We start from the raw sequence: 115,343 nt of genomic DNA, 5'->3' as shown, positions 1-115,343 counted from the left end.
TTAGCCCGCCTCCATCACTTAACATCCCCCGAAGTTGTCAAAGTGAGCGTTAAGCTGGATCAGCTTCTTAATGAATATGACGAAGTACAATATAAAAAACAGCAACCCGCCTTAAGTAAAGCAGGTTACTGTTAATGATCGAACTTATTTCAGAGTTTCTCCAAATAAAGAACCCATCAAACCGACCGCTACGCCGGCGGTTTTATTTTTTTCATCGAGGATAGGATTGACTTCCACAAATTCTGCGGAGGTAATCATTTCCGATTGATGAAGCATCTCCATAGCCAGATGACTTTCCCGATAGCTCAGGCCGCCCATAACAGGTGTCCCGACACCCGGCGCATCATTCGGGTCCAGACCGTCCAGATCAAGGCTGAGGTGCACGCCGTCTGTCCTGTCCTTCAAATAGTCCACAGCTTCTTCAATGACTTTAGTCATCCCCATACGATCCACTTCATGCATCGTATAGACTTTAATTCCCTGCTCCTTAATCAGTACTTTCTCTCCTTCATCCAGAGAGCGGGCACCGATGATGACAATGTTCTCAGGCTTAATCTTAGGAGAATAGCCATGGATACCCGTAAGCTTTTCATGCCCGATCCCCAGACTTGCTGCCAGCGGCATGCCATGAATATTTCCGGACGGTGAACTGTCCGCTGTATTTAAATCCCCGTGAGCGTCATACCAGATCACTCCGAGATTATTGTAGTGTTTTGCGACTCCTGCAAGAGTCCCCATAGCAATACTGTGATCTCCTCCTAATACAAGAGGGAAACGGTTGTTTTCGATGACCTGATCGACCGCTTCAGCCAGTCTGCTCGTTCCTTCAGCTATTTCGTGAAGGTTCCTGAGGTTATCATGCTTTACATCCGTCTGATGCTTCGGACGAGGAATCTCAATGTCTCCTAGATCTTCAATGGTATAACTCAACTGCTCTAGACGTTCAACCATCCCTGCATACCGGATAGCACTTGGACCCATATCGACTCCTCTGCGCATTTGACCAAGATCCATGGGTACTCCGATTACTGAAAGCTGTTTATTCATTAAAGTTCCTCCTTTTTACACTATTTTCATTGTATCCGTTTTATTAAAGATGACTCAACTGGACATCATTGTGTATATATATACGTTATTTACTGCCTTATAGTGGTAATCATGCATGTTTACAAGCTGCCTGCCAAAACAACGATCACCAGATATAAAAAAAGCCTGACAAGTTCTATGTCAGACTTTCTATCGTATAAAAGATCGCCAGGATCTATTTGGTTCTATGTAATGGTGGAGCCTAGCGGGATCGAACCGCTGACCTCCTGCGTGCAAAGCAGGCGCTCTCCCAGCTGAGCTAAGGCCCCATATGGAGCGGGAGACGGGATTCGAACCCGCGACCCCCACCTTGGCAAGGTGGTGTTCTACCACTGAACTACTCCCGCGAAAAAGAGATGAGCCATGAAGGATTCGAACCTTCGACCCTCTGATTAAAAGTCAGATGCTCTACCAGCTGAGCTAATGGCTCCTATGAAGAATGATACTCGTTTTTTATGAGCAATGCGCTCAATATATGGAATATGCTCAACACATGGTAGTCTTATTCTTAAAGGAAATATGGCTGGGCCAGCTGGATTCGAACCAGCGCATGACGGTACCAAAAACCGTTGCCTTACCGCTTGGCTATGGCCCAACAAGTACAAAATTAGTATAACCAACTTAAGAATATTATACAATCATGTGGAATTTTTTCATAAAAAATAGCTGATGATTAAGTCAGCTTCTTATGAAACAATAAAATAAAAATGGTGGAGGGAGTAGGACTCGAACCTACGAACCCGATGGGAGCGGATTTACAGTCCGCCGCGTTTGGCCAACTTCGCTATCCCTCCACTTGAAAAGTGGTGCCGGCCAGAGGACTTGAACCCCCAACCTACTGATTACAAATCAGTTGCTCTGCCAGTTGAGCTAGGCCGGCTAAAATATGGTGGAGGATGCAGGGATCGAACCTGCGACCCCTTGCTTGTAAGGCAAGTGCTCTCCCAGCTGAGCTAATCCTCCATATTGGTGACCCGTACGGGATTCGAACCCGTGTTACCGCCGTGAAAGGGCGGTGTCTTAACCACTTGACCAACGGGCCAGTCGTACAAAACCTTCAGAGCTTCCAGCCGGATTTGAACCGGCGACCCCTTCCTTACCATGGAAGTGCTCTACCACTGAGCTATGGAAGCAAGTGGCTCCAACGGTAGGATTCGAACCTACGACCGATCGGTTAACAGCCGATTGCTCTACCACTGAGCTACGTTGGAATCATAAAAGTCTTCAAAACAATAAGGAAAGAGAATCAATGTGGCAGCGTCCTACTCTCACGGGGGTAAACCCGACTACCATCGGCGCTGAAGAGCTTAACTGCTGTGTTCGGCATGGGAACAGGTGTGACCTCTTCGCCTTCACCACCACATCGATATAAAGTTTGAGGTGAACCCTCAAAACTGGATAAGGAAACAACTATTGATGAAACATCATTCACGAAGTTCAGTCCGGCTGCAGCTCCTAAATCCTCGCTGTTCTAAGCACACCTTCTTCAAGACTGAAAAACACAGCCTTTACGAATGTTTGCTTAGCCAGTCGGATTTGACCAGTCGCTTTCGCCTTCTTCATATAGATAAGTCATCGATCCATTAGTATCCGTCAGCTCCACGTGTCACCACGCTTCCACCTCGGACCTATCAACCTCATCGTCTCTGAGGGATCTTATCTGCTCGAAGCAGAGGGAAATCTCATCTCAAGGGGGGCTTCATGCTTAGATGCTTTCAGCACTTATCCCGACCACACGTAGCTACCCAGCGATGCTCCTGGCGGAACAACTGGTACACCAGCGGTGTGTCCATCCCGGTCCTCTCGTACTAAGGACAGCTCCTTTCAAATTTCCAACGCCCACGACGGATAGGGACCGAACTGTCTCACGACGTTCTGAACCCAGCTCGCGTACCGCTTTAATGGGCGAACAGCCCAACCCTTGGGACCGACTACAGCCCCAGGATGCGATGAGCCGACATCGAGGTGCCAAACCTCCCCGTCGATGTGGACTCTTGGGGGAGATAAGCCTGTTATCCCCGGGGTAGCTTTTATCCGTTGAGCGACGGCCCTTCCATACGGTACCGCCGGATCACTAAGCCCGACTTTCGTCCCTGCTCGACTTGTAGGTCTCGCAGTCAAGCTCCCTTGTGCCTTTACACTCTGCGAATGATTTCCAACCATTCTGAGGGAACCTTTGGGCGCCTCCGTTACTCTTTAGGAGGCGACCGCCCCAGTCAAACTGCCCACCTGACACTGTCTCCGGACCGGATTACGGTCCTGGGTTAGAATGTCCGTACAGCAAGGGTAGTATCCCACCAGCGCCTCCACCGAAGCTGGCGCTCCGGTTTCCAAGGCTCCTACCTATCCTGTACAAGCTGTACCAACATTCAATATCAGGCTGCAGTAAAGCTCCACGGGGTCTTTCCGTCCTGTCGCGGGTAATGTGCATCTTCACACATAGTATAATTTCACCGGGTCTCTCGTTGAGACAGTGCCCAAGTCGTTGCACCTTTCGTGCGGGTCGGAACTTACCCGACAAGGAATTTCGCTACCTTAGGACCGTTATAGTTACGGCCGCCGTTTACTGGGGCTTCGGTTCAACGCTTCGCATAAGCTAACGCATCCCCTTAACCTTCCAGCACCGGGCAGGTGTCAGCCCCTATACTTCGCCTTACGGCTTCGCAGAGACCTGTGTTTTTGGTAAACAGTCGCTTGGGCCTTTTCACTGCGGCTCCTCGGCAGAGGAGCACCCCTTCTCCCGAAGTTACGGGGTCATTTTGCCGAGTTCCTTAACGAGAGTTCTCCCGCTCACCTTAGGATACTCTCCTCGCCTACCTGTGTCGGTTTGCGGTACGGGCACCTCTTTCCTCATTAGAGGCTTTTCTTGGCAGTGTGAAATCAGGAGCTTCGGTACTATAGTTCCCTCCCCATCACAGCTTGACGTTGTCGGACGGATTTGCCTATTCCGACCGTCTCACTGCTTGGACGTGCACATCCAATGGCACGCTCTCCCTATCCTCCTGCGTCCCCCCGTCATTCAAACGGAAAGGAGGTGGTACAGGAATATCAACCTGTTGTCCATCGCCTACGCCTTTCGGCCTCGGCTTAGGTCCCGACTAACCCTGAGAGGACGAGCCTTCCTCAGGAAACCTTAGGCATTCGGTGAAAGAGATTCTCACTCTTTTTTCGCTACTCATACCGGCATTCTCACTTCTAAGCGCTCCACCAGTCCTTACGGTCTGACTTCGCAGCACTTAGAACGCTCTCCTACCACTGATCATAAGATCAATCCGCAGCTTCGGTGGTGTGTTTAGCCCCGGTACATTTTCGGCGCAGAGTCACTCGACCAGTGAGCTATTACGCACTCTTTGAATGATGGCTGCTTCTAAGCCAACATCCTGGTTGTCTAAGCAACTCCACATCCTTTTCCACTTAACACACACTTTGGGACCTTAGCTGGCGGTCTGGGCTGTTTCCCTCTCGACCATGAACCTTATCACCCACGGTCTGACTCCCAGAACAAAGTCTATGGCATTCGGAGTTTGACTGAATTCGGTAACCCGATAGGGGCCCCTCGTCCAATCAGTGCTCTACCTCCATGACTTTCTATTCTGAGGCTAGCCCTAAAGCTATTTCGGAGAGAACCAGCTATCTCCGTGTTCGATTGGCATTTCACCCCTACCCACACCTCATCCCCGTAATTTTCAACTTACGTGGGTTCGGGCCTCCAGTCAGTGTTACCTGACCTTCACCCTGGACATGGGTAGATCACACGGTTTCGGGTCTACGACCGCATACTCACTCGCCCTGTTCAGACTCGCTTTCGCTGCGGCTCCGCTTCTGCTGCTTAACCTCGCATACGGTCGTAACTCGCCGGTTCATTCTACAAAAGGCACGCCGTCACCCATTAACGGGCTCCGACTACTTGTAGGCACACGGTTTCAGGTTCTATTTCACTCCCCTTCCGGGGTGCTTTTCACCTTTCCCTCACGGTACTGGTTCACTATCGGTTACTAGGGAGTATTTAGCCTTGGGAGATGGTCCTCCCGGATTCCGACGGAATTCCTCGTGTTCCGCCGTACTCAGGATCCACTCCGGAGAGAGGAAGATTTCGACTACAGGGCTGTTACCCTCTTCGGCTGATCTTTCCAGATCGATTCGTCTATCTTCCTCCTTGATAACTCCAAAGGAGTGTCCTACAACCCCAGAAAGCAAGCTTTCTGGTTTGGGCTGATTCCGTTTCGCTCGCCGCTACTTGGGAAATCGCGTTTGCTTTCTCTTCCTCCGGGTACTTAGATGTTTCAGTTCCCCGGGTCTGCCTTCCTATACCTATGTATTCAGTATAGGATACTGTCCCATTACGAACAGTGGGTTTCCCCATTCGGAAATCTCCGGGTCAAAGCCTGCTTACGGCTCGCCGGAGCATATCGGTGTTAGTCCCGTCCTTCATCGGCTCCTAGTACCAAGGCATCCACCGTGCGCCCTTATTCACTTAACTATCTTCGTGAAAAGACGTTTATATAAATCAATTAGATGTCTTGTCATCATGATCTCATCGATAGATGAGTCATAATTCCTTATCCAGTTTTCAAGGTTCAATTCATTTTAAGGTTACATATAAAACACAACATGAACGCTTGTGTTTTATGGAACATTTAAATGGTGGAGCCTAGCGGGATCGAACCGCTGACCTCCTGCGTGCAAAGCAGGCGCTCTCCCAGCTGAGCTAAGGCCCCATTTTTGAATGGTGGGCCTGAGTGGACTTGAACCACCGACCTCACGCTTATCAGGCGTGCGCTCTAACCAGCTGAGCTACAGGCCCATTCAATAATGGAGAACATGCTATTTTCATAGTTTGATCTCTCAAAACTGAACAACCAACACAGTACGTTTCCGTAATATCCTTAGAAAGGAGGTGATCCAGCCGCACCTTCCGATACGGCTACCTTGTTACGACTTCACCCCAATCATTGGCCCCACCTTCGGCGGCTGGCTCCAAAAAGGTTACCTCACCGACTTCGGGTGTTGCCAACTCTCGTGGTGTGACGGGCGGTGTGTACAAGGCCCGGGAACGTATTCACCGCGGCATGCTGATCCGCGATTACTAGCGATTCCGGCTTCATGCAGGCGAGTTGCAGCCTGCAATCCGAACTGAGAATGGTTTTATGGGATTTGCTACACCTCGCGGCTTCGCTGCCCTTTGTACCATCCATTGTAGCACGTGTGTAGCCCAGGTCATAAGGGGCATGATGATTTGACGTCATCCCCGCCTTCCTCCGGTTTGTCACCGGCAGTCACCTTAGAGTGCCCAACTGAATGCTGGCAACTAAGATTAGGGGTTGCGCTCGTTGCGGGACTTAACCCAACATCTCACGACACGAGCTGACGACAACCATGCACCACCTGTCACTTGGTCCCCGAAGGGAAATCCCTATCTCTAGGGAGGTCCAAGGATGTCAAGACCTGGTAAGGTTCTTCGCGTTGCTTCGAATTAAACCACATGCTCCACCGCTTGTGCGGGCCCCCGTCAATTCCTTTGAGTTTCAGCCTTGCGGCCGTACTCCCCAGGCGGAGTGCTTAATGCGTTAACTTCAGCACTAAGGGGTGGAAGCCCCCTAACACCTAGCACTCATCGTTTACGGCGTGGACTACCAGGGTATCTAATCCTGTTTGCTACCCACGCTTTCGCACCTCAGCGTCAGAAACAGACCAGAGAGTCGCCTTCGCCACTGGTGTTCCTCCACATATCTACGCATTTCACCGCTACACGTGGAATTCCACTCTCCTCTTCTGTCCTCAAGTTCCCCAGTTTCCAATGACCCTCCACGGTTGAGCCGTGGGCTTTCACATCAGACTTAAGGAACCGCCTGCGCGCGCTTTACGCCCAATAATTCCGGACAACGCTTGCCCCCTACGTATTACCGCGGCTGCTGGCACGTAGTTAGCCGGGGCTTCCTCGTCAGGTACCGTCAAGGTACCGCTCTATTCGCACGGTACTTGTTCTTCCCTGACAACAGAACTTTACGATCCGAAGACCTTCATCGTTCACGCGGCGTTGCTCCGTCAGACTTTCGTCCATTGCGGAAGATTCCCTACTGCTGCCTCCCGTAGGAGTCTGGGCCGTGTCTCAGTCCCAGTGTGGCCGATCACCCTCTCAGGTCGGCTACGCATCGTTGCCTTGGTGAGCCGTTACCTCACCAACTAGCTAATGCGCCGCGGGCCCATCTGTAAGTGATAGCGAGAAGCCATCTTTCAACTTATCTTCATGCGAAGAAAAGTATTACCCGGCATTAGCCCCGGTTTCCCGGGGTTATTCCGATCTTACAGGCAGGTTGCCCACGTGTTACTCACCCGTCCGCCGCTCGTTCCACGAGCTTCACCCCGAAGGGATCCGCTCGCTTCCCGCGCTCGACTTGCATGTATTAGGCACGCCGCCAGCGTTCGTCCTGAGCCAGGATCAAACTCTCCATAAAAGTAGTTTGACTTGCTCATCTGCACACCGAATGTGCTTGTTTCAAATTCCTTCATTAAAGAAGAAATATTTTGACGTACTGGTTGGTTCGTTCAGTTTTCAAAGATCAAATGTTGTCGGCCGTTCGAAAACAGCGACTTAATCATCTTAACATGTGTTGTTTTTCATGTCAACAACTTTTTTCATGAAGTTGAGAAAGCGTTTGGCTGTCGTTTTCGGCGACAAGTAATAATTTATCATTTGTGGGAAGCAGTGTCAACAACTTTTTCAAATCAATTTCAATTCAATTTCATACTGCTTGGCAAGTCGTTTTGTTTCCCGACAACGTTTAATAATATAGCACAGGTTAAAAAACAAATGCAATACTTTTTAATGTTTTTTTAATAAAAAAATCCTGTGCGGATGACAGGATTTATCGAGCTGTTAGTTCTGCTTCTTTTTCCTTGGCATATACTGCAGGCATTCTTCCCTTGCGGCAAAGCGTCGGAAGATCTGAAAAAGCACTTCATACCTTTCTTCCATCGCCTGCTTCATTCCCTGATCAATCCGGTGATCACCCATATCAAAAGTGATCTCTTCCATTTCCCGCTTTAATAAGTACTCTATTTCACGACGCTCCTGTTCATTGATAATTAACCCATGCATCTGAAAGTACCTCCCTGATAAACGACTCTATTTATTTCTACCCTAATTTCATTGTTTTTAGCATAGGTTGTCCGCTTTTTCATATGTATAGAACATATTGGTAGGAAAGGAAGTCGATCCATGAGCTTTTACACGTGGAAAACAGAAAGACTTAAGCGTTACGGCATTATCGCTCTTCTTGCTTTATTTTGTGCTTTCGCCCTGTGGATCGGCCGCTGGGAGCAGCTGCCCGCTTTCTCTAATAATGGGGAGCCGCGCGCTCTTACACAAGGGAGCAGCGATCAGGACCATATCGCGCTGACCTTTAACATCAGCTGGGGAACGGAAAAGGTCAATGAAGTGTTAAAGCAGCTGGAAGCCCACCAAGTCCAGGCTACATTCTTCCTGAGCGGAGAATGGGCGGAGAGACACCCGGATATCGTCAAAACCATTCAAGAAGGAAAACATGAAATCGGGATGATGGGCTACACATATGAGAGCTACCTTGAGAAAGAACCAGACCAGGTAGCCGGCGATTTGAAAAAGGCAGATGAGGTGTTTGCCAAGCTTGGCTTTGAAGACATGCAATGGATCCGGCCCCCGCATGGTCATATGAATAAAGAAGTGTTAAAAACCATCGAACAAAATGATTTGCAGGCCGTCCAGTGGAGTTTGAATCCAAGGGACTGGGAAAATCCAGGCACCAATGCCATCATCGATGCCGTGTTAAACGAAAGCTCTAAAGGAGATATCATTGTTATGCATGCTTCCGATTCGGTCAAACAGACGCCTAAAGCCCTTGAGGTCATTATCCCCGGATTGAAACAAAAAGGCTTTTCCTTCGTCAGTATCACCGAATTAGCAAGTGGCGGCGAAGCCAGGACGAGTCAGATCCAATAATAAAAGGAAGCCGCCGTAGGATACGGCGGCTTTTGTCAGGCATTTTCACTACGGGCAGGCCCCGTAAGGCGATGCAGCAGAAGAAGCTGATAGGCATTGCAGATAAATAAAGGAATGACCATCAACCATACATAATCACTCCCTGCCGCTCTAAGTGCCGGCACCCATTCCACCGTTGTAACGACAACCATAAAGAATAGGGCGGGGATAAATGCATGGGTATTTGTCTCTTTTGTTTTAATGTAAGCAACAATCAGCGATAGAACCAAAAGCACAGCCGCTGTCACGACATATCCCCAGACAGATGCCCCATTTTCAGCTGCCTGATATCGAAAATACACCAAATCAAAAAGAGTAAAGGCAATTAAAAACAGCTGTACCGGTGTCCATACAGAACGGAACAGGCCCTTTCCAAATTGATTGACGGTCAAATAGGCGAAGAAACCCATTTGACTGATGATACTGAATATAAAGCCCATACCCGCAAAAAATAAAAGCAGACCGAACAGCTCAAATAATTGAAAGGGCTGCCAAAACTCGGCGTACGAATCAAATTTAAAAAAGAAACTGGCCGCCAGGGTCACCCCGCCGCCGATCCATAACGTTGATAAAAATAACTGTACCCATTTACGACTGTTCACAAGCGCTCCCCCTATATGTACAAAAACTTTCTCCCCGTATTTTATCATGAAGCCTGTCTCTTTGCCTCCGAACGTATAAAATTTGTCGAAACGCGAATAGTAAGGCTATGGAGAACATAAGAAAGGGGACATGCAATGATGTCCAGACTCCGTATATTGCTGCCCGTTCTCGTTCTTGTTTTCCTGGCCGCTTGTAATGGTTCATCAGGAGCAAGTGAACAGGCGGACTACGATACCACCAAGAAAATGATGGTCGATATCCTCAAGTCCGATGATGGAAAAAAGGCGATGACTGAAGTCCTTTCCGATGAGGAGATGCAGCAGTCCATGGCTTTAGAGTCCGAAGTCGTCTCTCAAGCTGTCCAGCAGACGTTGATATCTGAAGAAGGTAAAGCTTTTTGGAGCAAGCTTTTTTCAGACCCTGCGTTCGTCCAGGAATTCAGCAAAGTTCTGGAGGATCAGCAGAAAGAATTGATGAAAGGGCTCATGAAAGATGCAGAATATCAGAAGTTGATGATCGATATTTATAAAAACCCTGAAATGATGGAGCAGATGGTAACTGTCATGCAGGGACAGAAGTTCAAGGCACACTTGGAGACCACCATCGAGGAAACGTTGAATAGTCCTGTCTTCCAGGCAAAAATGACTGAAACACTGTTAAAAGCCGCAGAGGAAATGAAAAGCGGGGAAGAACAAGGCGGCGATTCCGAGGAAAGCGGCCAGCAGAGTGGCGGAAGTCAATCTGAAAGTGGCGGCGAAGAAGGACAAAGCGGTTAAGTCTATAAAAAATCACGCGCCCCGTGAAGGGACGCGTGGTTTTTATTAATATTTATCAATGACTTTAGCGGCCATATTCCGATAAATGACACCGATCGGGTGATCGGACTGATAAACAGAAGGAGCAAAGACTTCTTCTTCCTCATATGGCTGTTGAAGTGGCACGTGGCCAAGTACAGCTGTCTGCAGCGTATCCGCAAGCTTCACTCCGCCTCCACGGCCGAAGATGAACTCTTTGTTTCCTGTTTCTTTACTTTCAAAGTAAGCCATGTTCTCCACAACACCAAGAATCTCGTGTTCCGTCTTAATCGCCATCTGACCAGCACGCGCGGCTACGAAAGCAGCTGTCGGGTGCGGGGTCGTTACGATGATTTCCTTGGAAGAAGGAAGCATCGAATGGACATCCAGCGCTACATCTCCCGTACCAGGCGGCAGATCTAGAAGCAGGTAGTCAAGGTCTCCCCACTCCACTTCCTTAAAGAAGCTTGTCAGCATTTTTCCAAGCATCGGTCCACGCCAGATGATCGGAGAGTTATCTTCCACAAAGAAACCCATGGAAACGACTTTCACTCCAAATCGTTCAACAGGAATGATTTTTTCCCCGCGGACGACCGGACGCTCTTCCACGCCCATCATATCCGGAACACTGAAACCATAGATATCCGCATCAATGATGCCGACTTTCTTCCCAAGACGTGTTAAGGCTACGGCAAGGTTCACCGTTACGGTTGATTTACCCACCCCGCCTTTACCGCTGGCGATGGAAATGAACTTTGTATTCGTATTGCCGCTCAGTAAAGAGGCATCCTCCGACTGCTGATCGGCCGGCTGTAATTTCTGAATAACCTCATCCGGAAGCTGATCAAAACGAAGACCGACTGTCGCCGCTCCCCCGCTTTTCAGGGCATTGACGATGGTCTGTTGCAGTTCCATCTGCTCCGCTGTATTCGTCTTTCCAATCAGAATCTTCACGCTGACATGATTTTTTTCTTCCTTGATTTTTACTTCTTCCACTCCACCGGTTTCTTCCAGTGTTTTATGTAAAAATGGATCTTGAATAGGGTTCAGGATTTCTAGTACTTTCTCTTGTGTCAACAAGCCGGTTCACCATCCTTAGAAAATGATCGTTTCCTGTAGTATAACATACATGAAACGCTTTCTAAGTGATTTGCTCACGATCCATTTTCCTCAGGGAAATCCCGTTCCGTGACAAAACGCAGCACCCCTTGATAGATCGAAGCAGCCATCTGCCTTTGATAATCGTCTGATTTCAACAGTTCCCGTTCACGGTCGTTGGACAAAAACCCCGCCTCTACAAGGGCGCCGGGAGCCTGTGCATGCTTCAGGATATAGATATTGCTGAGCCCGAGAGCCTCGCGCTTTGTATTGCCCATGTTGGATTGTATTTCAGCTTGAATGAACTTGGCGAGATATTCACTTTCCTCGCTTTCCGGATAATAAAACGTCTGTGCCCCGCTCCACTTATCAGATGGAATGGCATTCAAATGCAGACTTAAGTATAAGTCCGCTTCTTTTTCTTCGATAAACTCCACTCTATTACGTATATCTTCCGATTTCCTCCTGGAAAGACCGGATGTTCCCTCCGAAGCAAGATCAGCATCTTCGTACCTCGTCATATATACAAGGGCCCCTGCCTGCTGGAGGTAATCCTGCAGGTATTCCGCCATCTTCAGGGTGATGATTTTTTCCTCTGTACCATCCCCGCCTATCGCCCCACCATCCGGACCGCCATGTCCCGGGTCAAGAACGATCACTTTTCCGGAAAGCGGCGATGACCAAACCGTCCATGCATCCTTCACTTCCTGAATCGGATAGGAAACCATGCACACAAGGACAATCACACCAGCCAGCCACAAAAAGGTCTTCAATCGTCGACTCACAATCGCTCACACTCCCTTGTACTTCCCCTGAATCATTGTATGGGACAAGAGACAAAAATATGAGCAGGTCAACCTCAGCTACCAGCTTGGAAACTGAACGCAGGAACTGGAGGATACACCCTGAACGTATAGGAAAGCAAAAAAAAGACTCCCGACCATAATGGTCGGGAGTCTTTCGGATCGTCCAAAACTTAACGCTTGGAGAATTGTGGCGCGCGACGGGCACCTTTAAGACCGTATTTCTTACGCTCTTTCATACGTGCGTCACGAGTCAATAGACCTGCGCGTTTAAGTGGTGTACGGTATTCTGGGTCAGCTTTAAGCAATGCACGGGCGATACCGTGACGGATTGCTCCTGCTTGTCCTGTGAATCCACCGCCGTCTACGTTTACGTAGACATCATAGTTACCTTCAGTTTCTGTTACAGCAAGAGGCTGTTTAAGAATCATACGAAGGGTTTCATATGGGAAAAAGTCTTCAGCATCACGTTTGTTAACTACTACACGACCAGTTCCTGGAACAAGACGTACACGAGCTGTTGAGCTCTTACGACGACCAGTACCGGAGTATTGTACTTGTGCCACTAGATTACCTCCTTTAATTATCCGCGAAGTTCGTAAACTTCTGGTTGTTGTGCTTCATGTTTGTGCTCAGATCCTGCAAATACATGAAGTTTCTTGCCCATTTTACGTCCAAGACTTCCTTTTGGAAGCATGCCTTTAACAGCAAGTTCAAGCATCTGCTCTGGATATTTCGTACGCATTTCGTTAGCCGTACGGGACTTCAGACCACCAGGGTGGTTGGAGTGACGATAGTAAACCTTATCGTTGATTTTGTTACCTGTTAGTTCGATCTCACCAGCATTGATGATGATGACGTGGTCACCAGTGTCAACGTGTGGTGTGTATGTTGGTTTGTTCTTACCGCGAAGGATCGCAGCAACTTCGCTCGCTAAACGGCCGAGTGTCTGCCCTGCAGCATCCACAACATACCATTTACGTTCAACGTTGTTTTCATTTGCCATGAAAGTTGTGCGCATATCGGTTTCCCTCCTGAAATGTTTTATTATCACATAGACTGATTAACTGCTTTATCATTTATCTCAAAGTACGATTAGTTTTCCGGGGCTAACCGTGGTACAGAAATAAAATGCCATAGAATATAATATAACACTCTATATTCATGTGTCAAGGGAATGCACACCTGGATTCGTTGTTTTTTTCTGAGACAGAGGACCCAATGAATGGAAATTGTTCAGAACCTCTTAATAATCGACCTTCCATAGGAACAACCCTTGAGGAGGAGCCGTCCGGCCTGCCGCTTCCCGTGTGCGGGCTTTTAAGATAACAGGAATATCCTCCGGGGCACGCTCTCCTTTTCCTATTTCGAGAAGTGTGCCGACAAGAATCCTTACCATATTATATAAAAATCCGGATCCCTTAAAGGTGAACACCACTTCTTCTCCACGACTTTCTACATCCGCTTTGAAAATCGTGCGTACCTTGCTCCCCTTCAGATCTGTCTTCGGTGAACAGAAGGATGTAAAATCATGCTCTCCTTCGATATAGCCGCACGCCTTTTTCATAGCTGTGATGTCAAGGGGAGCTTTGACGTGAGAAGTGTAGTGACGGCGGAAAAGATCTGGATCAGGGTGATTCCTCACAAAATACCGGTATTCTTTTCCGGTTGTATCATACCTGGCATGAAAACCACCGGACGGCTGCTCAGCTTCTTTCACCTGAATGTCATCCGGCAGCATGGAGTTCAGCGCCCGCCGCCAGTTACTGACGGGAATCTCAAGCGGTGTATCAAAATGAATCACCTGCCCGACAGCATGCACACGGGCATCGGTTCTGCCCGAAGCCGTCACCTTTACGGTATTTCCTTTATGAATCTTTTTTAAAGCCTTCTCAAGCTCTGCCTGAATCGTGCCGCCATTCGGCTGAACCTGATAGCCTGCGTAACCGGTGCCATCATAGGCGATGGTCATACGTATACGATTCATACCCAGCACCTCCGATCATGAACGGGTCAGGAAGAGAGCTGCGGCCAGCAGAATGAAAACAGCAAAGAGCAGCCAGTCCCTCCGCTCCAGTTTTAATTCTCTCAGCTTCGTTCTTCCTTCGCCCCCTTGATACCCACGCGCTTCCATCGCCATAGCGAGCTCCTCTGCGCGTTTAAAGGCACTGACGAACAAAGGGACCAGCAGAGGTACAACGGCCTTCACACGGTCTTTAAAAGCGCCTGTGCGGAAGTCTACACCTCTTGAGGCCTGTGCCTTGGATATCTTTTCTGTCTCCTGCATCAATGTTGGGATGAAACGCAGGGAGATCGACATCATCAGCGCCAGTTCATGGACAGGGAATTTCACTTTTTTCAAAGGACCCAGCAGCTCCTCAATGGCATCGGTAATCTCAATCGGCGTCGTCGTCAACGTCAACAGGGAGGTAACGAGAATCAACAGGAAGAACCTCAGGGAAATCGCTGCCCCCTGGATCAACCCTTCCTCATAAACCGCCCAGCCGAACAGGCTGAACGCAACCTCCCCTTCCCTTGTCACGAACAAGTGAAGGAGAAACGTGAAGATGACCAGGAACCAGACCGGCTTCAATCCCTTCATGATGTAGGAAAATGGAACTTTCGATAAAACAGCACTCGACAGAGCGAACAAGGCGAGCACCCCATAACTCATAACAGAGTTAGCAAAAAAGACGATCACGACATAAAAAAAGATGACAGCGATTTTGGAGCGGGGATCCAGGCGGTGAATAACAGAATCCGATGGAATGTATTGACCGATAATCAGGGAACTACTCATGATCGCCGCCCCCCTTCACTTTCAGGGCTATTTCCTTTGCTAACTCCGCTATCGTCTGGCCTTCGTATTCAAGATCAAGGCCGTAATCCCGGGCCATTTTCAAAAAGGAAACGACTTCCGGTACATCCAGCTGCACATCTTCCAGTGCCTGCTGCTGCTTAAAAATCTCCAGCGGGGACCCTTCCCTGTAAACCTTCCCTTGATTCATGATGATAATATGATCGGCATAGGCAAGAGCATCCTCCATACTGTGGGTTACAAGCACGGTTGTAAGACCCTTATCCTGATGCAGGTGATAAAACATATCCATGATTTCCTTACGCCCGTTCGGATCAAGTCCGGCGGTCGGTTCATCCAACACAAGCACTTCAGGAGCCATGGCGAGAACACCGGATATGGCAACGCGGCGCATCTGTCCTCCGCTTAAATCAAAGGGAGAGCGTTCCAGAAGCTCTTCCGGCAGTTTTACCGCCTGGACCGCTTCTTTCGTCCGGCGTTTGATTTCGTCCTGTCCAACTCCGAAATTCTGCGGACCGAAGCCGATGTCTTTTTCCACAGTTTCTTCAAACAACTGGTGCTCAGGATACTGGAACACGACGCCGACGTTTTCCCGAAGCTTCATCAGCTGTTTGTTTTTCTGCCCGGCTGCCATCGTATACGGGCCCACCTGCACCTGCCCTTCTGTCGGCTGAAGCAGCCCGTTCAGGTGTTGAATCAATGTGGATTTACCTGACCCGGTGTGACCGATGACCGCTACAAAAGAACCGGATTGGATGGTAAAGGACAAATCATCCAAAGCTCTGTGTTCGAATGGTGTATTCGGCTGGTACGTATAACTTACATGATCGAACGTGATGTCCATAATTCCTCCAACAACTCCTGGTGATTCAATGGCTCACGGGTAAGCGGCACACCCTCTGCTTTCAGGTGGTCGGCCAATTTACTAACAAATGGAGTATCCAAGCCAATTTCTTGTAAGTGTTCTTTTTTGGAAAATACGTCTCTAGGAGATCCCTGCATCCAAACCTCTCCCTTATTCATGACAATCACCCTGGAAGACTGAGTAACCTCATGCAGATCATGAGTGATGGTAATCAGGGACAGGTCCCGTTCTTCCTGAACGCGGTGGACCGTGTTCATAATTTCCTTGCGCCCTTTCGGGTCGAGCATAGCAGTGGCCTCATCAAGAATGATGAACTTCGGTGACACGGCAAGGACACTCGCGATAGCTACCCGCTGCTTCTGTCCGCCTGACAGACGGTGCGGTTCCTGCTGCTCATAATCAGCCATCCCTACGGCTGAGAGGCTCTCTTTGATCCTTTCAAGCATCAACTCCCTGGGCATGCCGTGATTCTCCATACCAAAAGCGACATCATCTTTCACAGTAGTCCCGACAAACTGGTTGTCCGGATTTTGAAAGACCATGCCTACCTGTTTTCTAACATCCCAGATGGTTTCTTCGTTGACGGGCATCCCATCTACCAGGATTTCCCCTTCCTGTGGAAACAGCAGTCCATTCATTAATTTCGCTATGGTCGACTTTCCTGAGCCGTTATGACCGATTACAGCCACCCATTCATCCGGTCCGATTGTAAAGCTTACGTTCCTCAACACCCAGGGCATGTCCTCCTGGTAGCGAAAAGATACGTTCCGGAACTCGACTTGTCTCTCTCCCATCTCTGTTCCTCCTCTGCTCAGCTGACGATTTCCCGGGAAATATGACACCATTCCCCGTTATAAAGAGAATTTCCCTTTCATAACGGGAGGTATTCCCGCATCGGTATAAAAAAGTATAAAAAAAGGGCTGGATGTAACCTCATAATGAGATTCACTCCTGCCCTTTTACCCCGATGGTAATCATTATACTAGTTCGATGATTGCCATTTTAGCTCCATCACCTTTACGCTCGCCAAGCTTCAATACGCGAGTGTAACCACCTTGACGGTCCTCGTAGCGTGGGCCGATGTCAGAGAATAGCTTCTGCAGTGCAGTCTGCTCTCCTTCCTCATCAGCTTGTGCATTATATAGGAATGCTTCCGCTTGACGACGGGCATGAAGATCGCCGCGTTTACCTAGTGTAATCATTTTTTCTACAACAGACTTAAGCTCTTTCGCTTTAGCTTCTGTTGTTTCCAAACGTTCGTGTACGATCAGGTCAGTTGCCAAGCCGCGAAGCAAAGCCATGCGCTGATCTGTAGTACGTCCTAGTTTTCTAGCCATTGATAATCCCTCCCTTAACTGGATCTCTTAGATGTGTTCTATCAATCGTCTTTTCTTAGTCCAAGACCTAGTTCGTTCAGTTTATGCTTCACTTCTTCAAGTGACTTGCGGCCAAGGTTGCGCACCTTCATCATGTCTTCTTCAGACTTGTTGGCAAGCTCCTGCACAGTGTTGATACCTGCGCGCTTCAAGCAGTTGTAGGAACGAACGGAAAGGTCAAGTTCCTCGATCGTCATTTCAAGAACTTTTTCTTTTTGGTCCTCTTCTTTCTCGACCATGATTTCAGCTTTTTGAGCTTCATCAGTAAGGCCGACGAAAATATTGAGGTGCTCCATATAAATTTTAGCTCCAAGAGAGATCGCCTCTTCTGGACGAATGCTGCCATCCGTCCAAACATCCAATGTCAATTTATCAAAATTAGATGTTTGACCGATTCGAGTATTCTCTACTTGATACGTCACACGGGAAACCGGTGTGAAAATAGAGTCAACGGGAATCACGCCGATGGGTAGATCCTCATGGTTATTTCCTTCAGCCGGACGATATCCTCGACCGCGTTCTGCTGTAATGCGAGCACGGAAGCTGGAATTGCTGTCGAGTGTAGCGATATGAAGATCTGGATTTAGAACTTCAACGTCACTATCATGCGTAATATCAGCCGCGGTAACCTTGCCTTCACCCTGCACATCAATTTCTAAAGTCTTCTCTTCGTCAGAATAAACTTTCAAAGCTAGTTTCTTCAGGTTCAAAATAACAGTTGTTACGTCTTCAACGACGCCTTCAATCGTGGAAAACTCATGAAGTACACCGTCAATTTGAACAGAAGTGACAGCAGATCCGGGAAGTGAGGATAATAGGATACGACGCAAGGAGTTCCCTAGAGTTGTACCATATCCACGTTCTAGCGGTTCTACGACGAACTTACCAAAAGTAGACTCATCGCTGATCTCGACCGTTTCAATCTTTGGCTTTTCAATTTCGATCATTTACTCAAAACCCTCCTTCAAAACGTCGAAACCCCGGTTAGACGACAGGTCTAACCGAAATTCCTCAGGTAGGCAGTCCCGATATAAGATAACTGCTTAATGGCTCTGTCTACTGCGGTGCTGATTTAAAAGCTATCATAACCCATTATAGACAGGGTGACAAATTCTATTCAGAACTTATTATACGCGACGACGTTTTGGTGGGCGGCAACCATTGTGTGGTACTGGAGTTACGTCACGGATTGCCGTAATATCAAGACCTGCTGCCTGTAGTGAACGGATCGCAGCTTCACGACCTGCACCAGGACCTTTTACTGTAACTTCAAGAGTTTTCATGCCGTTGTCCATAGCATCTTTCGCTGCTGCTTCGGAAGCCATTTGTGCAGCGAATGGAGTAGATTTACGGGAACCTTTGAAACCAAGAGAACCTGCACTGCTCCAGCTGATAACATTACCTTGGACATCAGTGATCGTTACGATTGTGTTGTTGAATGTAGAACGGATATGAGCCATACCCGTCTCTATATTCTTTTTCACGCGGCGTTTACGACTGCGAGTGTTTCCTTTACGTGCCATAGGATGAGTTTACCTCCTTTGTATTAATTATTATTTACGTTTGTTAGCTACTGTACGACGTGGACCTTTACGTGTACGGGAGTTGTTCTTCGTCTTTTGTCCGCGAAGTGGAAGACCACGACGGTGACGGATTCCACGGTAAGAACCGATTTCAATCAGACGCTTAATGTTTAGAGAGTTCTCACGACGAAGATCACCCTCTACGTTGTGCTGTTCAACAGCTTGACGGATCTTACCTAGTTCGTCTTCTGTAAGATCGCGAACGCGGGTACTCTCAGATACACCAGCATCAGCCAGGATGTCTGCAGCAAGGGATTTACCGATACCATAGACATAAGTTAATGAAACAACCACGCGCTTGTCGCGGGGAATATCTACACCTGCAATACGTGCCATAAGTTACGTGCACCTCCTTTAAGATTAACCTTGTTTTTGTTTATGCTTAGGGTTTTCACAGATAACCATGACTTTACCTTTACGTTTGATGACTTTGCATTTTTCGCAAATTGGTTTTACAGAAGGCCTTACCTTCATCATCCATACCTCCTTTAAGATCGGAGTTTTATTTATAACGGTACGTAATACGTCCTTTTGTCAAATCATAAGGAGAAAGTTCTACCGTTACTTTGTCCCCAGGTAAGATTCGGATAAAGTGCATGCGAATTTTACCGGAAACATGAGCAAGAACGGTATGACCGTTTTCAAGTTCAACCTTGAACTGAGCGTTCGGTAAGGTTTCAACGACGGTCCCTTCTACTTCAATTACATCGTCTTTCGCCATCGAGTTGATCTCCCTTCTTCAAATCAGTCACTGCTTCATTGACATATTTTGCTACGGCAAATCGAAGCTTGCCATTTGTGACCCGACCAGTTTCCAGAAGGCTGTCCCGGACTTCCGGAGAGATGAAATCCATAAGCTCAACGTGCTGCAGATTCTTTTTCTTTGGTCGATCATACTTACGTTTCTCTCCGTCGGCAAGCAGCACAAAGCGGCCATCCAGCACACCGATCACCACTGCGTACTGTCCTGCCTCACGCCCCTGCACAATACGAACAATTTGACCTATTCGCGGACTCGACTCAGATTCGTTCAAAAACGATCACCTTCATTTAGGATTTTGTTAATATTTCGTAACCCTCATCCGTAATCGCGATGGTGTGCTCAAAATGTGCGCACATCTTTCCATCCTGCGTTACAACCGTCCATTGATCATTCAGGGTTTTCACATAACGTGAACCTGCATTGATCATCGGTTCAACAGCTAATACCATTCCAGGTTTCAATCGGGGGCCTTTGTTGGGAGGTCCATAATGAGGAATCTGTGGATCCTCATGAAGTTCCTGACCAACGCCGTGACCGACATATTCCCTGACTATGGAGAAACCTTCAGGCTCCACATAGCTTTGGATGGCATGCGATATATTTGAAAGGCGTTCACCTGGTTTTGCTTCATCAAGTCCTTTGAACAATGACTGCTCGGTAACTCTCAGCAGCTCCAATGTGCCCTCATCAACAGTGCCGACCGGATACGTCCAGGCCGAATCACCGTGATAGCCTTTATATTTTGCCCCAATATCGATACTGATAATATCACCATCGTTCAGGACCCTGTCTCCAGGAATACCATGAACAAGTTCTTCGTTGACAGATGCACAGATACTGCCACGGAATCCATTATAACCTTTAAAAGAAGGGATTGCATCCATACTGCGTATGAATTTATCAGCAATCTTATCCAATTCTCCAGTAGTTATACCTGGTCGGATGTTTTCTTTCATCTTTTGGTGCGTCAGGGCGACAATGCGACCTGCTTCACGCATAATATCTAATTCCCGCGGAGTCTTACATATAATCATTCAGCCAGTGCTCCAAGCTTTTGATCAATGTCAACAAATACTTCTTTGATGTCTTTATCACCTTCGAAGGAGACCAGGTAGCCTTGATCCTGATAGAAATCAAGCAGAGGCTGCTGCTGTTCTACGTTGACCTCGAGGCGTTTCTTAACGGTTTCAGGCTGATCGTCTTCCCGCTGAGTCAATGCTGAACCATCGTTATCACAGATCCCGTCCTCTTTAGGAGGGTTGAACACAACGTGGTACGTAGCACCGCAGGTCGGGCAGATGCGTCGTCCAGTCAGACGCTCGATAAGCTTCTCTTTTGGAACATCGATATGAAGAACATAATCCAGTGACCGTTCCATATCGGCCAGAAGGTTGTGAAGGGCTTCTGCCTGAGCGATGGTTCTAGGGAAACCATCGAGCAGAAAGCCTTTCTGACAATCCGGCTTACTTAGACGTTCGCGAACGATTCCGATGGTAACTTCATCGGGAACGAGTTCGCCTTTGTCCATATATGATTTGGCCTCTTGACCAAGGGATGTTCCTTCTTTGATAGCTAAACGGAACATATCTCCAGTTGAGATATGAGGGATGTCATATTTTTCGACTATTTTCTCTGCCTGAGTACCTTTTCCGGCACCAGGGAGACCCATTAGGATTAAATTCAACGTCTTCCCCTCGCTCTCATTTATTCAATAGCAGGATGTTTATTATTTAATGAATCCTTTATAGTGGCGTTTTACAAGCTGACTTTCAAGCTGTTTCATCATTTCAAGGGCAACCCCGACAACGATGAGCAGGCTTGTTCCTCCAATTTGGACCGTCGGCGGCAGTTGCGCCAGGGAACCAAGGATGATTGGAAGGATGGAGACAGCTGCAAGGAAAATGGATCCTACAAAGGTTAATCGGTACATTACACGGGTCAGATACGTTTCAGTATTAGCCCCGGGACGAATCCCCGGAATGTAACCGCCCTGCTTCTTCAGGTTTTCTGCCATCTGTTCCGGATTAACCTGAACAAACGTGTAGAAATACGTGAAGGCAATAATTAACGCAACATAGATAATCATTCCCGGCCAGTTCTGGTAATCAAAGATATACTGGATAACAGAAGCTACTTCACTGTCTTCAAAGAAGCCGGCGACGGTTCTCGGAGCGATGATAAAGGATATCGCAAAGATGACCGGAATAACTCCTGCAGCATTCACTTTGAGTGGAAGGTGAGTGGAATGTCCACCTACAGGGGAACGATTCACTAAACGCTTCGCATACTGGATTGGGATTTTACGAAGGGCCTGCTGGATGAAGATAACTCCAACCACGACCGCAACGATGACCAAGGCAATCAACGCGATGATAACCAGATTGATGAACAGTTCGTCTCCTGCACCGGAGATGTACTGATCATACAACTGATTCACACCATTCGGAATCGCCGCAACGATACCTGCGAAAATCAGTATAGAAATACCATTTCCTACGCCATGTGCAGTGATTTGCTCGCCAAGCCACATTAGAAAAGCTGTTCCGCCTGTCAGCACAAGCGCAATGACTAAGAACTTGGTAACACCAGGATCCGAGATCAACTGACCTCCTGCCAAAGCGTTAAAACCAATGGACATACCAATGGCTTGAACGAAAGCGAGAACAATAGTTCCGTAGCGGGTAAACTGAGCTAATTTTCGACGGCCAACTTCACCCTGCTGTTTCCACTCAGCAAATTTCGGGACAACATCCATCTGCAGCAGCTGCATGATGATGGAGGCTGTAATGTAGGGCATGATCCCCATAGCAAAGATGGAGAAGTTCTGTAATGCCCCGCCTCCGAACGTATTCAGAAACCCAAATGCGTTCTGTTCATCCATGAAAGTGATGGCGTCTCTGTTTGTGAAAGGCACCGGGATGAAGGTTCCCAGGCGGAACACAACGAGCATCAGCAAAGTGAAAATGATTTTCCGTCGAATATCACCCACGCGCATAAAATTGGAGATTGTCCGGAACATTAAATCACCTCAGTTTGACCGCCCGCCGCTTCAATCGCTTCTTTTGCGGAAGCAGAGAATTTGTGAGCTTTCACTGTAAGTTTCTTCTCGATAGAACCTTTAGCCAATACTTTGATTCCTGCTTTTTGGTTGCTTACCACGCCGGATTCAAGTAGAAGCTCAGGAGTAACCTCTGTACCTTCTTCGAAACGGTTCAGGGCATCAAGGTTAACGATTGCGAACTCTTTACGGTGAATGTTTGTAAAACCACGCTTAGGCAGGCGCTGGAATAGTGGCATCTGTCCACCCTCGAAACCTGGGCGTGTTTTGCTGCCGGAACGCTGACCTTGACCTTTGTGTCCACGTCCGGATGTTTTACCATTACCAGAAGCCATACCACGGCCTACACGGTTACGCTCTTTACGAGTACCTTTAGCCGGTTTAAGTTCATGCAGTTTCATGCGTTGCACCTCCTTATTACTTTTCTTCTATTAAACTTCCTTAATCGTAACTAGGTGAGACACCTTATTAGCCATACCTCGGATCGCCGGGTTATCTTCAACTACGACAGTTTGTCGGATCTTGTTAAGACCAAGAGCCTTGACCGTAGCACGCTGATCTTGTGGTCTACCAATAACGCTGCGCGTGAGGGTAATTTCTAACTGATTAGCCATTTTATTTCCCTCCTTATCCTAGTTCTTGTACAGACTTACCGCGAAGTCTTGCAACGTCTTCTGCGCGCTTAAGCTCGCTAAGTCCAGTAAGTGTAGCACGTACCATGTTGATTGGCGTGTTAGAACCAAGAGACTTAGATAGAATGTCTTGAACACCTGCAAGCTCAAGTACCGCACGGACAGGTCCACCAGCAATAACTCCAGTACCTTCTGCTGCCGGCTTCATAAGAATGTTACCTGCACCAAAACGTCCGTTGATTTCGTGTGGAATCGTCGTGTTCTTCACTGGTACTGTGATTAGATTTTTCTTAGCATCATCAATGGCTTTTTTGATTGCTTCCGGTACCTCTTGGGCTTTCCCTGTACCGAAACCAACATGACCATTTTTATCTCCAACTACAACAAGCGCAGCAAAACGGAAACGGCGTCCACCTTTAACTACTTTCGCTACACGGTTGATAGTGACTACGCGTTCTTCAAGATCAAGTTTGTTAGGGTCGATGTTTAAATTCATTTGTGTCCCTCCTTTAACTATTAAAATTCAAGTCCGGTTTCGCGGGCTGCTTCAGCTAGTGCTTTGACACGGCCGTGATACAAGTAACCTCCGCGGTCGAATACAACAACTTTAAAGCCGTTATCGATTGCGCGTTGTGCTACCATTTCACCGACTTTCTTAGCAGCTTCCACGTTACCAGTCTGGTCAAGGTCAAAACCTTTATCTACAGTAGATGCACTTGCTACTGTTACCTGGCTCTCATCATTGATGAGTTGAGCATAGATGTGATTGTTAGAGCGGTATACGTTCAAGCGTGGGCGTTCAGCTGTGCCGACAACATTTTTACGAACGCGGGCGTGGCGCTTCTTACGTACGACATTTTTATCTGCCTTCGTGATCATCTTGGTCACTCCTTTCTATACGTTACCTTAGAACCTTATTTAGCTGTTTTACCTTCTTTACTGCGTACACGTTCGCCTTCGTAACGAATTCCTTTGCCTTTGTAAGGCTCTGGAGGACGGATAGCACGGATGTTAGCAGCAACAGCACCAACTAGTTCTTTGTCGATACCTTTAACAGTAACTTTTGTGTTGGAAGGAACTTCGATTTCGATTCCTTCGCGTTTTTCGATTTCTACAGGGTGGGAATAACCAGCGTTCACAACAACTGTTTCGCCCTGCTTCTGAGCACGGTAACCGACACCGATGATTTCAAGGTTCTTCTCGAAACCTTTAGATACACCTTCAACCATGTTGCCGATCAGGCTGCGTGTTGTACCGTGAAGAGCGCGGTGCTCTTTGTGATCGCTTGGACGCGATACAGATAGAACGTTATCTTCAACTGTAACAGTGATGTCCTCGTGGAACGTACGAGTCAGTTCCCCTTTTGGACCTTTCACTGTAATCGTTTGGTTGTCCTGAATGATTTCTACACCTTCAGGAATCTCAAGAGTTTTTAATCCTACGCGAGACATATTTTTGCACCTCCTGTCTTGTTCGTTTTATTACCAGACGTAAGCTAGAACTTCGCCGCCGATGGCTTGTTCACGAGCTTCTTTATCTGTTAGGACACCTTTTGATGTGGATACAACGGCAATACCAAGTCCGTTAAGAACTTTAGGAAGCTCTTCGGAGTTCGCATACACACGTAGACCTGGCTTACTGATACGTTTAACACCAGTGATTACGCGCTCGTTGTTCTGGCCGTACTTAAGGAAGATGCGAAGAACACCCTGCTTGTTGTCTTCTACAAATTCGTAGTCACGTACGAAACCTTCACGCTTAAGGATATCAGCGATTTCTTTTTTCACGTTGGAAGCTGGAAGTTCAAGCTTCTCGTGGCGAACCATATTCGCATTACGGATACGAGTCAGCATATCTGCAATTGGATCTGTCATTGTCATAACTCTTTTACCTCCTTCCCTGTTACGGGTTTACCAGCTGGCTTTTTTGACACCAGGGATTTGTCCTTTGTATGCAAGTTCACGGAAACAAATACGGCAAAGCTTAAACTTACGTAGTACGGAGTGCGGACGTCCGCAGCGTTCACAACGAGTGTATTCGCGTACTTCGTACTTCTGTTTACGCTGTTGCTTCGCGACCATTGATTTTTTAGCCACTATTTTCCCTCCTTAATGTCAGCTCATTATTTTTGGAACGGCATGCCGAATTGAGCTAATAGTTCACGCGCTTCTTCGTCAGAGTCAGCAGAAGTGACAATAACGATATCCATTCCACGCACTTTGTTTACTTTATCGTAATCGATCTCTGGGAAAATCAATTGCTCTTTAACACCAAGAGTGTAGTTTCCACGACCATCAAAAGCTTTCTTAGAAATACCACGGAAGTCACGCACACGTGGTAGTGATACGGCGATCAGCTTTTGTAGGAATTGGTACATACGCTCTCCGCGAAGGGTTACTTTCGCACCGATCGGCATACCCTCACGTAGACGGAAGCCTGCGATTGATTTCTTAGCTTTCGTAATCACTGGTTTCTGACCAGTAATCATTGTTAGTTCTTCAACAGCTGTATCAAGTGCTTTCGCGTTTTGAACAGCATCGCCTACACCCATGTTGACAACGATTTTCTCAACTTTTGGTGTCTGCATGATGGACTCATATTCAAATTTGCTCATCAGGGATGGAACAACTTCTTCTTTATATTGTTTCTTTAGTTCGTTCATCGTGTGGCCCTCCTTTCATCTATGGGTTATTTGTCCAGCGCTTCACCGGATTTTTTCGCGATACGAACTTTCTTATCGTCTTCGACTTTGTAACCAACACGGGTCGGTTCGCCAGTCTTAGGATCAATCGGCATTACGTTTGATACGTGGATCGCTGCTTCCTGAGTCAAGATTCCACCCTGTGGGTTTTCTTGAGACGGCTTCGCGTGTTTTTTCACTTCGTTCACGCCTTCAACAAGAACACGATCTTTCTTTGGATAAGCTTCAAGGATTGTACCTTGCTTGCCTTTATCCTTACCGCTAATGACCATTACTTTGTCACCTTTTTTTACGTGCATTCTACGCGCACCTCCTTAACAAGGCATTTCATTCAGGCTTTTATAATACTTCTGGAGCTAGAGATACAATCTTCATGAATTTAGCATCACGAAGTTCACGAGCTACCGGTCCGAAGATACGAGTACCGCGTGGTCCTTTGTCATCACGAACGATTACTGCTGCGTTTTCGTCGAAACGGATATAAGAACCATCTTTACGGCGCATACCGCTCTTAGAACGTACGATAACAGCTTTAACTACTTCACCTTTTTTAACAACGCCTCCTGGTGTTGCCTGTTTCACAGTAGCAGTGATGATATCACCAATGTTAGCTGTTTTACGGCCGGATCCACCCAAGACTTTGATCGTTTGGATTTCACGTGCACCAGAGTTGTCTGCAACTTTCAGACGAGATTCCTGTTGAATCATACCATGTAACCTCCCTTCGGATCATCTCCGAGCGAACTTTATTTAGATAATAACAGACTCTTCAACAACTTCTAGAAGACGGAAACGCTTGGATGCGGACAATGGACGAGTTTCCATAATGCGCACGATGTCGCCGTTTTTCGCCTGGTTGTTTTCGTCATGTGCTTTGAACTTTTTAGAATACTTTACGCGTTTGCCATAAAGCTTGTGGAACTTATAAGTTTCTACCATAACAGTGATTGTTTTGTCCATTTTGTCAGAAACAACACGGCCGGTATAAACCTTACGATTATTACGTTCAGTCATGTGAGGGTGACCTCCTCTCATCTATTAGTTATTTACGCCTAGCTCACGTTCACGAGCAACAGTCTTCATACGGGCGATGGACTTGCGAACTTGACGGATACGTGCAGTGTTCTCAAGTTGACCTGTTGCCAATTGGAAGCGTAGGTTGAAAAGTTCCTCTTTAAGAGATTTAACTTTTTGTTCAATTTCGGCAGTGGTTAATTCACGGATCTCATTAGCCTTCATTGATTTCACCACCAATTTCTTCACGTTTTACGAATTTCGTGCGGATCGGAAGTTTGTGGGAAGCAAGACGAAGTGCTTCGCGGGCTACCTCTTCAGAAACTCCTGCGATCTCAAACATAATTTTCCCTGGTTTCACAACTGCTACGAAACCTTCTGGAGCACCTTTACCGGAACCCATACGTACTTCTAGGGGCTTAGCAGTATAAGGCTTATCAGGGAAGATTTTGATCCAAACTTTACCGCCACGCTTCATGTAACGAGTCATCGCGATACGCGCTGCCTCGATCTGACGGGCTGTGATCCAAGCTGGATCGATAGCTTGCAAACCATATTCACCGAATGCAACTTCAGTACCGCCTTTTGCACGGCCTTTCAAGCTTGTACGGTGTTGACGACGATATTTAACACGTTTAGGCATTAACATAATGCTGTTCCCCCTTCCTTATTTATCAGTTTTAGTTGGAAGGATTTCACCACGATAGATCCACACTTTAACACCAAGCTTACCGTAAGTGGTGTCTGCTTCAGCAGTACCGTAATCGATGTCTGCACGAAGTGTATGAAGTGGTACAGTTCCTTCACTGTAGTATTCAGCACGAGCGATATCTGCGCCACCTAGACGACCAGATACCTGGGTACGGATACCTTTAGCTCCTGCACGCATTGCGCGTTGTAGAGTTTGTTTCTGAGCACGACGGAAAGATACACGGTTTTCCAATTGACGTGCAATATTGTCAGCTACAAGTGTAGCGTCAAGATCTGGCTTTTTCACTTCAACGATGTTGATGTGAACTCGTTTACCAGTGAGTTGGTTAAGAGCTTTACGAAGTGCTTCGACTTCAGAACCGCCTTTACCGATAACCATTCCTGGCTTAGCTGTGTGCACAGTAATGTTTACACGGTTTGCTGCACGTTCGATTTCGACCGTGGAAAGAGCAGCATCTTTAAGACGAGTTTCAACATATTCACGAATCTTAATGTCTTCATGTAACAAGTCTGCGTAGTCTTTACCAGCGTACCACTTGGACTCCCAGTCACGGATAACGCCGATACGAAGACCTACCGGATTAATTTTTTGACCCACTGATTATCCCTCCTTTTTTTCTGATACGACCACAGTGATGTGGCTTGTGCGTTTGTTGATCTGGCTTGCGCGGCCCATTGCACGAGGACGGAAACGTTTAAGTGTTACGCCTTCGTTTACAAACGCTTCGGAAACATATAGGTTTTCCGGATCCATTTCATAATTGTGTTCAGCGTTGGCGATCGCAGAGTTAAGAAGTTTCTCAACTACTGGAGATGCGCCGCGGTTTTTCAGGCGAAGTGTAGCTAGAGCTTCACCCACATTTTTTCCTCGAATTAAATCAATTACAAGACGAGCTTTACGAGGAGCGATACGAACGGTTTTAGCAACTGCTTTAGCTTGCATTAGAGTGCCTCCTCTCTATATTAGCGTTTTGTTTTCTTGTCATCGCCAGAGTGTCCCTTGAACGTACGGGTTGGCGCGAATTCACCTAGTTTATGACCTACCATGTCTTCTGTAACATAGACAGGTACGTGTTTGCGACCATCATAAACAGCAATGGTGTGTCCTACGAAGTTAGGGAAGATAGTTGAACGACGAGACCAAGTCTTCACGACCTGCTGTTTGCTATCTTCATTAAGCTTCTCGATTTTCTTCATCAAATGATCATCTACAAAAGGTCCTTTTTTCAGGCTGCGGCCCATGAATAAACCTCCCTTCGCGATTGAGAGACGGGTCCTACTGCCCGCCCGACAATCCCGTTATTTTTTACCGCGTCTACGTACGATATATTTATCAGACGGCTTGTTGCGTTTTCTTGTCTTGTATCCAAGAGTTGGTTTACCCCATGGAGATACAGGAGATGGCATACCGATTGGTGCGCGTCCTTCACCACCACCGTGTGGGTGATCACTAGGGTTCATTACGGAACCACGTACAGTAGGGCGCTTGCCTTTCCAACGAGAACGTCCAGCTTTACCAACACTGATAAGTTCGTGCTCAAGGTTACCAACTTGACCGATTGTTGCACGGCAGGTAGATAGTACCAGGCGGACCTCACCAGAAGTCAGGCGTACTAGAGTGTATTTGTTTTCACGGCCAAGGATTTGTGCAGAAGCACCAGCAGAACGAACAAGCTGTCCGCCGCGTCCCGGCTTAAGTTCTACGTTGTGTACGATTGTACCAACTGGAATATCTTTAAGTGCAAGAGCGTTACCAGGTTTGATATCCGCACCTTCACCTGAAATGATTTCTGTGCCAACCTTAACACCTTTAGGAGCAAGGATGTAGCGTTTTTCACCATCAACATAGTTGATTAGTGCAATGTTAGCGGAGCGGTTCGGATCATATTCAACTGTAGCAACGCGTCCAGGTATTCCATCTTTGTCGCGTTTGAAGTCGATCATACGATACTGACGCTTGTGGCCTCCGCCCTGATGACGAACTGTCAGCCTACCCTGGTTGTTACGTCCACCTTTTTTGTGAAGTGGAGCGATAAGGGAGCGTTCAGGTTTGTCAGTCGTAATTTCAGCGAAATCAGAAACTGACATGTGTCGACGACCGTTAGTAATCGGTCTGAACTTTTTAATCGCCATCTTTATTTCCCTCCTTCATTATCAATTAGTCAATTATACTTCAAAGAATTCTAGTTCTTCACTGTCCTGAGTCAACTTAATAACTGCTTTCTTACGATCAGAACGATAGCCGCCGTAACGACCCATACGCTTGAATTTACCTTTAAGGTTCATTGTGTTGACAGATTCAACCTGAACGCCAAAGATTTCTTCAACTGCATTTTTAATTTCAGTTTTGTTAGCTTTCGGGCTAACTTCAAACGTATATTTCTTTTCTCCCATAAGATCAGCAGAATGTTCTGTAATGACAGGGCGCTTAATAATATCGCGTGGTTCTTTCATTATGAGAGCACCTCCCCTGCTTTTTCAGCTGCTTCCTTAGTAAGGATCAGCTTGTCATGCGTCAGCAAGTCTAACACACTTACCTGCTCTACAGGGAGAGCATTTACTGTAGGGATGTTATTAGAAGATAGAGCTACGTTCTTATCTTCTCCTGCTGTAACGATCAAAGCCTTCTCGTTTACGTCTAGTGCGCTAAGCATATTTACAACTTCTTTAGTTTTTGGAGCGTCTAGAGACAAGCTCTCAAGAACGATTGCGTTACCTTCCTGTACTTTAGAAGAGTAAGCGGACTGAAGTGCAAGACGACGAACTTTTTTCGGCATCGTGTAGCTGTAGCTGCGTGGTGTAGGACCGAATACAGTTCCACCGCCAACCCATTGTGGTGAACGGATAGACCCTTGACGTGCACGGCCTGTACCTTTTTGACGCCATGGTTTACGGCCACCGCCGGATACTTCAGAACGTCCTTTTACTTTGTGTGTGCCTTGGCGAAGATTCGCGCGCTGCATCAACACTGTTTCGTGTAATACGTGAGTATTAGGTTCAATCCCAAATACGGCTTCATTCAGTTCGATTTCACCAACATTAGAACCGCTTTGGTTTAATAGTGCTACTTTAGGCATGACATATCCTCCCTTCGTTGATTATTTGCTAGCCTTATTTGCACTTGTAATCTTAACGTAAGATTTTTTCGCGCCTGGTACATTACCTTTGACTAGAAGCAGGTTACGCTCAGCGTCTACTTTAACTACTTCAAGGTTTTGAAGAGTTACCTGCTCGCCACCCATTTGTCCTGCAAGACCTTTGCCTTTGAAGACTTTAGATGGGTCTGCACCTTGTCCCATAGAACCGGAACGGCGGTGGAAACGGGAACCGTGTGTTTTAGGTCCAGTGGATTGGTTGTGGCGCTTGATTGCACCTTGGAAACCTTTCCCTTTAGAAGTACCTGTCACATCGATTGCGTCACCAGTTTCAAACATATCTACCTTAACCTCTTGACCTAGTTCAAAGTCATCAAGGTTCGCATTACGGAATTCACGAACGTAGCGCTTAGGTGTTGTGTTTGCTTTGTCAGCGTGCCCTTGAGCAGCTTTCTTCAAACGGTTGGACTTTTCATCAGCAAATCCAAGCTGGATCGCTTCATAACCATCATTTTCTGTAGTTTTCTTTTGAAGAACTACGTTCGGCTCAGCCTGAATAACAGTTACAGGGATCAATTCACCGTTGTCTGAGAAAATCTGTGTCATGCCGACCTTGCGTCCTAAGATTCCTTTCGTCATCCGTTACACCTCCTATTATCTTAACGATATATTATAGTTTAATTTCGATATCCACACCAGATGGTAGATCCAAACGCATTAGTGAATCAACGGTCTGTGGTGTTGGATTAACAATGTCAATCAGACGTTTGTGCGTGCGCATTTCGAACTGCTCACGAGAGTCTTTATACTTGTGAGTCGCACGAAGTACTGTATATACAGAACGCTCAGTTGGAAGCGGGATCGGACCAGATACTTCCGCGCCGGAACGCTTAGCTGTATCAACGATCTTCTCTGCTGACTGATCAAGCACTCTGTGATCATACGCTTTTAAACGAATACGAATTTTTTCTTTTGCCATGATATTCCCTCCTTCTTCGCCCATTTTTAAAATAGACATTCTCCGCGAAAAAACTTGAACACCAGCCATGGCAAAGGGGCCGGGTGTGTCAACAACCTTTCGCTTCATCGCCTTTTATGACCAACATTACTCATTATATAGAATAATTCGGGTCAATGCAAGGAAAATCCATAAATAATTTATCTACGGACACTTTTACTATTATACTGATGTTTGCGGCACATTTCAACCATCTCTTCTATATATAATCCGATCGATGCACCACGAAAATTCCATAATACATTAAAACAAATTCAGCCGGTTCTTTCAAGTGATAACATAAAAAAAGCAGCAGCCGGATGGCTGCTGCTTCCTATAAAATAAGAGAAATCTTATTTAGTGATTGTAGATACAACGCCTGAACCTACAGTACGTCCACCTTCACGGATGGAGAAACGAGTTCCGTCCTCGATCGCGATTGGAGCGATAAGTTCAACTGTCATTTCAACGTTGTCCCCAGGCATAACCATTTCTACGCCTTCAGGAAGTTGAATAACACCAGTTACGTCCGTTGTACGGAAGTAGAACTGTGGGCGGTAGTTAGAGAAGAATGGAGTGTGACGTCCACCTTCGTCTTTAGCTAGTACATAAACTTCAGCTTTGAAGTTTGTGTGTGGTGTGATGGAACCAGGCTTAGCTAGTACCTGACCACGGTTGATGTCTTCACGCTTAACACCACGTAGAAGAGCACCAATGTTATCGCCAGCTTCTGCATAGTCAAGAAGCTTACGGAACATTTCAACACCAGTTACGGCAGTCTTGAAGGACTCTTCAGCCATACCGATGATTTCAACTTCGTCACCGACTTTAACTTGACCACGCTCAACACGGCCAGTTGCAACTGTACCACGGCCAGTGATGGAGAATACGTCCTCAACAGGCATCATGAATGGCTTGTCAGTGTCACGGTCTGGAGTTGGGATGTGCTCGTCAACAGCGTCCATAAGGTCATAGATCGCCTGCTCGTATTTCTCTTCACCTTCAAGAGCTTTAAGAGCAGAACCGCTGATTACTGGTACATCGTCACCAGGGAAGTCATATTCAGATAGAAGATCACGAACTTCCATTTCAACTAGCTCAAGAAGCTCTTCGTCGTCTACCATGTCAACTTTGTTCAAGAATACAACGATAGCTGGTACACCTACGTTTTTAGAAAGTAGGATGTGCTCACGAGTTTGTGGCATTGGACCGTCAGCTGCAGATACAACCAAGATCGCGCCGTCCATTTGAGCAGCACCAGTGATCATGTTCTTAACGTAGTCAGCGTGACCTGGGCAGTCAACGTGTGCATAGTGACGAGTTTCAGTTTCGTACTCAACGTGTGCAGTGGAGATAGTGATTCCACGCTCACGCTCTTCAGGAGCACCGTCGATCATGTCGTAGGCCATAGCTTCACCAGAACCAGATTTCTTATGAAGTACAGTAGTGATCGCTGCAGTTAGAGTAGTTTTACCGTGGTCAACGTGTCCAATAGTACCAATGTTAACGTGGGACTTGGACCGGTCAAATTTTTCTTTACCCATTGTATATTTCCTCCTTTAGATAAGTAACAATTATTAGTTTAAGATTTATATGCAGCCAAGGAGTGACAAGCACTCCTAAGCTTACATTACAAGTTATACTGTAACTTGTTTAAAAAATCAATTATTGTCCGGAATTTTTCTTGATGATTTCCTCAGAGATGCTCTTCGGAACTTCTTCGTAGTGGTCGAAGTGCATGGTGTAAGTTCCGCGGCCCTGAGTGTTGGAGCGCAACGCTGTTGCGTAACCGAACATTTCAGATAGTGGAACGAATGCTTTAACCACTTGTGCATTACCACGAGTTTCCATACCTTCAACACGTCCACGACGGGAAGTTACGTCACCCATGATATCGCCCATGTATTCCTCAGGAATAACAACTTCTACTTTCATCATTGGTTCAAGTAGAACAGGCTTACACTTGTTTTTAGCCTCTTTAAGTGCCATGGAAGCAGCAACTTTAAAGGCCATTTCGTTGGAGTCGACATCGTGGTAGGAACCATCATAAAGAGTTGCTTTGATGTCTACCATTGGGTAGCCGGCCAATACACCATTCTCCAAGGATTCTTTAATCCCTTGTTCTACAGATGGAATGTATTCACGCGGTACAACACCACCAACAATCTTGTTGACGAATTCGAAACCAGCGCCTTCTTCGTTTGGTTCGAACTCAACCCATACGTGACCGAATTGTCCACGACCACCGGATTGACGTACGAACTTACCTTCCACTTGTGCACTAGCGCGGAATGTTTCGCGGTAGGCAACCTGTGGAGCGCCAATGTTCGCTTCAACTTTGAACTCACGTTTCAGGCGGTCAACGATGATGTCAAGGTGAAGCTCACCCATACCAGCGATGATCGTTTGTCCTGTTTCAACGTTTGTTTCCGTTTGGAACGTTGGATCTTCTTCAGCAAGCTTACCAAGGGCAATGGCCATTTTATCTTGGTCAGCTTTGGATTTAGGCTCGATAGCTACAGAGATTACCGGTTCAGGGAACTCCATAGATTCAAGGATAACAAGGCTCTTCTCATCACATAGAGTGTCACCTGTACCCGTGTCTTTAAGACCTACCGCACCAGCGATATCACCAGCGTATACTGTGGAAATCTCTTCACGGGAGTTTGCGTGCATCTGCAGGATACGACCTACACGCTCACGCTTATCCTTCGTGGAGTTTTTCACGTAAGAACCAGCGGAAAGTGTTCCGGAATATACGCGGAAGAATGTCAGTTTACCTACATAAGGGTCTGTGGCAACTTTGAAAGCCAGACCAGAGAATGGCTCGTTGTCATCAGCCTTACGGACAACATGCTCTTCAGTTTGTGGTACGTGACCTTCAATTGGAGGTACATCCAATGGAGATGGTAGATAATCAATAACACCATCAATTAGAAGTTGTACACCTTTGTTCTTGAAGGCAGACCCACAGAAGACTGGGTAGAAGTCTACAGTTAGAGTAGCTGTACGGATAGCCGTCTTCAGCTGCTCGTTCGTGATTTCTTCCCCTTCCAGATACTGCATCATCAAGTCTTCATCAAGTTCAGCAACAGCTTCTACAAGCTTGCCGCGGTACTCTTCAGCCTGATCTTTGTAGTCATCCGGAATGGCACGTGCTTCTGCACGAGTCCCAAGGTTATCCATGTAGTAGTAGGCTTCCATCGTTACAAGGTCGATGATTCCTTCGAATTCATCTTCTGCACCGATAGGAAGTTGAACAGCTGCGGCATTTGCACCAAGGCGGTCTTTCAATGTGCCAAGGGAGTAAATGAAGTCAGCCCCTACTTTGTCCATTTTGTTAACGAACACGATACGTGGAACACCGTACGTGGTAGCCTGGCGCCAAACAGTTTCTGTTTGAGGCTCAACACCGGATTGGGCGTCAAGAACAGCTACAGATCCATCAAGTACACGCAGGGAACGCTCAACTTCAACAGTGAAGTCTACGTGTCCAGGAGTGTCGATGATGTTAATACGGTGGTCTCTCCACTGAGCAGTCGTAGCGGCGGAAGTAATTGTGATTCCGCGCTCCTGTTCCTGCTCCATCCAGTCCATTTGGGAAGCTCCTTCGTGAGTTTCACCAATTTTGTGGATACGTCCTGTGTAGAAAAGAATACGCTCAGTCGCCGTTGTTTTACCAGCGTCGATGTGAGCCATGATCCCGATATTCCGAGTCTTTTCCAAGGAGAACTCTCTAGCCATGAATCTTTCTCCTTCCTGTTTGAACAGTTATTTTTTTGGTGATTACCAACGGTAGTGAGCGAATGCTTTGTTCGCTTCTGCCATTTTGTGCATTTCTTCGCGGCGTTTAACGGAAGCACCAGTGTTGTTCGATGCATCAAGAATTTCGTTAGCAAGGCGCTCTTCCATCGTTTTCTCTCCGCGTAGACGCGCATAGTTTACGATGAAACGAAGACCTAGAGCCTGACGACGTTCCGGACGAACCTCAACTGGTACCTGGTAGTTGGAACCACCCACACGGCGTGCGCGAACCTCCAATACAGGCATAACATTCTTCATTGCTTCGTCGAATGCTTCCATTGCTTCGTTTCCGCTGCGCTCCTGAACAAGTTCAAAAGCTTTATAAAGAATCTTTTGAGCTTTTCCGCGCTGACCGTTCACCATGATTTGGTTGATCAAACGAGTAACAAGCTTAGAGTTATACATTGGATCTGGCAACACATCACGTTTTGCTACTGGACCTTTACGTGGCATATGTTCCCCTCCCTTCTCACAATTGTTTTAGTTTATTTAAGCGATATATTCATATCGTTTATTTTTTAGCTTTTGGCTTTTTGGTACCGTACTTGGAGCGACCTTGCATACGGCCGTCAACACTTGAAGTATCAAGCGCACCACGTACGATGTGGTAACGTACACCTGGCAAGTCTTTAACTTTACCGCCACGGATAAGAACAACACTGTGTTCTTGAAGGTTGTGGCCGATACCAGGGATATAAGCGTTAACCTCAAGCTGGTTAGTCAAACGAACACGTGCATATTTACGAAGTGCAGAGTTCGGTTTCTTCGGTGTCATTGTACCAACACGTGTGCAGACACCACGTTTTTGTGGAGCAGCAAGATCTGTCATACGCTTTTTCATGCTGTTATAGCCTTTGTTCAAAGCTGGAGAGTTCGTCTGCTTTGTCTTGCTCACGCGACCTTTACGTACCAATTGGTTAATAGTTGGCATGGTTGTATCCTCCCTTCATTTTTTAATACCACACATCCAGGTGGTTCATAAAAAGGCAAAAAACAAAGCTTTCGCGTTGAAACGCCAAAACTTTATTGCTTTATCGCCACTGTAGCCGCACCAACGTCAATACCGCATGCATTCCCGAGCTCTTCCATGGAAGGAACCCGTGTATGGGGAATGTTCAGTTGCCGGGCCAGTTCAGCTACTTTAAATGTCATGGACTGATCGGCATCGTCAGCCGTTATGACTTCGTTCACTTCACCATTTTTCATGGCTTTCAGTGTCTGCTTTGTTCCGATAATGATATCGAAACCTGCCTGTGCTACTTTTTCATAAGACATCTTCATATCCTCCAAAGTAACAAGGATAAATGGAAGCACCTTGATAATATTATCACTCACCCAAATGCATGTCAACTGCATTCGGGTGAGATTTTTGGTGCTTCCTTATTTTTTACCCTTTGTTAACATCTACTTCTCTTTTTATGGCTGCGTAACCTCTTCAGGTGTTACCGAAGTTTCGGTCTGCGCACCCTCGGCTTGAGCCTGTATCTTGCGGTAGCGGGTCATGCCCGTACCTGCAGGAACAAGTTTACCGATAATGACGTTCTCTTTCAAGCCAAGCAGCTCGTCGCGCTTGCCTTTAATAGCTGCATCAGTCAGGACACGAGTCGTTTCCTGGAAGGACGCGGCGGACAGGAAGCTGTCTGTTTCAAGAGACGCTTTCGTAATACCCAGGATGACTGGACGGCCGACTGCCGGCTGACCACCTTCCATGAGCACTTTTTGGTTCGCTTCTTTGAATTGGTGAATTTCAAGAAGGGATCCAGGTAGAACATCTGTGTCACCAGAGTCAAGAACACGGACTTTGCGGAGCATTTGACGGACCATAACTTCTACGTGCTTATCAGAAATTTCTACACCCTGCATACGGTATACTTTCTGAACTTCTTTAAGAAGATATTCCTGAACTCCGTCGAGACCTTTGATGGTTAACAGTTCCTTCGGATCGATGGAACCTTCCGTCAACGCATCACCGGACTTCACTTCGTCACCGACACTTACTTTCATACGGGCACCGTATGGAGCAGTATAGGAGCGGGACTCAACCGCGCCCTGGACGACGATCTCCTGTTTCTCTTTCACTTCATTCACTTCGTGGACAGTACCATCGATTTCAGTGATGACAGCCTGACCTTTCGGATTACGAGCTTCCACGATCTCCTGGATACGAGGAAGACCCTGTGTGATATCGTCTCCGGCTACCCCGCCTGTGTGGAAGGTACGCATAGTAAGCTGTGTACCAGGCTCACCGATGGACTGCGCTGCGATGATTCCGACAGCTTCTCCAACTTCAACCTCATCACCAGTGGCAAGGTTGCGGCCATAACATTTCTTACATACGCCGTGCTTCGTATTACAAGTGAAGGCAGTTCGGATGACAACTTCCTTAATACCGGAATCTTCAATCTGTTTCGCAGTATCTTCGGAAATAACTTCATTTCTTTCTGCAAGAACACGACCTGTTTCAGGGTGTTCAATTTTCTGGAACGCTGTACGACCAATGAGACGGTCGATCAGCGGCTCAATGATTTCAGAGCCTTCCTGAAGGGCGGCAACAGTCAAGCCGCGGTCCGTTCCACAATCATCTTCACGGACGATGACATCCTGCGCAACGTCTACAAGACGACGAGTCAGATAACCTGAGTCGGCTGTCTTAAGGGCTGTATCAGCAAGACCTTTACGTGCACCGTGTGTGGAGATGAAGTATTCAAGTACAGTCAGACCTTCACGGAAACTGGACTTGATTGGTAGTTCAATGATACGTCCAGCCGGGTTGGCCATCAGACCACGCATACCAGCGAGCTGCGTAAAGTTAGAGGCGTTACCACGGGCTCCGGAATCACTCATCATGAAGATCGGGTTACGCGGATCAAGGGATTTCATCAGACGGTTCTGAATATCATCCTTGGCTGCTCCCCAGATTTCAATGACGCGGTCATAACGTTCTTCTTCGGTAATTAAACCGCGGCGGAACTGTTTCATGACCTTATCGACTTTCTTCTGACCTTCATCAAGAATTTCCTGTTTCTCTGGAAGTACGACAACGTCGGATACACCGACTGTAATACCGGCCTTCGTAGAGTAAGCAAAACCAAGATCCTTCATACGGTCAAGCATCTTGGACGTTTCACTGATGGAGAAGCGTTTGAACACTTCTGCAATGATGTCTCCAAGAATTCCTTTTTTGAATGGAGCGACTTCGTCGCGCTTCGCAATTTCCGCACGGATATCTGTTCCATTTTCAATAAAGTAATGATCCGGAGTCTTGATCTCCAGGTTTTCTTTTGTTGGTTCATTGATATAAGGGAAAGAACTAGGCAGCATTTCGTTGAAGATCAACTTACCGACCGTAGTCAGAAGAAGCTGCTGGTTCTGTTTTTCTGTGAATGTTTCGTTATTCAAGGAACTCGCCTGAACAGCTACACGTGTGTGCAGGTGGGCATAACCATTCTGGTAAGCCATCAGCGCTTCGTTCAAGTCCTTGAAGAACATACCTTCTCCTATTGCGTTGGTACGCTCAAGAGTGAGGTAGTAGTTACCAAGTACCATATCCTGTGACGGCGTAACAACTGGTTTTCCGTCTTTCGGGTTCAGGATGTTCTGAGCCGCAAGCATCAGAATACGCGCTTCAGCCTGAGCTTCTGAGGATAACGGTACGTGTACAGCCATCTGGTCACCGTCAAAGTCGGCGTTATAAGCCGTACATACGAGCGGGTGCAGACGAATGGCGCGTCCTTCTACAAGCGTCGGTTCGAACGCTTGGATACCAAGACGGTGAAGCGTTGGTGCACGGTTAAGAAGAACCGGGTGCTCTTTAATGACATCCTCAAGAACATCCCATACTTCATGGTGAACGCGTTCAATCTTACGTTTAGCTGACTTGATGTTGTGTGCAAGTCCGCGGGAAACCAATTCCTTCATAACGAAAGGCTTGAACAACTCCAGAGCCATTTCTTTCGGAAGACCACATTGGTACATCTTTAACGATGGTCCTACAACGATTACGGAACGTCCGGAATAGTCAACACGCTTACCAAGAAGGTTTTGACGGAAACGTCCCTGCTTCCCTTTCAACATGTGGGAAAGAGATTTAAGTGGACGGTTACCAGGACCTGTAACCGGTCGGCCGCGTCGGCCGTTATCGATCAGGGCGTCAACAGCTTCCTGAAGCATACGCTTCTCGTTCTGAACGATAATCGTAGGGGCTCCAAGATCCAATAGACGCTTCAGACGGTTATTACGGTTGATGACACGACGATAAAGGTCGTTCAAATCAGATGTGGCGAAACGTCCACCATCCAGCTGCACCATTGGGCGCAGTTCCGGAGGGATGACAGGAAGAACATCCAGGATCATCCACGAAGGATCGTTACCAGAGTGACGGAAGGACTCCAACACTTCCAGGCGCTTGATCGCACGTGTGCGTCGCTGACCCTGGGCAGTTTTCAATTCTTCCTTCAGTGTGTCTACTTCTCCATCCAAGTCGATGTCGAATAGAAGTTTACGGATGGCTTCCGCTCCCATAGCAGCCTGAAAGCCTTGTCCGAATTTCTCACGGTATGAACGGTACTCTTTTTCAGAAAGCAGCTGCTTCTTCTCAAGAGCTGTCTCGCCTGGATCGGTCACGATGTAAGCGGCGAAGTAAATAACCTCTTCAAGCGCTCTTGGCGACATATCCAATACAAGACCCATACGACTCGGGATACCTTTGAAGTACCAGATGTGAGAGACAGGGGCAGCTAGTTCAAGGTGCCCCATACGCTCACGGCGTACTTTCGCTTTTGTTACTTCAACGCCACAGCGGTCACAAACGACGCCCTTGTAACGGACGCGTTTGTATTTTCCACAGTGACATTCCCAGTCTTTTTGAGGCCCGAAGATACGCTCACAGAAAAGACCGTCTTTCTCTGGTTTCAACGTACGATAGTTGATGGTTTCCGGCTTTTTAACTTCACCATAGGACCAAGAACGAATCTTATCCGGTGAAGCGAGGCCGATTTTCATATACTCAAAGTTGTTAACATCTAGCAAGGGGCCTACCTCCCTTTCAGTATCCAGGTTTTACCCTAAGCTTAGAACACGAGCGACAGCAGTGTTTCTAACTTAATCGTCTAAGTTCAAATTCTCGGATTCTTTGGTTTGCTCTTCCTCAATATCCCGCATCTCAATCTCTTCCTCATCACCGGAGAGAATCTTCACATCCATACCAAGACTTTGAAGTTCCTTGATAAGAACCTTGAAGGATTCCGGCACACCAGGTTCCGGTACGTTGTCACCTTTGACGATGGCTTCGTATGTTTTCACACGGCCAACAACATCATCGGATTTAACCGTCAGGATTTCCTGCAGGGTATAGGCAGCACCATATGCTTCAAGGGCCCATACCTCCATCTCACCGAAACGCTGACCACCGAATTGGGCTTTACCACCAAGTGGCTGCTGGGTAACGAGAGAGTAAGGTCCAGTTGAACGGGCGTGGAGTTTATCATCAACCATGTGTGCCAGTTTGATCATGTACATGACACCGACAGATACACGGTTATCAAACGGATCCCCGGTACGTCCATCATACAGGATCGTTTTCGCATCACGAGCCATGCCTGCTTCCTGTAATGTTTCCCAAACATCTTCCTCGCGGGCACCATCAAAGACCGGGGTGGCAATTCTTTCACCCATCAAACGGGCGGCCATACCCATGTGCAGCTCCAGCACCTGACCGATGTTCATACGAGATGGTACACCAAGTGGGTTCAACATGATATCAACCGGTGTTCCATCTGGAAGGAACGGCATGTCCTCTTCCGGAAGAATCTTGGAAATAACACCTTTGTTACCGTGACGTCCAGCCATCTTATCCCCTTCAGAAATCTTACGCTTCTGAACGATATAAGCACGGATCAGCTGGTTCACTCCTGGTGGAAGCTCATCTCCGTCTTCACGGTTGAAGATTTTCACATCAAGAACGATACCACCGGCACCGTGAGGAACACGAAGAGACGTATCGCGGACTTCACGAGCCTTTTCACCGAAGATAGCGTGAAGAAGGCGTTCTTCTGCAGACAGTTCTGTTACCCCTTTAGGTGTAACTTTACCGACAAGCAGATCTCCGTCACTGACTTCTGCTCCGACGCGGATAATTCCACGGTCATCCAGGTCACGAAGAGCATCTTCACCGACGTTAGGAATATCACGAGTGATCTCTTCAGGTCCAAGCTTCGTATCACGGGCTTCTGATTCATATTCTTCAATGTGGATGGAAGTGTATACATCGTCTTTAACAAGGCGCTCACTCATAATGATCGCATCCTCGTAGTTGTAACCATCCCATGTCATGAAGGCCACAAGCGGGTTCTGTCCAAGAGCCAGTTCACCCATATCCATGGATGGACCATCAGCTAGGATTTCCCCTTTTGTAACACGGTCACCTTTAGAAACGATTGGACGCTGGTTATAACAGCTTCCCTGGTTGGAACGGATGAATTTCTGAAGACGGTAACGGTCAAGATCTCCCTCAACCTCTTTGCCATCTACTTCAGAAATACGGCGGACGCGGACTTCTTTCGCTTCCACGCGCTCAACAATTCCTTCGTGCTTACAAATAACGGCAGCACCGGAGTCTTTACCAGACACATATTCCATACCAGTACCCACAAGAGGCGCATCCGGCTTCAGCAATGGTACTGCTTGACGCTGCATGTTCGCACCCATAAGGGAACGGTTGGAGTCATCATTCTCAAGGAATGGGATACAAGCTGTCGCAGCAGATACTACCTGCTTCGGAGATACGTCCATGTAGTCAAGGCGGTCACGGGCTACGACCGTGTTTTCCCCGCGGAAACGTGCGATAACTTCTTCATCTGTGAATCCACCGTCATCATCAAGCTTCGCGTTCGCCTGGGCGACCACGTAGTTATCTTCCTCATCGGCAGTCAGGTAGTCGATTTGAGCCGTTACTTTGTTTGTATCCGGGTCGACACGACGGTATGGCGTTTCAATAAATCCGAACTCATTCACTTTCGCATAGGAAGAAAGGGAGTTGATCAGTCCAATGTTTGGACCTTCCGGTGTTTCGATCGGACACATACGCCCGTAGTGGGAATAGTGTACGTCACGAACTTCAAATCCTGCGCGTTCACGAGTTAAACCACCTGGTCCAAGAGCGGATAGACGGCGTTTGTGCGTCAATTCCGCAAGCGGGTTGGTCTGGTCCATGAACTGTGAAAGCTGCGAGCTTCCGAAGAACTCTTTAATGGACGCAATCACAGGCCGGATGTTAATCAACTGCTGTGGCGTGATGGACGATGTATCCTGGATGGACATACGCTCACGAACGACACGCTCCATACGGGAAAGACCAATACGGAACTGGTTCTGAAGAAGTTCACCTACAGAACGCAGACGACGGTTACCAAGGTGGTCAATATCGTCTGTACCGCCTACATCATGCAGCAGGTTGAAGAAGTAACTGATAGAAGAAAGAATATCAGCAGGAGTAATGTTCTTCACATCACGGTCAATGTTAGCATTGCCGATAACGTTGATGGAACGCTCCCCTTCCGGGTCAGTTGGATCAACGATTTTCACAGACTGTACTTGGATCGGATCTTCAAGAACGCCTTCAACGGGTTCAAGTGTTTCTTCACTCAATGTACCTTCCTGATCATCGAAGTAAGGGATCAGTTTATTCAGGAGACGGCGGTCAATCTTATCGCCTTTTTCAGCGATGACTTCGCCTGTTTCCTCATCGACCAGCGTTTCCGCCAGTGTCTGATTGAACAAACGGTCCTTAATATGAAGCTTTTTGTTCATTTTATATCGTCCAACGCGCGCTAGGTCGTAGCGTTTTGGATCGAAGAAACGGGAAACCAACAAGCTTTTCGCATTTTCTACTGTAGGCGGCTCACCAGGGCGTAGACGCTCGTAGATTTCAAGCAGCGCTTTCTCTGTAGTCTCCGTATTATCTTTCTCAAGCGTGTTTTTCAAGTATTCGTTGTCGCCGATAAGATCAATGATCTCCTGGTCGGTTCCGAATCCTAAAGCACGCAGCAGAACTGTAATCGGCAGCTTACGCGTACGGTCAATACGTACGTGTACGACATCTTTGGCATCTGTTTCAAATTCCAGCCACGCTCCGCGGTTTGGAATGACGGTTGCCGTATAGCCGCGTTTACCGTTTTTATCTATTTTCTTGTTAAAGTACACGCTTGGAGAGCGGACGAGCTGAGATACAATGACACGCTCAGCACCGTTGATTACGAAGGTACCTGTGTCTGTCATCAATGGGAAGTCACCCATGAAAACTTCCTGCTCTTTTACTTCACCTGTCTCGTTGTTTAGAAGGCGTACTTTCACTCGAAGCGGTGCGTTATATGTTACATCGCGATCCTTTGACTCATCGACTGGATACTTTGGTTCGCCAAGGCTGTAGTCTACGAATTCAAGCGATAGATTACCTGTGAAATCTTCAATCGGGGAAATGTCCTGGAACATTTCCTTCAAACCTTCTTTTAAGAACCAATCGTAAGAAGCGGTTTGGATTTCAATCAGGTTTGGTAATTCCAATACCTCACTGATACGTGCATAACTTCTGCGCTGGCGGTGTCGTCCATACTGAACTAGTTGACCTGTCAACTGATTCACCCCTCAAATCAAGCATTTTAATAACGAAAAAAGGGTCCGGCAAGACATGCCGAACAGGCTTGCGGTTGATCTTGCCACAAGCATATTTAAACATCTGCGGCAATTGCAGATGGTGATTCTTCATTTCTCTCTAACGTTAGACAAAAAAGAAAAAGGCTTTTCATACATTAAAAACCTCATTTACTTTCAGCGTTCGATTTTACCATTCTGACCAGTCCGCAAGTTTTTTATACTATTTTGTAAAAAAGACTTGACAGATATCAGATATATTGGCATTTTTCAATACTAGCACAAGTGGGTTTGCTAGTCAATCTTTTTTGCTTTGAGAATGTAGTAACCTTTCTTTTTCAAAACGACTTCAGATGAACCGAACCATTCATCGAGTTTCTGCTTAGCAGATGGCGCCCCCTGCTTTTTCTGAATCACAACCCACAACTCCCCGCCTGGCAGCAGCGCTTCCGATGCTTCTTCAAACATCGCATGCACAACAGACTTACCGGCACGAATCGGTGGATTGGTTAAAATAGCAGCAAACTTCCTGCCCCGGACACCCTGAAGGCGGTCACTCTCCAGAATGGTTACATTATGAATGTGATTGGCAGCCGCATTCTTTCCCGCCAGATGGAGGGCCCGTTCGTTTACATCCACCATCACAAAACGGCGGTCACTGAAAGCTTTAGCCAGAGACAACCCGATAGGGCCATACCCACATCCAAGATCAAGGATTTCCCCTTCCACTTCAGGGAGTTGAAAGGCATCAATCAAGACCCTTGAGCCGTAATCCACTTCATTTTTGGAAAAGACGGCATGATCTGTTGTGAAAGAAAATGGAAACCCCTTCAATTCAAAGGACCATGTTTTCTCTTCACTAGCCGTTGATGTCTTTTTTGAATAATAATGCTCCGACATATCCGAACACCTTCTCCATTGTCTGAATTTTAGAGAATAAAATGTCTATTAAGAAAAAGAAAGCCCGCCGATATATCAGCGAGCTTTTCTCCAAGGTTTTCCTTACTTAAGTTCGACAGTAGCGCCTGCTTCTTCAAGCTGAGATTTGATCTCTTCAGCTTCTTCTTTAGAAATGCCTTCTTTGATTGCGCTTGGAGCACCATCAACCATTTCTTTAGCGTCTTTAAGACCAGCACCAGTGATTTCGCGTACAGCTTTAACCACTTTGATCTTAGAAGAACCAGCAGATTCTAGTACTACATCAAATTCAGTTTGCTCTTCAGCAGCTTCTGCACCACCGGCAGGAGCACCAGCAGCAACTGGAGCTGCAGCAGATACACCAAATTCTTCTTCAATTGCTTTAACTAGGTCGTTAAGCTCAAGAACAGACATTTCTTTAATCGCTTCGATAATTTGTTCGTTAGACATGAGAAATTTCCTCCTTAGTTTTGTTGGTTTATTTTAAACGAATGCTAACTTACGCACTTTCTTCTTCTTTTTGATCCGCGATTGCTTGTGTAGCATAAGCGAAGTTGCGGATTGGAGCTTGTAGTACGCTTAGGAACATAGATACAAGACCCTCGTAGTTCGGAAGGTTGGCAAGCTCTTGGATTTGCTCAAGAGTTGCGACCTGACCTTCAACTACGCCACCCTTGATTTCAAGATCTTCATGATCTTTAGCGAAGTTGTTCAAGATTTTAGCAGGAGCTACCGCATCATCTGTGTGGAAAGCTATCGCTGTTGGTCCTTGTAACACTTCATCAAGGTCAGATAGTTCAACTTCTGCAGCCGCACGGCGAATCATCGTGTTTTTATGCACTTTGTATTCTACGCCGGCTTCACGAAGCTGATTACGAAGTTCAGTGACTTCAGCTACATCAAGACCGCGGTAATCTACTAATACAGCAGATTTACTGTTGCGGAACTTTTCAGCTAGATCAGATACAATCTGTTTCTTCTGTTCGATAATACCGCTCATCGTTCCACCTCCTATTGACTTTTCATCATACCGTTCGAAGGTTTTCTTAATAAAGAAAAACACCTCCACATAGACATGGAGGTGTTTTTCATAGAGCAGGGCAGATGGCGCTGCTCTATGATATATCACACACCTCGGCAGGACTTTAAGCGGAAAACCGCCCCTGCTGTCTACGGTATAACGTATTCTTTTTATACAACGCTACTTAGTATATAACACTAATAGCGGAAAGTCAACACTTTTTATTACTTCGTGTAAGCAGAAACGTCTACTTTGATTCCAGGACCCATAGTAGATGAAACAGCAGCGTTACGCATGTAAGTTCCCTTAGCAGCCTGCGGCTTCGCTTTAACCAACGCATCTGTAATCGCTGCGAAGTTTTCAGCAAGTTTCTCTTCATCGAAAGAAGATTTACCGATCGGGACGTGGATGTTTGCTGCTTTATCAACGCGGTATTCAACTTTACCAGCCTTGATTTCATTGACAGCTTTTTCAACTTCGAACGTTACCGTGCCGGTTTTAGGGTTTGGCATAAGACCTTTTGGTCCAAGTACACGACCAAGTTTACCAACTTCAGCCATCATGTCTGGAGTTGCAACAACTACATCAAAATCGAACCAGCCTTGGTTGATTTGGTTGATCAGGTCCTGCTCTCCTACGTAGTCTGCACCAGCTGCTTCTGCTTCTTTCGCTTTATCACCTTTAGCGAAAACAAGCACACGCTGGGATTTACCTGTACCGTGTGGAAGCACCATCGCGCCACGGATCTGCTGATCCGCTTTTTTAGGGTCTACACCCAGACGGAAAGCTGCTTCAACAGTTTCATCAAAGTTAGCTTTTGAAGTTTCTTTTACAAGCTTGATCGCTTCTTGTACATCGTAAGCTTTTGTACGGTCAACAAGTTTTTGAAGTTCTTGCTGCTTTTTCGTTTTTTTAGCCATTTCAATTTCCTCCTCTTGTGGTTTTAACGGATTTTCCTCCCACGAATAAAGGTTGCGAAAGAGTCACAAGCTCCATTTCCGCAACCTTCTCCTATCTCCATGTGACGCTGTGGGATTAGTCTTCGATTGTGATTCCCATGCTGCGCGCTGTACCTTCAACCATGCGCATAGCAGCTTCAACGTCAGCCGCATTTAAATCAGGCATTTTTGTTTCTGCGATTTCGCGAACTTGGTCACGTTTAACAGAAGCAACTTTGTTACGGTTTGGCTCACCGGAACCTGATTCGATACCAGCCGCTTTCTTAAGAAGAACAGCAGCAGGTGGAGTTTTAGTAACGAATGTAAATGAACGGTCCTCATATACCGTAATTTCAACCGGAATAATCGTACCCGCCTGTTCCTGTGTACGAGCGTTAAACTCTTTACAGAAACCCATGATATTGATACCTGCTTGACCTAGTGCCGGTCCTACTGGCGGCGCTGGGTTTGCTTTACCCGCAGGGATTTGAAGCTTAACTACGTTAATTACTTTTTTAGCCACGAGACACACCTCCTTAAAGTCCGTGATGTGGTAATAGGGATTCACCCTCCCACTCCATTGCAATATGCAGAAACCTGTATTTTACAGGGCGCATATAGAACATAAAAATTCTAGCATCTTTAACTCTAATATGCAAGGGGAGAGATGAATTTTATAATTTTTCGATTTGAGTAAAGTCCAACTCGACTGGTGTTTCACGTCCGAACATATTCACGTGGACTTTGACTTTCTGTTTATCCGTGTCAATGTATTCGATCGTACCTGTGAAGTTGGCAAAAGGCCCATCTGTTACTGTAACACTTTCCTTCACCTCAAAGTCAACCTCTGCCTTCGGCTCTTCATTCATGCCCATCCGCTTAAGCACCGTTTCTACTTCTTCAGGGAGTAGAGGAATCGGCTTGGACCCTGAACCTGTGGAACCGACGAAGCCGGTCACCCCCGGCGTATTACGAACAACATACCAGGAATCATCCGTCATCACCATTTCCGCAAGAACATAGCCTGGGAAGACCTTTTTCTTTGCGATTTTCTTTTTGCCGTTTTTAATCTCAGCTTCTTCGTCCTCCGGGACAAGGACACGGAAAATCTTATCTTCCATACCCATTGATTCCACGCGCTTTTCAAGGTTTGTCTTAACCTTATTCTCATAACCTGAGTACGTGTGCACTACATACCATCTTTTTTCCATAATCACAGGACAAGTGCTTGCCCTTCCCTCCCTTGTATTAGAGTGATGAAAATTTCTCCAACATGAAAAAACCCGCGGAACGGGTTTTTTGTAAGTCTATCTCCTATTATAGCATAAAATCCACTCTACTATTCTTGAGCAATGAGTTCAAGCACTTGGGAAATCCCAAGATCTACAATAGCAAAGAACACAGCTACGAAAGCGACCGTTCCGAGAACGGTGATGGTGTAACGTGTCAGTTCCTGACCCTTCGGCCAGCTTACCTTCTTCATCTCCCGAGCTACATTCTTGAAGAACTTAAACATGCTGCAATACCCCCAAACTTGCGCCATCCGGCTGCTTCTCTACTTTGTCTCCTGGTGCAACGTATGTTTCCCGCAGTTTTTGCAGAACTTCCGTACCTCGAGACGTTCAGATTGGTTGGAACGATTTGTATATGAACTATAATTTCGATTGAGACATTCTGTACAAGCTAATATCACTTTTTTCCGCATTTCCGTCGCCTCTCTTTTAAGAGGTTTACACATACTCATTTAATGTAGCATTCAAAGGTTACCGTGTCAATGCAGCGTTCAGAGGGTGATTTCACTCACTTCCAAATACTTTTCGAGCTTTCTCTTCACCCGCTGCAATGCATTATCAATAGACTTCACGTGTCTGTCGAGCTCTATTGAAATTTCCTGATAGGAACGTCCATCCAAGTACAGCGTGAGAACCTTTCTTTCCAGATCGCTCAGCAGCTCGGACATCTTCTCTTCCATATCGGCGAATTTTTCTTTATTCACAATTAATTCCTGAGGGTCAATGGCTTTGGAACCGGCGATAACATCAAGCAGAGTCCGGTCTGACTCTTCGTCGTAAATCGGCTTGTCCAAAGAAACGTAGGAGTTTAAAGGGATATGCTTCTGTCTGGTGGCGGTTTTAATGGCGGTGATAATCTGACGGGTGACGCACAGTTCTGCAAATGCTTTAAAAGACGAGAGTCTGCCTTCACGATAATCGCGGATCGCTTTGTAAAGGCCTATCATACCTTCCTGAACAATATCTTCCCTGTCTGCTCCAATAAGAAAGTAGGTTCGAGCCTTTGCGCGAACAAAATTTTTGTACTTATTGATCAAATAGTCAAGCGCCTGGACCTGTCCTTGATTGATCCTTTCAACGATCGCTTCATCATCAAGCTTGCTAAGATCCAACTCACTGCTGCTTTTCTCCGTTTGTAAGATGCTCACACAGGATCCCTCCGACCGTGCTACCTAAATATAGCAATATTATACAGTAAGCGCTTGAAAAGCGTCAACAAGTTGTCAGAATTATTTATCTCCTCGCCGCCATTTCTCAAAGATTTCCCGCATCTCTTTGTCGATGGGAATCTTGGACTGGTACGGGTATAGATTATGATTTTCTACATCTTTCTCAATCTGGTTTTCTATATTTCTCATTTCAATATAAAGTTCCCGGGCCGACTTCCGGAAAGCTCCCTGCCCGAAGATCGTCCGCTGCTCGGCATAATCCGATGTCGCCACATAGACCTGTGTGCGGACATCATTCAAATCACCGGCTAATTTTTCAATACGCTCATCAGCAGTTTCGTTTTCTTTTGTAAAGATGACTTCCACTTTGTAATTTTTTTGTTTTTTTTCGAGGCCGCGCACATGATAGGCGTCAAATACAATGATGATCCGGTCACCTGTATAGGATTGGTACTCAGCCATCATCTCAATTAATAGATCCCGGGCCTGTCCGAGATCCTTGTCCCTTAATTTCACGAGTTCCGGCCAGGCTCCGATCATGTTATAGCCATCAACAATTAGTACAACCATCTGTTACTCACCCAGCGGATGCCGTTTGCGATGGACTTCATACATAAGGAGGGATGCGGCAACAGAAGCGTTCAGGGAGGTTACTCTGCCAGCCATCGGCAGACTGACGGTCCAGTCACACTTGTCTTTGGTGAGACGACTCATCCCCCGGCCCTCACTTCCGATGACAAGGGCAATCGGCATACCGCCATCCAGCTGTCTGTAATCCTCCGTACCCTCTGCATCTGTGCCGACAACCCAGACGAACCGTTCCTTTAATTCATCAATGGTACGGGCAAGGTTCGTTACACGGGCCACAGGAATGTATTCAATCGCTCCTGTTGACGTTTTCGCCACAGTCGCCGTAAGAGCAACGGACCGCCTTTTCGGAATGATCACTCCGTGAGCTCCTGCTGCGTCTGCTGTCCGCAGAATCGATCCCAGATTATGAGGGTCTTCAATCTCATCACAGATGATGAAAAACGGCGCCTCCCCTTTTTCCTCCGCTTTAGCAAAAAGATCTTCAAGGTCTGCATATTCGTAGGCGGCTACAGAAGCAGCCACCCCCTGGTGGTTTCCGTCCACAAGCTGGTCGATTTTCTTTTTCGGTACCTTCTGAACGTTGACGCCCTGTTCTTTAGCCAGTAGCTCCAGCTTTTTAAACGCCTGGTACTGGAGCTGATCGGATACCATCACCTTGTTGATGGATCGTCCGGCTCTCAGCGCTTCCTGCACCGGATTTTTTCCTATGATCCATTCTCCGTTTGTCATGAATGCTCGCTCCTTTCTTCTACGTGCTTAATGGAATAGTCGATCAGAGTTTCCAGTCTTTCAGTACGACCGGACAAATACAAAAAGCCAAGTACAGCTTCAAAAGCTGTGGAATAACGATAGGTCTGGACATTCGTGCTTTTCGGTACGGAGCCGGATTTGGCATTGCGCCCCCGGCGCAGCACCCCTTCTTCTTCCTCCGTCAAAAGTCCGTCCGCCTGCCAGGCTTGGACAACAGCGGCCTGCGATCCAGCTGATACGAACTGGACCGCCGCCTGATGTAGCTGCTGTGGTTTCACTTCTCCTTTTTCCAAAAGGTGATGCCTGACATACAGTTCATACACGGAATCCCCCATGTAGGCGAGGGCGAGGCTCTTCATCTGTTTAACATCCTTCATGGTCTTCAGCCCCGCTTCCAGCGCGTTCCCTGTGATGTATCCTCCAGGATAATATGACGGTCTTTCAACTCATCACGGATTTGGTCGGCACGCTCGAAATTCCGGTCTTTCCTTGCCTGTTTACGCTCTTCGATTAAAGCATCGATTTCTTCATCAAGAAGGTCTGTTTCTTCTCCAATTTGAATACCAAGCACACGCAGCAATTCTTCCAGCGTCTGTTCGAATGCATCAAGCACATCGACATGTGTCTGACTTTCCTGAAGGTAAAGGTTGGCGGCCTTGGTCAGGTCGAAAATGACAGAAATTGCATTCGCTGTATTGAAGTCATCATCCATTTCTTTAATGAACTGATCCTTGAATCCCTGTACTTTCTCCATCCACTCGTCACGATCGGCCTGCAGGCTCACCGACGTTTCTTTACGGTGACGAAGGTTTTCATAAGCATTCTGAATTCGTTCAAAGCTGCTCTTTGCGCCCTTCAATAATTCATCACTGAAATTGATCGGATGACGGTACTGGACACTCAGCATGAAGAAGCGGATGACTTTTGGATCATGCTTTTTCACAAGATCATGAGCAAGAATAAAGTTTCCGAGGGATTTCGACATTTTTTCGTTGTCGATATTAATATACCCATTATGCATCCAGTAACGAGCAAAGGATTCTCCGTTATGGGCTTCTGACTGTGCTATTTCGTTTTCATGGTGGGGGAAGGTAAGGTCCTGTCCGCCTGCATGAATATCAATCGTATCTCCAAGATACTTTTTCGCCATAGCCGAGCATTCAATATGCCAGCCCGGACGTCCGGTGCCCCAGGGACTATCCCATGTAATTTCCCCCGGCTTCGCATTTTTCCAAAGGGTGAAATCAAGCGGATCTTCTTTCTTATCTCCAACCTCAATACGCGATCCGGAACGAAGCTCATCGACGGATTGATGAGAAAGCTTTCCGTAATTGTCAAAGGAGCGGGTGCGGAAATAAACATCTCCGCCTGCTTCATAGGCGTATCCTTTATCAACAAGTCCTTGAATGAAACTGATGATTTCTTCCATGTTTTCTGTTACCCGGGGATGATCGACGGCTTCTTTAACTCCAAGGGCACCGACATCTTCCTTATAGGCATCGATAAACCGGTTGGCGATTTCTGTCACACCTTCGCCCATTTCGTTGGCCGCTTTAATCAATTTGTCATCCACATCAGTAAAGTTGAGCACATAGTGCACATCGTAGCCGCGGTATTCAAAATAACGGCGGACCGTATCGAAGACGATGGCCGGGCGCGCGTTTCCGATATGAATGTAGTTGTACACGGTGGGTCCGCACACATACATTTTTACCTTGTCTTCTTCAATGGGTGTAAATGGTTCTTTCTTACGCGTTAAAGTGTTGTATACATTAATCGCCATTAGTCTTCACTCCTTCTTTCGCTTTCAGCTGATCACGCAGCTGCTGTAGTTCTTTTTCCAGATTGTTCAGCCGGTCATAAACAGGATCCGGCAGTTTATGGTGGTCGAGGTTTTTCTGGACTTTCCTGCCGTTCTGGATAACGACATGACCAGGGATTCCGACGACTGTGGAATTATCAGGGACATCTTTCAACACGACAGACCCAGCCCCTACCTTGGAATTCTCTCCTATAGTGATGGATCCAAGAACCTTCGCTCCTGTAGCAACAAGGGAGTTATCGAGCAGCGTTGGGTGCCGCTTCCCTTTCTCCTTCCCAGTCCCTCCGAGGGTCACGCCTTGGAATATCGTCACGTTATCACCGATTTCGCACGTTTCCCCGATAACGACTCCCATGCCGTGGTCAATGAAAAAACGGCGGCCGATCTTCGCGCCCGGATGAATTTCAATACCGGTTAAGAAGCGGCTCCACTGGGAAATCAGCCGGGCAGGAAAAAAGAATTTCCTTTTGTGAAACGCATGGGCCACCCGGTGCCCCCAGATGGCGTGGAGGCCGGAATAGGTAAGAATGACTTCAATGTAAGAACGAGCAGCAGGATCCTGATCAAACACCACATCCACATCTTCCTTGAACATCTTAAAAAGCCCCATACTTGCTCCCTCCTTTGAATAACACAAAGCAGAAAAAAAGCGCCCCTGTGCCTTAAGCACAGAGACGCTTGAACGTGGTTCCACTCTGTTTGGGAAACATGAAATCCTTTCCCCTCTCGAGCCTTGATAACGGAAGGCAGCCGCTTCCGCCTACTGATATTCAGCGGAAGACTCCGAGGTGCATTTCAAGGAACTCTCTCCAAATCACTTCCAGCCAAAGGTGATTCTCTCTGCAGAAGAGTGGTTCCTTTACTTCTCCTCATCAACGTTTCGTATAGGTAACTCTACTATATGATATTATTTCCTTCCTGTGAACGATTTAAGCTTGTCCTTTGCTTAATACATCGTTCAGTCGAACCGTAACGGTATCAAGTCCAAGCAGATGAATCGCGTTAGGCAGCTCCGGACCGTGTGTCTGACCGGTTGTAGCGACACGGATCGGCATGAAGAGTTTCTTCCCTTTATGGCCGGTTTCCTTCTGCACCGCTTTAATTTGTGCCTTGATATTGGCCGGTGTGAACTCTTCCAATTGCTGAAGGTTCTTTTTGAACGTTTCAAGCACCTCAGGCACCTGCTCGCCCTGAAGCACTTCCATAGCCGCTTCATCATACTGAATTTCCTGCTTGAAGAAGAGCTCTGTCAATTCGACAATTTCCGCTCCGTAATTCAACTGCTCCTGATAAAGGCCGATGAGTTCCTTCACCCATTGGCGATCCTCATCACTCATGTCTTCCGATACACGGCCAGCTTCCACAAGGTGAGGAAGAGCCAGTTCAACGACGTGATCAAGGTCAGCCGCTTTAATATACTGGTTGTTCATCCATTTCAGCTTGGCTGCATCAAATACAGCCGGGGATGTGGAAAGGCGCTCAGCATCGAAAATATCGATCAGCTGATCCTTCGTAAAGATCTCCTCTTCACCTACAGGGGACCAGCCCAGCAAGGTGATGAAGTTGAAAAGCGCTTCAGGCATATACCCCAGATCGTTGTATTGGGAAATGAACTGAAGAATGTGCTCATCACGCTTGCTCAACTTTTTACGGTCTTCGTTCAGGATCAACGTCATATGACCAAATTTCGGAGCTTCCCATCCGAATGCTTCATAAACCATCATCTGCTTTGGTGTGTTGGAAATGTGCTCTTCTCCGCGCAGCACGTGAGTGATTTTCATTAGATAATCATCGATGGCTACAGCAAAGTTGTACGTCGGTGTACCGTTTTTCTTAACGATGACCCAGTCTCCAAAGTCGCCGGATTCAAACGTGATGTCTCCGCGTACAATATCGTTGAACGTATACGTATGGTTCTCCGGCACACGCAGGCGGATACTCGGCTCACGGCCTTCGGCTTCAAATGCCGCCATTTGTTCCTCTGTCAGGCTGCTGTGTGCGCCGGAATACTTAGGTGCCTCACCGCGGGCCATCTGCGCCTCACGTTCCGCTTCCAGTTCTTCAGACGTCATGTAGCACTTGTAGGCTAGTCCACGCTCCATCAGTTCATCGACATATTTCTTGTAGATCTCCAGGCGTTCCATCTGACGGTAAGGTCCATATTCCCCACCAAGGTTCGGACTTTCTTCCCATTCAATCCCGAGCCATTTCAAATAATCCAGCTGGCTTTGCTCGCCGCCTTTGACATTCCGCTTTTCATCCGTATCCTCAATACGAACGACCATTTTCCCCCCTGCATTTTTAGCAAACAGGTAATTGAACAGAGCTGTTCGGGCATTTCCGATATGAAGATACCCCGTTGGACTTGGTGCATACCGCACACGTACTTCGTTTGTCATAATTGTTCTCCTTTCCGGTAACCGGTCATAATCCTTGACTCATTTTATCATTTTTTGCTTAGGATTGTGGATTCTTTTGCAACAGAACAACCGCCTGGGCCGCAATTCCTTCTTTTCGTCCGGCAAAACCAAGCTTCTCTGTTGTTGTGGCTTTGACATTGATGAGATCTTTTTCGGTCTGGAGCAGATCCGCAATGTTTTCTCTGATTTGTTCAATATAAGGGGCCATTTTCGGTGCCTGGGCAATCACAGTACAGTCCATATTCCCAAGCGTATACCCCTTTTTCTTAATGATTTCCCATACATGCTGGAGAAGACGGCCGGAGTCTGCATCCTTGAACTCCGGATCGGTATCCGGAAAATGCCTGCCGATATCTCCTTCTCCCACAGCTCCAAGACAAGCATCCGCGATGGTATGAAGCAGAACATCGGCATCCGAGTGTCCGAGGAGTCCTTTTTCATAAGGGATTTCAATTCCCCCGATGATACATGGACGACCTTCTGTCAGCTGGTGCACATCAAAACCTTGTCCGATTCGAAACATTGAATGTGCCTCCTTTTCCTTTTGGTTATTCAAATAGGCTTCTGCCTTATGTAAGTCCTCAGGAGTTGTCAGCTTAATATTGTCATAACTTCCCTGCACGACCGCCACTTCTTTACCAGACTGTTCCACTAACGATGCATCATCTGTACCATAGTATCCACGTTCCTGCGCTTCTTCATGCGCTTCGGTAATCAGATCATACTGAAAAGCCTGCGGCGTCTGGGCAGCCCACAGTTTGTTACGGTCGAGGGTTGTAAGCGTCCTTCCCTCTTTCTGTTTAATCGTATCCGTGACCGGAACAGCCAGCAGCGCCGCTCCTTTTTCCACAGCTGTTTCTGCTATTTGATGAAGACTTTCCTCCATGACAAAAGGACGCGCCCCGTCATGGATCAGTACAGGGATGTCTTTCCTCTGCACGACAGATAGTCCGGCATGTACACTGTCCTGCCGTTCTGCTCCCCCATTCACAGCCTTGATGGGTGTGGTTGAAGGAAATCGCTCAAGCAGTCTCTCCATCTGGTCCTGCTCCTGTTCATTCGTAACGAGAACGATTTCCCCACACCACTCATCTTGTTCAAAGACAGACAGAGTATGAAGGATCAGAGGTTTATCATTGATGTTAATGAATTGTTTATTGTGACCTGCACCCATCCGCTTTCCTTGTCCGGCCGCAAGCACAATCGCTGTGTATTTTATCATAATAGCCACCTTGAGCGGGATAGTGTTGTGAAATTCCCCATAAAAGAACAAAAGCGATAACATACGCGTTATCACTTTTGTATTTCTCTATTTAGTTTATACCGTTTTTAAAGGGCTTTTTCAAGTGATTTAGGCTTTGCGAAAATCATGCGGCCCGCTGATGTCTGAAGGACACTGGTGACCACAACTTCAATCGTCTTACCGATAAAGTCCTTCCCTTCTTCAACGACAATCATTGTTCCGTCATCCAGATAAGCGACACCCTGATTCTGTTCTTTCCCGTCTTTGATCACCTGGATGGTCATTTCCTCACCAGGGAGCACAACAGGCTTCACAGCATTTGCAAGATCATTGATGTTCAGCACTTGAACATTTTGAAACTCACAGACTTTATTTAAGTTGAAGTCGTTGGTCACGACAATACCGTCCGTGACTTTAGCGAGTTTGACAAGCTTGCTGTCCACTTCCTGAATCTCTTCAAAGTCACCTTCATAAATCTCCACATTAACAGGAAGATCCTTCTGCAGCCGGTTCAGAATATCCAAACCTCTGCGTCCGCGGTTTCTTTTCAGTCCGTCAGAGGAATCAGCAATGTGCTGAAGTTCTTCAAGAACAAACTGGGGAATCACGATCGTACCTTCCAGAAAGTGAGTTTCACAGATATCTGCGATTCTACCATCAATAATGACACTGGTATCAAGAATCTTCTGCTTTGGAATCAACGACTCATCCACCGCTGTACCGGAAGAGCTTTCCGCGTCCTCGTCCGCTTTTTTATCCTTTTTGGAAACAAGATTCAAGAATTCATCTTTACGTTTGAATCCGACCTGAAAACCGAGGTAGCCAAGCAGAACGGTAAGAGCAATCGGTACGACCTGGTTGATGACCTGAATTTGAATATCCTGGACAAACACATTAATCAAATACGCGATCAGCAGTCCAACAATTAAACCTAAACTTCCGAACAGTAAATCAGCGACAGGGGCCCGGACAAGAGAATCCTCCACCCATCGAATGAAATCGACAATATAATCTACGATCCAGAATGTTAATAAAAATAAAATAAGTGCTCCTATTACAGCTCCCATGACAGCTTGAATCCAGGTCTGCCACGTAAGCCCCATGGTTGTAAACAGTTCAGGGAAATAGAGGTAACCGATGGTTCCGCCAGTAATAACAATAAACAACTGTACAATACGTTTAAGCACTTGTATTCACCTCCTCAAACACAGTATGACCAAACCTCACAACCATTAATCATATAAAAAGGAATGATGGTCTTAAACTTAGCACAACTTCCATTTTTAGTCAATGAGCAAAACATTCATCATACCACATTTATTTTAAATAAGTCAATGTTCTTATATATGACGGTCTACAAACAGTTGTTCCTGTATGCGGTCGAGTCCGTCTCTGATTTTTGCTGCCCGGATTTCCCCGACGCCATCGACTTTGACAAGCTCTTTGGGGGAAGCCTGGATGAGATCATCAAGGGTGCTGAACCGCTGCACCAGGTGTTCAATAATTAAAAACGGAAGACGCGGGATCCGGCTGAGAATCCGGTAGCCTCGTGGATGAACGGCATCAGAAAGCTTCGTTCCGGTTGAATACCCCAGTAGTTTTAATACCTGCTCATCAGAAAGAAGTTCCGGATTGGACACTTCCTGCATCTTCTTTAACATATAGTAAGGTTCGTAATCAGGCCGGCGGCTGTAATCCTTCATGAGAAGCTCTGCCTCTTCCTCAATGTTGGAGACCAGTTCCGTGAGCTGAAGCTGGATCAGACGTCCTTCAATTCCAAGCTCATTCACATAATTTAAGATTTCTGTCTTTGTGCGGAGAACCATTTCAATCCGGTGTACAACCTGGACCACTTCGGAAAAGGAAACCATGTTCTCGAATTCCATGGCTCCAAGGTTGGTGACGCTTTGGTCGAGCACATTTTTATACTTTTCCAATGTCTGAATCGCTTGATTCGCCTTCGTCAGGATGACGCCGATGTCTTTCAAGGAATAACGGAGCGATCCTTTATACAGCGTTATGACATTCCTCCGCTGGGAGATGGCAATCACAAGTGAACCTGTCTGCTTGGCCACCCGCTCAGCTGTCCGGTGACGCATCCCTGTTTCATTGGAGAGGATATCAGGGTTCGGCATCAACTGGGCATTCGCGTATAAAATTTTCGTACCTTCATCATTAAGGATGAGCGCTCCGTCCATTTTGGCCAATTCATATAAGTGCGCCGGTGTGAAGTCTGACTGGATGTGAAAACCACCATCCACGAGTTCCCGCATACCGTCTCCATAGCCCAGGACGATTAAGCCCCCCGTATTTGCACGGAGGACGTTGTCAATGCCGTCCCTAAGTGGTGTCCCCGGAGCCACCAGCTTCAAAATGTCTCCAATTCCGTTTTCCTTGATTTCGTGCCATTCCATTTATGTGTCCCCCAATGTGACCTTCATAGCTTCCTGGACGGTGCTGACTCCGATCACTCCAATCTGGGAGGGCGGTGTCCAGCCATCCATGTTCTTCTTAGGAATGATGACCCGCTTGAAGCCAAGCTTAGCCGCTTCCTGAACACGCTGTTCAATCCTTGCTACACGACGGATTTCACCGGTCAGACCCACTTCCCCTACTACGACATCATCCCCATTGGACGATTGGTTGCGGAAGCTTGAGGCAATGCTGATCGCCACGCCAAGGTCAATAGCCGGTTCATCCAGTTTGACACCACCGGCGACTTTGACATACGCATCCTGGTTTTGGAGCAGAAGACCGGCCCGTTTCTCAAGAACCGCCATAAGCAGCGGCACCCGGCTGTTATCAAGTCCTGTCGCCATACGCCTCGGATTCCCGTAGGCCGTTGGTGAAATGAGGGCCTGAATTTCCACAAGCACGGGTCTCGTTCCTTCCATGGAAGCAACAACAATTGAGCCGGCTGCCCCCTGGGACCGCTCCTCAAGAAAGATCTCCGAAGGGTTGAGCACTTCTTCAAGTCCTTTTTCCTTCATTTCGAATATACCCATTTCGTGCGTGCTTCCGAAACGGTTTTTCACACTTCTCAAAATTCGGAAGGTGTGATGGCGTTCTCCTTCAAAATAAAGGACGGCATCCACCATATGCTCCAGAAGCCGCGGCCCCGCGATGGATCCTTCTTTCGTAACATGCCCCACAATAAAAATCGGGATACCTTTGCTTTTGGCAATTCTCATCAGCTGACTCGTACATTCCCTCACCTGGGAAACGCTCCCCGGGGCAGATGTGACATCCTCTTTGAATATCGTCTGGATCGAGTCAATGACGACGAACTTCGGATCGATCTGTTCAATCTGGTTCGTCACGTCCTGGAGATTCGTCTCCGACAGTACATAAAGCTCGTCAGATGTGATGTCTAAACGTTCCGCCCTCAGCTTCGTCTGCCTGGGAGATTCTTCCCCTGATATGTAGAGGACCGGAAAATCCTTATCAGCGATCTGCGCGGAAACCTGAAGGAGTAATGTTGACTTACCGATACCCGGGTCTCCCCCGATTAAAACTAAGGAGCCTGCTACAATACCACCGCCGAGCACGCGGTTGAATTCAGGCATATCTGTCGGCAGCCGTGGCTCTTTCTGTGATTTGATCTGTGTAATTTTTTCAGGTTTTGTCGTTGCAGAAGTGGAACTGGTCTGGAAAACGTGACGGGAATTGGCAGCCGGAGCCGACATTTCCTCCACGAGCGTGTTCCATTGATGGCACGCAGGGCATTTCCCCATCCATTTCGGTGTTTCATATCCACATTCCTGGCAGACAAACTTTGTCTTTCTTTTTGCCAAGAGATCACCTCTTCTATTCCTATGAGTGTATACGAAAAAGATTGTGAGGAAGTTTCACAGTCTTATCATTTTTATTAAATGTTGTGATTCAAATCATACCGGAATAAGAAAAAAATCGGAAGGCAGACACCTTCCGATTCTTTACTCATGCAGTCAGCTTGTTGAAGACTCCTGCTGCTTATGAACGACGAAGTTCTTTTCATCGTCCAGATCAATTTTAACTTTTTGGCCTTTAGCGATGTTTTCCTTAAGAAGCTCTTCAGACAACAGATCCTCGACGTTTTTCTGAATGGAACGTCGCAGTGGTCTTGCACCGTACTCCGGATCAAAACCGGAATCTGCAATATAGGTAATGGCTGCGTCTGTGAGCGTAAAGTCGATTTCCTGTTCCAACAGGCGTTTTCTGAGTTCTTCAGCCATAAGAACAACGATGTCTTTCATATGTTTCTTCTCAAGAGAATGGAAGACGATTGTCTCGTCGATACGGTTCAGGAATTCAGGACGGAAGGCTTTCTTCAATGCATCCGTAACCTTGGACTTCATGTCCTTGTAATCCTGGCCCGATTCTCCCATAGAGAATCCAACATATTTATTCTGCTTAAGCTCCTGGGCTCCAACGTTGGATGTCATAATCAGCACCGTGTTACGGAAATCAACGACACGGCCCTTGGAATCTGTCAAACGACCATCTTCCAGAACCTGGAGAAGGATGTTGAAGACTTCCGGGTGCGCCTTTTCGATTTCATCCAGCAGAACGACGGAGTAAGGCTTGTTACGCACTTTCTCAGTCAGCTGGCCGCCTTCTTCGTAGCCGACATAACCTGGAGGAGAGCCGACCAGACGGGACGTGCTGTGTTTTTCCATGTACTCGGACATGTCAATACGGATCATGGCATCTTCCTCGCCGAACATGCTTTCTGCAAGGGCGCGGGCGAGTTCTGTTTTACCGACACCTGTAGGTCCAAGGAAAATAAAGGAACCGATTGGACGCTTCGGATCTTTCAAACCGGCACGGGCACGGCGGATCGCCTTGGAAATGGCCTTAACGGCTTCTTCTTGACCAATGACACGGTTGTGAAGCGTCTCTTCAAGGTTCAACAGACGCTCACTTTCATCTTTCGTCATCTTGGAAACAGGAACGCCGGTCCAAACAGAAACGACGGCTGCGATATCTTCAACAGTTACCTCAGAGTCTTCCTGTCCCTGCTTTTCCTTCCATTCGTCTTTCGTCTGCTCCAGTTCATCACGAAGGCGCTGCTCGCTGTCACGCAGGGAAGCGGCCTTTTCAAATTCCTGGCTTTGTACCGCTGCATCTTTCTCCTTGCGAACTTCCTCAAGCTTCTGTTCGAGCTCTTTTAAGTTCGGTGGAGCCGTGTAGGAACGCAGCCGCACTTTGGATGCTGCTTCATCAATCAAATCGATCGCTTTATCGGGAAGGAACCGGTCTGTGATGTAACGATCAGAAAAACGGACGGCAGAATCAATGGATTCATCTGTAATCGTTACACGGTGGTGCGCTTCATAGCGGTCACGCAGTCCTTGAAGGATCTGAACAGACTCATCAAGCGTCGGCTCATCCACCTGAATCGGCTGGAATCGGCGCTCAAGAGCCGCATCCTTTTCAATATACTTACGGTACTCATCAAGTGTCGTAGCTCCGATACACTGCAGCTCACCACGGGCAAGCGACGGTTTAAGGATGTTGGAAGCATCAATGGCACCTTCAGCACCACCGGCGCCGATCAGCGTGTGAAGCTCATCAATGAATAAAATGATATTGCCGGCCTGACGGATTTCCTCCATCACTTTTTTCAGACGGTCTTCAAATTCACCGCGGTATTTCGTGCCAGCGACAACGGTTCCCATATCAAGCGTCATGACGCGTTTTTCACGAAGGATTTCGGGCACTTCGTTATTCATGATCTGCTGGGCAAGACCTTCAGCGATAGCGGTCTTACCAACACCAGGCTCACCTACAAGAACAGGGTTGTTCTTCGTACGGCGGCTTAATACTTGAATCACGCGCTCAATTTCCTTACTGCGGCCGATGACCGGGTCGATATTACCTTCCTTGGCAATTGCTGTTAAGTCACGGGCAAGGGAGTCAAGGGTCGGCGTATTCGCATTCGCCGCCTGAGCTCCTGAGCCGCCGCCTCTGCGATTCTGACCGCCGGTGGACTCATTGTTCCCAAGCAGCTGAAGAACCTGCTGACGGGCTTTATTCAAGCTTACACCAAGGTTGTTCAATACACGGGCCGCAACTCCTTCTCCCTCGCGGATCAAACCGAGAAGAATGTGTTCGGTTCCGACATAGGAATGACCAAGCTTGCGTGCTTCATCCATGGAAAGCTCAATCACCTTTTTCGCACGCGGCGTATAGTGAATCGTCTGGGATACTTTCTCTCCCTTGCCGATTAACTTCTCGACTTCCTGCTGGATTTTAGAGGATTCCAGACCTAAAGCCGTCAAAGCTTTGGCTGCAATGCCTTCCCCTTCACTGACAAGTCCAAGCAGAATGTGTTCTGTTCCAATATTGTTGTGTCCTAAACGGACAGCTTCTTCCTGCGCTAAAGCAAGTACTTTCTGTGCTCTTTCTGTAAATCGCCCAAACATCATGGACATTCCCTCCTAACATTATTCTTTATGCTCAAGCTGGAGCCTCTCACGGATAAGCGAAGCTCTCCTTACATCCCTCTCATCAGGGGATAACGATGTTTCAGCGTATTGCTGAAGGAAGCCCGGCTGTGTCAAAATCACCAATTCATTCAAAATGGTTCTTGGAATATGATCAATGAGACCAAGATCGATACCGAGCCGCAGGTCGGACAGACATTTCGCCGCCTCTTTCGATTCGATGATGCGGCTGTTTGTCAACACCCCGTACGACCGGAAAATCCGATCCTCCAGACGGATACTGGAGCGGTGCATCAACGTCTTTCTTGCTTTCCTCTCCTGGTCGATCAGCTGCTTCACGACACTATGGAGATCTTCCACAATGTCCTCCTCCGACTTTCCGAGAGTAATCTGGTTGGATATTTGAAAAATGCTCCCCAGTGCTTCACTGCCTTCCCCGTAAATACCTCTTACCACCAGCCCCAGCTGGTTGATCGCCGGAATCATCCGGTTGATCTGCTGAGTCATCGATAAAGCAGGGAGGTGCATCATTACGGAAGCCCTCATCCCCGTACCTACGTTTGTAGGACAGGCCGTAAGATATCCTCGGTTTTCATCAAAGGCATAATCTACTTTTTCCTCGAGCCAGTCATCAAGCTGACTCGCCTGTTCCAGTGCTTTATCAAGCTGAAAACCCGGGAAATATAATTGTATGCGTACATGGTCTTCTTCATTAACCATGATGGAGACCTGTTCATTTTGAGAAATCAGTGAGGCTGAGTTTTCTGAGTGCTCAGCAAGGTGAGGGCTGATCAAGTGCTTTTCTACAAGCACCCTTTTCTCTACAGGTTGAAGGTCCCGCATCCGGACCAATTCAAAATCCTTATAGTCCCGGAAAGACGTCTGCTGAAAATTTTCTTCAAAATGAGCCAGGACCTTACTTAAGGTGTCCTCCTTTGCGATGATAGGAAAAGGATGTTCTGCAAAATTCCGGGCGAGGCGTATGCGGCTGCTCATCACAATATCGCTGTCCGGTCCCTCCTGTTTCATCCATGGACTGATGGCTTCATTGATAAACTGCTTCAGGGACATTACTCTTCACCACCCTCATCCTGATGAAGTTCGTTCTCTAATGAACGTATCTTATCTCTACATTTCGCTGCTTCTTCAAATTCTTCCTGCTCGATTAATTGTCGAAGATTAATTTTATATTCTTCGATTTCTTTTTTCAGATGAAGGTTTCCGCCTTCTCTCTTTGGAATCTTCCCATCATGACGGGTATTCCCGCTGTGTACACGTCTTAAAATCGGGTTAAGCCGATCATTAAATGTTTCATAACAGACGGCACAGCCAAATTTGCCGATTCTAGCAAATTCATTATAAGTAAGTCCGCAGTTCGGACATTTTAGAGTTTCTTTTTTAGGATACGTTTGAGGACTCTGCCCCTTAAATGGAGAAGGGCCCTCAGAATGAAAAAGACCGGAAAGCAGATCGTTCAGCGAAAAATTTTCTTCACCATAGTTCATATAGCCACTTTCCTTTGCACACTGCTCACAGACGTGAATCTCTGTCTTCTGACCATTCACAACCTGCGTCAGATGCACCGTTGCCGGACGCTGATGACATTCCTGGCATTCCATCTGAATCTCTCCCTTCAGTCAGCATTTGTATTTAAGGGTAAATAACATCGCCTTCATAATCCGCGATCGAATTTCATCCCTGACAGGCAGAGGAAAAGCCAGCACATCGCGGTCAATGACACTCTGGAGAAGTTTCCCTTCTCTTAACGTAATCACATCAAATTCTACGAGACGCGCAAGAACGTCCTCCGCCTGAGACTGAGAGACACGTGGGTGAATGAGGTGCATCACATCTTCGATCATTTCAGAATCCTTGCGATGCTGGATCCGGCTGATGCGGATATACCCTCCACCTCCACGTTTACTTTCTACGATATAACCCTTTTCCACTGTAAAACGTGTCTTAATCACATAATTGATTTGAGATGGCACACACTGAAACCTTTCTGCCAGTTCGCTTCGCTTAATTTCAATGATCTGCTTTTGACTTTGATCCAGTATATCTTTTAAATAATCCTCAATGACATCGGATATGTTCCGCATCGCCCCTCCCCCTTCTTCTGACTTTGACTATCTTTGACTTTAATTTTATTATACTCAAATTTTATCCGTACGCAACTATCTTGTTTGTTTGATACACACCATCTATGTTTCCCCGATTGACCTTGAATTAAAACAAAAAATCTACACAGATGTCTGTGTAGATTTCATGACCGATCATGACCGCAGCCTTCCACTCCATTAATAGATGTAATCTCCGCCAGCAGCTTTGAACGATCGAGGCCGGGCTTTTTTTCAATCTGAACGGTCACTCTCTTCTGCTCGCCATCAAGAGCCGTTACATCCAAACTGCGGATGTCCAGGTCCTCCTGTTCAAACAAAGAAAGCAGCTGATGAATCTGCAGATCTTTTTTTATTGTAATATGGTACGTAGGACCACCGTTCAATTTCTCTTTTTCTACTTTGTTTAAAAGAATCAGACTGATCAGCACAAACAGTGTGGTTACTGTTGCAACATCGTACATTCCCGCTCCAACAACGAGACCGATGCCAGCAACCGTCCAAATAGAGGCAGCTGTTGTCAGCCCCCGGATGGTCATGCCGTTGACGATGATCGTACCCGCTCCCAAAAAGCCGATCCCACTGATTACATAAGATGGAATACGGGCGGGATCAAAGCGCACTTGATCATATTCCTCTATGAACGCTTGAAATCCATATAAAGAAAGGAGCATCATCATACAGGCACCCACCCCTACAAGGATATGCGTCCGGAATCCAGCGGAATGATTTTTCAATTCCCTCTCAAAACCTATGAGTCCTGCTAATAGTAACGCGAAAAATAATCGAAAGATGAACATAAGTATATCTTCATGGAAAAAGTAGGACCAGTTCATGGATAACCTCCTTTATTCAACAATATATTCTTAATAGAAAAAAACCAGAAGTAAATACTTCTGGTTTTTTGGTTGACGTGGCAGCGTCCTACTCTCACGGGGGTAAACCCGACTACCATCGGCGCTGAAGAGCTTAACTGCTGTGTTCGGCATGGGAACAGGTGTGACCTCTTCGCCTTCACCACCACATCAATATAAAGTTTGAGGTGAACCCTCAAAACTGGATAAGGAAACAACTATTGATTAAAACATCATTCACGAAGTATATATAGATAAGTCATCGATCCATTAGTATCCGTCAGCTCCACGTGTCACCACGCTTCCACCTCGGACCTATCAACCTCATCGTCTCTGAGGGATCTTATCTGCTCGAAGCAGAGGGAAATCTCATCTCAAGGGGGGCTTCATGCTTAGATGCTTTCAGCACTTATCCCGACCACACGTAGCTACCCAGCGATGCTCCTGGCGGAACAACTGGTACACCAGCGGTGTGTCCATCCCGGTCCTCTCGTACTAAGGACAGCTCCTTTCAAATTTCCAACGCCCACGACGGATAGGGACCGAACTGTCTCACGACGTTCTGAACCCAGCTCGCGTACCGCTTTAATGGGCGAACAGCCCAACCCTTGGGACCGACTACAGCCCCAGGATGCGATGAGCCGACATCGAGGTGCCAAACCTCCCCGTCGATGTGGACTCTTGGGGGAGATAAGCCTGTTATCCCCGGGGTAGCTTTTATCCGTTGAGCGACGGCCCTTCCATACGGTACCGCCGGATCACTAAGCCCGACTTTCGTCCCTGCTCGACTTGTAGGTCTCGCAGTCAAGCTCCCTTGTGCCTTTACACTCTGCGAATGATTTCCAACCATTCTGAGGGAACCTTTGGGCGCCTCCGTTACTCTTTAGGAGGCGACCGCCCCAGTCAAACTGCCCACCTGACACTGTCTCCGGACCGGATTACGGTCCTGGGTTAGAATGTCCGTACAGCAAGGGTAGTATCCCACCAGCGCCTCCACCGAAGCTGGCGCTCCGGTTTCCAAGGCTCCTACCTATCCTGTACAAGCTGTACCAACATTCAATATCAGGCTGCAGTAAAGCTCCACGGGGTCTTTCCGTCCTGTCGCGGGTAATGTGCATCTTCACACATAGTATAATTTCACCGGGTCTCTCGTTGAGACAGTGCCCAAGTCGTTGCACCTTTCGTGCGGGTCGGAACTTACCCGACAAGGAATTTCGCTACCTTAGGACCGTTATAGTTACGGCCGCCGTTTACTGGGGCTTCGGTTCAACGCTTCGCATAAGCTAACGCATCCCCTTAACCTTCCAGCACCGGGCAGGTGTCAGCCCCTATACTTCGCCTTACGGCTTCGCAGAGACCTGTGTTTTTGGTAAACAGTCGCTTGGGCCTTTTCACTGCGGCTCCTCGGCAGAGGAGCACCCCTTCTCCCGAAGTTACGGGGTCATTTTGCCGAGTTCCTTAACGAGAGTTCTCCCGCTCACCTTAGGATACTCTCCTCGCCTACCTGTGTCGGTTTGCGGTACGGGCACCTCTTTCCTCATTAGAGGCTTTTCTTGGCAGTGTGAAATCAGGAGCTTCGGTACTATAGTTCCCTCCCCATCACAGCTTGACGTTGTCGGACGGATTTGCCTATTCCGACCGTCTCACTGCTTGGACGTGCACATCCAATGGCACGCTCTCCCTATCCTCCTGCGTCCCCCCGTCATTCAAACGGAAAGGAGGTGGTACAGGAATATCAACCTGTTGTCCATCGCCTACGCCTTTCGGCCTCGGCTTAGGTCCCGACTAACCCTGAGAGGACGAGCCTTCCTCAGGAAACCTTAGGCATTCGGTGAAAGAGATTCTCACTCTTTTTTCGCTACTCATACCGGCATTCTCACTTCTAAGCGCTCCACCAGTCCTTACGGTCTGACTTCGCAGCACTTAGAACGCTCTCCTACCACTGATCATAAGATCAATCCGCAGCTTCGGTGGTGTGTTTAGCCCCGGTACATTTTCGGCGCAGAGTCACTCGACCAGTGAGCTATTACGCACTCTTTGAATGATGGCTGCTTCTAAGCCAACATCCTGGTTGTCTAAGCAACTCCACATCCTTTTCCACTTAACACACACTTTGGGACCTTAGCTGGCGGTCTGGGCTGTTTCCCTCTCGACCATGAACCTTATCACCCACGGTCTGACTCCCAGAACAAAGTCTATGGCATTCGGAGTTTGACTGAATTCGGTAACCCGATAGGGGCCCCTCGTCCAATCAGTGCTCTACCTCCATGACTTTCTATTCTGAGGCTAGCCCTAAAGCTATTTCGGAGAGAACCAGCTATCTCCGTGTTCGATTGGCATTTCACCCCTACCCACACCTCATCCCCGTAATTTTCAACTTACGTGGGTTCGGGCCTCCAGTCAGTGTTACCTGACCTTCACCCTGGACATGGGTAGATCACACGGTTTCGGGTCTACGACCGCATACTCACTCGCCCTGTTCAGACTCGCTTTCGCTGCGGCTCCGCTTCTGCTGCTTAACCTCGCATACGGTCGTAACTCGCCGGTTCATTCTACAAAAGGCACGCCGTCACCCATTAACGGGCTCCGACTACTTGTAGGCACACGGTTTCAGGTTCTATTTCACTCCCCTTCCGGGGTGCTTTTCACCTTTCCCTCACGGTACTGGTTCACTATCGGTTACTAGGGAGTATTTAGCCTTGGGAGATGGTCCTCCCGGATTCCGACGGAATTCCTCGTGTTCCGCCGTACTCAGGATCCACTCCGGAGAGAGGAAGATTTCGACTACAGGGCTGTTACCCTCTTCGGCTGATCTTTCCAGATCGATTCGTCTATCTTCCTCCTTGATAACTCCAAAGGAGTGTCCTACAACCCCAGAAAGCAAGCTTTCTGGTTTGGGCTGATTCCGTTTCGCTCGCCGCTACTTGGGAAATCGCGTTTGCTTTCTCTTCCTCCGGGTACTTAGATGTTTCAGTTCCCCGGGTCTGCCTTCCTATACCTATGTATTCAGTATAGGATACTGTCCCATTACGAACAGTGGGTTTCCCCATTCGGAAATCTCCGGGTCAAAGCCTGCTTACGGCTCGCCGGAGCATATCGGTGTTAGTCCCGTCCTTCATCGGCTCCTAGTACCAAGGCATCCACCGTGCGCCCTTATTCACTTAACTATCTTCGTGAAAAGACGTTTATATAAATCAATTAGATGTCTTGTCATCATGATCTCATCGCTAGATGAGTCATAATTCCTTATCCAGTTTTCAAGGTTCACAAATTTGAAAGATGCTTTGATCTCTCAAAACTGAACAACCAACACAGTACGTTTCCGTAATATCCTTAGAAAGGAGGTGATCCAGCCGCACCTTCCGATACGGCTACCTTGTTACGACTTCACCCCAATCATTGGCCCCACCTTCGGCGGCTGGCTCCAAAAAGGTTACCTCACCGACTTCGGGTGTTGCCAACTCTCGTGGTGTGACGGGCGGTGTGTACAAGGCCCGGGAACGTATTCACCGCGGCATGCTGATCCGCGATTACTAGCGATTCCGGCTTCATGCAGGCGAGTTGCAGCCTGCAATCCGAACTGAGAATGGTTTTATGGGATTTGCTACACCTCGCGGCTTCGCTGCCCTTTGTACCATCCATTGTAGCACGTGTGTAGCCCAGGTCATAAGGGGCATGATGATTTGACGTCATCCCCGCCTTCCTCCGGTTTGTCACCGGCAGTCACCTTAGAGTGCCCAACTGAATGCTGGCAACTAAGATTAGGGGTTGCGCTCGTTGCGGGACTTAACCCAACATCTCACGACACGAGCTGACGACAACCATGCACCACCTGTCACTTGGTCCCCGAAGGGAAATCCCTATCTCTAGGGAGATCCAAGGATGTCAAGACCTGGTAAGGTTCTTCGCGTTGCTTCGAATTAAACCACATGCTCCACCGCTTGTGCGGGCCCCCGTCAATTCCTTTGAGTTTCAGCCTTGCGGCCGTACTCCCCAGGCGGAGTGCTTAATGCGTTAACTTCAGCACTAAGGGGTGGAAGCCCCCTAACACCTAGCACTCATCGTTTACGGCGTGGACTACCAGGGTATCTAATCCTGTTTGCTACCCACGCTTTCGCACCTCAGCGTCAGAAACAGACCAGAGAGTCGCCTTCGCCACTGGTGTTCCTCCACATATCTACGCATTTCACCGCTACACGTGGAATTCCACTCTCCTCTTCTGTCCTCAAGTTCCCCAGTTTCCAATGACCCTCCACGGTTGAGCCGTGGGCTTTCACATCAGACTTAAGGAACCGCCTGCGCGCGCTTTACGCCCAATAATTCCGGACAACGCTTGCCCCCTACGTATTACCGCGGCTGCTGGCACGTAGTTAGCCGGGGCTTCCTCGTCAGGTACCGTCAAGGTACCGCTCTATTCGCACGGTACTTGTTCTTCCCTGACAACAGAACTTTACGATCCGAAGACCTTCATCGTTCACGCGGCGTTGCTCCGTCAGACTTTCGTCCATTGCGGAAGATTCCCTACTGCTGCCTCCCGTAGGAGTCTGGGCCGTGTCTCAGTCCCAGTGTGGCCGATCACCCTCTCAGGTCGGCTACGCATCGTTGCCTTGGTGAGCCGTTACCTCACCAACTAGCTAATGCGCCGCGGGCCCATCTGTAAGTGATAGCGAGAAGCCATCTTTCAACTTATCTTCATGCGAAGAAAAGTATTACCCGGCATTAGCCCCGGTTTCCCGGGGTTATTCCGATCTTACAGGCAGGTTGCCCACGTGTTACTCACCCGTCCGCCGCTCGTTCCACGAGCTTCACCCCGAAGGGATCCGCTCGCTTCCCGCGCTCGACTTGCATGTATTAGGCACGCCGCCAGCGTTCGTCCTGAGCCAGGATCAAACTCTCCATAAAAGTAGTTTGACTTGCTCATTTGCACACCGAATGTGCTTGTTTCAAATTTCTTCATTAAAGAAGAAATGTTTTGACGTACTGGTTGGTTCGTTCAGTTTTCAAAGATCAAATAAAATAATTGGTGGAGCCTAGCGGGATCGAACCGCTGACCTCCTGCGTGCAAAGCAGGCGCTCTCCCAGCTGAGCTAAGGCCCCGTTATAAATTTGGAATGGTCGGGAAGACAGGATTCGAACCTGCGACCCCTTGGTCCCAAACCAAGTGCTCTACCAAGCTGAGCTACTTCCCGTTATAATGGCGCGCCCGAGAGGAGTCGAACCCCTAACCTTCTGATCCGTAGTCAGACGCTCTATCCAATTGAGCTACGGGCGCATGTATATATTTGGTGCCGAGGGCCGGACTCGAACCGGCACGGTGGAAACCCACCGCAGGATTTTAAGTCCTGTGCGTCTGCCAATTCCGCCACCCCGGCTCGGCAGTTTCGTATATGTCGTGTTGTTTATTATAATATCATTAAGTAACTTAGCTTAGTAAATGGAGCGGAAGACGGGATTCGAACCCGCGACCCCCACCTTGGCAAGGTGATGTTCTACCACTGAACTACTTCCGCTTAATAATGCGGGTGGAGGGACTTGAACCCCCACGCCGTGAAGCACTAGATCCTAAATCTAGCGTGTCTGCCAATTCCACCACACCCGCATAGAATACATGGTGAGCCATGAAGGATTCGAACCTTCGACCCTCTGATTAAAAGTCAGATGCTCTACCAGCTGAGCTAATGGCTCTCGAAAACTTTAAGTTAGCAACAGGCAACTCATGGTGCCGGCCAGAGGACTTGAACCCCCAACCTACTGATTACAAATCAGTTGCTCTGCCAGTTGAGCTAGGCCGGCTAACTAAATGTAAATGGTGGAGGATGCAGGGTTCGAACCTGCGACCCCTTGCTTGTAAGGCAAGTGCTCTCCCAGCTGAGCTAATCCTCCAATATGTATCGACCTGGCGACGTCCTACTCTCACGGGGGTAAACCCGACTACCATCGGCGCTGAAGAGCTTAACTACTGTGTTCGGCATGGGAACAGGTGTGACCTCTTCGCCTTCATCACCAGATCTTTTGTTTACCTTTTTTCAAGGACAAGAACTATTATACCGTGTCTCGCATTGAAAATCAAGGTGTTTTTGAAAGTTTTTTTGAAAACCCTCAAAACTGGATAAGGAAACAACTTTTGATGAAACATCATTCACGAAGTATATATAGATAAGTCATCGATCCATTAGTATCCGTCAGCTCCACGTGTCACCACGCTTCCACCTCGGACCTATCAACCTCATCGTCTCTGAGGGATCTTATCTGCTCGAAGCAGAGGGAAATCTCATCTCAAGGGGGGCTTCATGCTTAGATGCTTTCAGCACTTATCCCGACCACACGTAGCTACCCAGCGATGCTCCTGGCGGAACAACTGGTACACCAGCGGTGTGTCCATCCCGGTCCTCTCGTACTAAGGACAGCTCCTTTCAAATTTCCAACGCCCACGACGGATAGGGACCGAACTGTCTCACGACGTTCTGAACCCAGCTCGCGTACCGCTTTAATGGGCGAACAGCCCAACCCTTGGGACCGACTACAGCCCCAGGATGCGATGAGCCGACATCGAGGTGCCAAACCTCCCCGTCGATGTGGACTCTTGGGGGAGATAAGCCTGTTATCCCCGGGGTAGCTTTTATCCGTTGAGCGACGGCCCTTCCATACGGTACCGCCGGATCACTAAGCCCGACTTTCGTCCCTGCTCGACTTGTAGGTCTCGCAGTCAAGCTCCCTTGTGCCTTTACACTCTGCGAATGATTTCCAACCATTCTGAGGGAACCTTTGGGCGCCTCCGTTACTCTTTAGGAGGCGACCGCCCCAGTCAAACTGCCCACCTGACACTGTCTCCGGACCGGATTACGGTCCTGGGTTAGAATGTCCGTACAGCAAGGGTAGTATCCCACCAGCGCCTCCACCGAAGCTGGCGCTCCGGTTTCCAAGGCTCCTACCTATCCTGTACAAGCTGTACCAACATTCAATATCAGGCTGCAGTAAAGCTCCACGGGGTCTTTCCGTCCTGTCGCGGGTAATGTGCATCTTCACACATAGTATAATTTCACCGGGTCTCTCGTTGAGACAGTGCCCAAGTCGTTGCACCTTTCGTGCGGGTCGGAACTTACCCGACAAGGAATTTCGCTACCTTAGGACCGTTATAGTTACGGCCGCCGTTTACTGGGGCTTCGGTTCAACGCTTCGCATAAGCTAACGCATCCCCTTAACCTTCCAGCACCGGGCAGGTGTCAGCCCCTATACTTCGCCTTACGGCTTCGCAGAGACCTGTGTTTTTGGTAAACAGTCGCTTGGGCCTTTTCACTGCGGCTCCTCGGCAGAGGAGCACCCCTTCTCCCGAAGTTACGGGGTCATTTTGCCGAGTTCCTTAACGAGAGTTCTCCCGCTCACCTTAGGATACTCTCCTCGCCTACCTGTGTCGGTTTGCGGTACGGGCACCTCTTTCCTCATTAGAGGCTTTTCTTGGCAGTGTGAAATCAGGAGCTTCGGTACTATAGTTCCCTCCCCATCACAGCTTGACGTTGTCGGACGGATTTGCCTATTCCGACCGTCTCACTGCTTGGACGTGCACATCCAATGGCACGCTCTCCCTATCCTCCTGCGTCCCCCCGTCATTCAAACGGAAAGGAGGTGGTACAGGAATATCAACCTGTTGTCCATCGCCTACGCCTTTCGGCCTCGGCTTAGGTCCCGACTAACCCTGAGAGGACGAGCCTTCCTCAGGAAACCTTAGGCATTCGGTGAAAGAGATTCTCACTCTTTTTTCGCTACTCATACCGGCATTCTCACTTCTAAGCGCTCCACCAGTCCTTACGGTCTGACTTCGCAGCACTTAGAACGCTCTCCTACCACTGATCATAAGATCAATCCGCAGCTTCGGTGGTGTGTTTAGCCCCGGTACATTTTCGGCGCAGAGTCACTCGACCAGTGAGCTATTACGCACTCTTTGAATGATGGCTGCTTCTAAGCCAACATCCTGGTTGTCTAAGCAACTCCACATCCTTTTCCACTTAACACACACTTTGGGACCTTAGCTGGCGGTCTGGGCTGTTTCCCTCTCGACCATGAACCTTATCACCCACGGTCTGACTCCCAGAACAAAGTCTATGGCATTCGGAGTTTGACTGAATTCGGTAACCCGATAGGGGCCCCTCGTCCAATCAGTGCTCTACCTCCATGACTTTCTATTCTGAGGCTAGCCCTAAAGCTATTTCGGAGAGAACCAGCTATCTCCGTGTTCGATTGGCATTTCACCCCTACCCACACCTCATCCCCGTAATTTTCAACTTACGTGGGTTCGGGCCTCCAGTCAGTGTTACCTGACCTTCACCCTGGACATGGGTAGATCACACGGTTTCGGGTCTACGACCGCATACTCACTCGCCCTGTTCAGACTCGCTTTCGCTGCGGCTCCGCTTCTGCTGCTTAACCTCGCATACGGTCGTAACTCGCCGGTTCATTCTACAAAAGGCACGCCGTCACCCATTAACGGGCTCCGACTACTTGTAGGCACACGGTTTCAGGTTCTATTTCACTCCCCTTCCGGGGTGCTTTTCACCTTTCCCTCACGGTACTGGTTCACTATCGGTTACTAGGGAGTATTTAGCCTTGGGAGATGGTCCTCCCGGATTCCGACGGAATTCCTCGTGTTCCGCCGTACTCAGGATCCACTCCGGAGAGAGGAAGATTTCGACTACAGGGCTGTTACCCTCTTCGGCTGATCTTTCCAGATCGATTCGTCTATCTTCCTCCTTGATAACTCCAAAGGAGTGTCCTACAACCCCAGAAAGCAAGCTTTCTGGTTTGGGCTGATTCCGTTTCGCTCGCCGCTACTTGGGAAATCGCGTTTGCTTTCTCTTCCTCCGGGTACTTAGATGTTTCAGTTCCCCGGGTCTGCCTTCCTATACCTATGTATTCAGTATAGGATACTGTCCCATTACGAACAGTGGGTTTCCCCATTCGGAAATCTCCGGGTCAAAGCCTGCTTACGGCTCGCCGGAGCATATCGGTGTTAGTCCCGTCCTTCATCGGCTCCTAGTACCAAGGCATCCACCGTGCGCCCTTATTCACTTAACTATCTTCGTGAAAAGACGTTTATATAAATCAATTAGATGTCTTGTCATCATGATCTCATCGCTAGATGAGTCATAATTCCTTATCCAGTTTTCAAGGTTCACAAATTTGAAAGATGCTTTGATCTCTCAAAACTGAACAACCAACACAGTACGTTTCCGTAATATCCTTAGAAAGGAGGTGATCCAGCCGCACCTTCCGATACGGCTACCTTGTTACGACTTCACCCCAATCATTGGCCCCACCTTCGGCGGCTGGCTCCAAAAAGGTTACCTCACCGACTTCGGGTGTTGCCAACTCTCGTGGTGTGACGGGCGGTGTGTACAAGGCCCGGGAACGTATTCACCGCGGCATGCTGATCCGCGATTACTAGCGATTCCGGCTTCATGCAGGCGAGTTGCAGCCTGCAATCCGAACTGAGAATGGTTTTATGGGATTTGCTACACCTCGCGGCTTCGCTGCCCTTTGTACCATCCATTGTAGCACGTGTGTAGCCCAGGTCATAAGGGGCATGATGATTTGACGTCATCCCCGCCTTCCTCCGGTTTGTCACCGGCAGTCACCTTAGAGTGCCCAACTGAATGCTGGCAACTAAGATTAGGGGTTGCGCTCGTTGCGGGACTTAACCCAACATCTCACGACACGAGCTGACGACAACCATGCACCACCTGTCACTTGGTCCCCGAAGGGAAATCCCTATCTCTAGGGAGGTCCAAGGATGTCAAGACCTGGTAAGGTTCTTCGCGTTGCTTCGAATTAAACCACATGCTCCACCGCTTGTGCGGGCCCCCGTCAATTCCTTTGAGTTTCAGCCTTGCGGCCGTACTCCCCAGGCGGAGTGCTTAATGCGTTAACTTCAGCACTAAGGGGTGGAAGCCCCCTAACACCTAGCACTCATCGTTTACGGCGTGGACTACCAGGGTATCTAATCCTGTTTGCTACCCACGCTTTCGCACCTCAGCGTCAGAAACAGACCAGAGAGTCGCCTTCGCCACTGGTGTTCCTCCACATATCTACGCATTTCACCGCTACACGTGGAATTCCACTCTCCTCTTCTGTCCTCAAGTTCCCCAGTTTCCAATGACCCTCCACGGTTGAGCCGTGGGCTTTCACATCAGACTTAAGGAACCGCCTGCGCGCGCTTTACGCCCAATAATTCCGGACAACGCTTGCCCCCTACGTATTACCGCGGCTGCTGGCACGTAGTTAGCCGGGGCTTCCTCGTCAGGTACCGTCAAGGTACCGCTCTATTCGCACGGTACTTGTTCTTCCCTGACAACAGAACTTTACGATCCGAAGACCTTCATCGTTCACGCGGCGTTGCTCCGTCAGACTTTCGTCCATTGCGGAAGATTCCCTACTGCTGCCTCCCGTAGGAGTCTGGGCCGTGTCTCAGTCCCAGTGTGGCCGATCACCCTCTCAGGTCGGCTACGCATCGTTGCCTTGGTGAGCCGTTACCTCACCAACTAGCTAATGCGCCGCGGGCCCATCTGTAAGTGATAGCGAGAAGCCATCTTTCAACTTATCTTCATGCGAAGAAAAGTATTACCCGGCATTAGCCCCGGTTTCCCGGGGTTATTCCGATCTTACAGGCAGGTTGCCCACGTGTTACTCACCCGTCCGCCGCTCGTTCCACGAGCTTCACCCCGAAGGGGTCTGCTCGCTTCCCGCGCTCGACTTGCATGTATTAGGCACGCCGCCAGCGTTCGTCCTGAGCCAGGATCAAACTCTCCATAAAAGTAGTTTGACTTGCTCATTTGCACACCGAATGTGCTTGTTTCAAATTTCTTCATTAAAGAAGAAATGTTTTGACGTACTGGTTGGTTCGTTCAGTTTTCAAAGATCAAATGTTGTCGGCCGTTTGAAAACAGCGACTTAATCATCTTAACATGTGTTGCTTTTCATGTCAACAACTTTTTTCATTAAGTTGAGAAAGCGTTTCGCTGTCGTTTTTGGCGACAAATACTAATTTATCATGGGAAGCCGTTTGTGTCAACAACTTTTTTCATGATTCGTTTTGATGTTTTTCAACATCGCGCCGCTCTCTTAAAGCGACAAGTAATAATTTATCACGGATATGAATCCAACGCAATAGTTTTTTTAAAATATCTTATCATTTTATTGTAAAAAGAAATCCCCCGCCTTTATAACCGGCGGAGGATAGCTGGATCAGGATTCGCGATGTCGCATTTGCGGGAACAGCAGGACGTCACGGATAGAGGCTGAATTGGTTAACAGCATAACGAGGCGGTCCACGCCAATGCCCAATCCACCGGTCGGCGGCATACCATACTCAAGAGCTTCCAGGAAGTCCTCATCCATCATGTGGGCTTCATCATTACCTTCTTCACGCTCTTTAAGCTGAGCTTCGAACCGTTCGCGCTGATCGATCGGATCATTCAACTCAGAAAACGCATTGGCATGTTCGCGTCCAACGATGAATAATTCAAAGCGGTCCGTGAAGCGTTCATCTTCAGGATTCTTTTTGGCAAGTGGAGAGATCTCTATTGGATGTCCATAAATAAAGGTCGGCTGGACGAGCTTTTCCTCGACACGCTGCTCAAAGAACTCGTTGACAATATGACCGAATGTCATTGTGTCTTTAATTTCAATGCCATGTTCTTCAGCAAGAGCTTTAGCTTCATCATTACTCATGTGCTTCCAAAAATCAACGCCTGTATATTCCTTGATTGCATCCACCATATGCAGGCGGGCCCAGTTTGGTTCCAGGTTAATCTCCTGATCGTCATACATGACCGTTGTCGTACCCAGCACCTCTTTAGCGATATGAGCGACCATGTTTTCCGTCAAGGCCATAATGTCTTTATAATCCGCATACGCTTCATACAATTCAATCATCGTAAATTCAGGGTTGTGACGCGTAGATACGCCTTCGTTACGGAAGACACGTCCGATCTCGTATACCTTCTCCATGCCGCCTACAATGAGACGCTTCAAGTGTAGCTCGATGGCTATACGCATGTACAACTGCATATCAAGAGCGTTGTGATGGGTAATGAACGGACGGGCGGAAGCTCCTCCCGGAATGCCGTGCATTAATGGTGTCTCCACTTCAAGGAAACCTAAACCGTCCAGGTAACGGCGCATGGATTGAATGATTTTACTGCGCAGAACAAACGTGTCCCTGCTGTCAGGGTTCGTAATCAAGTCAAGATAACGCTGTCGATAGCGCTGTTCTACATCTTGGAGTCCGTGGAACTTTTCAGGTAACGGGCGCAGGGATTTCGTAAGCAGCTGGAATTCCTCCGCTTTTACAGAAAGTTCTCCGACGTTTGTTTTGAACATCACTCCGGTTACTCCGACAATATCCCCCAAGTCTGCTGTTTTAAAGAGATTGTCATAGGCTTCTTCGCCGATTTCATCTTTACGGACGTACAACTGGATCTGCCCTGTGACATCCTGGATGTGCGCGAAGCCGGCTTTCCCTTTCCCGCGCTTGGTCATGATTCGTCCAGCTACGGTCGCCGGGAACTGCTTTTCTTCCAATTCTTCTTTTGTATAGGTATCATATTGTTCTTTTAACTGATCCGCATAGTGGGTCCGGTCGAAACGGTCGCCGAACGGATCCAGACCTTGCTCACGGTGAGCGTTCATCTTGTCTCTGCGCACCTGCATATATTCATTCAGTTCTTCTGACACTGCTATCACTCCATTCCTCATCTTTTCCTTGTACTGTGCCGCCACAATAACAAAAACTGCCAGCAAAGGACTGGCAGCATCTAACTATGGTTTAGTATAAAAAAGTCTTATGGGTGTGTCAACGCTCACGGGAACCACAGCTTTCCCGGCTGATGCCCTTGCTGCTTCACGGCTTTCTCTTCACAGGTGCCCCCATAACGTGACGCTCTCCCTTTCTGCATCGGGAAGTTCATGAAGCAGTTCGGCCGCCTGCTTCTGCAGATGGGGAAGGTAGGCCTGTGGATCTACATCGGCCAGAGGGACGATAACAAACGCCCGTTCATGCATGTGGGGGTGGGGAATCGTCAAGTCGGCAGCTGCTCTGTTTTCTTCGTTATACAAAAGAATGTCGAGATCAATAGTCCGCGGCCCCCATTTCACCAATCTTTTTCTTCCCAGCCCTTCTTCAATCGCCTGACAGGCCGCCAACAGATCTTCAGGAGGAAGGGATGTCTCCACGATGATCACCATATTCAGGAAATCCCCCTGATCTGTATAACCCACAGGACTCGTTTCATATACCCCCGATCTCCCCTCTACTTGAACGGCTTCATTTTCATCCAGTAAAGTAATGGCATCACGAAGGTACTGTTCCCTTTCAGCAAGGTTGGAGCCGAGTGCGATATAAGCTTTATTCATCAGACCGGCTCCGGTATATCTCAATTGCTACGGATTGATAATGGCCGGGAATGGGCGGGTCCGGTTTGAATACTTTTACAAGGCACCCTTCTAACAGCGGGAAGGAGGAGAACAACTCTCCGGATATCTGCTCAGCTACAGACTCCACAAGCTTATAGGCCTTCCCTTCTACAATCTTTTTGGTTGTTTCATAAATCGCCCCATAATCAATGGACTTTGTCATATCGTCAGATTGGGAGGCCGGTTTTAAGTCCAGCTCCAATTCAAGGTCTACATAAAAACGCTGCCCCAGTTTGTTTTCTTCCGGGAAAAGGCCGTGATAGCCCCAGAATTCCATTTGATTAACGTAGATTTTATCCAATTCCTCCACCCTTTCCAATCATAGCATCCATCATTTTCGTCATACGGACCATGGGACCCACATCGTGCACCCTTACCATTTCCACTCCCTGGGCCACCCCGTAGCACACCGTTGCGCCTGTCCCTTCCATTCGTTCCTCTTTAGGAAGATCCAGCACTGTACCGATAAAAGATTTCCTTGAAGTACCGAGAAGAACCGGGTAACCGAGGTCACGAAGGTCGCTCAGGTGACGCATGACGACGAGGTTATCCTGCTGGCTCTTGGCAAAACCGATACCCGGATCAAGGATGATCTGCTCATCCTTCACTCCCCGCGCCTTCACACGGCTCACCATTTCCGTCAGATCCTTTTTGATATCATCGATTAACGAGGTGTAATTCCGATCGTTCCGGTTGTGGGTCAAAACAAGTGGAACGTCATGCCGGGCAGCGACATCAGCTATAGCTGGATCCTTTACAGCTCCCCAAACATCGTTAATGATGGAGGCGCCATGCTGGACTGCCCGGTCAGCCACTTCCGACTTGTACGTATCAATGGAGATGGGTACATCGACCGCCTGACTCACCGCCTCTATCGCTGGAAGAACTCTTTTCAACTCCTCATCCGCCGGTACAGGGTCATGGCCTGGACGGGTTGATTCACCACCAATGTCAATGATGTGGGCTCCTGCCTCCACCATAGCTTCAGCCTGTTGGACAGCCCTGTCAACATCTGTGTACAGCCCGCCATCCGAAAAGGAATCAGGAGTGACGTTTAAAATGCCCATAACGAGCGTCTGTTCCGTTAAATCATAGGTTTTTACGCGCGTGTGTAAGTATAAGGACATGTATTTCCCTCATTTCTTTATTACTCTTCCCCTATCTTACAACATTTCATAAGTTCTATCATGACAGGAATTCCTGTCCTACGAAAAAACGCACCCCCTGCTAAAAGGAGTGCGTCAGGCTTTATTCTTCATCAAATTGGTAAAGAGGAGTGGATAGATATCTTTCTCCATTACTAGGGATGACCGCTACCACTTTTTTACCTTTTCCAAGCTGCTTAGCCACTTGTTTCGCTACGTGGATCGCTGAACCGGAAGAAATCCCTCCAAGGATTCCGTCTTTACGCGCTGCTTCGCGGGCAGCCGTAAAGGAGTCTTCCTTTGAAACCGTTACGACTTCATCGTAGATTTCTGTGTTCAGGATTCCTGGCACAAAGCCGGCACCGATCCCCTGGATTTTGTGAGGGCCGGGATTTCCGCCGGATAATACCGGGGATTCTTCCGGTTCAATTGCATAAACCTTCATGTCAGGGTACTTTTCCTTCAGCACTTTTCCAGCACCGGTAATTGTTCCCCCTGTGCCAATACCAGCAACAAAAGCATCCAATTGATCACCCATCTGCTCGATGATTTCAGGTCCTGTGGTCTTTTCGTGGATGAGAGGGTTCGCTTCATTGTTAAACTGCTGAGGCATGAAGTAGCCATGCTTTTCATGAAGCTCAGCCGCCTTCTTAATCGCTCCCTTCATACCATCGCTTCCCGGTGTAAGAACCAGTTCCGCCCCGTAGGCACGCAGAAGGTTCCGACGTTCCTGACTCATCGTATCCGGCATGACGAGAATCGCTTTATAGCCTTTGGCTGCAGCAATCATAGCCAGACCAATCCCCGTGTTTCCACTCGTTGGTTCCACAATCGTGTCGCCCTCGTTCAATCGGCCGTCTTTTTCCGCTTCTTCCACCATGGACAGGGCAATACGATCCTTAACGGAACTCCCTGGATTCATGTACTCCAGTTTAAGGTAAATGTCTGCACTGTCTTCGTCAGCACTGCCGTTCAGTTTTACCAGCGGAGTCTGTCCTACAAGTTCACTTACGTTATTAACGATTCTCAACACCATCACTCCTAAAACCAAGTATTTAAATAGGATTTAACTTTAACTTACTGAAATCCACTACAATTGTCAAACAATTCATGCTGAAAGAATAGAAAAAGACGGAACGAAAGTCCCGTCTTTTATTTATATCCTTATCGGCTGCTGTTGATGAAAAAATCAGCTGGTGCTCTGAGATTTCAGTTCTTCCAGATCATGCGCAGAGAATTGATAATCTTCGTTGCAGAAGTGACACTTCGCTTCCGCACCGTTATCCTCTTCAATCATGCGTTCAATTTCCTCATCACCAAGACTGGAAATGGCCATCTCGACCCGTTCGCGTGAACAATGGCATTGGAAATTCACAGGCTTTGTGTCCAACAACTGGACATTTTCTTCCCCTAGAACGGTATGAAGAATCTGCTCTGGTGTTTTTCCTTCCTGTACAAGCGTGGAAATAGGGCGCATATCAGAGAGACGTTTCTCAATTTCTGTCGTCGTCTTGTCGTCAGCGCCCGGCATCATTTGAATGATAAAGCCCCCGGAAGCAAGGATGCTGTGATCTGTATCCACGAGCACACCCGCCCCTACAGCGGAAGGGACCTGTTCAGAGTTCGCGAAATAATAAGTGAAGTCCTCACTGATTTCTCCGGACACAATCGGTACCTGGCCGGTAAAATGATCCCTCATCCCAAGATCCTTCACAATGCTCAATGTCCCGGACGTACCGACCGCACGTGATACGTCCAGCTTTCCTTGGGCATTGGACTCGAAATCAACATGAGGATTCTTCGCATAGCCGCGAACTTCCCCATTAGCGTTGGCATCCACGACAATGGCACCCACCGGGCCGCCGCCTTCAACCTTCACTGTGATTTTGTCATCTCCTTTAAGCATAGCTCCCATCATAGAGCTGATCGTCAAGGTTCTACCCAGAGCGGCTGATGTTGTCGCCCACGTATCCTGCCTGCGTCTTGCTTCTTCGACGGTGTTGGTGGACTGAACAGCGTACGCTCTCACTTGTCCATCAAAGGCCATCGCCCGCACTAAATAATCTGACATGAATCATCATTCTCCTTTAAATGCTTTTTTCTCTTTGTTGCGCTGATATATCTTATGCAGCCCCTTCAATGTAAGATAGGGATCTACATGATCAATGGTCCTGGACTGGCCGGCAATTAAGTTCGCTAAGCCTCCGGTAGCAATGACCGTCGGCGTACGGTCGGAAGTTTCCTTCATCCTTCGTACGACTTCATCCACTTGTCCGACGTATCCGTAAAACGCTCCGGACTGCATCGCTTCTACAGTACTTTGTCCGATGACATGTTCCGGACTTTTAATTTCAATCTTCGGCAGTTTAGCTGCTTTGGCATAGAGGGCTTCCATGGATATGTTGACTCCAGGCGCAATGGCACCTCCCAGATACTCGCCTTCTGCATTGATGTAGCAGTAGGTTGTGGCTGTTCCGAAATCAATAATGACCAAAGGAAGCGGGTACTCATCAATGGCTCCGACAGCATTCACTACCCTGTCCGCCCCTATTTCGTCAGGGTTCGGATATTTCATAGGCAGACCATGGTCGACATTATTCTCTCCGATAATCATGGGCTGCTTTTTAAAATAATAACGAGACATACGGTCAAGTGCAAACATTATGGGCGGAACCACGGAAGAGATGATGACCCCGTCCATATCTTCAAAGGCCAGACCTTCATGATCAAAAAGGGATTTGATCAGCATTCCGAACTCATCTTCTGTTTTATGTCGATCTGTCTTAATACGCCATTGATACTTTAACGCACCATTTTCAAACACACCTAAGACAGTATTGGTATTTCCCACATCAAGGACAAAATTCATACAAAAAGCCTCCTGTGTCATTTCCTTCGGCTACCATCATACCACAAGAGCCGAACCGTCTGCTGTAATGAAACACGAAAAACCACACCGCCGGAGCTGGTGTGGTTTTTTCGTTGAATTAAGAACGACGATCTTCGGAATCTGATCCGCTCTCTTCTTCTTCTTTATTTGTTGAGGAATCTTCAGTTTCCTGTTCCTCTTCAGAGACTTCTTCATCTTTGGATTGGATGTTTACGCGTACATCTTCGTCACTTCCGGAAGAAGTATTGTTCTTGATTTTAGCGTTGTGTTCTCTAGCAAGGGCTTCAAGCTCTTCATCTGTTGGAAGACGTCCTTTATCAAACAAGGAACGGATTTGAGTAGCATCCAGAGTTTCTACTTCCAGCAATGTTTTGGCAATCAGCTCTAATTTATCTCTGTTTTCTGTCAGAATCGTCTTGGCGCGATCATAACAGTACTGGATAAAGTTCTTCACTTCCTGATCGATTTCGTAAGCGATCTGGTCACTGTAGTTCTGTTCGTTCTGGATGTCACGGCCCAGGAAGACCTGACCTCCGGAATTGGAACCGAACTGAAGCGGTCCAAGTTTTTCACTCATGCCGTACTCGGTAACCATCTTGCGTGCAATGCTTGTCGCACGCTGGAAGTCGTTGTGGGCGCCGGTACTTACTTCACCGAAGATGATTTCTTCAGCTACACGGCCGCCCAGAAGACCTGTAATTTTGTCAAACAGTTCAGGTTTTGTCATAAAGTAGCGGTCTTCTTTCGGAAGCATGACCGCATAACCGCCGGCCTGACCTCGTGGGACGATCGTTACTTTATGAACCATGTCCGCATCATCAAGCACCATACCGATAACCGTATGTCCACTTTCGTGGTTGGCCACGATGTCGCGCTCTTTCTTGGAAATGACACGGCTCTTCTTAGCCGGTCCTGCAATAACCCGGTCGATGGCTTCATCAACATCATCCATGTCGACATTTTTCTTGTCTCCACGGGCAGCTACAAGTGCGGATTCGTTCAACAGGTTCTCCAAGTCTGCGCCGGAGAATCCTGGTGTACGAAGAGCAATCGTCTTCAAATCGACATTTTCAGACAGCGGCTTGTTCTTCGCATGAACGGCGAGAACAGCTTCACGGCCTTTAACATCCGGGCGATCGACAGTAATCTGTCTGTCAAAACGGCCGGGACGAAGAAGGGCCGGGTCAAGAATGTCCGGTCTGTTGGTCGCAGCAATGATGATGATTCCTTCATTGACTCCGAAACCGTCCATCTCAACAAGAAGCTGGTTCAATGTCTGCTCACGCTCATCGTGACCGCCACCAAGGCCTGCGCCACGCTGACGTCCAACAGCATCGATCTCATCGATAAAGATGATACCAGGGGCATTCTTCTTCGCATTTTCAAACAGGTCGCGGACACGGGAAGCCCCGACACCGACAAACATTTCAACGAAGTCCGAACCACTGATGGAGAAGAACGGAACTCCCGCTTCTCCGGCAACGGCACGGGCCAGCAATGTTTTACCTGTACCCGGCGGCCCTACCAGCAGGACACCTTTTGGAATACGTGCACCAACAGCAGAGAATTTGCGCGGGTCTTTAAGGAAGTCAACTACTTCCACAAGCTCCTGCTTCTCTTCATCTGCACCAGCGACGTCTTTAAAACGTACTTTTTTCTTCTCTTCGGTGTACATCTTCGCCTTGCTCTTACCGAAGTTCATGACACGGCTTCCGCCGCCCTGAGCCTGGTTAAGCAGGAAGAAGAAGAGAATGAAGATAATGACAAACGGAATAATGGATGTCAGGAATGTCACCCATGCGCTCGGCTGCTCTTCCTGTTCAACATTTAAGATCGACTGCTCCTGAGCCGTTTCTGTAATGTTGGATAGTGTCTGGTCGTTCGCTGTAATCTGTGCGGTGAAGGCTTCCTCCCCTTCTTCTGCACCCTCCAGCTGACCAGTGATTCGAATCACTCCATTAACAGGCTGAATTGTCATCTCTTCGATGGCACCGCTGTTTAATTTATCGTAAAACTGATTTACATTTAACTCTTGCTGCGGATCACCTTGACCTCGGAATAAACCGACCACGCCGATAACAACGAGGAAGATAAGTAAGTAAAATATGGTATTACGAAAGATCCGGTTCATTGCCTACCTCCTCCCAAACGAGAAAAACTATAGTAAATACTACCATAACAAAATCGGACGACACAACTAATTACCCTTGAAACGAACCGTTTGAAACCACTTACGGAGTATCTGGGACTATCCGCCATATACTTCAGGTTTCAACACCCCTACATAAGGAAGATTCCGATACTTCTCCTGATAATCCAGACCATACCCGACAACGAACTCATCCGGTACTTCAAAGCCGACAACGTCTGCTATTACATCAGCGTTGCGTCCCGTCGGTTTATCAAGAAGAGTGACGATCTTAATCGAATTCGCCTTTCTATATTTAAACAAGTCGACAAGATAGGCAAGCGTGCGGCCACTGTCAATAATGTCTTCAATGATCAGGATATCCCGGCCCTCTACTTTTGTATCAAGGTCCTTGACAATCTTGACCTCACCGGAGGATTCCATTCCACCGTGATAGCTGGACACATCCATAAAGTCCATTTCCAAATGCGTCTCCATCCGTTTCAAAAGGTCTGTCATAAAAGGAGTTGCCCCTTTCAGCACTCCGATAGCCAAAGGAAATCGATCCTTATACTCCTCGGATAAACGGGCTCCCATCTCTTTGCATTTCTGCTGGATCTCCTCTTCGGAAATCAAGACCTTTTCAATTTCGTTGTGCATGATTGCTCCTCCTACGCGTCTGCTTTGTTTTTATAATGTAACCGAAGCCATGGACCTGTTGAGGACCTGCCTCCCTGCCTGCCGCCTTTCTTCAGTCCGCCAAGCCAGAGGATTTCCCCTGTCTGATCGGTAACGACCGGCAGTGTCCCGCGGGTGCGGGCAGGGATTTTCTGATCAATAAAAATATCTTTTACTTTTTTTGACCCCTTCATCCCTCTGACTTCCATACGGTCTCCAGGCTGTCTGGAGCGGACGATGAGCGGAAGGTTTACGTGATAGTCCTCACATACATAGGTGAAGGCATCAGGCTCTTCCGGCGACCAGCTCCATTCCGCTTCCATGGACGAACCATCCGGAAGGGAGACAGAAGACCCGGGGTGCAGCATGAAACGAAAGGACGGATCCTCGTCTTCATCCGCAAATGTGAAGGTGATCTCATCGTAAGCGCGGACCACTTTCAACCCTCCGGGAAAATCAAGGGAACGGTTCGGTTTCTCGTCCCTTAACAGGTCCATGAACATTTCTTCATGAAGATAGGAAATGTCTTCGTTTTGCTTCACATACAGATAGTTCAATATTAGATGAAAGGCCGTCCTTTGTAAAGCAAGCGGAAATGTTTTGAAAGTTTGTTTGGAAAATTGTACGAATTTCTCAACATCCTCCGAAAAATGAACACATTCCAACACCTTCTGAGCCTGTTCGTTTATGTAGGAACGCTCTTCCGCTGCCCTTTCACTGAATGCCTGCACATGCTCATGAAGCCGGGGATTCTGCTCCTTCAAAAAAGGCATCACCCTGTGACGGAATGCGTTGCGCGTGTAATCCGTCCGGTCATTAGAGGGATCATGGCGGCTTGGAAGAGAACGGTCATTCATATAATGGAGAAGCTGTTCCTTGGAGACACATAGCAGCGGCCGTACGATTTCACCGCAGGCAAACGGCCGACGCAAAGGGATTCCCCGGACCGCTTCGGGCCTGGCGGAACGGACCATCTGCATCATGAGTGTTTCTGCCTGATCGTCTCCGTGATGCCCCATGACGAGGACATCCGCCTGCCGGGCATACATCTGCTCTTCAAAGAAACGATAACGGAGATCGCGGGCCGCTTCCTGTGTCCCTTTTCCCGATGATTCTTTATACGAACCTGTATCGACAGAGGTTCCATAAAATTCGACACCCCACTGATCCGCCAGCATCTGAACAAAGGTCAGATCCTCCCGCGCTTCTTCTCCCCGCAGGCCGTGATCCACGGACACAGCTGTGAGGTGAAACGGAACCTTTTCTCTCAGCTGGGTCAGCATATGGAGAAGGGCTGTTGAATCCGGCCCTCCGGATACAGCAGCAAGGACAGTCTGTCCCGGCTGAATTAACTGATGTTTTGAGATGAACGAATGGACAACGTGATCCATCAGACGTTCCTCCTGTCTATCTCTATCTTCCCCTATCGTATCACTCTTCTCACCATCTGCAAAAGAATAGCTGTTACAAGAAAAAAGTAAGGAGGGACCCTCCCATAAGCAGAACGGAAAATAAGGTGATGGCCGTTAACTCCCCGGAATCGGTGGTCTTTTTCTTCTGATCTGCGCGGAAATGGACACGTGTTGGAGGCGGTGTTTTGTGCAGCAGCACACCTGCCATATCTTTTTCCATTTCCGACGCGTCCTTGTACTTTCCCTTCCAGCCGTTTTGGATGATTGTCCGGTATGGTTTGAGTACAGAAGCAGCTGCCAGTTTCTGTTCGAGCATCTTTCTCGGGGAAGGCCCCCTTTCAAAACGCCCCGCCCCTGCGGTTTCCAGCATAATCATCGTAAGCGCGAATAGATCATAGGAAGGTTCGGCCTTCCTGGAACCCATCCCCCAGTACCCGCGGTCATAGAACTCCGTGTATTCCTTTATCGCCCTGCCCGCTGCTGTCACACCTCCGACGTCAATAAGCCGGACCCGCGAACCGGACACGAGCAGGTTGTCTGTTTTCAAATCGCCGAACACGTAGCCGGCTTTGTGAAGTTTGGCGATATCACCCAGAATTTGAGCTGCGCAAATACCGATCCATTCTTTCGACTTCCCCGCCAAAAACTGAGGCAGGGGCTTTCCTTCTATGTATTCCATCACATAAAAAGGCAGCTGATGCCCCCCGGACATCCGGTAGTCATCCACATCAACAAAAGAAGGCCCAAGTTTTTCCCCTTGGACCTTGCTGAATTTCTTTAGCATGTTCACCTCAAGCATCATTCTGGAGCTGTCGGTTCCCATTTTGAGCGCATACGTCTCCCCCCGTGTCGAGCGGCATTTATAAACGGTGCCGCACGCTCCTGAACCGAGTTTTTCCATGATGATGTAAGGGTTCTTGTTCCACCTGCCGAGGACCTGATGGCCCGGTGAGAAGTTACCAGCCTGTTTCTTCATAAGGATCTTCTCCATCTTCCAGGCGGGAAGGGGCTGATTTGGCAGCAAAAGCATACAGCGCCTCTCGAAGTGCAGGTCCTGTCGGTGTATAGCCGCCGCTGTTCAATTTAGAAAACAAACGATTGACCGCTCCCAGTTCGGGCGTCCAGTCCACCATCTGCAGGATCGTATGTTTCGGATCCGGGAAGGTGTAGACACTGAACTGATTGGACCCTGATCGTGCATTGAGGCTTAAGGACAAATCAAAAAGAGCATCTTTCACTGTAGGAAGCTTATGATGCATGCTTGCACTCACGTCCACGAGTACAAGCACCTCCAGAGCACTGCTTTCCCCAAGCTCATCAACGACTTCCACAACTTCTCCCCGCTGCTCAGGAGGAAGTTCCTCCAGCGATTGATTTTTTCCCAGAATCTCCTGCAGCTCTTTATTGACGATTCCCTGTATCGTCTGGGTCATCGCCTGTTTTGTCACCATCTGCACGGTCTGGGACAGACTTTTTTGATACACGATTTGACTGATGCCCCCGCCTGCCTCGGCAATCGCCTCTACTTCATCAAGCCCCTGCGGCCTGCTGTTCTGCCGGTCGTCGAGAACACCAATCACGTTCACCGTTATCCCCTGGCTTCTTGCCAGTGCCGCCACTGTGGCAGGGTCCTCCCCGTGATTTGAACATCCATCGGTTAACAAAAGTATCTGCTTCAGTCGCCCTGTTTTCATAATGATGCTCCCTCCTGTTTCGTTGCTTCCATCTTCGCCGAAAAGGAGGGGTTCTATACGCGGTCAGGCCTCTTTTTTCTCTGAGGGAATGGACGCCCACTCCGGCAGATAATGATCGATTCTCGCGACGATGATCGTCATATCATCGACAATGTCACCCGAATGGGTACGGATCACTTCTTCCAGGAGCAGATCAGCCATCACCTGTGGATCCTGACTCGATATTTCGCGGATCTTCCGTTTGATCCACATTTCCACGTTTTCAATCTGACGCGGCGCTTCCAGTATGCCGTCGCTCATCATGATGAGGAAGTCCCCGGCTTTCAGCTGTTCACTCCTTACGTCTACATCCACGTCCGGGATAATGCCCATCGGCAGATTCCCGGCTTCAACGGTGTGGATTTTATCTCCTCTTTTTATAAAACTCGGGGTGCTCCCGACTTTAATGAACTTGGATGTCGCCTGATGCAGATCAATCACAGCTAAATCCAACGTTGAAAAAATTTCATCATTCGTACGAAGCGACAGGATGGAGTTAATCGATTGGATCGCTGCTGATTCCTGGATGCCGGACTGTAAGATCTGCTTGAGCAGACGCAGCGTTTCCATACTTTCTTCATGAGCACGTTCCCCGTTACCCATTCCATCACTGATCGCCAGGGCATATTTCCCTCTGCCCAGTTCCATCATCGTAAAACTGTCTCCGGATACAAACCCGCCTCCTTTGGCTGCATGCGCCACTCCGGATTCGATGGCGTAATGTTTGGCAGAGCCAAACGAAAGGTAACACCTGCCCTGCGGATAAGGAGAGATTTCCTCCATCGTTACGACAATCGTCTCCCCCAGAATGTCGGACAATACCGGCGCAATAATTTTCGCTCCTTCTCCGCGGTAATTATCAATTTCTACAATCAGTTCAAGGTCCATGTTCCCTTCATCCAATGAATAGATTTCGAGTTTCTGGATCACCATCCCCATTCGTTCAAGAGCACGATAAATGACATGCTCCTTTTTTTCGTGGTGCTCGCGTTCTTTCACAATCTCCTGAGCGAAATTATCCATCACCTCCGAAACCCCCTGCAGCTGTTCCGCCACAAAGCGCCGGCTCTCCAGCACCTGCCGTTTCAACTGCCGGTTGGCATGATAAAAAGACAACTCGTGATTCATCGTATCGATCAGCTTCTGCGGCTTCACGCAGTGCTGGTCCACACTTTTCCGCAGGCCCCTGCCCGCCTCTCCTTTCTCATCCAGTTCATGCATCAAATCCGTCATCAAATTATGGGTGTCATCAAAGTTCCGCACCCAGCACTTTTCCTTCATGAAACAGGACTGACAGGTCTTTTCTGTGACATGGCTCAAGAAGTAATCGATCTCCTCCGCTTCACCGCTTTCCTCCTTTGGAGACTCTAAATATGTGAAACTTCTTGATAAAGCCTGAAAAACGTCCGAGAACTTCCCGACCCTCACAGCCGTGACATCCCGGACTTTTTGTAAGTATTTCTGCTGTTCCGAAAAATGTTCATCTGTGCCCGGAACATACTTGGACAATTGTTTCACCCAGGAGTTCGGCGTGAGAACAAACAACGCCACAGCCCAGGCCGTTGCCCATAAGGAAGCCGGCAGTTCTGTGTCACTGCCCATATAAAAACCGATTAAAAGGGTGCCGACCACCAGACCGGCACTGACTCCTGCTTTTTTCCCCTCCTTCAAGAGCCCGCCAAGCAGGCCGGAAAAAGCCAGCAGACTCATTTGATAGATATGATCCATATTCGATAAGCTCAGTACCAGTCCTGTGACGACTCCAACGGTTGAACCGATGGCAGCGCCGGCAATATAGGCAAGCAGAATGACAAGGTACCGGGCAAATACATCCACGACGGCTACGCCCTGGATCTGCCACCCGATCAATCCTGTCAAAACGGAAGCGAGTAATATAATGAGGCAGACAATCTCTTCATTTTTCAACGTAGGCTGAAACCTCTGAGGTGTTAAAATCGGGATGCTCTGCATAAAGATAAGGACAAGGATGAAACTCAGTATTCCTTCGGCAGCCATCAATGTAATTTCATAGAGCTGCCAGCGGTCCAGTAAAGCGAGGCTGACGGTGCGGGGAATCAAGCTTGCCATTAATGCCAAAGCCGGGAGCCACTTCTGGGGGTGACTTGTTTTGCGCAGCCCCAGGCTTAAGAGCAAAAAAGCCGTCGACGCCCCTACAATAAACCCCGCATGCGCGTAGCTGTATGTAGATGCCCCTGCTGCCATCATGATCGTTACGGGGATGACGAGCGGACGTTTCATCCACCAGATCACCGACAGGAAAGCGACACCGAAAGGGGCCATGGATGATAGAATGATAGCTCGTCCAAGCAGCAGGGCGAGGACCATGTGGAAGACTCCTTTGTCGGCCATAAACGAAACTGTGCGGAAAGAAGCTCTTTGGAAGCCTTGAACCATTCTTGAACCTCGGACGGCTGATGGACGATTTTCCTGCTTCGAAACTGTTTCTAACATGTTTATCACTCCTTCTTTGTGAAACCTATTAAACCACATGAAGAAGAAGCATTTTGTCAAAACAACAAGAGAGCAGAAACAAAAACTTCGATGCTTTTCTCAGAAGCCGCATCAGATTCTACAAAATGTATGCCGGGCACTTCCACCCCCTCCCAAAAACCCCCTTCTTTCCCTAGCGAAATAAACAGAGTTGTCTGATTTTTTTATTGGTTGTTGACTCTTTTTCTATCATGGTGTACTATATTTTTTGTGACGTTGCGAGACAACATCACTTCAAACACATGGCGGTGTAGCTCAGCTGGCTAGAGCGTACGGTTCATACCCGTGAGGTCGGGGGTTCGATCCCCTCCGCCGCTACTATTTTTTCAAAAACGATATATTGGCCCGTTGGTCAAGTGGTTAAGACACCGCCCTTTCACGGCGGTATCACGGGTTCGAATCCCGTACGGGTCATCGGAAACATTCTTGTCCAGAAAAACGCCTTCCAAATTGGAAGGCGTTTTTTCTATGTCCTTTTTCTTTGCAGGTCCTCAATAAAACACATCGAATTTCTCCCAGATCGATTCCAGATGCTCGAGACGCTTTTCTGTTTCTTCTTCTTTTTCCCTCCCGATCTGTACGAGCAGTGCCTGAATGACGCTGAGCGGTGCTGTAAACGTATCAATATAAGAATGCATCCGGCTCTTTGCTGTGAGAACCGTATCCGCATAAGCGGAAAGAGGGGAGGAAAGGGTGTCTGTAAGTGCCACTGTTTCCACACCCTCCTCATAAGCGTAGGCAAGGATGTCGACGGTGCTTTTGCTGTACCGTGGAAAACTGATCCCAATCACCACATCCTGTTTTCCCAGACGTGCCAGAAGGTCCGCATCCCTCTCCACGGAGTGGATCATGCGGACATCATCCACCACCTTTTCCAAATAGTAATGAAGGAATCCCCCTAATGCTTCTGCACTCCGGTTCGCAGCAATCCATATTTTATCAGCCTGCCATAAAGCATGGACCGCTTTCATCAGCTCCTTTTCATCCAGCCTGTTCATCGTCTCTTCCATTTCCCGGATGTCTTCTTTGAGCACAGATTCAAATGAAGGAGAAGGGTTCGTTGTCTTTATCAGCCGTTCACTCGTTTTCCATTGCTGTTTTAAGGATGATTGGATGGCCTCCTGGAATTCTGCAAACCCCCGGAAGCCAAGAGAAACGGCGAACCGTGTGATTGTCGCGTCACTCACCCCGGCCATAGCAGCCAGCCGGCTGACATTCAGGAAAACAACTTCATCCGGCCGGTCCAGCAGAATGGCCGCCACTTTTTTGTGGGAGCGGCTCATCTCCGGAAGAGACCGGTGGATCGTCTCATATACATTCGGTTCATTCTTCACAGCAGCTGTCACCCTTTCACATTCTTCACCGCTTTTTCGTGCGCATCTACAGTAAACTGTATGTCTGCTTCCGTATGCACCGTTGACATCGAGTAACGGTTGAGCGGTTTCGTATACACACCGAGCTGAAGCAGCCTCTCATCTACGCGCTTCCTGAACGTCATGTCCACATGTTGAAGATCACGGTAGTTACGGATATCCCCGTCTGTCATCATCACATTAAAAATACTCCCTGTCCCTACCGTTTTCATTGGTATTCCCATAGCCTTATACAAGTCTTCCAGGTGCTTGCGCAGTTTGTGCGTCTTGGTCATCAGGTTTTCCATGACGTCCCTCTGCTGAAGCAGATCGATCGTCGCCATCCCGGCAGCCATCCCGGCAGCCAGCACGGTCGGATGACCATTGTAGGTACCGCTGTGGAACAGAGCACGCGGCTGATTGGACGAACTGCCGGACATTACATCATAACTCCGCTTCGGATTCAGGACCTCCATGACGTGCTCTGCTCCTCCGAGGGCCCCGACAGGGAAACCTCCGCCCAGCACTTTTCCGAGTGCCGTCAAGTCAGGGGTGATGCCATACGTTTTCTGAGCCCCTCCGAGAGATAAGCGGAAGCCTGTTTTCACTTCGTCCATAATCAGCAGAATGCCAAGCTCTTTCGTCACGCGGCGCACGCCGTCCATGAATGACGGATCCGCCGGTATGTACCCACCCTGAACAGGCTCCATCATAAGCGCAGAAATCTCCCCGGCATGCCGGCGCAGGATTCGTTCTGTCGATTCCAAGTCATTAAACGGAAGAATGATGGTATGATCCTGATAATACTCTGGAAGACCACTCGATTCGGGAACCGGATTCGGCTCTTCCGCATCTCCTGCTTCCTTCTCCTCCGGATGGATACTCCATAATACTTGATCATATCCTCCATGATAATGCCCTTCAAACTTTGCCATTTTCGGCCGGCCCGTATAGGCTTTAGCGACTCTCAGTGCGAGCAGCGTGGCTTCCAGTCCTGAGTTGGTATACCGGACCCGTTCCATGCCTGGATATAACGAACAAAGCCGTTCCGCCATCTCAACCTCCCGTTCGTGAGGTGTCCCGTAAATCGTCGTTCCATCCTCCTCCATATTCCGGATGACAGCCTTTTTGATGGAAAGATGGCCATGCCCGTGAATCAGCGCCTCATAGAAAAGAAGGTAATCCACATAATGATTGCCGTCAGCATCATACAGATGGCTGCCTGAGGCCTTTTTCATAAATATGGGGTGTGGTTCGAAATATTTGATATTCGCGGTCACACCGCCGGGGATGACCTTTTCAGCTCTCGCATAGGCTTCGGCTGACTGCCGCATCCTTTTATGGTCCGGCTGCTCTTTCTGGTTATTCAAAACAAAACCCTCCACATTTTGAGATTATTATTTCATATACAAATTATTATGAAATAATATATTCATACTGATTCCATCATTTCAACCCTGTAAACGGCTCCTGCCCTAGAAAAATAAAAAAAGGAACCCATCCACATTTGGATGGGTTCCTTTTATATAAAAGATGCGCACCTTTTACTCATTGTCCTAGACAGCAAGCTATCCTCTTTTAGCACCTCGACCTCCACGTTTGGACTCCGTGTGCTTCTTCAGTGATGCTAAACGTTCGTCGCTATCCTTGATAAAACGGTTCATCTTCTGTTCGAATGATTCAGCCGGCTTACGAGGTTTTGGCGGACGACGGTTTTGGTTCTCTTTCGCTTTCTTAATGGAAAGACCGATCTTTCCATCATCTCCGACATTAATAACCTTTACTTCCACCTGGTCTCCCTGACTCAGGTGCTCATTAATGTCTTTTACGTAGTTGTCGGCAACTTCGCTAATGTGAACCAGACCCGTCTTGCCATCCGGAAGCTCGACGAACGCTCCGAAATTAGTGATTCCCGTTACTTTACCCTGCAGCTTGCTGCCTACTTCAATTGACATAAAAAAAATGCTCCTCCTTAAAATTTCGATAAGAATATATCTTCTTATATATTATATATAAGCTTTGAAAAGAGTGTCAATAAGATGGATCCTCATCAGGCATTTTAAAGATAATTTCGCCTTCTTTAGAGAAGAAATAATTGGTCCTGGCGATTTGGAGAACGTACTCCTCATCATTCAGAAGGTCAATTTCCTCCTTCAAATCCTTCTCCTCTTTTTCCAAAACACTCATATCCTGTTTCAACTGTTCGAATTCCTCATGTTTCTGTGCATAAAGTGACTGCTGTTTCACATGGTAAAACACCATGGATCCAGCTACGATCGACACTAACAGGGCAAACATTGCGAGACGGCGTATCAGGCGCTTTTTCTTCCGCTGATGTCTGTCCATATAGGCATCATAATGCTGCATGTATGTAGAATCCAGACGTGCCACCGACTCCTGCTGTCTCTTTGCCATGTAAGTTCGTCCTCCTTTACTTTTTGAATCGTTTTACCCAACTGACCATTATATTCTTCATCTTTTCCAAAAACCCTGCTGATTCACTTAAGTAAATTTTCATGTTTTTCGGCAGGAAACGCCAAATCAATCGAAAAAGCAGTTTGATTGGATAAAAAGCGACAATAAACAATATAATGATACCCTTTAAAAGTATCTTATAAACGCCAAGAAGTAAAGAAATAATAAGGAAAATGATGGATTTCGCAGGGATGTATACAAGATAATACACCGTTTTTTTCAAAAAGGTGAGAACAGCCGTGCAGATCTTTATCCAAAGCTCAAGCGAACGTAAGTAGAGGCTCTGAAATAATGCACGATAAGCGGCGAACCCACATACGACCGCTACAAATACATACACCCGGAGCTCACCGTAATTCACAAGATAAAGCAGGTAAAAAAGAAAGGCCGCCTGAACCAGCCAGAAACCAAGCTGATACAGGAGCTCAAGCCAGCTTTGTTTATTGCGCTTATGAAAAAAACGTTCGAATGTGTCCAGGGATGCTCCCACGAACATCCCTCCCCCGATCATGGACAGGATCGTCATAAACTGCGTCGTGAGGGTCATTTGAACAGCTTGCTAAACAAACCTTTAGCTTTCTCCCCCTGGTGCTCGTCCAAATAAGTCATTTCATGCATTTTTCCTTTTATGGAAACCACCCCGGAATCAAGGTCCAGGTTTTTCATCTGCAGGTTCTGGCCGCGGATGACGAGATACCCCATATTCGTCTGCAGTAGAAACTCTTCACTATCGAAGCTGTCCACTTCTTTGACGCCTGATATTTCAATATTTCTCCGGTTCATAACCTTTACATGATGATCGACCTGCTGCTGAGTCCTACTCCCGTGGTTTTTCTCATAGCTCTCCATCTTAACAGCCTCCTTCTCTTGTACAAACTATGAAAAAAAGAGAAGGATTATGACTTGGAGCCTGCCTCTCTGATCGAAAGGGCTCACACGTAAAAAAGACTGTCGAGAATGCCCTCGACAGTCCGCCTGCCTCCCCCGGGGAGGTGGTTCATCAGATTAATCTTGATTCACAGGTTCTTCCTTTTTGATTTCATATAAGGAAGCTGCTTCATTTTTGTTGACGTTCTCTCTCAAATCCTTAATTTCAATGGTCAGTACCTTCTGGCCGAACTGAATCGTCAGCTCATCGCCGACGGCTACGTTACTGGCCGCCTTGCTCTGCGCGCCGTTGATGCTGATCCGTCCCTGATCGGCTACTTCCTTAGCCAGCGTCCGACGCTTAATTAACCGCGAGATTTTTAGAAATTTATCTAAACGCATGCTTTATTCCGCTCCTTTATGTTTGGCTTTCGCTTGTACCCATAACTCTTCTAAAGCATCCAACTCGTAATCCTCCAGTTTCCTGCCGCTGCGCTCCACCGATTCTTCCATGGACGACAACCTCATCCGGAACTTACGGTTGGTCCGCTGCAGGGCATTTTCACTGTTCAGGCGGTAATGGCGGGCAAGGTTGGCAATGGCAAACAACCAATCCCCGAACTCCTTCTCCATTTCCTCCCGGTCCCCGGAGGTTAGCGCTTCTTGAAACTCCTGCCACTCTTCCTCCACTTTCTCTAAAACAGGGGCAACATCCTCCCAGTCAAAGCCGACCTTGGCCGCCTTTTTCTGCAGTTCCTCCGCCTGCAGGAGAGCTGGGAAACTTTCCGGTACGGAGTCCAAAAGGCGGGGGGATTTGTTTCCCTTTTCCTGCTGTTTGATCGCGTCCCAGTTCGTCAGCACTTCATCCGTCGTGTCTGCCTGAACTTCCCCGAAGACGTGCGGATGGCGGCGGATCATTTTATCCGTTATCGATACTATTACGTCATCAATGGTAAAATATCCTTCATCTTCACCGATTTGACTGTGCAGCATCACCTGCAGAAGCACATCCCCGAGCTCTTCCACCATTTGATCATCGTCCTCCTGGTTGACGGCGTCGATGAACTCGTAGGTTTCCTCGATCAGATACTTCCGCAGGGACTCGTGGGTCTGCTTCCTGTCCCATGGACATCCTTCCGGGCTCCGGAGAATCCGGATCACTTCCCTCAGCCGGAAAAACTGGTGATTGAGAAGGGACTTTTGCAAAGGAGGGACATAGACACTTGTCAGGTTGTCGACCTCCACACTCCTGTCGAGCTCTTCTAAAGGAACCGTACGGACAAGCTCGCCGCTTCCCCCTGCTGCTGTGACAATGGTTACCGGATGCGCAGCTGGAAGATCCTCAAGCAGCGTCAGCTTCACTTCAGATGCGGTCATCGCATCATAGACCTGACATAAAATCAGATGGCTTGTATACATCAGCTGCTCGCGCTTGATATCGGTCGCATCGACGAGCTGGAAACCTTCAATCGGGTCGATGCCGAGGGTGGTGAAGGTGGCATCCAGGAAGCTCTGCCCTCCCTCAATCTCTACGTTTATTTCCCCTTCTTTTTCCTTTTCTAAAAGAAGCTGCACCGTTTTTTCCGCCATCATCGGGTGGCCGGGCACAAGATAGAAAATCTCGTCTTCCGGACGCTCCAGAAGACGGCTGGTGATTTCTTCATATACGCTGCCGAAGCTTTCGTGCTCCTCATACACTTCATCAAAGCTTTCGATCGAGAGCCCTTCCTGAAGGAGCTCTGTTACGACAGGATGATCCAGTGTCCTTGCAGTGAGCCGGGCACCGGCCTGCGTCAGCTGCCTGTAAACACCAAGCGGAAGCTGGTCCAGCCCGGAGGCGCCCAGTCCGAAAATTTTAATCGTCTGCATCGTTTTCATCCTTTCGGTAATAATGGAATCAGCCGGTTACTCGAGGGAAGAGCTTCTATCTCCTGTCTTGTAAAACCGCCGGTCCTGATCAGAATCAGTCCGAAGACTACAGCTCCCCCGACTGAAAGAGTCAGAATATAAAGAAGAAGAGGCAGCCGGTCATCCAGGGCGAATAAAGCTTTGATTACTCCTCTGCTTATGTACAATGCTGCAGACATTCCTGCCACGGCAGAGACCAGGGAGCCCCACGGAAGACACCGCCATCTCCATAATGAAAGATCTTTCCTTAAGATTACGATATTTCCAAACAAAACAAAAGTAACAGCGGTTAACGAAGCAAGAGAAGCTCCGTAGATACCGGCTGATGAGATCCATAGAAAATTAGCTGCCCCCTTCACACCGATCCCGGCTATGACAAGAACAGCTGTGTGACGAATCCGGCCGAGTCCCTGCAGGACAGAAGCGGTCGTAATGGACAGTGAACTGGCAATGATAACGAGCATCAGGATACGTAAATAACCGCTCCCGGCAGCATCCTGGAAAAATACCTCGTTCACGTCAGGAAAAAGGAAGATCAACCCGGCGGCGGCTCCGGTGGCTATGTAAAGTGTGATTTTTCCGGCACTCGTAATCGAAGACCGGACCAGCTCCGGATTCTCGTCCATCCGCCGACGTGTCACAGAAGGAATCAAAGCAAGAGCAAGGGAAGAAGCCAGGATCGTTCCCAATTGAATCAATGGCTGCCCCCGGTCATAAATCCCTTTGACAACCTTCGCCTCTTCCGGATGGTACCCGTTCTGGACCAACTGCGGAACAAGAGTAAAGGCATCGACGAGCTGCAGGGACAACAGCAGCATATAGTTAAAGGAAATCAATACTCCGTAAAGCAGGATGTGTCTGCTGAAGGAAGCCCGGACAGGAGAGCGCTGAAAAGTCCATATCCCCCGTTTTTTAACCATCCAAAGGAAAAGTACAAGAGAAGCTGCTGCCGCTCCTGCCATACTTCCATAGGCCGCTCCGGTTCCGATGTGGTACAAATCCCCGCTTCGGGAAACCACAAGAGCCGTGGTGATAATAACAGCTACTCGGAAGACCTGCTCCACGATCTGGGATACAGCGGTCGGAGTCATATCATTTTTTCCCTGAAAAACGCCTCGGAGAACAGAAATCACAGGAATAAACAAAAAGACACAAAAAGATGTGCGGACGGCCTGGGTCAGATGTGGATCGTCCATCCACCGGGCCAGCCGGGGAGCCTGCATCCAGCCCGCAGCCACGATGACCAAACTAAAGGCGGTAAGCAGAAGGAATACAGGCAGGTAAAAAGATGGAAGGGACGCCGGACTGCTGTTGTGGTCCCGGTCGGATATGAATTTTGAAATCGCACCGGGGAAACCGTACAAGGCCAGCACCAGGGCCATTCCGAGAATCGGATAGACCTGCTGATATACGTAAAAACCAAGATCCCCGGTCAGATTCTGCAGAGGCACCCGGTAGCCGGCACTAATGATTTTGCTGATCAAACCAGCCATAGAAAGAATGAAGGCGCCTTTTAAAATAGATGGTGTAGATGTTCGAGTCATTTTGGAACGTTCTCCTCATATGTATGTGTTCAGAACTTCCATTATATCATAGGAAAAGGCCAGACCATCGGCCTGACCTTCGTGTTATTCCATCTGTTTGGCGAGAAAACTTGCTGCCGTCTGGACCGCCTTATCTGCGTCGCTTTCAAGAGGTGCTCCTTCTTTATTGAACGCAATCACACAGCCAATAGGATCTCCCTGGGCGATGATAGGATGAATAAGATAGGAAATGACGTCTTCTTCCTGCCCGCGGACGAATTCCACTGGATCCGGATGCTTTTCAGAAGCCATGGACCGCGAGTCCATGACTTCCTCCACTTTTGACCCGATCGACCGGTTCATGTATTCTTTTTTGCCTCCACCAGCCACAGCAATATACTCGTCCCGGTCACATATAAGAACAGGGGATTCCAGGGACTCACTTAAGGCTTCCGCATATTCCTTCGCAAAATCACCCAGTTCACTGATCGGGGAATATTTCTTCAGAATGACTTCCCCTTCTCTGTCCACGAATATTTCCAGAGGATCTCCTTCACGGATTCTGAGGGTGCGGCGGATTTCTTTCGGAATAACAACACGGCCTAGATCATCAATACGACGTACAATACCAGTTGCTTTCATTCTTTTATGCTGCCTCCTTTTCTGTGATGACTACCTTTCCTTCTCCTGTTGAAGAGCAAGCAGAACAAGCGGGTGATTAACGATAGTATGGGTCAGCAATAAAAACCTATACACCCTTGGTCTGGTTTTTTTCATAAATAATGTAAACCTATCCTCAAGCAGGATAGAACCCCTCTGTTTTTCAACTTGGCAGGAGTCAGCTTCAAACATGGACGCTCGTCCGCGGATAAGGAATGATCGATACATCTGGAGGCATGAAAAAAGCCTGGAGAAAAACACGGGGTTTCTCTCCAGGCCGGATCACCCTGCAGCCACAGGGTGATTATTATCAGGCTGTTGTCGTTTCTCTCATCATCTCCGGGAGACGGCCGATGAATTCTTCCACAAGCCTGTAGCGGTCGAATTCCTGTTTGCGGTCCCACGTGAAGGTCACCTTCAGCTGGCTGTCCTCGGTGCCGAGCTGAACCATCCTTCCATAAGAGTTGGCAAAGTCGAACAATTTGGAACCATCGATGTCACGGCTCTGTTCCGCTTCCATCACCATTTCGATTTTCTTCTTCTTCTCTGCGACGGATTCAATCCTGGCCCGCTTCGCCTGCAGCTTGATGCTGGAGACGCGGAAGAGATTTTCCACTTCTCCCGGGTAGTCCCCGAACCTGTCGATCAGTTCATCCCTGAGATCCTGAATATCCTCGACAGACTCCACCGCCTGGAACAATTTGTACATGTCGATTTTCTGTTTTTCATCAGCGATGTAATCATCCGGAATATAGGCATCCACGCTCAAGTCAAGCTCCGGCTGGAAAGGCTGGACTTCTTCCGGCTTTTTGCCTTGACGCTTCGCCTCGATCGCATCTTTCAGCATTTGGGAATACATATCAAACCCGACCGAATCGATATACCCGTGCTGCTGGGAGCCGAGCAGGTTACCGGCTCCACGGATGGACAAGTCACGCATGGCAATCTTGAACCCGGATCCAAGCTCGGTGAATTCCTTGATCGCCTGGAGCCTTTTCTCCGCTACTTCTGTGAGCACTTTGTCCTTCTGATACGTAAAGTACGCGTAGGCTACACGGTTGGAACGTCCGACACGTCCACGCAGCTGATACAGCTGGCTGAGACCCATCCGGTCCGCATCATAGACAATCAAGGTGTTCACGTTTGGAATGTCCACCCCTGTTTCAATGATTGTCGTACTGACAAGCACGTCGGACTCTCCGCCGAGGAAGGAGAACATAACGTTCTCAAGCTCAGTTTCATTCATCTGCCCATGAGCAAAGCTCACCCGTGCTTCCGGGACAAGTTCAGCAATCTCCTGCGCCATCCGTTCAATATTCTCCACCCGGTTGAACAGGAAGAACACCTGACCGTCCCTTGCCATCTCCCGTTCCACTGCTTCCCTCAGGAAGATCGGGTTGTATTCCAGTACGTACGTCTGGATCGGGAATCGGTTGGCCGGCGGCGTTTCAATTACGGACAAATCACGAACGCCGAGCATCGACATGTGCAGGGTTCGTGGGATCGGCGTCGCTGTAAGGGTCAAAACGTCGACATTGTTCTTCAACTGTTTGATTTTCTCTTTATGCTTCACTCCGAAACGCTGCTCTTCATCCACAATTAAGAGACCAAGGTCCTTGAACTCGACGTCCTTGGAAAGAACCCGGTGGGTACCGACGACGACGTCAACCAGTCCTTTTCTCAACCGGTCTGTCGTCTCCTTCTGCTGCTTTTTCGTACGGAAGCGGCTCATAAGGCCTACATTGACTCCGAAGCCCTGAAAGCGCTCCTGAAGCGTCTCATAATGCTGCTGCGCAAGAATCGTCGTCGGAACGAGCAGAGCCACCTGTTTGCCTTCTGCAATCGCTTTGAAGGCGGCGCGGATCGCCACTTCGGTTTTCCCGTAGCCGACGTCCCCGCAGAGCAGCCGGTCCATCGGACGGATCTGTTCCATGTCTGCCTTGATCTCTTCGATACAGCGGAGCTGATCCTCGGTTTCCTCATACGGGAAAGCTGCTTCAAATTCACGCTGCATTTCGCCGTCTTCCTGAAAGGCATGCCCTTTGGATGCTTCACGCTCGGCATACAGTTCGATCAAGTCATCAGCAATATCTTCAACAGAGGACTGCACACGGCTTTTGACTTTTTTCCATTCACTGCCGCCCAGTTTATACACTTTCGGTTCCTTGCCTTCAGAACCGACATATTTCTGGATCATATCGATCTGATCGATCGGGACATACAGTTTGTCATTCCCCGAATAATTCACCATCAGGAAGTCCTTATGACTTCCTCCCATTTTCAGCGTTTCAATTCCGAGGTACTTCCCGATCCCGTGACTGGCGTGCACAATATAATCGCCGACTTTAAGCTCCTGATAGTTTTTGATCCGTTCGGCGTTGGACATTTTCTGTCTGCGTTTCGGCTTGGCCGTCCGCTTTTTGAACAATTCCTTTTCTGTCAGGACGGCCACCTTGTGCATCGGCCATTCAAAACCGCTGCTGATGTTGCCGATGACAATCGTCGGTTTCACAAGTGGGAGTTCCGGTTCCCCTTTAGCAGGAACAGCTTCAATGTCATAATCCGCCAGGACTCCCTGGATCTTCTCCTGACGGTTCTCATCCGGTGCGAGAATCACGACAGAGTAATCCTGCTTCTCCCAGCGGTCCATCTCATTTTTCAATAAATTCATTTGGCCGTGGAACTGCTGCATCTGCCGACTGGAAATATTGACGATGTTCTGAGGCTGGGTATTGGCAATATGACGCATAAAAACAGATAAATAAAGACGGGGGTGCTCCATTTTATTCCACGTATCCTGCCAGTCAAAGGATAAGTGAAGATCGCGGACCGACTGATTCGCCTCGAGCATGCTCTGCAGCCATTCACCCTCTTCCTGATCAAGACGGTGGGCGGTTTCCTGGATCCGGCTCATCTCATCTAAAACGATAAGTCCGTCCTTAGACAAGTAGTCTAGTAGACTGACAGGCTCCTCATAGAACATTTCAATGTATTTATACATTTCCTGGAATCGTTCGTGGTGTTTCAGACGCTCCAGATCATGATCAATGACCCGGCTCAGCGTCTCCTTGGATTCGGTCTTCGTCAGCTTCTTCAATGAATGAGCCAGCGCGTTTTCCAGACGATGGTGGGCTCTTGTAAAGTCCTCGGACGTTAACAGCAGTTCTGTTGCCGGGCCGATGGTGACAGCCTCCACCTTTTGATGGGAGCGCTGGGTTTCTGAATCAAAGGTACGAATAGAATCCACCTCTGTATCAAACAATTCGATCCGGTACGGAAACTCTGCCGTTAACGGATACACATCCAGAATTCCCCCACGAAGCGAGAACTCCCCCGGGGTCGCCACCATTTCCGTACGCTCATACCCCATGCTGATAAACCGTTCCAGGTAATCCTCCAGGTTGATTTCTTCCCCAACACGAAAAGGGAGCAGGTTACGCTCCCAATAGGATTGCGGCGGCATCATACGTTTCAAAGCAGCTACAGGTGCGATCAATACACCTTTTTCCTGATTCAGCCACTGGCTGAGCGCTTCGATCCTCTGACTGCGGAGTTCAGGACTCGCCACAGCGATTTCCGATGCAATCAGTTCATTGACTGGATACAGATGAACCTGATCAGGATCTGCAAGCTCCTGCATGTCGTCATACAGCTGCTGTGCTTGTATCAGTTGATGGGTGACAAGAATAACCGGACGATCCAGGGATTGCTGAAGAAGAGAAATCATCAGGCTCCTGGAGGCTCCGGAAAGACCGGCCACCATTTGTTCTTTCATTCCGGATTGAAAGCCTTCAATCACGGACTGTACATCTTCCTTTGGATGTAAATAATCCTTTATCCCTTGCATAACGAATTCCTCCACCACCTTTTCCCCCAGCAGAAGCTGGGGGTCGGGATTTACTGAATAAAATGGTCCAGTTCATGGTAATGTGGATGTTCGTCCAATGATTCTTTACACGAGTCACAGATCGTCCGTATATTCATACCGCCATCAGCGGTCATATGAACCATCTGTTCCTGATCCTGATCATTCAACAGATCAAACCCTAGTTGAGAAACATCCACGTGTGCTGCATCTAATTCTCCAACCTGATTCTCACAATGACGGCAGAAGTATCGTATTTTCATGTCCATCCTCCTTGAAGGGGTGATGGTAGATAGTGTTACCGTCCTTGTGGTCCGTTATACGAACTCAGAAGTAAACAGGTGTCATTTCATATTGTACGTATTCATCACTTCGTCAAAGGTCTGACCGACCCATGCCTCGCACGCCTTCACAGCGTAATCGATACTGTCTTCAACGTGAGGGACCTCTTCTTTTGTGAACGTTCCGAGAACATGATCGATGACGGTTTTGGAGCCTTCCGGACGTCCTACGCCGACACGAAGCCGTTTGAACTCCTTCGTTCCGAGATGGTCGATGATACTGCGGATGCCGTTGTGACCTCCGTGGCCGCCTTTTTTGCGCAGGCGGATTTTGCCAGGGGGAAGATCAAGGTCATCGTAGACGACAAGGATATCCTCCACATCCAGATTATAATAATCCATCAGCGGTCTCAGCGACTCTCCTGACAAATTCATATAAGTCTGTGGCTTCAGAAGCACCACTTTTTCGCCATCCATACGCTCCATTGTATATAAGCCATTGAATTTCTTTTGACTGAATGACCAGTTGTTGCGTTCCGCCCATTCATCAAGCACCATAAACCCGGCATTGTGACGGGTCCGGTCATACTTCTTTCCCGGGTTGCCGAGACCAACAATACATTTCATAATGAACTCCCTTTTTCTCTATTACCATCTATTATAGCAAAGCTGAATCAAAAATAATGTCAAAACACGCTGGAAAGGCCGATGTATTCCTACCATCCCCTTTTCCATCGTTCCTAAACACAGAAAAGGGGCGGGCCTCTATGGCCGCGCCCCTTGATCCATGGGATCCTGTTTTACTGTTTCGCTTCATCCGTTCCAGCTTTTTCGTCCTCGAATTTCTCTTCGGACGCTTCTGGATCTGCATCAACATCCAATGGTTCCGGTTCTTCCTCCGGCATTTCTTCCGGTGGTGTTACGGAAACAATGGTCGTATTGTCATCTTCTGTAATTTCATAATTACGGGAAGATTTCAGATCACTTACCATCACGCTGTCACCGATGTTCAATTCAGAGATATCCACGACGATTTCTTCCGGAATATCCGCAGGTTTTGCACGAACGGCAAGGTCATAAAGCGGCTGCTGAACGACACCGCCCTCTTTGCTGCCGGCGGCTTCTCCTTCCAGACGAACCGGTACTTCCACATCCATCTCCTGGGACATGTTCACGACATAAAAGTCGGCATGGATCAATTCATCTTTCAAAGGATCCACCTGATAGTCATGCAGCATCACATCAACTGTATCTTTACCTTCGATATTCAGGGAAATGATTGCGTTCTTCCCTTCATCACGAACAGTTTTAAGTAACTCTATGCTGTTAACAGCAACCGTGATCGGTTCTTTGTCATTTCCGTAAACAACACTTGGGATACTTCCCTCCTGGCGCAGTTCACGCGTGACGGATTGTTTGAGATTTTGTCTTTGTTTCGCTTTCAACGTAATAGCCAAAATAATCAACCTCCATTAATTTACCAATCATTAATAAAAGTTTCCCATTAAAACAAAGAGCTAAACGTATTTTCGTAAATTAATCGAATAGTATGCTGATGGACTGGCGTTCGTGGACACGGATGATCGCTTCACTGATCAAGCCGGCTACGGAAAGTTCCGTAATCTTATCGCTCGCTTTTTCTTCGCCGAGCGGGATGGTATTGGTCACGACCAATTCTTTAATTTTAGAGTTCTCAATCCGGTCAATCGCAGGTCCGGATAGGACAGGGTGCGTACAGCACGCGTAAACCTCTGTCGCTCCGTTTTCCACGAGCGCATTGGCAGCGAGGGTGATGGTCCCCGCTGTATCGATGATGTCATCGATCAGAATGGCCGTCTTTCCTTCGATGTTTCCGACAATGTTCATCACTTCCGCGACGTTCGGTCTTGGACGGCGTTTATCGATAATCGCAATCGGAGCCTTCAGACGGTCGGCCATTTTACGGGCACGGGTTACACCACCGTGGTCCGGGGATACGATGACGACATCATCAAAATTCTTCTCTTCAAAGTAATCAGAAAGAATAGGGACTCCGACAAGGTGATCGATCGGCAGGTTGAAGAACCCTTGGATCTGCGGTGCGTGCAGATCCAGCATCAGGACACGGGAAGCTCCGGCTGTTTCAAGCAGATCGGCAATCAATTTGGCCGTAATCGGCTCACGGGCACGGGCCTTACGATCCTGACGGGCATAACCGTAGTAAGGCATAACGACATTGATAGTACGGGCAGATGCACGCTTCAGAGCATCGATCATAATCAACAGTTCCATGATGTGCTGGTTGACAGGCTCGCAGGTCGATTGGACGATATAGACATCGCAGCCGCGGATACTTTCTTCGATATTGATTTGAATCTCTCCGTCACTGAAGCTTGTAACTGTACATTTCCCAAGTTCCACTCCAATGTTGTCCGCTATTTCCTTCGCAAGGCCCGGGTTCGAGTTAAGCGAGAATACTTTCAGTTTTGAATCTTTATATCCAGTTGGCATGGATGTTACCCTCCGTTAATCTTTTTTGATCGATTTCATTTTATTAGCATAGCCCTCTTTGTTCGTCTGTCTTGAACGGGCAATAGACAGTGCCTCTGACGGGACGTCCTGATTGATGGTGGATCCGGCCGCCACGTAGGATCCACGGCCGACCGTCACCGGTGCAATCAGATTGGAGTTGCATCCGATGAAGGCATCATCTTCGATTGTCGTCAAATGCTTGTTCTGACCATCGTAGTTGACAGTAATTGTACCGCAGCCGATGTTCACATCGCTTCCCACTTCTGCATCTCCGATGTAGCTGAGGTGGGAGGCTTTGCTTCCATCTCCGAAGGAGGCTTTTTTCACTTCAACAAAATTACCGACTTTTACATCATTGCCGAGATCAGACTGCGGTCGGATATGGGCGAACGGCCCGATCTGCACACGGTTTCCAATCCGGCTGTCTGAAGCCGCACTCTGCTTGATCGTCGTTTCCGCTCCGACGTGACAGCTGCTGATTGTCGTATGAGGACCGACGACAGCATCATTTTCAATCGTTGTCGTTCCTTCAATGACGGTCCCCGGATAGATGGTGACATCCTGTCCGATGGTGACATCCGGACCGATATACGTCTGATCCGGATCGATCAAGCTGACACCATTTCTCATATGTTTCTCGTTAATGCGTGCTTTCATTAATTTTTCTGCTTTTGCCAGAGCTACACGGTCGTTGACTCCGAGTGATTCAGAGAATTCCGGTGTCTGATAGGCACTGATTGTTTCTCCGCGGTCTTTAAGAATTTCAACTACATCCGGAAGGTAATACTCTCCCTGGACGTTGTCATTGGAAACATTTTTCAGTGCGTCAAAAAGCAGAGCATTATCAAAGCAGTACGTTCCTGTATTGATTTCCTGAATCGCCTGTTCATCTTCTGATGCATCCTTCTGCTCAACAATACGTTCCACCTGGCCGTTTCCGCCACGGATGACCCGTCCATATCCATGAGGGTCATCCGCGTGAGCCGTTAAAATGGTGGCTTTTGCGTTCTGCGCTTCGTGATGATCGAGAAGTTTCTGAAGGGTTTCAGCTGTCAATAGAGGCGTATCACCACAGACGACAACAGTCGTTCCTTCTTTATCAGCAAGGATGTCATCGGCCTGTTGAACGGCGTGGCCTGTGCCCAGCTGTTCTTTCTGGACGACATAATGACTGTCCGAACCAAGCTGTTCCTGAACTTTTTCCGCTCCAAATCCTACAACTGTAATCAATTCACTTAGATCTAATGTATTCAACTGGTCGACGACATGCTGAACCATCGGTTTCCCACATACAGGGTGCAGAACCTTGTACAGTTTCGATTTCATACGTGTCCCTTGTCCAGCTGCCAGTACGACGGCATATCGATTCGTCATGAAAGAACCTCCATCCTAATTATCCACTTTGAATCATATCTTAATCCAGGGGTATTTTCAACAATATAGGACAATGCATGAAGGTTTTACCAGAACAGAAAAAAGAGCCTAACCACATCGGTTAGACTCTTGTTGTTTCCTAAGTATCAGGAGGCCCCGGCTTCTTCGAATTCCACCTCTGCTCCTTCCTCTTCACCAGCCTGGTGATAGGCTTCAAGTACAGCGTCCTGGATCTTTCCACGTGTACCTGAATTGATCGGGTGTGCAATATCACGGAACTCTCCATCCGGAGTCCGTTTGCTCGGCATCGCCACAAACAATCCGTTGTTGCCATCAATCACCCGTATGTCATGGACAACAAATTCCTGGTCCAAGGTAATAGAAGCAATTGCTCGCATTCTTCCATCGGTATTCACGCGTCGCAGTCTTACGTCAGTTACTTCCATTAATTTCACCACCTTTTTTATCCAAAAGAACTTATGTAACACAAATTCCACAAAACGGGAAAAATTCCTGCCTGTTTTCTAAAAAATTTTTATATTCGATGAACTCCAGACTACCCGACGGTTTTCCGGCCATGAAAAAAGCCCTCATACGAAAGAATGAGAGCTTTGGAAAAGGTTAGATATTTTCAAGCAGATTGCCCGGACGGACTTCGATGGTTGAACGGCGGTCGTCCGCATTGACGATCTGGACGAGGGATAAATATTCTTCCACCACCCGGTCCTCCTCTTCATCTTCCGCTTCTGCGAGGACGCCGATGCCGGCAAGTTCTGCGTTGAATTCTTTTAACAGGTTCCGCATGCCGTTGATGGTTCCGCCCGCTTTCATAAAGTCATCGATGATGCAGACTCTGGATCCTTCCTGGAGAGAACGCTTCGTCAGCACCATGGTCTGGATTTTACGGGTGGAGCCTGATACATAGTTGATGCTCACGGTGGAACCTTCTGATATTTTAGGATCACGGCGGGCAATGACGACTGGGACGTTCAAATACGAAGCGACGGCATAGGCTAAAGGAATCCCTTTGGTTGCCACCGTCATGACGACGTCAACGCCTTTATCACGGAAGGCGGAGGCGAACATCCGGCCGATATTCCTCGTCGTCTCCGGGTCCCCGAGTATATCACTCATAAACAAATACCCTCCGGGAAGCAGACGTTCCGGATCCTCCAGACGATCACAGAGCTGATTCACGAACGTGCGGCTGTAATCTTCAGAGAATACAGGAATGTACTTCACTCCTCCGGCGGCACCGGATATCGTTTCCAAACACCCGATCCCCTCATGCTGGAACATTTTATTAATGATGCCAAGGTCTTCACTGATGGAAGACTTGGCCGCTCCGTACTTTTCTGAGAAATAGGGGAGGGAAATCAACGTTCTCGGCTGGTCCAGGATAAAATGCGTCATCGCAACGAGCCTTTCACTTCTTTTCATAGTAAGGACACCTCAAAATCCGAATATTTTAGTTAAATATAACAAATATGTACGGAATTTATCAAGTGGTTTCCCGGTAACCAAGCATCCTTACCATATAAACCTCCGTACAGAACCCTTTCAGGCTGTTGTAAATCCGCTGGGCACGGGCATCCTGATCGACAAGACAGAACACGGTCGGTCCGCTTCCGCTCATGAGCACAGCGTCCGCTCCTGCCTGCTTCATCTGCTCCTTGATCTGGCCGACTTCCTGATGAAGACCGAGAGTGACACCTTCCAGTGTATTGCCGACATGAGAGCAGATCCCGTCGTAATCTCCAACCTTCAGTGACTCAACCATCGCCGTGGTATCAGGATGAAGCGCCCCTTTAAGATCCAGGTTCTGATAAACCGTCTGGGTCGATACGCCGATAGTCGGCTTCGAAAGGACGACCCAGCATGGCGGCGGAGCCGGCAGTGATTGAATTTTTTCACCACGACCGGTCGCAAGTGCTGTTCCTCCGTAAACACAGAACGACACGTCCGAACCGATTTCAGCACCAAGGACGGCCAGTTCATCCATAGACAGGCCGAGTCCCCACATCCGGTTCACTCCGCGCAGGACAGCCGCTGCGTCACTGCTTCCCCCGGCAAGACCAGCCGCAACGGGAATGTTTTTTTCAATATGAATATGCACACCTTTTTTTACACGGAAACGATCCTGGATCAGCTTTGCCGCCCGGTAGGCAAGGTTTCGTTCATCATTCGGAACAAAGCGGCTTTCAGATTCCACTCTTACGACAGGTTCACGTAGAAGCGTCAGCTGGATACGATCCGCTAAATCAACGGTCGTCATCACCATTTCAACTTCATGGAAGCCGTCCGGTCGTTTATGTAAAACATCTAAGGACAAATTTATCTTGGCAGGAGCTTTTTCTAAAATCTGCATATAAGCACCTCTTCTTCTGGATTATCTGAAAGCATTGTACCATATTTCGCACCTGGAAGAGGAAGAAGGACCTGTAAAACAGACAAACCTGTAAAACCCCTTGATGCCCGGCATCAAGGGGAACGTTCAGTTTTGGTTTTTCACCATTTGTTCTTCTGCCATTTGTATCGCCCGTTTGACCATGTTGCCGGCATCGCGCCCAGAGATGCCGCCCCAGCCATCTTTCTGTACCTTGTCGTAAAACCCAAGTTCCTTCGCGATCTCTTCTTTAAACGAATCGGACATCATGCTGCGCTTACGTCCCATCGTTCTCAGCTCCTTTCGCTTTCACTCAGCTACGACAACGTTAGTATGTGCCAAACCACTCACCGGAAAACCGGTAGTTCTATACAATACTGGCAGGAACTTCTACAATAAAGCCGCCTGCTGTAGGCTGACGAATGGCTTTCCGTCATGAAGGCAAAATAAAAAAGCAGCAAACGGAAGGTTCACTGCTCAAGGGCCAAAGTCTTAAGGTCATCAAAGGTCAGTTCGACTGTCTCTGTAAGTACATCTGCATAGCTGTATGATACACGTTCAAATGCATTTTCTTCCTGGTCAAGCTCGACAATGAAAACCGCAGGATAAGTTTCTGCTAAAACACCGGAACGCTCAATCGTCTTGCGGCGCCCGCCGTTTGCTTTCAAAGTTAGTCGTTTACCAATCTGTCCTTCTAGGGACTGCTTAATTTCACCTAACGTTTTAGCCACTGCACTCCACCTCACTGTTTATAAGAATACCACAGACTATGGACAAAGTCAAATAAAGTTATCAATTATACCAACTGATCGAAAACATTGCAACAGAATGATATAAATAATTACTCTTGGTTAGGTTATCCATAAGTAGGAAAAGTATGTAGTTTTTTGCGGCATTTCTGCGGGATTGAATCAGCAGGAATCCAGTGCCGGATGATTCGAAACAAAGGATGACGACACGTCGGGCCATCCCAAAAGTGAATAGCCGTTGTTTGTTGGAAACAACGGCTATAATTCTTCCTGGTTTTTCGTATAGGGGATGCCGATCCGAAGAAGTCCCTTCGTCTCTATTCCGCCAAGCCCATCCTGACCACTGATGGTGTTGCGGATAACCTCCCATATATTAATATGATCCTTGAACGACGTATATGCCACTCTGGCTGCTACATACACAGGGTCAATGGCGTGGATGTTCACCCGGGATGGTGAGCTCGCAAAATTGGCCCCGGCACGGATGATCGATTCAAAGTGCGACTGACAGGCTCCAGCAAATACGACCAGTTGATCGAAATTAGGGTAGCTGCGCCTGATGTTCCTCACCGCTTCGACAAAATACTTGGAATGGCGGTACGATTCCAGTTCCCTGACCGGACCTTTCGCTTTCGAATACGAGTCATGTCCCGTTAATACGACGATTTCCGGATGAACTTTTTCTATTAAAGGCAGGACTTGGTGAGGCATTTCCTTCTCATGGAGATACTGTCCGTGTACCTGCAGGCCAAGCTGTTCATATAAGGCAATGCATTTTTTTAAAAACAACGGGTCCCCATCAATATGGAGGATACGCGGCGGGATTTGAAAATAGCTCGTTTCTTCATCGGTTCCGTATCCACTTCCTGCATCCGCTTCCCGCTGTTCCCTTAACAGCCGGTAATCCTGTCTGAATAAGCGGTAGGAAAAGGCTTCCTGTTCCTCTACACGGCTTTTTCTACGGTGGTACTCCGCGCCTGTGACTTCTTCCACATCATCCAGCGGGGCGTCCGCCTCGAGACGGATATGTTCACCCATCAACTGGACGACGGAAGAGGATTTCTCTTTCACACGGAAAATTACATCGTGCTGATAAGACTTCCTCGTAACGAGGTCTCCATTTGATATCATTTCTTCCCCACCTTACTCTAAGCACTACATTAGTGTATGTGAAAAGATGGGCTTTGTGTCTTACTTATACAACTCATTCGCAAGAGCTGCAAACTCTTCCATCGACAAGGATTCTCCGCGGCGGGAAGGATCAATGCCGGCTTCATCCAGGCGGGTCCGCAGTTCACTCTTATCCATGCGGCCCTTGAAATGACGGGCCAGGTTATTCATCAACGTTTTCCTGCGCTGCCCGAAAGTGGCTTTGACCACATCAAAGAAAAAGTCTTCATCTTCCACCTGGACCGGAGGCTGATCACGCATCTCCAGGTGCAGGACAGAAGAATCCACGTTCGGCTGCGGCATAAAGACGGTCTTAGGAACAGTCAGGGCTACGGCCGCTGTTGTATAGTACTGGACAGCAATCGACAACGATCCATAACTCTTCGTGTTCGGTTCGGCGGCCATACGGTCGGCCACTTCCTTTTGGATCATGACGGTTATGCTGTCAATCGGCAGATGACTCATCAACAGCTTCATCAGAATAGGCGTCGTAATGTAATAAGGAAGATTGGCGACAACCCTGACCGGCTGTCCTTCCTTGAACTGTTCCTGAATGACCTGTTCTACGTCGGCTTGAAGAATATCCTGATTGATGACATGCACATTATCATATGGACTCAGTGTATCTTCCAAGATCGGAAGCAGACGCTGATCAATTTCAAAGGCTACGACACGATCGGCATGACGGGCCAATTGTTCTGTAAGCGCTCCGATTCCCGGACCGATTTCAATGGCTCCTGCCTCTTCATGAATACCAGCCTCTTCAATAATATTCTTCAGAATGTTTACGTCGATAAGAAAGTTCTGGCCGAGGCTTTTCTTAAACGAAAATCCATACTTCCCGAGTATTTCCTTTGTACGTGATGGTGTCGCAACCGCTTTACTGTTCATAGCTTTCCTCCTGATTGATTCTATCTATACTTTCAGCAAGCTGCCGGCGGGTGATATGAAACATATTCAACCGGCGGAGCAGCTGCTTTCCATTGGTTTTGCCTATGTTTAAGTCCATGCCTATCTTTTCTCTTAAGTCAGCAGAATGCGGGCCTCCGATCAAACCAAGGTCGATCAGATCCTGCTTTGAAATTTCCCCTGCCTTCTCATCCATCAGCTCATAGACAGCGCTTAAAGCTGTTTGAATGTCCGTAATGGAAGCATGCTCTATTCCGATCCCTTTATCCTGCCTCGCTCTGGCCTGATGCTTCGGAAGGAAGGCGTGCTTGCAGTCCGGAATCTTCTGCGCAATGATATGACGGATCCGCTCTCCCGGATAATCGGGGTCCGTAAAAATAATGATGCCCCGCTTCTCCTGCGCATGCTTGATGCGTGTCAGCACCTCTTCATCAATAGCCGATCCGTTCGTTTCAATGGTATCTGCATCCACGGCCCGTTTAATTTTGGCCGTGTCGTCTCTTCCTTCAACGACAATGACCTCTTTAATTTTCAATGGTATATCCTCCCTGCACGTCCGTTTATAAACCTCTCCCTAGCATACCATGAGTCTATACACGGAAAAAAGCAGAGGAAAGGTTCCTCTGCTGTCTTCACTCATCCAGTATTTTCACTTGTACCGTTTTTGAACCAAAGTTGTAAGCTTCGCTCTTGGAAGAGACATGAAGGTCAATCCGTTTCCCATTGATTGCTCCACCCGTATCTCCTGCAATGGCAGTTCCATAGCCTTCCACCCAGACACGGCTGCCCAGCGGAATGACGTCCGGATCGACAGCTACGACTTTCTTATCAGGGTTTTCATTTAAATCAATTCCCGTTGCTGTTACGCCCGAGCATCCGGCACACTCCGCCGTGTACGCTGTAGCGTGCATCCGCATCGTTTGACTCGATTCTTTTTCACGGCTTGTTTCCGGACTGCTTTTTGAAACGTTGGCAGATGTCTGCACAACTTCGCGGGAAGAGTCTGTGTCTTTTTCAGCATCTGAAGTGGAGGCTGCCAACACAGGCTGTGGTGTGGGTTCATCCACTTTTGTACCAAGCGCTACGATTTCCCTTCGGCTTTCCTGATCGACCGTCTCTTCTACAAGCTCACGGCTGACCTCTTCGCCATTTTCAATCGTAACTTCATACTCCTTCGTCACAAGACCTTCCTGCCCGTCTTCCAGCACCTTGCGCTCCCCTTTCGGAAGGGAGTCGTCCTTTTTCACTTCAACCGAATAATCCGTTTCTTCTTCGACAATGTCAGTCACCTTTTCCACCCGCGTGATTTCCAGCGGTGTATC

At 48.0% G+C, this 115,343-nt stretch carries 114 protein-coding genes, 23 tRNA genes, 9 rRNA genes and 2 other annotated features (2 of these 148 cut by a window edge); of the genes, 5 read left to right on the top strand and 141 right to left on the bottom strand.

All coding sequences use genetic code 11. The features are described from left to right. A protein-coding gene (locus tag ACXAD6_RS19475) for a Spo0E family sporulation regulatory protein-aspartic acid phosphatase (RefSeq protein ID WP_474970260.1) crosses the window boundary here: on the top strand, window positions 1-135 show its 3' portion. 60 nt of this gene lie to the left of the window's left edge; only the last 135 of its 195 coding nucleotides appear in the window; its start codon lies off the left edge, out of view; its stop codon occupies window positions 133-135. A gap of 9 nt (window positions 136-144) precedes the next feature. On the opposite strand, the gene rocF is transcribed toward ACXAD6_RS19475, so the two are convergent. The 17 genes from rocF to ACXAD6_RS19390 all read right to left on the bottom strand — a co-directional run bounded on the left by rocF (window position 145) and on the right by ACXAD6_RS19390 (window position 8,185). Next, the gene (rocF, locus tag ACXAD6_RS19470) at window positions 145-1,047 is read right to left on the bottom strand and encodes an arginase (protein ID WP_474970259.1); all 903 of its coding nucleotides are present in this window, start codon (window positions 1,045-1,047) and stop codon (window positions 145-147) included. Between the two features lie 232 nt (window positions 1,048-1,279). Beyond that, window positions 1,280-1,355 (bottom strand) — tRNA-Ala (locus ACXAD6_RS19465). A gap of 3 nt (window positions 1,356-1,358) precedes the next feature. Then, window positions 1,359-1,433 (bottom strand) — tRNA-Gly (locus tag ACXAD6_RS19460). Between the two features lie 10 nt (window positions 1,434-1,443). Next, window positions 1,444-1,516 (bottom strand) — tRNA-Lys (locus ACXAD6_RS19455). Between the two features lie 90 nt (window positions 1,517-1,606). After that, a tRNA-Gln gene (locus tag ACXAD6_RS19450) sits at window positions 1,607-1,681 on the bottom strand. Window positions 1,682-1,794: 113 nt separating this feature from the next. Next, window positions 1,795-1,880: transfer RNA gene (locus tag ACXAD6_RS19445), tRNA-Tyr, on the bottom strand. Window positions 1,881-1,890: 10 nt separating this feature from the next. Beyond that, window positions 1,891-1,966: transfer RNA gene (locus ACXAD6_RS19440), tRNA-Thr, on the bottom strand. A 7-nt stretch (window positions 1,967-1,973) separates the two neighbouring features. After that, a tRNA-Val gene (locus tag ACXAD6_RS19435) sits at window positions 1,974-2,049 on the bottom strand. Between the two features lie 4 nt (window positions 2,050-2,053). Next, window positions 2,054-2,128: transfer RNA gene (locus tag ACXAD6_RS19430), tRNA-Glu, on the bottom strand. Window positions 2,129-2,147: 19 nt separating this feature from the next. Continuing rightward, window positions 2,148-2,219: transfer RNA gene (locus ACXAD6_RS19425), tRNA-Thr, on the bottom strand. A 3-nt stretch (window positions 2,220-2,222) separates the two neighbouring features. Then, window positions 2,223-2,297 (bottom strand) — tRNA-Asn (locus tag ACXAD6_RS19420). 38 nt (window positions 2,298-2,335) lie between these two features. Then, a 5S ribosomal RNA gene (gene rrf, locus ACXAD6_RS19415) occupies window positions 2,336-2,449 on the bottom strand. Window positions 2,450-2,649: 200 nt separating this feature from the next. Next, window positions 2,650-5,566 (bottom strand): 23S ribosomal RNA (locus ACXAD6_RS19410). Window positions 5,567-5,728: 162 nt separating this feature from the next. Beyond that, a tRNA-Ala gene (locus ACXAD6_RS19405) sits at window positions 5,729-5,804 on the bottom strand. Window positions 5,805-5,813: 9 nt separating this feature from the next. Further along, window positions 5,814-5,890, bottom strand: a tRNA-Ile gene (locus ACXAD6_RS19400). An 86-nt stretch (window positions 5,891-5,976) separates the two neighbouring features. After that, window positions 5,977-7,541: ribosomal RNA gene (locus ACXAD6_RS19395) — 16S ribosomal RNA — on the bottom strand. Together the 16S, 23S and 5S rRNA genes with 12 tRNA genes alongside form the textbook arrangement of a ribosomal RNA operon. 422 nt (window positions 7,542-7,963) lie before the next feature. Beyond that, the gene (locus ACXAD6_RS19390; protein ID WP_027953383.1) at window positions 7,964-8,185 is read right to left on the bottom strand and encodes a hypothetical protein; all 222 of its coding nucleotides are present in this window, start codon (window positions 8,183-8,185) and stop codon (window positions 7,964-7,966) included. Between the two features lie 120 nt (window positions 8,186-8,305). Here ACXAD6_RS19390 and pdaB point away from each other — a divergent pair, with 120 nt between their 5' ends. Next, complete coding sequence (gene pdaB, locus ACXAD6_RS19385; protein WP_474970258.1) at window positions 8,306-9,064, top strand: polysaccharide deacetylase family sporulation protein PdaB; 759 nt, start codon at window positions 8,306-8,308, stop codon at window positions 9,062-9,064. A gap of 35 nt (window positions 9,065-9,099) precedes the next feature. Here the strand turns inward: pdaB and ACXAD6_RS19380 are convergent, their stop codons facing one another. Beyond that, window positions 9,100-9,705 carry a KinB-signaling pathway activation protein gene (locus tag ACXAD6_RS19380; RefSeq protein ID WP_474970257.1) on the bottom strand — a complete coding sequence of 202 codons (606 nt, stop codon included), beginning with the start codon at window positions 9,703-9,705 and terminating at the stop codon, window positions 9,100-9,102. 138 nt (window positions 9,706-9,843) lie between these two features. Between ACXAD6_RS19380 and gerD the strand changes: the two genes are divergently transcribed. Further along, the gene (gene gerD, locus ACXAD6_RS19375) at window positions 9,844-10,482 is read left to right on the top strand and encodes a spore germination lipoprotein GerD (protein ID WP_474970256.1); all 639 of its coding nucleotides are present in this window, start codon (window positions 9,844-9,846) and stop codon (window positions 10,480-10,482) included. Window positions 10,483-10,527: 45 nt separating this feature from the next. On the opposite strand, the gene ACXAD6_RS19370 is transcribed toward gerD, so the two are convergent. From ACXAD6_RS19370 to spoIIE, 98 genes are all read right to left on the bottom strand, one after another. After that, entirely contained in the window at window positions 10,528-11,580 is a 1,053-nt protein-coding gene (locus ACXAD6_RS19370; RefSeq protein ID WP_474970255.1) for an Mrp/NBP35 family ATP-binding protein, read from the bottom strand. Window positions 11,581-11,654: 74 nt separating this feature from the next. Further along, complete coding sequence (cwlD, locus tag ACXAD6_RS19365) at window positions 11,655-12,383, bottom strand: N-acetylmuramoyl-L-alanine amidase CwlD (RefSeq protein WP_474970254.1); 729 nt, start codon at window positions 12,381-12,383, stop codon at window positions 11,655-11,657. A gap of 191 nt (window positions 12,384-12,574) precedes the next feature. After that, window positions 12,575-12,967, bottom strand: coding sequence for a 30S ribosomal protein S9 (gene rpsI, locus ACXAD6_RS19360; protein WP_027953389.1), 393 nt, complete (start codon window positions 12,965-12,967; stop codon window positions 12,575-12,577). Between the two features lie 17 nt (window positions 12,968-12,984). Continuing rightward, window positions 12,985-13,422, bottom strand: coding sequence for a 50S ribosomal protein L13 (rplM, locus tag ACXAD6_RS19355; protein ID WP_474970253.1), 438 nt, complete (start codon window positions 13,420-13,422; stop codon window positions 12,985-12,987). A 225-nt stretch (window positions 13,423-13,647) separates the two neighbouring features. After that, window positions 13,648-14,388, bottom strand: a complete 741-nt coding sequence (truA, locus tag ACXAD6_RS19350; RefSeq protein WP_474970252.1) for a tRNA pseudouridine(38-40) synthase TruA — start codon at window positions 14,386-14,388, stop codon at window positions 13,648-13,650. A 15-nt stretch (window positions 14,389-14,403) separates the two neighbouring features. Then, window positions 14,404-15,201: an energy-coupling factor transporter transmembrane component T family protein gene (locus ACXAD6_RS19345; RefSeq protein ID WP_474970251.1), complete on the bottom strand. Its 798-nt coding sequence runs from the start codon at window positions 15,199-15,201 to the stop codon at window positions 14,404-14,406. Continuing rightward, window positions 15,194-16,063 carry an energy-coupling factor ABC transporter ATP-binding protein gene (locus ACXAD6_RS19340; protein WP_474970250.1) on the bottom strand — a complete coding sequence of 290 codons (870 nt, stop codon included), beginning with the start codon at window positions 16,061-16,063 and terminating at the stop codon, window positions 15,194-15,196. Before ACXAD6_RS19340 ends, ACXAD6_RS19345 begins: the two co-directional genes overlap by 8 nt. Further along, window positions 16,039-16,878, bottom strand: coding sequence for an energy-coupling factor ABC transporter ATP-binding protein (locus ACXAD6_RS19335; protein ID WP_474970249.1), 840 nt, complete (start codon window positions 16,876-16,878; stop codon window positions 16,039-16,041). Before ACXAD6_RS19335 ends, ACXAD6_RS19340 begins: the two co-directional genes overlap by 25 nt. 183 nt (window positions 16,879-17,061) lie before the next feature. After that, on the bottom strand, window positions 17,062-17,421 hold the full coding sequence (gene rplQ / locus ACXAD6_RS19330) for a 50S ribosomal protein L17 (RefSeq protein ID WP_027953395.1): 360 nt from the start codon (window positions 17,419-17,421) through the stop codon (window positions 17,062-17,064). Window positions 17,422-17,462: 41 nt separating this feature from the next. Further along, a complete protein-coding gene (locus tag ACXAD6_RS19325; RefSeq protein WP_474970248.1) occupies window positions 17,463-18,407 on the bottom strand; it encodes a DNA-directed RNA polymerase subunit alpha in 945 nt (314 codons plus the stop codon). A gap of 180 nt (window positions 18,408-18,587) precedes the next feature. Further along, entirely contained in the window at window positions 18,588-18,983 is a 396-nt protein-coding gene (gene rpsK / locus ACXAD6_RS19320) for a 30S ribosomal protein S11 (protein WP_027953397.1), read from the bottom strand. A gap of 30 nt (window positions 18,984-19,013) precedes the next feature. Beyond that, a complete protein-coding gene (rpsM, locus tag ACXAD6_RS19315; protein ID WP_474970247.1) occupies window positions 19,014-19,379 on the bottom strand; it encodes a 30S ribosomal protein S13 in 366 nt (121 codons plus the stop codon). A gap of 24 nt (window positions 19,380-19,403) precedes the next feature. After that, entirely contained in the window at window positions 19,404-19,517 is a 114-nt protein-coding gene (gene rpmJ, locus ACXAD6_RS19310) for a 50S ribosomal protein L36 (protein ID WP_002509257.1), read from the bottom strand. A gap of 28 nt (window positions 19,518-19,545) precedes the next feature. Beyond that, window positions 19,546-19,764: a translation initiation factor IF-1 gene (infA, locus tag ACXAD6_RS19305; protein ID WP_027953399.1), complete on the bottom strand. Its 219-nt coding sequence runs from the start codon at window positions 19,762-19,764 to the stop codon at window positions 19,546-19,548. Then, on the bottom strand, window positions 19,742-20,077 hold the full coding sequence (locus ACXAD6_RS19300) for a KOW domain-containing RNA-binding protein (RefSeq protein WP_474970246.1): 336 nt from the start codon (window positions 20,075-20,077) through the stop codon (window positions 19,742-19,744). The genes infA and ACXAD6_RS19300 overlap by 23 nt, the downstream gene beginning before the upstream one ends. Before the next feature lie 16 nt (window positions 20,078-20,093). After that, on the bottom strand, window positions 20,094-20,840 hold the full coding sequence (gene map, locus ACXAD6_RS19295) for a type I methionyl aminopeptidase (RefSeq protein ID WP_474970245.1): 747 nt from the start codon (window positions 20,838-20,840) through the stop codon (window positions 20,094-20,096). Then, a complete protein-coding gene (locus tag ACXAD6_RS19290) occupies window positions 20,837-21,490 on the bottom strand; it encodes an adenylate kinase (RefSeq protein ID WP_027953402.1) in 654 nt (217 codons plus the stop codon). The genes map and ACXAD6_RS19290 overlap by 4 nt, the downstream gene beginning before the upstream one ends. A gap of 42 nt (window positions 21,491-21,532) precedes the next feature. Next, complete coding sequence (gene secY, locus ACXAD6_RS19285) at window positions 21,533-22,825, bottom strand: preprotein translocase subunit SecY (protein WP_027953403.1); 1,293 nt, start codon at window positions 22,823-22,825, stop codon at window positions 21,533-21,535. Further along, a complete protein-coding gene (rplO, locus tag ACXAD6_RS19280) occupies window positions 22,825-23,265 on the bottom strand; it encodes a 50S ribosomal protein L15 (RefSeq protein ID WP_027953404.1) in 441 nt (146 codons plus the stop codon). Before rplO ends, secY begins: the two co-directional genes overlap by 1 nt. 30 nt (window positions 23,266-23,295) lie before the next feature. Continuing rightward, window positions 23,296-23,478: a 50S ribosomal protein L30 gene (rpmD, locus tag ACXAD6_RS19275; protein ID WP_027953405.1), complete on the bottom strand. Its 183-nt coding sequence runs from the start codon at window positions 23,476-23,478 to the stop codon at window positions 23,296-23,298. 13 nt (window positions 23,479-23,491) lie between these two features. Next, window positions 23,492-23,992, bottom strand: a complete 501-nt coding sequence (gene rpsE, locus ACXAD6_RS19270) for a 30S ribosomal protein S5 (RefSeq protein WP_027953406.1) — start codon at window positions 23,990-23,992, stop codon at window positions 23,492-23,494. Between the two features lie 20 nt (window positions 23,993-24,012). Continuing rightward, the gene (rplR, locus tag ACXAD6_RS19265; RefSeq protein ID WP_206936248.1) at window positions 24,013-24,375 is read right to left on the bottom strand and encodes a 50S ribosomal protein L18; all 363 of its coding nucleotides are present in this window, start codon (window positions 24,373-24,375) and stop codon (window positions 24,013-24,015) included. Window positions 24,376-24,410: 35 nt separating this feature from the next. Next, window positions 24,411-24,947, bottom strand: coding sequence for a 50S ribosomal protein L6 (gene rplF, locus ACXAD6_RS19260; RefSeq protein WP_474970244.1), 537 nt, complete (start codon window positions 24,945-24,947; stop codon window positions 24,411-24,413). A gap of 30 nt (window positions 24,948-24,977) precedes the next feature. After that, window positions 24,978-25,376 (bottom strand): 30S ribosomal protein S8, encoded by a 399-nt coding sequence (gene rpsH / locus ACXAD6_RS19255; RefSeq protein ID WP_027953409.1) that lies wholly within the window; start codon window positions 25,374-25,376, stop codon window positions 24,978-24,980. Window positions 25,377-25,406: 30 nt separating this feature from the next. After that, window positions 25,407-25,592, bottom strand: a complete 186-nt coding sequence (locus ACXAD6_RS19250) for a type Z 30S ribosomal protein S14 (RefSeq protein WP_027953410.1) — start codon at window positions 25,590-25,592, stop codon at window positions 25,407-25,409. A gap of 26 nt (window positions 25,593-25,618) precedes the next feature. Then, on the bottom strand, window positions 25,619-26,158 hold the full coding sequence (rplE, locus tag ACXAD6_RS19245; protein WP_027953411.1) for a 50S ribosomal protein L5: 540 nt from the start codon (window positions 26,156-26,158) through the stop codon (window positions 25,619-25,621). Window positions 26,159-26,184: 26 nt separating this feature from the next. Then, window positions 26,185-26,496, bottom strand: a complete 312-nt coding sequence (rplX, locus tag ACXAD6_RS19240; protein ID WP_027953412.1) for a 50S ribosomal protein L24 — start codon at window positions 26,494-26,496, stop codon at window positions 26,185-26,187. Window positions 26,497-26,536: 40 nt separating this feature from the next. Continuing rightward, on the bottom strand, window positions 26,537-26,905 hold the full coding sequence (rplN, locus tag ACXAD6_RS19235; protein ID WP_027953413.1) for a 50S ribosomal protein L14: 369 nt from the start codon (window positions 26,903-26,905) through the stop codon (window positions 26,537-26,539). 42 nt (window positions 26,906-26,947) lie between these two features. Then, window positions 26,948-27,211 carry a 30S ribosomal protein S17 gene (gene rpsQ, locus ACXAD6_RS19230; RefSeq protein ID WP_027953414.1) on the bottom strand — a complete coding sequence of 88 codons (264 nt, stop codon included), beginning with the start codon at window positions 27,209-27,211 and terminating at the stop codon, window positions 26,948-26,950. A 24-nt stretch (window positions 27,212-27,235) separates the two neighbouring features. After that, on the bottom strand, window positions 27,236-27,436 hold the full coding sequence (gene rpmC / locus ACXAD6_RS19225; protein ID WP_027953415.1) for a 50S ribosomal protein L29: 201 nt from the start codon (window positions 27,434-27,436) through the stop codon (window positions 27,236-27,238). Continuing rightward, window positions 27,426-27,860, bottom strand: coding sequence for a 50S ribosomal protein L16 (rplP, locus tag ACXAD6_RS19220; RefSeq protein ID WP_027953416.1), 435 nt, complete (start codon window positions 27,858-27,860; stop codon window positions 27,426-27,428). The genes rpmC and rplP overlap by 11 nt, the downstream gene beginning before the upstream one ends. A gap of 18 nt (window positions 27,861-27,878) precedes the next feature. After that, complete coding sequence (gene rpsC / locus ACXAD6_RS19215; protein ID WP_027953417.1) at window positions 27,879-28,520, bottom strand: 30S ribosomal protein S3; 642 nt, start codon at window positions 28,518-28,520, stop codon at window positions 27,879-27,881. Between the two features lie 3 nt (window positions 28,521-28,523). Then, window positions 28,524-28,865, bottom strand: a complete 342-nt coding sequence (gene rplV / locus ACXAD6_RS19210) for a 50S ribosomal protein L22 (protein WP_027953418.1) — start codon at window positions 28,863-28,865, stop codon at window positions 28,524-28,526. 20 nt (window positions 28,866-28,885) lie between these two features. Further along, window positions 28,886-29,164 (bottom strand): 30S ribosomal protein S19, encoded by a 279-nt coding sequence (gene rpsS / locus ACXAD6_RS19205; protein ID WP_027953419.1) that lies wholly within the window; start codon window positions 29,162-29,164, stop codon window positions 28,886-28,888. 57 nt (window positions 29,165-29,221) lie between these two features. Next, window positions 29,222-30,055 carry a 50S ribosomal protein L2 gene (gene rplB, locus ACXAD6_RS19200; protein WP_474970243.1) on the bottom strand — a complete coding sequence of 278 codons (834 nt, stop codon included), beginning with the start codon at window positions 30,053-30,055 and terminating at the stop codon, window positions 29,222-29,224. Between the two features lie 33 nt (window positions 30,056-30,088). Then, a complete protein-coding gene (gene rplW / locus ACXAD6_RS19195; RefSeq protein WP_474970242.1) occupies window positions 30,089-30,376 on the bottom strand; it encodes a 50S ribosomal protein L23 in 288 nt (95 codons plus the stop codon). Next, a complete protein-coding gene (gene rplD / locus ACXAD6_RS19190) occupies window positions 30,376-30,999 on the bottom strand; it encodes a 50S ribosomal protein L4 (protein ID WP_027953422.1) in 624 nt (207 codons plus the stop codon). The genes rplW and rplD overlap by 1 nt, the downstream gene beginning before the upstream one ends. A gap of 21 nt (window positions 31,000-31,020) precedes the next feature. Beyond that, window positions 31,021-31,656: a 50S ribosomal protein L3 gene (gene rplC, locus ACXAD6_RS19185; RefSeq protein ID WP_027953423.1), complete on the bottom strand. Its 636-nt coding sequence runs from the start codon at window positions 31,654-31,656 to the stop codon at window positions 31,021-31,023. Between the two features lie 31 nt (window positions 31,657-31,687). Further along, window positions 31,688-31,996, bottom strand: a complete 309-nt coding sequence (gene rpsJ, locus ACXAD6_RS19180) for a 30S ribosomal protein S10 (protein WP_027953424.1) — start codon at window positions 31,994-31,996, stop codon at window positions 31,688-31,690. Window positions 31,997-32,367: 371 nt separating this feature from the next. Continuing rightward, on the bottom strand, window positions 32,368-33,558 hold the full coding sequence (gene tuf, locus ACXAD6_RS19175) for an elongation factor Tu (RefSeq protein WP_474970241.1): 1,191 nt from the start codon (window positions 33,556-33,558) through the stop codon (window positions 32,368-32,370). A 121-nt stretch (window positions 33,559-33,679) separates the two neighbouring features. Continuing rightward, a complete protein-coding gene (fusA, locus tag ACXAD6_RS19170) occupies window positions 33,680-35,758 on the bottom strand; it encodes an elongation factor G (protein ID WP_474970240.1) in 2,079 nt (692 codons plus the stop codon). Between the two features lie 42 nt (window positions 35,759-35,800). Continuing rightward, complete coding sequence (gene rpsG, locus ACXAD6_RS19165) at window positions 35,801-36,271, bottom strand: 30S ribosomal protein S7 (RefSeq protein ID WP_474970239.1); 471 nt, start codon at window positions 36,269-36,271, stop codon at window positions 35,801-35,803. Window positions 36,272-36,329: 58 nt separating this feature from the next. Further along, window positions 36,330-36,749 (bottom strand): 30S ribosomal protein S12, encoded by a 420-nt coding sequence (gene rpsL, locus ACXAD6_RS19160; RefSeq protein WP_027953428.1) that lies wholly within the window; start codon window positions 36,747-36,749, stop codon window positions 36,330-36,332. 92 nt (window positions 36,750-36,841) lie between these two features. Continuing rightward, window positions 36,842-37,093: a 50S ribosomal protein L7ae-like protein gene (locus ACXAD6_RS19155; RefSeq protein WP_474970467.1), complete on the bottom strand. Its 252-nt coding sequence runs from the start codon at window positions 37,091-37,093 to the stop codon at window positions 36,842-36,844. 141 nt (window positions 37,094-37,234) lie between these two features. After that, window positions 37,235-40,846, bottom strand: a complete 3,612-nt coding sequence (gene rpoC / locus ACXAD6_RS19150) for a DNA-directed RNA polymerase subunit beta' (RefSeq protein ID WP_474970238.1) — start codon at window positions 40,844-40,846, stop codon at window positions 37,235-37,237. A 72-nt stretch (window positions 40,847-40,918) separates the two neighbouring features. Continuing rightward, entirely contained in the window at window positions 40,919-44,446 is a 3,528-nt protein-coding gene (gene rpoB, locus ACXAD6_RS19145) for a DNA-directed RNA polymerase subunit beta (protein ID WP_474970237.1), read from the bottom strand. A gap of 312 nt (window positions 44,447-44,758) precedes the next feature. Beyond that, window positions 44,759-45,364 (bottom strand): class I SAM-dependent methyltransferase, encoded by a 606-nt coding sequence (locus ACXAD6_RS19140; RefSeq protein ID WP_474970236.1) that lies wholly within the window; start codon window positions 45,362-45,364, stop codon window positions 44,759-44,761. Between the two features lie 102 nt (window positions 45,365-45,466). Beyond that, a complete protein-coding gene (rplL, locus tag ACXAD6_RS19135; protein WP_474970235.1) occupies window positions 45,467-45,832 on the bottom strand; it encodes a 50S ribosomal protein L7/L12 in 366 nt (121 codons plus the stop codon). A 49-nt stretch (window positions 45,833-45,881) separates the two neighbouring features. Further along, on the bottom strand, window positions 45,882-46,382 hold the full coding sequence (rplJ, locus tag ACXAD6_RS19130) for a 50S ribosomal protein L10 (RefSeq protein WP_474970466.1): 501 nt from the start codon (window positions 46,380-46,382) through the stop codon (window positions 45,882-45,884). Between the two features lie 45 nt (window positions 46,383-46,427). Then, window positions 46,428-46,576 (bottom strand) — a sequence feature (ribosomal protein L10 leader region). A 51-nt stretch (window positions 46,577-46,627) separates the two neighbouring features. Further along, window positions 46,628-47,323: a 50S ribosomal protein L1 gene (gene rplA / locus ACXAD6_RS19125; RefSeq protein WP_027953435.1), complete on the bottom strand. Its 696-nt coding sequence runs from the start codon at window positions 47,321-47,323 to the stop codon at window positions 46,628-46,630. Window positions 47,324-47,438: 115 nt separating this feature from the next. Then, window positions 47,439-47,864, bottom strand: coding sequence for a 50S ribosomal protein L11 (rplK, locus tag ACXAD6_RS19120; RefSeq protein WP_027953436.1), 426 nt, complete (start codon window positions 47,862-47,864; stop codon window positions 47,439-47,441). Window positions 47,865-48,015: 151 nt separating this feature from the next. After that, window positions 48,016-48,552, bottom strand: coding sequence for a transcription termination/antitermination protein NusG (gene nusG, locus ACXAD6_RS19115; RefSeq protein ID WP_027953437.1), 537 nt, complete (start codon window positions 48,550-48,552; stop codon window positions 48,016-48,018). 128 nt (window positions 48,553-48,680) lie between these two features. Then, entirely contained in the window at window positions 48,681-48,857 is a 177-nt protein-coding gene (secE, locus tag ACXAD6_RS19110) for a preprotein translocase subunit SecE (protein ID WP_027953438.1), read from the bottom strand. Between the two features lie 39 nt (window positions 48,858-48,896). Beyond that, window positions 48,897-49,046 carry a 50S ribosomal protein L33 gene (gene rpmG / locus ACXAD6_RS19105; protein ID WP_084162932.1) on the bottom strand — a complete coding sequence of 50 codons (150 nt, stop codon included), beginning with the start codon at window positions 49,044-49,046 and terminating at the stop codon, window positions 48,897-48,899. Between the two features lie 78 nt (window positions 49,047-49,124). Further along, entirely contained in the window at window positions 49,125-49,781 is a 657-nt protein-coding gene (gene sigH, locus ACXAD6_RS19100) for an RNA polymerase sporulation sigma factor SigH (RefSeq protein ID WP_027953439.1), read from the bottom strand. An 81-nt stretch (window positions 49,782-49,862) separates the two neighbouring features. After that, the gene (locus tag ACXAD6_RS19095; protein ID WP_474970234.1) at window positions 49,863-50,372 is read right to left on the bottom strand and encodes an NYN domain-containing protein; all 510 of its coding nucleotides are present in this window, start codon (window positions 50,370-50,372) and stop codon (window positions 49,863-49,865) included. 3 nt (window positions 50,373-50,375) lie between these two features. Next, a complete protein-coding gene (rlmB, locus tag ACXAD6_RS19090) occupies window positions 50,376-51,122 on the bottom strand; it encodes a 23S rRNA (guanosine(2251)-2'-O)-methyltransferase RlmB (protein WP_474970233.1) in 747 nt (248 codons plus the stop codon). Continuing rightward, on the bottom strand, window positions 51,119-51,520 hold the full coding sequence (locus tag ACXAD6_RS19085) for a Mini-ribonuclease 3 (protein ID WP_474970232.1): 402 nt from the start codon (window positions 51,518-51,520) through the stop codon (window positions 51,119-51,121). The genes rlmB and ACXAD6_RS19085 overlap by 4 nt, the downstream gene beginning before the upstream one ends. A gap of 5 nt (window positions 51,521-51,525) precedes the next feature. Next, window positions 51,526-52,926: a cysteine--tRNA ligase gene (gene cysS / locus ACXAD6_RS19080; RefSeq protein ID WP_474970231.1), complete on the bottom strand. Its 1,401-nt coding sequence runs from the start codon at window positions 52,924-52,926 to the stop codon at window positions 51,526-51,528. Then, window positions 52,916-53,575 carry a serine O-acetyltransferase gene (gene cysE / locus ACXAD6_RS19075; protein ID WP_474970230.1) on the bottom strand — a complete coding sequence of 220 codons (660 nt, stop codon included), beginning with the start codon at window positions 53,573-53,575 and terminating at the stop codon, window positions 52,916-52,918. The genes cysS and cysE overlap by 11 nt, the downstream gene beginning before the upstream one ends. 57 nt (window positions 53,576-53,632) lie before the next feature. Continuing rightward, window positions 53,633-53,850, bottom strand: a binding site (T-box leader). Between the two features lie 44 nt (window positions 53,851-53,894). Then, entirely contained in the window at window positions 53,895-55,364 is a 1,470-nt protein-coding gene (gene gltX / locus ACXAD6_RS19070; protein WP_474970229.1) for a glutamate--tRNA ligase, read from the bottom strand. 58 nt (window positions 55,365-55,422) lie between these two features. After that, a complete protein-coding gene (locus ACXAD6_RS19065) occupies window positions 55,423-56,607 on the bottom strand; it encodes a bifunctional 2-C-methyl-D-erythritol 4-phosphate cytidylyltransferase/2-C-methyl-D-erythritol 2,4-cyclodiphosphate synthase (RefSeq protein WP_474970228.1) in 1,185 nt (394 codons plus the stop codon). A gap of 107 nt (window positions 56,608-56,714) precedes the next feature. Continuing rightward, a complete protein-coding gene (locus ACXAD6_RS19060; protein WP_474970227.1) occupies window positions 56,715-57,815 on the bottom strand; it encodes a PIN/TRAM domain-containing protein in 1,101 nt (366 codons plus the stop codon). 153 nt (window positions 57,816-57,968) lie between these two features. Further along, entirely contained in the window at window positions 57,969-59,042 is a 1,074-nt protein-coding gene (disA, locus tag ACXAD6_RS19055; RefSeq protein WP_027953448.1) for a DNA integrity scanning diadenylate cyclase DisA, read from the bottom strand. Beyond that, a complete protein-coding gene (radA, locus tag ACXAD6_RS19050) occupies window positions 59,043-60,422 on the bottom strand; it encodes a DNA repair protein RadA (RefSeq protein WP_474970226.1) in 1,380 nt (459 codons plus the stop codon). A gap of 153 nt (window positions 60,423-60,575) precedes the next feature. Beyond that, complete coding sequence (gene clpC, locus ACXAD6_RS19045) at window positions 60,576-63,038, bottom strand: ATP-dependent protease ATP-binding subunit ClpC (protein WP_474970225.1); 2,463 nt, start codon at window positions 63,036-63,038, stop codon at window positions 60,576-60,578. A gap of 18 nt (window positions 63,039-63,056) precedes the next feature. Next, complete coding sequence (locus tag ACXAD6_RS19040) at window positions 63,057-64,127, bottom strand: protein arginine kinase (RefSeq protein WP_474970224.1); 1,071 nt, start codon at window positions 64,125-64,127, stop codon at window positions 63,057-63,059. Beyond that, window positions 64,127-64,675 carry a UvrB/UvrC motif-containing protein gene (locus ACXAD6_RS19035; protein WP_474970223.1) on the bottom strand — a complete coding sequence of 183 codons (549 nt, stop codon included), beginning with the start codon at window positions 64,673-64,675 and terminating at the stop codon, window positions 64,127-64,129. Before ACXAD6_RS19035 ends, ACXAD6_RS19040 begins: the two co-directional genes overlap by 1 nt. A gap of 18 nt (window positions 64,676-64,693) precedes the next feature. Next, complete coding sequence (locus ACXAD6_RS19030; RefSeq protein WP_474970222.1) at window positions 64,694-65,158, bottom strand: CtsR family transcriptional regulator; 465 nt, start codon at window positions 65,156-65,158, stop codon at window positions 64,694-64,696. Window positions 65,159-65,322: 164 nt separating this feature from the next. Next, window positions 65,323-66,012 carry an MgtC/SapB family protein gene (locus ACXAD6_RS19025; RefSeq protein WP_474970221.1) on the bottom strand — a complete coding sequence of 230 codons (690 nt, stop codon included), beginning with the start codon at window positions 66,010-66,012 and terminating at the stop codon, window positions 65,323-65,325. A gap of 75 nt (window positions 66,013-66,087) precedes the next feature. After that, window positions 66,088-66,201, bottom strand: a 5S ribosomal RNA gene (rrf, locus tag ACXAD6_RS19020). A 79-nt stretch (window positions 66,202-66,280) separates the two neighbouring features. Then, window positions 66,281-69,197, bottom strand: a 23S ribosomal RNA gene (locus tag ACXAD6_RS19015). 170 nt (window positions 69,198-69,367) lie between these two features. Further along, a 16S ribosomal RNA gene (locus ACXAD6_RS19010) occupies window positions 69,368-70,932 on the bottom strand. Between the two features lie 119 nt (window positions 70,933-71,051). Then, window positions 71,052-71,127: transfer RNA gene (locus ACXAD6_RS19005), tRNA-Ala, on the bottom strand. Between the two features lie 15 nt (window positions 71,128-71,142). Beyond that, window positions 71,143-71,219 (bottom strand) — tRNA-Pro (locus ACXAD6_RS19000). A gap of 6 nt (window positions 71,220-71,225) precedes the next feature. Continuing rightward, window positions 71,226-71,302: transfer RNA gene (locus ACXAD6_RS18995), tRNA-Arg, on the bottom strand. An 11-nt stretch (window positions 71,303-71,313) separates the two neighbouring features. Further along, a tRNA-Leu gene (locus ACXAD6_RS18990) sits at window positions 71,314-71,402 on the bottom strand. A 63-nt stretch (window positions 71,403-71,465) separates the two neighbouring features. Then, window positions 71,466-71,540, bottom strand: a tRNA-Gly gene (locus ACXAD6_RS18985). Between the two features lie 7 nt (window positions 71,541-71,547). After that, window positions 71,548-71,629 (bottom strand) — tRNA-Leu (locus ACXAD6_RS18980). Window positions 71,630-71,639: 10 nt separating this feature from the next. Then, a tRNA-Lys gene (locus ACXAD6_RS18975) sits at window positions 71,640-71,715 on the bottom strand. Window positions 71,716-71,747: 32 nt separating this feature from the next. Next, window positions 71,748-71,823: transfer RNA gene (locus tag ACXAD6_RS18970), tRNA-Thr, on the bottom strand. Window positions 71,824-71,837: 14 nt separating this feature from the next. Beyond that, window positions 71,838-71,913: transfer RNA gene (locus ACXAD6_RS18965), tRNA-Val, on the bottom strand. 11 nt (window positions 71,914-71,924) lie between these two features. Continuing rightward, window positions 71,925-72,038: ribosomal RNA gene (gene rrf / locus ACXAD6_RS18960) — 5S ribosomal RNA — on the bottom strand. Window positions 72,039-72,182: 144 nt separating this feature from the next. After that, a 23S ribosomal RNA gene (locus tag ACXAD6_RS18955) occupies window positions 72,183-75,099 on the bottom strand. Between the two features lie 170 nt (window positions 75,100-75,269). Next, window positions 75,270-76,834, bottom strand: a 16S ribosomal RNA gene (locus ACXAD6_RS18950). A gap of 431 nt (window positions 76,835-77,265) precedes the next feature. Further along, entirely contained in the window at window positions 77,266-78,756 is a 1,491-nt protein-coding gene (lysS, locus tag ACXAD6_RS18945; protein WP_474970465.1) for a lysine--tRNA ligase, read from the bottom strand. 180 nt (window positions 78,757-78,936) lie between these two features. After that, window positions 78,937-79,434 carry a 2-amino-4-hydroxy-6-hydroxymethyldihydropteridine diphosphokinase gene (gene folK / locus ACXAD6_RS18940; protein WP_474970220.1) on the bottom strand — a complete coding sequence of 166 codons (498 nt, stop codon included), beginning with the start codon at window positions 79,432-79,434 and terminating at the stop codon, window positions 78,937-78,939. Next, window positions 79,427-79,795 (bottom strand): dihydroneopterin aldolase, encoded by a 369-nt coding sequence (folB, locus tag ACXAD6_RS18935; protein WP_474970219.1) that lies wholly within the window; start codon window positions 79,793-79,795, stop codon window positions 79,427-79,429. Before folB ends, folK begins: the two co-directional genes overlap by 8 nt. Next, on the bottom strand, window positions 79,788-80,621 hold the full coding sequence (gene folP / locus ACXAD6_RS18930) for a dihydropteroate synthase (RefSeq protein ID WP_474970218.1): 834 nt from the start codon (window positions 80,619-80,621) through the stop codon (window positions 79,788-79,790). Before folP ends, folB begins: the two co-directional genes overlap by 8 nt. A 121-nt stretch (window positions 80,622-80,742) precedes the next feature. Then, window positions 80,743-81,675 carry a cysteine synthase A gene (cysK, locus tag ACXAD6_RS18925; protein WP_474970464.1) on the bottom strand — a complete coding sequence of 311 codons (933 nt, stop codon included), beginning with the start codon at window positions 81,673-81,675 and terminating at the stop codon, window positions 80,743-80,745. A gap of 153 nt (window positions 81,676-81,828) precedes the next feature. Continuing rightward, window positions 81,829-82,710 (bottom strand): Hsp33 family molecular chaperone HslO, encoded by an 882-nt coding sequence (hslO, locus tag ACXAD6_RS18920; RefSeq protein ID WP_474970217.1) that lies wholly within the window; start codon window positions 82,708-82,710, stop codon window positions 81,829-81,831. Between the two features lie 6 nt (window positions 82,711-82,716). Next, window positions 82,717-83,508, bottom strand: a complete 792-nt coding sequence (locus ACXAD6_RS18915; protein ID WP_474970216.1) for a type III pantothenate kinase — start codon at window positions 83,506-83,508, stop codon at window positions 82,717-82,719. Window positions 83,509-83,626: 118 nt separating this feature from the next. Further along, the gene (gene ftsH, locus ACXAD6_RS18910; RefSeq protein WP_474970215.1) at window positions 83,627-85,660 is read right to left on the bottom strand and encodes an ATP-dependent zinc metalloprotease FtsH; all 2,034 of its coding nucleotides are present in this window, start codon (window positions 85,658-85,660) and stop codon (window positions 83,627-83,629) included. A gap of 117 nt (window positions 85,661-85,777) precedes the next feature. Continuing rightward, on the bottom strand, window positions 85,778-86,317 hold the full coding sequence (gene hpt / locus ACXAD6_RS18905; protein WP_027953463.1) for a hypoxanthine phosphoribosyltransferase: 540 nt from the start codon (window positions 86,315-86,317) through the stop codon (window positions 85,778-85,780). Window positions 86,318-86,328: 11 nt separating this feature from the next. After that, entirely contained in the window at window positions 86,329-87,726 is a 1,398-nt protein-coding gene (gene tilS / locus ACXAD6_RS18900; RefSeq protein WP_474970214.1) for a tRNA lysidine(34) synthetase TilS, read from the bottom strand. A gap of 73 nt (window positions 87,727-87,799) precedes the next feature. Further along, a complete protein-coding gene (locus ACXAD6_RS18895; protein WP_474970213.1) occupies window positions 87,800-88,723 on the bottom strand; it encodes a serine/threonine protein kinase in 924 nt (307 codons plus the stop codon). Continuing rightward, window positions 88,704-89,441, bottom strand: a complete 738-nt coding sequence (locus ACXAD6_RS18890; protein WP_474970212.1) for a VWA domain-containing protein — start codon at window positions 89,439-89,441, stop codon at window positions 88,704-88,706. The genes ACXAD6_RS18895 and ACXAD6_RS18890 overlap by 20 nt, the downstream gene beginning before the upstream one ends. 63 nt (window positions 89,442-89,504) lie before the next feature. Continuing rightward, window positions 89,505-91,952 (bottom strand): stage II sporulation protein E, encoded by a 2,448-nt coding sequence (spoIIE, locus tag ACXAD6_RS18885; protein ID WP_474970211.1) that lies wholly within the window; start codon window positions 91,950-91,952, stop codon window positions 89,505-89,507. A 283-nt stretch (window positions 91,953-92,235) separates the two neighbouring features. On the opposite strand from spoIIE, the gene ACXAD6_RS18880 reads away from it, so the two are divergent. Then, window positions 92,236-92,309 (top strand) — tRNA-Met (locus tag ACXAD6_RS18880). Between the two features lie 24 nt (window positions 92,310-92,333). Continuing rightward, window positions 92,334-92,405 (top strand) — tRNA-Glu (locus ACXAD6_RS18875). 77 nt (window positions 92,406-92,482) lie between these two features. On the opposite strand, the gene ACXAD6_RS18870 is transcribed toward ACXAD6_RS18875, so the two are convergent. The 25 genes from ACXAD6_RS18870 to ACXAD6_RS18750 form a co-directional block, all read right to left on the bottom strand. After that, window positions 92,483-93,325 (bottom strand): MurR/RpiR family transcriptional regulator, encoded by an 843-nt coding sequence (locus ACXAD6_RS18870; RefSeq protein ID WP_474970210.1) that lies wholly within the window; start codon window positions 93,323-93,325, stop codon window positions 92,483-92,485. A gap of 8 nt (window positions 93,326-93,333) precedes the next feature. Continuing rightward, window positions 93,334-94,713 (bottom strand): aspartate aminotransferase family protein, encoded by a 1,380-nt coding sequence (locus tag ACXAD6_RS18865; protein WP_474970209.1) that lies wholly within the window; start codon window positions 94,711-94,713, stop codon window positions 93,334-93,336. A 198-nt stretch (window positions 94,714-94,911) separates the two neighbouring features. Beyond that, window positions 94,912-95,298: a S1 domain-containing RNA-binding protein gene (locus ACXAD6_RS18860; RefSeq protein ID WP_027953470.1), complete on the bottom strand. Its 387-nt coding sequence runs from the start codon at window positions 95,296-95,298 to the stop codon at window positions 94,912-94,914. 76 nt (window positions 95,299-95,374) lie between these two features. After that, window positions 95,375-95,758, bottom strand: coding sequence for an FtsB family cell division protein (locus tag ACXAD6_RS18855; protein ID WP_281659560.1), 384 nt, complete (start codon window positions 95,756-95,758; stop codon window positions 95,375-95,377). A gap of 16 nt (window positions 95,759-95,774) precedes the next feature. After that, complete coding sequence (gene yabQ, locus ACXAD6_RS18850) at window positions 95,775-96,365, bottom strand: spore cortex biosynthesis protein YabQ (protein WP_474970208.1); 591 nt, start codon at window positions 96,363-96,365, stop codon at window positions 95,775-95,777. Further along, entirely contained in the window at window positions 96,362-96,667 is a 306-nt protein-coding gene (gene yabP / locus ACXAD6_RS18845; RefSeq protein WP_474970207.1) for a sporulation protein YabP, read from the bottom strand. The genes yabQ and yabP overlap by 4 nt, the downstream gene beginning before the upstream one ends. A 156-nt stretch (window positions 96,668-96,823) precedes the next feature. Then, window positions 96,824-97,087: an RNA-binding S4 domain-containing protein gene (locus tag ACXAD6_RS18840; RefSeq protein WP_027953474.1), complete on the bottom strand. Its 264-nt coding sequence runs from the start codon at window positions 97,085-97,087 to the stop codon at window positions 96,824-96,826. 3 nt (window positions 97,088-97,090) lie between these two features. Beyond that, the gene (gene yabN / locus ACXAD6_RS18835; RefSeq protein ID WP_474970463.1) at window positions 97,091-98,554 is read right to left on the bottom strand and encodes a bifunctional methyltransferase/pyrophosphohydrolase YabN; all 1,464 of its coding nucleotides are present in this window, start codon (window positions 98,552-98,554) and stop codon (window positions 97,091-97,093) included. A gap of 5 nt (window positions 98,555-98,559) precedes the next feature. Then, a complete protein-coding gene (locus ACXAD6_RS18830; protein ID WP_474970206.1) occupies window positions 98,560-100,137 on the bottom strand; it encodes a putative polysaccharide biosynthesis protein in 1,578 nt (525 codons plus the stop codon). An 84-nt stretch (window positions 100,138-100,221) separates the two neighbouring features. Beyond that, entirely contained in the window at window positions 100,222-100,758 is a 537-nt protein-coding gene (spoVT, locus tag ACXAD6_RS18825; RefSeq protein ID WP_474970205.1) for a stage V sporulation protein T, read from the bottom strand. 328 nt (window positions 100,759-101,086) lie between these two features. Beyond that, window positions 101,087-104,623, bottom strand: coding sequence for a transcription-repair coupling factor (gene mfd / locus ACXAD6_RS18820; RefSeq protein WP_474970204.1), 3,537 nt, complete (start codon window positions 104,621-104,623; stop codon window positions 101,087-101,089). 50 nt (window positions 104,624-104,673) lie between these two features. Then, window positions 104,674-104,904, bottom strand: coding sequence for an anti-sigma-F factor Fin family protein (locus ACXAD6_RS18815; protein WP_027953479.1), 231 nt, complete (start codon window positions 104,902-104,904; stop codon window positions 104,674-104,676). Between the two features lie 81 nt (window positions 104,905-104,985). Further along, entirely contained in the window at window positions 104,986-105,549 is a 564-nt protein-coding gene (gene pth / locus ACXAD6_RS18810; RefSeq protein ID WP_474970203.1) for an aminoacyl-tRNA hydrolase, read from the bottom strand. Between the two features lie 173 nt (window positions 105,550-105,722). Next, window positions 105,723-106,379 (bottom strand): 50S ribosomal protein L25/general stress protein Ctc, encoded by a 657-nt coding sequence (locus ACXAD6_RS18805; RefSeq protein ID WP_474970202.1) that lies wholly within the window; start codon window positions 106,377-106,379, stop codon window positions 105,723-105,725. A 79-nt stretch (window positions 106,380-106,458) separates the two neighbouring features. Continuing rightward, window positions 106,459-107,412, bottom strand: coding sequence for a ribose-phosphate diphosphokinase (locus tag ACXAD6_RS18800; protein ID WP_206936280.1), 954 nt, complete (start codon window positions 107,410-107,412; stop codon window positions 106,459-106,461). Window positions 107,413-107,427: 15 nt separating this feature from the next. Further along, the gene (gene glmU, locus ACXAD6_RS18795) at window positions 107,428-108,807 is read right to left on the bottom strand and encodes a bifunctional UDP-N-acetylglucosamine diphosphorylase/glucosamine-1-phosphate N-acetyltransferase GlmU (RefSeq protein ID WP_474970201.1); all 1,380 of its coding nucleotides are present in this window, start codon (window positions 108,805-108,807) and stop codon (window positions 107,428-107,430) included. 146 nt (window positions 108,808-108,953) lie between these two features. After that, a complete protein-coding gene (gene spoVG, locus ACXAD6_RS18790; protein ID WP_027953484.1) occupies window positions 108,954-109,253 on the bottom strand; it encodes a septation regulator SpoVG in 300 nt (99 codons plus the stop codon). Window positions 109,254-109,428: 175 nt separating this feature from the next. Beyond that, window positions 109,429-110,247: a pur operon repressor gene (gene purR / locus ACXAD6_RS18785; RefSeq protein ID WP_474970200.1), complete on the bottom strand. Its 819-nt coding sequence runs from the start codon at window positions 110,245-110,247 to the stop codon at window positions 109,429-109,431. A gap of 61 nt (window positions 110,248-110,308) precedes the next feature. Beyond that, window positions 110,309-111,175 (bottom strand): 4-(cytidine 5'-diphospho)-2-C-methyl-D-erythritol kinase, encoded by an 867-nt coding sequence (gene ispE, locus ACXAD6_RS18780; protein ID WP_474970199.1) that lies wholly within the window; start codon window positions 111,173-111,175, stop codon window positions 110,309-110,311. A gap of 126 nt (window positions 111,176-111,301) precedes the next feature. Beyond that, window positions 111,302-111,481 (bottom strand): small, acid-soluble spore protein, alpha/beta type, encoded by a 180-nt coding sequence (locus ACXAD6_RS18775; RefSeq protein WP_474970198.1) that lies wholly within the window; start codon window positions 111,479-111,481, stop codon window positions 111,302-111,304. A 182-nt stretch (window positions 111,482-111,663) separates the two neighbouring features. Then, window positions 111,664-111,924: a biofilm formation stimulator Veg gene (gene veg / locus ACXAD6_RS18770; protein ID WP_027953488.1), complete on the bottom strand. Its 261-nt coding sequence runs from the start codon at window positions 111,922-111,924 to the stop codon at window positions 111,664-111,666. Window positions 111,925-112,200: 276 nt separating this feature from the next. Continuing rightward, the gene (gene yabG / locus ACXAD6_RS18765) at window positions 112,201-113,073 is read right to left on the bottom strand and encodes a sporulation peptidase YabG (protein ID WP_027953489.1); all 873 of its coding nucleotides are present in this window, start codon (window positions 113,071-113,073) and stop codon (window positions 112,201-112,203) included. Window positions 113,074-113,133: 60 nt separating this feature from the next. Continuing rightward, window positions 113,134-114,003 carry a 16S rRNA (adenine(1518)-N(6)/adenine(1519)-N(6))-dimethyltransferase RsmA gene (rsmA, locus tag ACXAD6_RS18760; RefSeq protein WP_474970197.1) on the bottom strand — a complete coding sequence of 290 codons (870 nt, stop codon included), beginning with the start codon at window positions 114,001-114,003 and terminating at the stop codon, window positions 113,134-113,136. Then, window positions 113,993-114,556 (bottom strand): ribonuclease M5, encoded by a 564-nt coding sequence (rnmV, locus tag ACXAD6_RS18755; RefSeq protein WP_474970196.1) that lies wholly within the window; start codon window positions 114,554-114,556, stop codon window positions 113,993-113,995. The genes rsmA and rnmV overlap by 11 nt, the downstream gene beginning before the upstream one ends. A 97-nt stretch (window positions 114,557-114,653) precedes the next feature. Further along, window positions 114,654-115,343, bottom strand: partial view of a ubiquitin-like domain-containing protein gene (locus ACXAD6_RS18750; RefSeq protein ID WP_474970195.1) — the 3' portion only. 603 nt of this gene lie beyond the right edge of the window; the window shows 690 of its 1,293 coding nt (coding positions 604-1,293); the start codon falls outside the window, past its right edge; the stop codon is at window positions 114,654-114,656.

This window comes from Halobacillus sp. ABH2_015, assembly GCF_056158945.1.
Note: the sequence above shows the minus strand (reverse complement) of the source record. Positions and strands in the feature narration are given on the sequence as shown.

Excerpts from the sequence above, each read along its gene's own strand:
- rpsE (WP_027953406.1), bottom strand. The coding sequence starts at position 23,992 with ATGAATTTAAACATCGACCCTAACAAACTTGATCTTGAAGAACGCGTA.
- rpsH (WP_027953409.1), bottom strand. The coding sequence starts at position 25,376 with ATGACAATGACAGATCCAATTGCAGATATGCTGACTCGTATCCGTAAT.
- ACXAD6_RS19345 (WP_474970251.1), bottom strand. The coding sequence starts at position 15,201 with ATGAGTAGTTCCCTGATTATCGGTCAATACATTCCATCGGATTCTGTT.
- rplR (WP_206936248.1), bottom strand. The coding sequence starts at position 24,375 with ATGATCACGAAGGCAGATAAAAATGTCGTACGTAAGAAGCGCCACGCC.
- rpsS (WP_027953419.1), bottom strand. The coding sequence starts at position 29,164 with ATGGGCCGCAGCCTGAAAAAAGGACCTTTTGTAGATGATCATTTGATG.
- folP (WP_474970218.1), bottom strand. The coding sequence starts at position 80,621 with ATGTCCTTATACTTACACACGCGCGTAAAAACCTATGATTTAACGGAA.
- rplA (WP_027953435.1), bottom strand. The coding sequence starts at position 47,323 with ATGGCTAAAAAAACGAAAAAGCAGCAAGAACTTCAAAAACTTGTTGAC.
- spoVG (WP_027953484.1), bottom strand. The coding sequence starts at position 109,253 with ATGGAAGTAACTGACGTAAGACTGCGACGCGTGAATACCGATGGAAGA.
- nusG (WP_027953437.1), bottom strand. The coding sequence starts at position 48,552 with ATGGAAAAAAGATGGTATGTAGTGCACACGTACTCAGGTTATGAGAAT.
- ACXAD6_RS18775 (WP_474970198.1), bottom strand. The coding sequence starts at position 111,481 with ATGGGACGTAAGCGCAGCATGATGTCCGATTCGTTTAAAGAAGAGATC.
- ACXAD6_RS18830 (WP_474970206.1), bottom strand. The coding sequence starts at position 100,137 with ATGACTCGAACATCTACACCATCTATTTTAAAAGGCGCCTTCATTCTT.
- rlmB (WP_474970233.1), bottom strand. The coding sequence starts at position 51,122 with ATGACAAACGGAGAATGGATCATAGGAAAAAATCCGGTGCAGGAAGCG.
- rpsJ (WP_027953424.1), bottom strand. The coding sequence starts at position 31,996 with ATGGCAAAAGAAAAAATTCGTATTCGTTTAAAAGCGTATGATCACAGA.
- ACXAD6_RS19140 (WP_474970236.1), bottom strand. The coding sequence starts at position 45,364 with ATGTCGGAGCATTATTATTCAAAAAAGACATCAACGGCTAGTGAAGAG.
- rplB (WP_474970243.1), bottom strand. The coding sequence starts at position 30,055 with ATGGCGATTAAAAAGTTCAGACCGATTACTAACGGTCGTCGACACATG.
- ACXAD6_RS19390 (WP_027953383.1), bottom strand. The coding sequence starts at position 8,185 with ATGCATGGGTTAATTATCAATGAACAGGAGCGTCGTGAAATAGAGTAC.
- rplN (WP_027953413.1), bottom strand. The coding sequence starts at position 26,905 with ATGATTCAACAGGAATCTCGTCTGAAAGTTGCAGACAACTCTGGTGCA.
- purR (WP_474970200.1), bottom strand. The coding sequence starts at position 110,247 with ATGAAAAGAAGTGAAAGGCTCGTTGCGATGACGCATTTTATCCTGGAC.
- ACXAD6_RS18815 (WP_027953479.1), bottom strand. The coding sequence starts at position 104,904 with ATGAAAATACGATACTTCTGCCGTCATTGTGAGAATCAGGTTGGAGAA.
- mfd (WP_474970204.1), bottom strand. The coding sequence starts at position 104,623 with ATGCAAGGGATAAAGGATTATTTACATCCAAAGGAAGATGTACAGTCC.
- ACXAD6_RS18890 (WP_474970212.1), bottom strand. The coding sequence starts at position 89,441 with ATGAAAACAGGGCGACTGAAGCAGATACTTTTGTTAACCGATGGATGT.
- rplJ (WP_474970466.1), bottom strand. The coding sequence starts at position 46,382 with ATGAGCGGTATTATCGAACAGAAGAAACAGATTGTATCTGATCTAGCT.
- secE (WP_027953438.1), bottom strand. The coding sequence starts at position 48,857 with ATGTTTAAGTTCTTCAAGAATGTAGCTCGGGAGATGAAGAAGGTAAGC.
- rplD (WP_027953422.1), bottom strand. The coding sequence starts at position 30,999 with ATGCCTAAAGTAGCACTATTAAACCAAAGCGGTTCTAATGTTGGTGAA.
- ACXAD6_RS18855 (WP_281659560.1), bottom strand. The coding sequence starts at position 95,758 with ATGGCAAAGAGACAGCAGGAGTCGGTGGCACGTCTGGATTCTACATAC.
- rplO (WP_027953404.1), bottom strand. The coding sequence starts at position 23,265 with ATGAAACTGCATGAACTTAAACCGGCTAAAGGTACTCGTAAAGAGCGT.
- tuf (WP_474970241.1), bottom strand. The coding sequence starts at position 33,558 with ATGGGTAAAGAAAAATTTGACCGGTCCAAGTCCCACGTTAACATTGGT.
- ispE (WP_474970199.1), bottom strand. The coding sequence starts at position 111,175 with ATGCAGATTTTAGAAAAAGCTCCTGCCAAGATAAATTTGTCCTTAGAT.
- rplE (WP_027953411.1), bottom strand. The coding sequence starts at position 26,158 with ATGAACGAACTAAAGAAACAATATAAAGAAGAAGTTGTTCCATCCCTG.
- spoVT (WP_474970205.1), bottom strand. The coding sequence starts at position 100,758 with ATGAAAGCAACTGGTATTGTACGTCGTATTGATGATCTAGGCCGTGTT.
- ACXAD6_RS19025 (WP_474970221.1), bottom strand. The coding sequence starts at position 66,012 with ATGAACTGGTCCTACTTTTTCCATGAAGATATACTTATGTTCATCTTT.
- folK (WP_474970220.1), bottom strand. The coding sequence starts at position 79,434 with ATGAATAAAGCTTATATCGCACTCGGCTCCAACCTTGCTGAAAGGGAA.
- rpsK (WP_027953397.1), bottom strand. The coding sequence starts at position 18,983 with ATGGCACGTAAAGGAAACACTCGCAGTCGTAAACGCCGCGTGAAAAAG.
- rsmA (WP_474970197.1), bottom strand. The coding sequence starts at position 114,003 with ATGAACAGTAAAGCGGTTGCGACACCATCACGTACAAAGGAAATACTC.
- rplL (WP_474970235.1), bottom strand. The coding sequence starts at position 45,832 with ATGTCTAACGAACAAATTATCGAAGCGATTAAAGAAATGTCTGTTCTT.
- rplM (WP_474970253.1), bottom strand. The coding sequence starts at position 13,422 with ATGCGCACAACTTTCATGGCAAATGAAAACAACGTTGAACGTAAATGG.
- map (WP_474970245.1), bottom strand. The coding sequence starts at position 20,840 with ATGATTATATGTAAGACTCCGCGGGAATTAGATATTATGCGTGAAGCA.
- yabN (WP_474970463.1), bottom strand. The coding sequence starts at position 98,554 with ATGCAGACGATTAAAATTTTCGGACTGGGCGCCTCCGGGCTGGACCAG.
- ACXAD6_RS19030 (WP_474970222.1), bottom strand. The coding sequence starts at position 65,158 with ATGCGGAACATATCCGATGTCATTGAGGATTATTTAAAAGATATACTG.
- rplV (WP_027953418.1), bottom strand. The coding sequence starts at position 28,865 with ATGCAAGCTAAAGCAGTTGCTAAAACCGTTCGTATCGCTCCTCGTAAA.
- yabG (WP_027953489.1), bottom strand. The coding sequence starts at position 113,073 with ATGATATCAAATGGAGACCTCGTTACGAGGAAGTCTTATCAGCACGAT.
- rpsG (WP_474970239.1), bottom strand. The coding sequence starts at position 36,271 with ATGCCACGTAAAGGTCCAGTAGCAAAACGTGATGTGTTGCCAGATCCA.
- ACXAD6_RS19155 (WP_474970467.1), bottom strand. The coding sequence starts at position 37,093 with ATGTCTTATGAAAAAGTAGCACAGGCAGGTTTCGATATCATTATCGGA.
- clpC (WP_474970225.1), bottom strand. The coding sequence starts at position 63,038 with ATGATGTTTGGGCGATTTACAGAAAGAGCACAGAAAGTACTTGCTTTA.
- rpsQ (WP_027953414.1), bottom strand. The coding sequence starts at position 27,211 with ATGACTGAACGTAATAATCGTAAGGTTTATACCGGCCGTGTTGTTTCT.
- rpmJ (WP_002509257.1), bottom strand. The coding sequence starts at position 19,517 with ATGAAGGTAAGGCCTTCTGTAAAACCAATTTGCGAAAAATGCAAAGTC.
- disA (WP_027953448.1), bottom strand. The coding sequence starts at position 59,042 with ATGGAATGGCACGAAATCAAGGAAAACGGAATTGGAGACATTTTGAAG.
- gltX (WP_474970229.1), bottom strand. The coding sequence starts at position 55,364 with ATGACAAACGAAGTACGTGTGCGGTATGCACCAAGTCCAACGGGGTAT.
- ACXAD6_RS18860 (WP_027953470.1), bottom strand. The coding sequence starts at position 95,298 with ATGTCAATTGAAGTAGGCAGCAAGCTGCAGGGTAAAGTAACGGGAATC.
- glmU (WP_474970201.1), bottom strand. The coding sequence starts at position 108,807 with ATGACGAATCGATATGCCGTCGTACTGGCAGCTGGACAAGGGACACGT.
- yabP (WP_474970207.1), bottom strand. The coding sequence starts at position 96,667 with ATGGAGAGCTATGAGAAAAACCACGGGAGTAGGACTCAGCAGCAGGTC.
- rplP (WP_027953416.1), bottom strand. The coding sequence starts at position 27,860 with ATGTTAATGCCTAAACGTGTTAAATATCGTCGTCAACACCGTACAAGC.
- secY (WP_027953403.1), bottom strand. The coding sequence starts at position 22,825 with ATGTTCCGGACAATCTCCAATTTTATGCGCGTGGGTGATATTCGACGG.
- rplX (WP_027953412.1), bottom strand. The coding sequence starts at position 26,496 with ATGCACGTAAAAAAAGGTGACAAAGTAATGGTCATTAGCGGTAAGGAT.
- rocF (WP_474970259.1), bottom strand. The coding sequence starts at position 1,047 with ATGAATAAACAGCTTTCAGTAATCGGAGTACCCATGGATCTTGGTCAA.
- rpmD (WP_027953405.1), bottom strand. The coding sequence starts at position 23,478 with ATGGCTAATCAGTTAGAAATTACCCTCACGCGCAGCGTTATTGGTAGA.
- ACXAD6_RS19325 (WP_474970248.1), bottom strand. The coding sequence starts at position 18,407 with ATGATCGAAATTGAAAAGCCAAAGATTGAAACGGTCGAGATCAGCGAT.
- pdaB (WP_474970258.1), top strand. The coding sequence starts at position 8,306 with ATGAGCTTTTACACGTGGAAAACAGAAAGACTTAAGCGTTACGGCATT.
- ACXAD6_RS19065 (WP_474970228.1), bottom strand. The coding sequence starts at position 56,607 with ATGATAAAATACACAGCGATTGTGCTTGCGGCCGGACAAGGAAAGCGG.
- cysE (WP_474970230.1), bottom strand. The coding sequence starts at position 53,575 with ATGGGGCTTTTTAAGATGTTCAAGGAAGATGTGGATGTGGTGTTTGAT.
- rpmC (WP_027953415.1), bottom strand. The coding sequence starts at position 27,436 with ATGAAGGCTAATGAGATCCGTGAATTAACCACTGCCGAAATTGAACAA.
- pth (WP_474970203.1), bottom strand. The coding sequence starts at position 105,549 with ATGAAATGTATTGTTGGTCTCGGCAACCCGGGAAAGAAGTATGACCGG.
- rpsM (WP_474970247.1), bottom strand. The coding sequence starts at position 19,379 with ATGGCACGTATTGCAGGTGTAGATATTCCCCGCGACAAGCGCGTGGTT.
- rplQ (WP_027953395.1), bottom strand. The coding sequence starts at position 17,421 with ATGGCTAGAAAACTAGGACGTACTACAGATCAGCGCATGGCTTTGCTT.
- truA (WP_474970252.1), bottom strand. The coding sequence starts at position 14,388 with ATGAATCGTATACGTATGACCATCGCCTATGATGGCACCGGTTACGCA.
- hpt (WP_027953463.1), bottom strand. The coding sequence starts at position 86,317 with ATGCACAACGAAATTGAAAAGGTCTTGATTTCCGAAGAGGAGATCCAG.
- yabQ (WP_474970208.1), bottom strand. The coding sequence starts at position 96,365 with ATGACCCTCACGACGCAGTTTATGACGATCCTGTCCATGATCGGGGGA.
- ACXAD6_RS18895 (WP_474970213.1), bottom strand. The coding sequence starts at position 88,723 with ATGAAGAAACAGGCTGGTAACTTCTCACCGGGCCATCAGGTCCTCGGC.
- hslO (WP_474970217.1), bottom strand. The coding sequence starts at position 82,710 with ATGTCAGATTATTTAGTGCGGGCGATGGCCTTTGATGGACAAGTGAGA.
- cysS (WP_474970231.1), bottom strand. The coding sequence starts at position 52,926 with ATGGCGATTAATGTATACAACACTTTAACGCGTAAGAAAGAACCATTT.
- ACXAD6_RS19340 (WP_474970250.1), bottom strand. The coding sequence starts at position 16,063 with ATGGACATCACGTTCGATCATGTAAGTTATACGTACCAGCCGAATACA.
- ACXAD6_RS18800 (WP_206936280.1), bottom strand. The coding sequence starts at position 107,412 with ATGCCAACTGGATATAAAGATTCAAAACTGAAAGTATTCTCGCTTAAC.
- gerD (WP_474970256.1), top strand. The coding sequence starts at position 9,844 with ATGTCCAGACTCCGTATATTGCTGCCCGTTCTCGTTCTTGTTTTCCTG.
- rplF (WP_474970244.1), bottom strand. The coding sequence starts at position 24,947 with ATGTCTCGCGTAGGATTAAAAACTCTTGAGATTCCTGAAGGTGTAGAA.
- ftsH (WP_474970215.1), bottom strand. The coding sequence starts at position 85,660 with ATGAACCGGATCTTTCGTAATACCATATTTTACTTACTTATCTTCCTC.
- ACXAD6_RS19085 (WP_474970232.1), bottom strand. The coding sequence starts at position 51,520 with ATGAAGGATGTTAAACAGATGAAGAGCCTCGCCCTCGCCTACATGGGG.
- ACXAD6_RS19035 (WP_474970223.1), bottom strand. The coding sequence starts at position 64,675 with ATGGAATGCCAGGAATGTCATCAGCGTCCGGCAACGGTGCATCTGACG.
- spoIIE (WP_474970211.1), bottom strand. The coding sequence starts at position 91,952 with ATGTTAGAAACAGTTTCGAAGCAGGAAAATCGTCCATCAGCCGTCCGA.
- fusA (WP_474970240.1), bottom strand. The coding sequence starts at position 35,758 with ATGGCTAGAGAGTTCTCCTTGGAAAAGACTCGGAATATCGGGATCATG.
- infA (WP_027953399.1), bottom strand. The coding sequence starts at position 19,764 with ATGGCGAAAGACGATGTAATTGAAGTAGAAGGGACCGTCGTTGAAACC.
- tilS (WP_474970214.1), bottom strand. The coding sequence starts at position 87,726 with ATGGATCACGTTGTCCATTCGTTCATCTCAAAACATCAGTTAATTCAG.
- ACXAD6_RS19095 (WP_474970234.1), bottom strand. The coding sequence starts at position 50,372 with ATGGTTGTACTAATTGTTGATGGCTATAACATGATCGGAGCCTGGCCG.
- cysK (WP_474970464.1), bottom strand. The coding sequence starts at position 81,675 with ATGGTGTTGAGAATCGTTAATAACGTAAGTGAACTTGTAGGACAGACT.
- rpmG (WP_084162932.1), bottom strand. The coding sequence starts at position 49,046 with ATGCGGAAAAAAGTGATATTAGCTTGTACAGAATGTCTCAATCGAAAT.
- ACXAD6_RS18840 (WP_027953474.1), bottom strand. The coding sequence starts at position 97,087 with ATGCGTTTAGATAAATTTCTAAAAATCTCGCGGTTAATTAAGCGTCGG.
- rplC (WP_027953423.1), bottom strand. The coding sequence starts at position 31,656 with ATGACGAAAGGAATCTTAGGACGCAAGGTCGGCATGACACAGATTTTC.
- rpsL (WP_027953428.1), bottom strand. The coding sequence starts at position 36,749 with ATGCCAACTATTAACCAATTGGTACGTAAAGGTCGCGTGAGCAAGACA.
- ACXAD6_RS19335 (WP_474970249.1), bottom strand. The coding sequence starts at position 16,878 with ATGGGAGAGAGACAAGTCGAGTTCCGGAACGTATCTTTTCGCTACCAG.
- rplW (WP_474970242.1), bottom strand. The coding sequence starts at position 30,376 with ATGAAAGAACCACGCGATATTATTAAGCGCCCTGTCATTACAGAACAT.
- ACXAD6_RS19040 (WP_474970224.1), bottom strand. The coding sequence starts at position 64,127 with ATGTCCCTGAAGCAGTTTATCAATGAAGCCATCAGTCCATGGATGAAA.
- ACXAD6_RS18915 (WP_474970216.1), bottom strand. The coding sequence starts at position 83,508 with ATGAATTTTGTCCTTGATGTGGGAAATACCAATACTGTCTTAGGTGTG.